The following is a 115343-nucleotide window of genomic DNA, read 5'->3' on the forward strand; positions in this document are numbered from 1 at the left end:
CGTTTGGACAAACAGACATTCTCGACATGTCCGTCGGATTCGATCGATTATGCAGTCATGGAAAAAACCGATAAGGCGGCGGTGATACCGTTGGATGCCGGCTGGAATGACGTTGGCTCTTGGTCCGCGCTGTGGGACGTGACCGATAAGGACGGTTCCGGCAATGCGATCAAAGGCGACGTGTTGACCGTCGATACCCGTAATTCCTTTGTGCATTCCAGCAACAAGTTGGTTGCGGTGATTGGCGTTGACGACCTGATTGTCGTAGAAACCGACGACGCGGTCATGATCGCGGCAAAGGATCGAGTGCAAGATGTGAAGGAAGTCGTTGAACAATTGAAGACATTGAAGCGTAGCGAAGCCAACGTTCATCGTAAAGTCTATCGTCCCTGGGGACACTATGACTTGGTCGATTGCGGCGATCGGCATCAGACCAAGCGCATTGTCGTCAAACCAGGCGCGAAACTGTCGGTACAAAAGCACCATCATCGCGCCGAACATTGGGTGGTTGTTAAAGGAACAGCCTGGGTCGACAAGAATGGCGAAAAAATTCTAGTTTCGGAAAACGAATCCATTTACATCCCATTGGGTGTGATTCATAGCCTGGAGAACCCTGGCGTCATCCCGCTAGAAATGGTCGAAGTCCAGTCTGGCAGTTATTTGGGCGAGGATGACATCGTGCGCTACGAAGACCAGTACGGACGCATTTGACCGCGCGGGACGCACGCCGTTGCGTCCTTGTTATTCCGCAACGACTCGGGAGGCTTAGGCCTCCCGTTTTTTGAAAAATCCGCTCGATAAGTATGCTTCGAGTACATTCGACGATCATGCCACCCTGTAGACCTTATTCCCCTTGGAGTTGTCCTTGTCGCTACAAACCGTCAACGATTTGTTGAGAAAGCATAAGCTGGTCGAAGGTATGTTGAGCAATCAAACCATGCCTAGACGCAAGCTCGTTACCGCGTTGGTGCAAAAACAGCACATGGTGGAACTGCGTAGCGTGCTCGACAAATTGTCCGCGGTTGAAATCGGGCATATTTTGCAGTCCATAGATTTGGACGACGCCCGCTTGGTATGGGAACAAGTGGAAGACGCTCGTCAGGACGACGTACTCTGGGAGTTGTCGGATGCGTTGCGGGAAGCCTTGGTCGGCGACCGGGAGCCGCATTGCGGCGTCGGCCAAATGAGCGCCTTTGAATTGGTCGACGGACGTTTGTCGAAAGTCGCGATTACCTGTCGTCACGACTTGTTGGCGATTCAGCCGATCTGGGTCGATCTGTTGGCGCCGAGTAAGGCTCAACGCGCATTGATCGGCCAGCACTACGGCTTGGACCTTCCGGATCCGCTGGACTTGACCGACTTGGAGGCCAGCGCGCGCTTTTATGTCGAGGACCAACACGAGATTCACATTCACTCGGATTTTTTGTTGGATCGGGAGGGTAAATCGCGTAGCGTGCCGGTTGCCTTTATTTTGCGCGGTGAGATGTTGTTTTCGGTACGCAGCGAGGAGTTGCCGGTTTTTCGTTTGCAACGTTTACGTGCCAGAACCCAACCCGGCTTCGTATCGGACTGTAAGGATATGCTGCTGGATTTATACGGGGCGGAAGCGGAATATTCGGCTGATGCCTTGGAAAACGTCTATGCGCAGCTGGAAAATGTCAGCAAGCAGGTATTGAGTCAAAATATCAGCGATGAGGAGGCTGCGGCTATACTGGCAGACATTGCCGAGGAAGAGGATTTGAACGGCCGGATTCGTCGTAATATGCTCGATACGCAGCGCGCGGTGTCGTTCCTGATTCGCCGCAAATTGTTGAACACTACGCAACTGGATGACGCCCAGCAAATCTTGCGTGATATCGAATCGTTAAACAGTCATACCGCGTTTTTGTTCGATAAGATCAATTTTTTGATGGATGCGACGGTTGGTTTTATCAACATTAACCAAAACAAGGTCATCAAAATTTTCTCGGTTGCGTCTGTCGCGATGTTGCCGCCAACGCTGATCGCCAGCATATACGGTATGAATTTCGATAACATGCCGGAGTTGAAATGGGCGTTGGGGTATCCGTTCGCGCTGGTATTGATGACGATTTCGGTGGTAGCGCCTTTTGTTTTTTTTAAACGGAAGGGTTGGTTGAGATAATGTCGTCTCCAAACCGGGAGGCATTATGCTGCTGCGACAATATGCCACATTTTCAATCAGTATTGACTCGATTAATCTAACGCTAACTTTTTTGTTCGGTTAACAGTTAAAGTTGCGTTATATTTCTTCCTAATGCTTTGAGGCGGTAACTTTAGAGTTAGCGCCTTTTTTTTGCATTTCGCGTCAAACCAGCGAATGGCATTTTACGAGTTTGATCGTATTATCGTCTCGCTTGAGAATTTCCATGACATGTCCGTAGAGCTTGATGCTGGTTCCTGGCTCGGGAATGGTTTCCATGTATTCGATGATTAAGCCGTTTAAGGTTCTGGGGCCTTCGGTGGGTAATTGCCAATTGGTGAGCCGGTTGAGCTCGCGAACTGTCGTACCCGCATCGACCAAAAAGCTGCCGTCTTTTTGAACTTTGATGTCGGCTTCTTCGGCGATCAACTCTCCGAGGATTTCTTGCAGCAAATCGTCTAGCGTGACCAATCCCAATACGTCGCCGTATTCGTCGACAACTAGGCCGATCCGCAGTTTCTCGGATTTAAATATCTGCATTTGCTTCGAAATGGGCGTGCCGGCCGGTATGAAAAAAGGTTTGGCGAGGCTATTGACGATTTTTTGTTTATCGAAATCTGGTTGGCTAACTTGTGCCAACACGGTACGCAGATGCAAAAAGCCGATCACCCGGTCGATATGTTTTTTGTAGACCGGCATCCGGGTGTGGGGGCTTTTTTGCAGCTGGGCAATGATGTCCTCGAGTGGCTCCTCAATATCGATACCGACCACGTCATTGCGGTGCGTCATAATGTCGGCGACGCTGGCCGATTCCAGATCCAAGATACTGAGTAGCATGTTTTGATAGCGGGTCGGCATCGAATGATTAGCATCGGAGACGATGTTTTTTAACTCTTCCTTATCTCGCGTCACCAAGTCGGCTTTGCTACTGTTGACGCCGAATATTCGTAGCAACAGCCTGGATAGTAAATTTAGAGTCCAAACCGCTGGATATAGTAGTTTCACTAGAGGGATGAAAAACCAAGCGGAGAAAAATGCCAGTCTTTCAGGTCTGAAAGTCGCCAGGGTTTTGGGAATACTGACCGAAAAAATCAGTATCAAACCGGTTAGCACCGCCACTGCCGGTAAAATCAATGGTTCCCCCCCCAAACGCAACGCGATGACGGTGGTCAGTGAAGCAGTGAGCACAATTCCCAGGTGATAACCAAGGGCAATTAGCCCGTTCAGGCGCTCCGGTCGCTTTAACAGTGTCTGAGCCTTGACCGCGCCCTTGTGCTTTTTTTTCGCTAGATGTTGCAGGCGGTAACGGTTTAGCGTCATCAGCGCGGTTTCCGAACCGGAGAAAAACGCGGAAATCAACAACAGTGCGGCCAGTATACCGAAGAGTATACTAAGGGAAATATCGTTCAAGGCAACGGTGCTCTTGGCAGTGGAACATCGGCTTAGTTTGTCTACTGGAGAGTTTTTGTCAAGCCTAAACGTCCTCCCAACGGAGTGGAATGACGTATGCTTCATTCAAACCACTTCAACAATTTATTGCAATAAATTGAAAAGCTAGCATTTTGACAATGTAGGGTTTCGGTGCTTAACTTAAAGCCCATTCCTACCCTAAATCGTACCGTCAGGCTATTCCAGAGAAACGAAGCATGGCTTTGCCAGAAATTTTACTCATTGACGACAATCCTGTTCGGGTCCAGCAAGTGGAAACCGTACTCAAGTTCTTGGAATATCGGGTATACACCCTTACAGTGAAGGAGTTCGAAACCGCATCGGACCGATGCCGAGAGGCGGACGTGGTGTTTGTTGGCGGTTCCAACGATAAATTGGCGATTCTGCTTAAGTCGGTCGCTGATGCCGCGAGTGGAGCGCCAATTGTGGTGTTGGTCGAGGCAGGAGGCCAGCAGCAGGCGTTAGCGACCCCTGTTCATCAATTGGTCACCAAGATTCTGGAATGGCCCACGGTCTATCCCGAGTTGATTCAACTGCTCGATAGTTTTCAGCCTGCCGAGTCGCCGAAAAAGTCGCGTTCCGATAAGGGCTTGGCCGGCATTAGCCGGGCGATCGCCCGGACGCGCGAACTGATCGATCAAGTGGCCAAATCCGATGCCACCGTACTGATTTTGGGCGAGTCGGGCACCGGTAAGGAGGTGGTTGCTCAAGCCTTGCATCGCGGCTCTTCCCGTCGGGACAAACCCTTTGTACCGGTCAATTGCGGCGCTATCCCCGGCGAGTTGCTCGAAAGTGAGCTGTTCGGTCATGAGAAAGGTGCGTTTACCGGTGCATTGACCGCTCGGCAAGGCCGATTCGAACTGGCCGAGGGCGGAACCTTGTTTCTCGATGAGATAGGCGATATGCCGATGCCCATGCAGGTCAAGCTATTGAGAGTATTGCAGGAACGCACTTTCGAGCGCGTCGGCAGTAATAAAACGATACATTGCGACGTCCGCATCGTAGCGGCAACTCACCGTCAACTGGAGCAGGAGATTGCCGAAAAACGGTTTAGAGAGGATTTGTTTTATCGCTTGAACGTATTCCCTATCGAAGTTCCGGCCTTGCGCGAACGCACCGAGGACATTCCTTATCTGGTAAGCGATCTAATTAGCCGTATGGAAGCGCAGAATCGCGGTTCCGTCAGATTGAGTCCTCGCGCGGTCGCGGTCTTATCTCAACACCATTGGCCGGGCAACGTCAGGGAATTGTCGAATTTGATCGAACGGCTGGCCATCATTAAGCCCGATGCGTTGGTCGATACCGGCGATTTGCCGGAAAAGTTTCAAGCTTACGAAATACCCGATCATCTTCCGGCGACTTTGCCGGACCAGGAAATTCACGTATACCGCCCAGCCGAGCATCAGGGTTTGGGTGCGGCAGTACCTGGTGGCGTCGGGGCGATACACTTGCCCGAACAAGGTATCGATCTAAAAGAATATCTGACTGAACTGGAGAACGAATTGATCCGCCAGGCGCTGGAAGAGTGTAACGGCGTCGTAGCTCACGCCGCCAAATTGCTGAATATGCGTCGAACGACATTGGTCGAGAAATTGCGTAAAGTGGATACGGCATAAGCGCCGATGACATCTTCAGCTCGCTGTTGTCCAGTGCAGTCTCGATATTATTGCGGTTTCATACGCGTTTTGCGTGCCGCAGCCCCGGTCGCGCCGCGATTGGGCCGGTGGCAATCATGCCTCGGTCGCTAAACCAACAGATTTTTGTCGCGGCACTGTTAGGGCTCGCGATTGGCTTGGGTTTCGGCGCAACCGGGCCGGATGCGCCCGGCGTGAAAGTCGGTTTGTATCTGGCTGGATTAGTCGGCAATGTATTTGTCGATTTGTTGAAAATGGTATTGGTCCCGCTGGTGTTCGCTTCGATCGCGGTCGGTGTCGCCAATCTCCGTCAGCATAGCCAGTTGCAACGGGTGTGGGTCGCAACATTATGTTTTTTTGTGTTCTCGATGGCGTTGGCGATCGCGCTGGGTTTGGCGGCCGCGCATCTGTTTCAGCCGGGTGCCGGTCAGTCGGGGACTTGGTTTCGCGACGCCACCGCCGGATTCGCCGCCAAGCAAATGACGCCGCTCGAATTCGCCGCCAGTTTCCTGCACGGCTTGTTCATGAATCCGTTCGCCGCGTTGGCGCAAGCCAATATATTAGCAATCGTGGTATTTGCGTTATTACTCGGAATCGCATTGGTGGTCGGCGGACAGCGCTACCGGAACATATTATTGCTGCTTCGTGAAACACTGGAGTTAATGCTGCGCTTGGTCGGATGGATCATGCGTCTGGCGCCACTGGGCATCATGGCCTTGTTGATTCAGTTGGTCGCCACGCAAAATGCCGCCGTATTAGCAACCTTGGCCAAGTTTGTCGCGGTCGTGATCGGGACTACGCTGCTGCACGGCTTTGTGGTGTTGCCGCTGCTTTTGTATGGGGCGACCGGCATGGCGCCGTTGACCTTTTTTAACGGCGCGCGCGAAGCGTTGCTAACCGCGTTTGCGACCAGTTCCAGCTCGGCAACGATGCCGGTGACGCTACGCTGCGTCGAGCAGCACTTGCATGTGGATGCCGAAATCGCGGGATTCGTCGTGCCGTTGGGAGCGACTATGAATATGGACGGTACCGCGCTCTACGAAGCGGCGGCAGCCTTGTTCGTCGCCAATCTGGCCGGTATCGAGCTCGATTTGACGCAGCAATTGATCGTGTGTTTCACGACGATGCTGGCGGCCATGGGAGCGCCGGGCATACCCAGCGCGGGAATGGTGACGATGGTGATGGTATTGCAATCGGTGGGCTTGCCGGCGGAAGCGATAGCCATCTTGTTGCCGGTGGACAGGTTGCTCGATACGGTGCGCACCATGGTCAACGTCGAAGGCGATATGATCGGAAGCTTGGTTGTGCAGAGGTGGGTAGGCCGCCCCGGCTAATTCTCCACACAAGCTGTCAGTGCGAGTCTTAATCAATCGAGAATTTTTCCTATGGTCGATCGGGAGCGGGCCGAAGATAATAGCCGATTAATTCCGATGACCGCCTCGATGAGTTTAAGAAATCAGATCATTTCACGGATACTGCTGTCCTCGCTTTGTATCTTACTGATCGGCGGCGCGATTGCGATTTGGCAGGCGCGGCAGGCCGTTAAGAAAGAGGTTGACGCCTCGATCAATATGGCGGTGCAGTTAATATCGCTGGGTTTGGATGCGCCGGTCGAAGATCTGTCACGGTTCAGCGCATTACAACAAACCAGGCATCTGAGCATTCAGTTGCTGAAGCCGGACGGCCAATTGGTACATTTTTCCGGAGCGGGCCAACCGAGTCATCCCGAAGACATGCCGCCCGCATGGTTCGTGACCTGGGTGCGAAGCGATTATCCGAAGGTCGAACATCAGCTGCATACCAGGGACGGCAAACCGATGACCTTGGTCATTCAAGCCCAGCCGTTGGACGAGATTACCGAGGTGTGGGAGGAGAGTGTCGGTTTTTTCGCATCCCTGTCGCTACTGACTTTACTGAGTTTTTTAGCGGTCAATTTGGTGTTGAGTAAATCGCTGAAAGCGATTGTCTCGATTGTGGAAGCCTTGCGCATTATCGAAACCGGCCAATATCGCTACCAATTGCCGCAATTTTCGACGATGGAGTTCGACAGTATCGCCAATGCCATCAATCATATGACCGTCGAATTGGAAAAGAGTCGTCAGGAAAATCGAGCATTGACGCAACACTCGTTAGCCATACAGGAAGAAGAGCGTCAACGGCTGTCGCAAGAATTACACGACGAACTTGGGCAGTCGTTAACCGCGATCAAGGTCATGGCGGTGACGGCGGCTCACCAGCGCGCGGATACGGCCAAGATTACCTCGGCCATCAGCGATATTTGCGATCACTTGATGACCGTCGTCCGTTCGATGATGCAGCAACTCCATCCCTTGGTTCTGACTGAGCTGGGTTTGAAAGCCACGTTGGAGGACTTGGTAAATCATTGGTCGGAGCGTAACCCCGATTTGAACCTAACCATCGATTGCGGCGATGAGGTCGACAGTTTGGACAAGGCGGTCACCATTCAGATTTTCCGGGTGATACAAGAGTGCCTGACCAATGTCGTGCGGCATGCTCAGGCTGGACGGGTTGCGATCGTTTTGCGTAAACTCAATCGGCCAGCCTTGTTGCAATTGCGCGTCGAAGACGACGGTCGAGGCTGCGATTTGACGACCGTCAATCGGGGGTTTGGATTGCGCGGCATCAAGGAGCGGATCAAGTCGCTTGACGGCGAGCTGGATATCCGGTCCGCACCCGATAGCGGGATGACCATACAAGCTAGGATACCTTTGGCATGAAACGCGCTGTCGGTATTTTGTTGGTGGACGATCACGCGGTAGTCAGAGCCGGATTTCGGATGTTGTTGTCGGCCAGTCCCGGCATTGAGGTGATCGGCGAAGCCGAACGGGGTGAACAAGCGATACAGTTATACCAAGAGGTAAAGCCGGACGTGTTGGTCATGGATTTGTCGATGCCGGGCATTGGCGGTCTGGAAACGATTCGTCGCATCGTACAGCGTGACGCCGACGCGAAAATACTGGTATTCAGCGTCCACCAAGAGCAAGTCTACGTCAGTCGGGCCTTGGATGCCGGGGCCTTGGGGTATATCACCAAGAACAGCGCCCCCGGAATTTTGGCCGAAGCGATAGCCGCGGTCCTGCAAGGCGTCACTTATGTGGAGCGCGGCTTGATGAAGTCCTCCGGCGAGTACTTGTCCGGCAATCATCAGACGATTATTGCCGATTTTTCGCCTAGGGAATTTGACGTCTTCAGTTTACTTGCGCAAGGTTTGACGGTCCACAAAATTGCCGACCAACTGTGTTTGGGCCATAAAACGGTCGCCAATTATGCCACGCAGATCAAAAAGAAACTGCAAGTCGCGACGACGACCGAATTGGCGCACATTGCCGTCAATTTGGGGCTGATGCAGCGTTAATTTTACTCAATCGATCAATTCGTCCAAATCGCTGCCCAATTCCAGCATCTCGTGCAAGCGCGATTGAACGAAATCCGCCGATAAACTCAAACCTTCGGCGACCGTTAGTGGAAAGGCTTTAATAATCTGGTCGGAGGATTGATTGGCTTCGAGAGCATTTGCGGTAAAACGACCTAAAAAGACCGCGCATGCCAAGCGATTTGGCGTTCCTGATGCCAACGGATCGGCCGATTGTTCGACGGCCTGGGTTAAGTCGTCGGGAAATTTCCAGCGGCGGCAGAGTTCCGCGGACGCAGTCGGCGTCACGAACCCCAGCCGGCGCAGCTCGATATCGGAACGCGAATTGCCGGCTTTGACGTGTTGATCGATCTCGTTAGCCTCGCTGGGTAGTCCTAAATGGATCAGCACGTTACCAAGGTCGGCTATCAAACCGGCCGTGTAGGCAATATCGGTTTGCAAGCCAGCTTGCGTGGCAAGCCAGCCGGCATGCGTAGCCGTTCGAAAGCTTGTTCGCCAAAATAGCTTGAGATCGAAATTGGCCAGCTTCGGAAACGAACCGACAAATCCGGAGGCAATGACCAAGGTTTTTAGTTGATTGGTGCCAAGCATCGTGACCGCTTCTTCTATCGAACCTACTTTTCGGGATAGGCCGAAGTGGGCGGAATTGACCAGCCGTAATACCTTTAACGTAATGACTTGTTCTTTTTCCACATCCTTGACGATTTGCGGCATGTGGAAATTAGGATCGTTGAGTTGTTTGACAATAGTTCGGACGACTTCGGGAATTTGCGGAAGTTGGTGGATTTGATCGAATAGTTGGTTAATTGACGCTGGCATGGTTGCTCTCTTGTCCCTAAAAAACCGCAAGCCCGGATGGCGTGGAGAGTCCAACGCTACCTAGATGCGGAGTATGCGACGATCATCCGCGGCATTCGGCCATGGATGATTTTAAGTTCAACAAAAACGAATTTCTGTTTTTACAACGGAGCAAAGACACCGCTCACGATGTTTGGGCTCCGTGGTAAAAAGTATAGACGTCATTTGGCGACGCGATAACGGGGCGTAGCCTACCTAGGCTAGGTAGGCTGATTCGCTAGCCTAAGTTCTAAAGCTACCAACGGTCGTGCGAAGTTGATTGGCGAGTTCCAGCAATTCCCGGCAAGCGTCGGCGGTGTTTTTCGCGCCAATCGAGGTTTCTTCGGACACGTGGCTGATGTTGCTGATATTGCGATTGATTTCCTCGGCCACCGCGGTTTGTTCTTCGGCGGCACTGGCAATCTGGTTGTTCATGTCATTGATCGTATCGATGCGCTGGCTGATCGAGGTGATCGATTCGCCGGCCGATGCCGCTTGATCCACGCTCGAAGCGGCACGTTTGCGGCCGTTCTCCATTACCGAGACGGCTTGTTTGGCGCGCCCTTGTAAACGTTCGATGGTTTGCTGAATTTCCAAGGTCGAATTTTGAGTCCGGCTGGCCAGTGTTCGGACTTCATCGGCGACGACCGCGAAACCGCGGCCTTGTTCGCCGGCCCGAGCCGCTTCGATAGCAGCGTTTAAAGCCAGCAAATTGGTTTGCTCGGCAATTCCTTGGATCACGCCAAGCACCTCGCCGATACTGTTGCTGTCGTTTTCCAATTCGTGAATCACATTCGCGGCATTTTCAACTTCGCTGGCCAAGCTGTTAATACCGTTGACCGCGTCCTTGACGATGTTCTTGCCGGTCGAGGCTTCTTTATCGGCAATTTCGGCGGCCTCGGACGCTCGGACCGCGTTTTTAGCGACATCCTGAACCGTCGAGGTCATCTGCTTCATCGCGTTGGCGACCAGCGTGGTCTCGTGCAATTGCCTTTCGACGCCGCTTTGTGTCGTATTGGTGATGGTCGCCAATTTGTGCGAGGCGCTGGCCAGTTTTTCGCTAGTCGCGCTGATTTCATCGACGGTTTTGGCAATTTTACGGACAAAGGAATTAAAGCTATGAGCGACCCAGGCGAACTCCGATTTACCGGAGGCATCCAGTCTAGCCCGCAAGTCGCCGTCGCCGCTGCATATGTCCTGAAGCTTGAGCGCCAACGCGGTTAGCGGACCGATGATGATTCTGCTCATCATAAAGTAGCCGGTGAAGCCGATGATAAATAGCGTGGCAATTAAAAACCCGATGGCGTAATAGGTATCGGATTTTAACTGGGCCAATGCCACCGAGAACGGCGTAATGATTTCGAAGGCTCCGTGCAAATCGCCGGCATGCCGATTCTCCATCGTATAGCCGAGCAGGTCTTGGCCTTTGTCGTTACGCCAAAGCGACTGCGAGTTCTGCGGATCCCCGTGGCACAGTTCGCATTGTTTGGCCAATTTAACTGGCCGCAGATAGCGGATTTCCTGCTTGTCTTCATCGATGTAACTGTATTCGCTGGCGCTCGGATTATTCCGAAAATAATCCAATGCGGTGCGTTCGATTTCGTCGGCGGCGTTACGCGGGTTACGCGGATTGTTAGCGGGCGCCTTGAAACGGAAGCCGTATTCCTTGGCCTTGGTTTCTATGACATCCCAGGCGTTCGCGGTTGGCACGGTCGCTAGCACCAACTCTCTGGATTTCGCCAAGCCGAATTTATCGATGAGTTGATTGAGCTGTTCGGGAGAATAGACGCCGGTCTCCCATTTCTTGACGACATTGTCGCGAATCGACTCCGACAAAACCAATAACTGACGTGACGACTCGATCTCCCGATCGATCATCTTTTGCTTGCCGACATTGGCGTAGACAATCAGTATTAGGATGCCGACACCAGTGAGTACCGACATCGTAATCGCTACTACTTTCACACCTACGGAATGCCAGTTCATCATCAACATTCGAATCTCCAGAAATGCTTTGTATAGTTATTATTCGCTCTTGCGGCCGCGCGCCGTAAGGATAGGCGCCGTGAGTATAGCCTACAATTTAACGTCAACTAGCTGGAAAACTTTATTAGTTGTGCGGAAAATTCCAACGCCCTCTTTTCGCTACGCAGGATGTAATGCCTAAAAGTTTAGCGAAGTATCGAATACTCCATTCACTCTTACGGATCCGAGGCCATCACGGCCGCCTATTTCAACCCGATTTTGTGGGTTTCGCGTAATGAGAGTGCCGCACGTGCCAACGATCAATATATCGAATTTGCGAACCAGTCCGCGTTGTGAATTGGCCTATCGCTAGGCGACTTCGGCAACTTTTCCAAGCGCAATGGCTATCAATTCAATAAGGTCCTGAGTTTGCGCTAGCACATCCGCAATTGGCGCTTTCGACCGGAGTTTATTCTATGTCGATCAACCCGTTACGCGAATAGGGATGTGATGTCGCTGACAGTGTTCGGATTTGGTCGTGACGTCTTAGCGTACGGTGCGATCACCAAGCGATCGAACGGCGCTGGAATGTTTTAACGGTCTTTACCTAACGGAGGTTGCGCCGAACCGGTCTCGTGAATGACAACGGGCTGACCGACGCTAAGCAAGCCCGTCCGGTCGTGCAAGGCATTTTGACCGAAATAGACTTTGTTGTTCCATTTGCGTAGTCGATTTAACGTCGTTAAAGGCTCCTTACCGGGACGTGCGGTTTCCGGATCGATCGTCGGAATCGCGCAGCGCGAGCAGGGTTTGGGCAGGCGGAACACGATATCGTTGATGGAGATCCGGCGCCAAGTATCCTCGGCATAACTGTCGCATTCAGCGACCACCAGATTTGGCCTAAACCGGTTCATATCCAAGGGTAATTGCATTGCCATGTTCAATGCATTCAGCGAGTTTTCCGAGACCAGTAAAAATGGGAAGCCGTCGGAAAAACCGGTCTGATCGGTATCGAAGGCATAGTCTGGATCGACTTTGCGGACGTCGACGTCGGCCTGCCGGACCAAACGGCAATCGCGGTCCAGAAATCGACTCAACCACTCATCCGCCGCGGGGCCGCAGCCTATCCCCAGGCAACGATCGTCCCAAACCGTGACTTCGATCGCTTCGCCGGCGACTTCGAGTAACGGTAGGCGCAATTCCGCTTGACCGGGCGCCGACAGGATTAGCGCATCGCTCTCGATACGGGTTTTGATCAACGCCATTTTCGGCAGTCGCCGTTGGCTGAGAAATTGCCGGTCGGTATCGACCAACATCCATTTACGGTCGTATTGTAAGCCGCGCTGGTCGACCGGCCAGACGTTTACCTGAAAACCGGCCAGCGATTTGACAGGGTAAACGTGTATTTGACTAAGAACGGGCATAGATGCAATTAGCTGAAGTGCAAATCGGTTTGGGTGTGCAGCAGGTGTTCGGCCAGCTCGGCGTGGCGGCCGTCGAATTTTAGGCCGTAACGCTGCTTTTTATGATCGCAGTGTACCACTGTGGCGACGACGTCAAAGCGTTGGCCGTCCGGGAACATCAGGTACAGGCTAACCTTGCTTTTGCGGTTCAGTTTGTCGTTGCTGATGACTGCCGCGCCGCGGCTGCTGATGTCGTAGAGTACCACATGAAACAAGCGCGGAAATAACAGGCTATGCACCTTGATCGCCGCCCGCAGGTCGGTTCGCCGGTAACGTACAGCCATGCGCTGGTTCGGCTGATCGGCGTCCAGGTTGATCTCCCGGTCCCAATCGTCGTGATCGTGCAATGGGAAGTCTGACTCGGACATGGCACAGGCGCTGGTTTAGAAGGTGGCTAAGTATTGACGGGAAGCCTTGGAAATTCAATAGCGCCCGCTGGATTATTGCTGACGCCGCGGCACGAATTTTCGTTAAAATTCGGTTTTTACGAAAACAATTGGAAGGACATGAAGCCATTCTATCGCTGGAGTCGTTGGGGATTGATTGCCGCCTTGCTCACAGTACCGGCCATCGTGACCGCGAAGTCGGTCTCCAAAGCAACGAAAGCGCCGCCGGCCAAACAGGAATCCAAGCCAACACCAGCCGCCGCGCCGGCCAAGCAAATCGTCAAGATCGTCTATTTCAGTCAGGAGGTCGAGGCGCCGCCGGCCTTGTCCAATCTCGACCCCTTCATCCAAAACAAGGGCCTGGTCGGCGCCGAGTTGGCTGTAGCCGATAACAATACCACCGGTCAATTCACCGGCCAGCAATACGACCTGCAAAAAGTGATCGTGCCGGTGGGTGGCGACGCTTTGCAGGCCTTCAGCCATCTAGCCGGCGATAGCAGCCTGGTGGTGCTGAATCTGCCCGCCGAGACCCAGCTTAAATTGGCGGATTCGCCGGCCGCGCAAGGCAAGTTGCTGTTCGACGCCAGCAGCAGCGACGACGAACTGCGAGCCGGCCAGTGTCGGCGCAATTTGTTGCACCTTTTGCCGAGCCGGGCGATGCGCGCCGACGCGCTGGCCCAATACATGCTGAAAAAACGCTGGCAAAAATGGTTTTTGGTGACCGGCCGCGAACCGGCCGACCAAGCCTTCGCGGCGGCGATCAAACGCGCGGCCAAACGTTTCGGCCTGAAGCTGGTGGCCGAAAAGGCATGGAGCAACGATTTCGATGCGCGCCGTACCGCGCAATCGGACGTGCCGGTGTTCACCCAGATTGAAGATTACGACGTGCTGGTGGTGGCCGATGAACAGGGCCTGTTCGGCGAATATTTAGATTACCGCACCTGGCTGCCGCGTCCGGTGATCGGTACCCAGGGTTTAGTAGCCACGTCCTGGCACCGGACGCACGAACAATGGGGCGCGGTGCAGTTGCAGAACCGCTTCAAGGACAATACCGGCCGCTGGATGGAAGAGGCCGACTACGGTGCCTATCTGGCGGTGCGGGCGATTGGCGAGGCGGCGGTGCGCAGCAAATCCAATCAGGTAGCGCCGATCCGCGACTACATGCTGTCCGATAAATTTGCGTTGCAGGGCTACAAAGGCATGCCGCTGTCGTTCCGAACTTGGGACGGCCAATTGCGTCAGCCGATATTGCTGGCGGCGGCGCGCGCGCTGGTGTCGGTGGCGCCGATCGAAGGTTTTTTGCATCCCAAGACCGAACTGGATACGCTGGGTTACGATCAGCCCGAAACCGGCTGTCATTTTCAATAGCATGCGGGAGTAAGGCAATGACTAGTAAACGGCGCATGGAATACAGTCAGGTGGCGATCAGCGGCGGACCGGAAGGTCTGGATCAGGTCGCCGAACTGGCCGGCGGCCATAAGCCGTTCAAAATCCGCAGCAACTACCAGCCGGCCGGCGATCAAACCACCGCGATCGCCCAACTGGTCGAGGGCCTGAACGACGGCGAACTGCATCAGACCCTGTTGGGCGTAACCGGCTCCGGCAAGACCTTCACGATAGCCAACGTGATCCAACGCACCCAACGGCCGGCGATGATCCTGGCGCCGAACAAGACCTTGGCCGCCCAATTGTACGGCGAGATGAAGGAGTTTTTTCCGGAGAACAGCGTCGAGTACTTCGTATCCTATTACGACTATTACCAGCCGGAAGCCTATATTCCGTCGTCGGATACCTTCATCGACAAGGACGCCTCGCTGAACGATCATATCGAGCAAATGCGCTTGTCGGCCACCAAGGCGCTTTTGGAGCGCCGCGATACCGTGGTCGTCGCCACGGTATCGGCGATCTACGGTTTGGGCGAGCCGGAGTCCTATTTCAAAATGGTGCTGCATCTGGTGCGCGGCGACATGGTCAAACAGCGCGACGTGCTGCGCCGGCTCACTGAAATGCAATACACCCGCAACGACACCGAACTGCGTCGCGGTACCTACCGGGTGCGCGGCGAAGTGATCGACGTGTTTCCGGCCGAGTCCGAGGAACACGCGTTGCGCATCGAATTGTTCGATGACGAGGTGGAGCGGATGTCGATGTTCGATCCGCTGACCGGCGAAGTCGTGCAACGGGTGACGCGCTATACGATTTACCCGAAAAACCACTACGTGACGCCGCGCGACCAATTGCTCAGCGCGGTCGAGAAAATCAAGATAGAGCTGGCCGAACGGTTGGAGCAATTGCGCGACAACCATAAACTGGTCGAAGCGCAACGTCTGGAGCAACGTACCCTGTTCGACATCGAGATGATACTGGAAGTGGGCTATTGCTCCGGTATCGAGAACTACTCTCGCCATCTGTCGGATCGCAATTCCGGCGAATCGCCACCGACCATGTTCGACTATTTACCGAACGATGCGTTGGTCATCATCGACGAAAGCCACGTCACGGTGCCGCAGATCGGCGCGATGTACAAAGGCGACCGCTCGCGCAAGGAAACCCTAGTCGAATACGGCTTTCGGCTGCCGTCGGCGCTGGACAACCGGCCGCTGATGTTCGACGAGTTCGATCGTATCTGCGGCCAGCGCATCTACGTGTCGGCCACGCCGGGCGGTTACGAGAAAGAGCATTCCGGCGCGGTGGTCGAGCAGGTGGTCAGGCCGACCGGTCTGGTCGATCCTCAGGTCGAAGTCAGACCGGCCACGACTCAAGTCGACGATCTGTTGTCCGAGATCAATCTACGCATTGCCGTTCGGGAGCGAGTGTTGGTCACCACGCTGACCAAGCGCATGTCCGAGGATTTGACCGACTACCTGCTGGAACACGGCATCAAGGTGCGCTATCTGCACTCGGATATCGAGACCGTCGAGCGGGTGGAAATTATCCGCGACTTGCGCTTGGGCGTGTTCGACGTGCTGGTCGGCATCAATCTGTTGCGCGAAGGTCTGGATATTCCGGAAGTGTCGCTGGTGGCGATTCTGGATGCCGACAAGGAAGGCTTTTTAAGGTCGCTGACTTCGCTGGTTCAGACCATAGGCCGCGCCGCCCGCAACGCCAACGGCAAGGTGATACTGTACGGCGACAAAATCACTCGCTCGATGCAGCAAGCCATCGACGAAACCGAGCGCCGCCGCGACAAACAGACGGCGTTCAATGCCGAACACGGCATCCAGCCGCGCACCGTGTTCAAATCGGTGACCGACATTCTGGAACTCTCGATCCCCGGCGCCGGCGGTTCGATCAGCCATGCCCGCGCCAAGGCCGCCGAACCGGCCGGCGAGTATAAATCGCTGACGCCCAAGCAGGCCGCCAAGACCTTAAAGCAACTGGAAGAAAAAATGTTCCAGCACGCCAAAAACCTGGAGTTCGAGGAAGCCGCGCGCATCCGCGATCAACTGCGCTTGCTGCAGGCGGAGATGACGATTTGATTTTAGCGTGATGGTACTGGAGAGCGTTGTTCGCGCGCGTGAGGATGTGTATGGTCAGGGGGCGACAGCTGATCGGAAGGTGCAAACTCGTAAGCGCCCACATCCAGGGCGCCCGAGCCGAGCCGTTTTTCGATGCGCGCGGGGTGCCGGTATTGATAGGCGGGCGATAACAGAAAGCCGTTGGCGGCGACGCCGGGATCGATGCCTTGATCGATAGCGCTCGCTCCGGCCGATAGCCGGTAATCGAACGCGCCTCGGTTTCGAAAACCTTCGCTGTTCGCCACGATATTATGCTGTCGGTCGCTCGATTCCAAGCCGATCAAACTTGCACCGACCAGTAAATTGTTGATCAAAATAGGGCGGACGATGCTGTGGTTGTTCAGAAACGTACCGTCCGGTTTATCGTTGACCAGCGTGTTGTTGATCAAAATCAGCGTTTGATGGGGCAAGGTCTGATTGTGTTCGGCGGCAAACGACAACATGGCGCGGTTCTCCGACGCGGCGCTTTGCCGGAATTGGTTGCCGATCAAATAGGCCTCGCCACCGTCCGGGAAATCCACCAGATAGCTCGAGGCGCGGGTTTCATCGCCTATTCGGTTATAAAGTAGGTAGTTTTCGCGGGCTCGCGACTTAACGTTATGGCCGGTATTGGCGTCATGCACATAACAGTGATTAAGGGTAAAACGCTTGATGCCGCCAATATAGATGTTGTGACCGAGTTTGCCGAGCAAGCGATAATCGACCGTATTGTCGTTGAATTCGGAGCCTTCGATAGTAATTTCGCTGCTGGGGTTGGCGCCGGTCAGGATGCCCATTTGATTGTCGTGAAAATGACTATCGCGTATCGTTAAGTTGGTGCCTTCGAAACGTATGCCGGCACCGTTCAAGGCCTTGGCTCTGGCGCCGGAAAATTCGATGCTCTCTATCGTGACGTCGTCACCCTTGATAACCCAGGTGGCCTTGCCTTCGGCGTTGTTACCCATCGCCTCGAGATGCGCGCGGCCGCCGACTCCCCGCAGAATCAAGCGGTGCTGCGGCCAAGTCGCGACATCGTTAGGATACAGACCCGCGTCGATTTCGACGATGTCGTCATTCCCGGCCACTATCGCAGCCTGACTGGGTAGTTTCAGTTCTTGGGATGGTCCGACCTGCCAAGTGGCGCAATCGCCCGAACCCGCATACAGCAGCAATACCAGTCCCCAGCGACAATAAGCGAGAGCTTTGGCGTCAATTCCGATCATCAATAACCAGCAGCACCAAGTGAGTGGCGTTCAATTGGAATGAAACGGCGCATCGGAATCCGATCGGCAAGCAGGCAACGGCATTGTAAATGCGAGGTTAGGGTAGGGTATATCCGACTTTGATGGTGACCTGCCAGTGCGCCACCTTGCCGTTGTCGATGTGGCCGCGGGTTTCGACGACTTCAAACCAGCGTAAGGTCTTGATGGTTTCGCCGGCTTTGGCGACGGCGTTTTCGATGGCGGCTTCGATACTGACGGCTGACGAACCGGTCAATTCAATTTTTTGATAAACATGGTCAGGCATGGCGTTCTCCGTTGGCTTGAAACAATGCTTGAAAACGACGGGCGGCGGGCAAAGGCTCGGCGTCGAACAGGCCGCCGATCACCGCGAGCAAGTCTGCGCCGGCCGCCAACAACTGTCCAGCATTATCCGGTAGGATGCCGCCGATCGCGACGATGGGCACATTCAGCGTCTGTTTGGCTAGCGACAGCGTGGCAATGTCGGCCGGCGCCGCCAACGGCTTGGAGCCGGACGCGAAAAAGCGGCCGAAGGCGACGTAATCGGCGCCGGCTCTTTCCGCGCGCGTCGCGCGGTCCACGTCGTTGTAGCAGGACACGCCGATGATCGCGTGGCTGCAGAGCGCGGTTCTGGCGGCGGCGATGTCGCCGTCGTCGCGGCCCAGATGCACGCCGTCGGCACCGATTTCGGCCGCCAGCTCGACGCTGTCGTTGATTAGCAGCGGAACTTGATAGGCATGGCAGACGACGAGCAGTTCGCGCGCCAGCCGGGCGGCGTCCAGCGGCTGCTTCTCGCGGTATTGCACGACGGCCGCGCCGCCTTGCAGGGCCGCTTCGACTTCGGCCAGGACTTGGGCGATGGCTTTGCCTTCGGTCTGGGTTATCGCGTACAGGCCGCGCGGGGGAAACTTCAGGAATCCAGCCAAAACCAGCGCTCCGGGTTGTGTTGCCCTTGGCCGGGGCGGTAAGCGGCTTGTAGGCTTTGCCAAGTGAATTCCTGGGCCTCGTTGACGGCGCTGAACAGGTCCAAGCCTTGTGCCAATAACGCGGCTACGGCGCTAGCCAACGTGCAGCCGGAGCCGTGGTAGTGATACGGCAGGCGCTCCCAGTTGAAGGTTTCGTCCAGACTTTCCGGGCCGAACAAACGGTTGTGGACCAACGCGGAATCCTCGTGGGTGCCGGTGATCAGGACGTGTTCGGCGCCGAATTGTCGCAGTCTGGCGCCGCAGGCCGCCAAATCGTCGAGACCGGTCAAACGGCGGGCTTCGATGCTGTTGGGCGTTGTCAACGTCGATAATGGCAATAGGTGTTCGACGATGGCGGCGATCAGTTCCGTGCCGGCCAAATCGGTGCCGCCGCCGGCGGCCAGCACCGGATCGAGTACGACCGGCACTTTGCCGGCTTGGCGGATCACGTCGGCGACCGCAACGGCGATTTCGGCCGAACCCAGCAGGCCGATCTTGATCGCGGCGACCTGGAAATCTTCCAGCAGGGTTTGCGCCTGATTGACGACGTCTTGCGGTCGTTGCGGCAAGACTTTTTTGACGTTGCGGCTGTCCTGTTCGGTCAACGCGGTGATGATGCTGGCGGCGTGGCAGCGGTGACTGACGATGGTTTCGATGTCGGCTTGTACGCCGGCGCCGCCGCTGGGATCGTGGCCGGAAAAGCACAACACGATGGGGCGGGTCATTCCACGTCTCCGTTTAATAGTTGCAGAAATTCCGCTTCGTCGATGACGGTCACACCTTTGTCGCGGGCGGCGGCGGTTTTGTTGGCGCCGACGTTATCGCCGGCCACCAGGTAGTCGGTCTTGGCGGACACAGAGCTGCCGACCTTGGCGCCCTTGGCCTTGGCTTGCTTGGCGAGATCGTCGCGGCTGCCGCTGTGCAGGGTGCCGGTGAAGACCAGGGTCTTGCCGGATAGCGGATGCGCCGGCGAATCGCCTTTGCGTTGGCTGGCTTGGAGGTTGAAGCCAAGCCCGGTCAGCTTTTCGTACAAGTCCTTGATGTTGGCGAAGCCTTCGCTGATCACTGCCGCGGTTTTTTCGGCGAAACCCTCGATGGCGACGATGTCGGCTTCGGTCAGCCCGAAAATCTGGTCGAGCGGGTAGTGAGCCAACAGCCGCTCGCAATTGCCCAAACCCATTCGAAACACGCCGAATGCGGCTAGAAAACGCCAATCCTCGACTGCTTCGCTACGGCTGCGCGACAGTTGCTCGACCAGATTTTGCGATTGTTTGGGGCCGAAGCTCATGCTTTCGAATTGTTCGGCGCTCAGCGTATAGATTTCGTCAACGCGGCGGATGCCGTACTCGTAAAGCTTTTTGATCGTCGCGGCGCCGAAGCCGTCATTGTTTTTCAGCACCCGGAAAAAATGTTCCATGCTGTTGCTGATTTGGGCCGGGCAAGCCAAATTGTTGGGGCAGATCAGATAATCGTTATCCCAAATCAGCTCGTGCCCGCAACTGGGGCAGTGTGCCGGCACTTCGGGTTCGGCGGGTTCCAGGACTTCTTCAATTTTGGGGATGACTTCGCCGGAGCGGGCCAAGCGAATCAAAGCGCCGGGACCTATGCCTTTATCGACCACCATTTTGTAGTGGTGGGCGGTGGCGCGGGAGAGCAGGGCGCCGCTCAGGCGGGTTGGTTCCAGCTCGGCAACCGGCGTGATACGCCCGGAACGCGAGGTTTGCGGCGTTACGCTCACGACTTTGACGTTGGCTGTCGCCAAGTTTTCCTTGTAGGCGATCTGCCAGCGGTGATGATGGCGGGTCGCGCCGAGGTATTGCTTGAGTGGCTCGTCGGTGATTTCCAGAATCACGCCGTCGACGTCGTAATCGACTTTATGCCAGATGTCCTGAACGATAGCTTCGAAATCGGCGATCAGTTCGCTCCACGGACCGGACCAATGAGGCAGCAAGGCAAACGGAAAAAACACCGCTGCGTGGTCGGCGATGGCTTTTAAAGCATGTTCCTCAAGTTCTTTTTCCTTGATGACGCTGGCTTGAAAGTTCCGGGGGTTATCGAAGTGTTCGGCCAGATTCTCGTCGAAATAGCGGCGGCCGACGACGATTTCGCCGGCACCCAGGCCGCGCGCGCCTTGCCCGGCAACTTGCAAGCCGCGCTCGAACACCCGGGTGATGTCCTGACCCTTGCGGCCGTCACCCCGTGTATACAGCAATTGTCCGTCGTCGTAGGCGGCGTAGCCGTCCAATTTGGGCGTCACCTTGAAGGTCAGCGCGCGAAAGTCCTCGCCGATATCGGCGGCGGCTTTCTCTATCCGTGCCGCCCAGCGTTCGATGTCTTCGCGGCTGTAAGCCTTGTCGGTGGACAGCATCACCACCGGCAAATCGACGGTCTTGCCGGCGAATGCCGGTTCAGGCTCGACTTCGTGAAGCAGGGGATGCTCGGGTTGGCGTCGCTTTAACTCGTTTAGATACACGAAATCGTAGTCGGCGTCGCTGACGATGGGGGCGCCCGCGCGGTAGAGGGCGTTGGCGACCTCAAGCGCGGCGATTAAATCTTCGTCGCCGGCGGCATTGATCAATGCTTGGTTGGCGAGTAGCTCAGTAACGCGGGCCAATTGGTCGGCGCTAAAGTTTAAGTTGGCTTGATCGAGAATTTGGCGGTGACTATCGGAAAACATGGTACCGGTCGGATTGGAGTCAAGCCGGGATTATAAAAGATAAGCGCTCGATGCAGGATCGGCGCATAAAAAAGGGCGGGAGTTTTGAGGCTCCCGCCCAGGCATCTATCTTTCAAGAGGATCATGTCAACGGTAGGAAAGCGTGTGACATGGGTTGTATCGTATCGATTTTCCGAAGATTGACGTTGATCTGGGTCAATGTTTGCTGGGTTTTACCAAAACGTGACTCATTGCGGGCGACAACTGCGACACAGTCCATGAATCTCGATAGTCTTGCGTTGGGGAGAAAACCCGGCGGTTTGCAATTCCTCGCTCAACGACTGGATCACGCTCGGCGCGCCGCGTTCTTCGACGGTGTGACACGCGGTGCAGATCAATAGCAACTGATCGTGCTGGGTGCCGGAACGGTGGCAGCCAACGAATGCGTTAAGGCTTTCCACCCGATGGATCAATCCTTGTTCCAACAGAAAATCCAAAGCTCGGTAGACGGTAGACGGCTTGGCGGCGTCGTTGACCGGTCGAAGTTGGTCGAGCAGGTCGTACGCTTTGACGGCTTTGTGGCTGTTCCAGATCAGTTCCAGGACTTTGTGGCGTATGGGCGTCAGTTGCACGCCGCGTGACAAGCAAAGTTGTTCGGCTACACTGATGGCATTGCGAATGCACAGATTGTGGTCGTGCTCAGGTTCCGGCGCATGATCTGGATCGAAGTCGGTCATCGGTAAAGGGTGAAAGGTTTCATTCATTTGCTACGAGTATTCCGTTATAGTGCCAGCATCATTCGCCTAATTCAATTCGGCCGAATCACGGCAGCTTTTGCTGGCATTCGCCATGTCTCCATAGTATGGTTGTTTGGCAGGCACCCGAAGAACTTTCACGATTACACAGGTAGTAATTTCGAGGCAATCAATTAATGAGAAGGATCACGTTCCTGGTTTATGCAGTCTTGTGGATGATGCTGATCAGCCTCAGCTACTACCAGCAGCTTAAGGATACGAAGCGTTATGCCGAGGACATCGCTATCCGCCAGGCGGCCATGTTTTTCGATCACATTGTGTTGATTCGGCAATGGAACAGTTCTCATGGCGGGGTGTACGCCGTTGACGACGGCCAAATTCGGGTGGACAGTACCGCCTCGCCGTTCGTGGAAACCAAGGACGGCCGCCGGCTGGCCTGGATAGGCCCCACCCAAATGGCCCGTGAATTGGCGGATGCCGCCAAGAGCAAGACCGTGATTCGTTTTCATGTCGCCAGCATCCGGCCCTCGTCGGCGGATAACAAGGCCGACGATTGGGAATTGCGCGCATTGCTGGCCTTTAGAAACGGCGAGACCAGCGTCAGGGGAATCGCGGTACTGGATAATCAGCCTTACTATCGGTATATCGCGCCGCTGCCGACGGCTGAAAATTGTTTGACTTGCGCAGGCCTGGACGATGATGGCGGCGGCGCGATCAGCGTCAGTATCCCGGTAGCGAGTATCGATGCGTTTATCAGCGAGCGTCTACGCCAATTAGGCGTCACGCATGGGATTATCGCCAGCGTTGGCGTTATCGTGCTGCTATTGTCCTACCTCGCGCAAGTTCGACTCAGTAAACGCTTGGACAAAGCGAAAAGCCGTTTGCAATTGGCCTATTTGGATTCGTTAACACTATTGCCCAACCGCCGATATTACGATGCCTTCGTCAAGCGGGAATGGAAACGGGCGATGCGGCATCAATATCCGATTTCGATGATCATGATCGATATCGATTACTTCAAAGCCTACAACGACAGCCTTGGGCATCCCGAAGGCGATCAATGTTTACGCCAAGTCGCGCGGACCTTGAAGCGTTTTTTTCGCCGGCCCGGCGATTTGATCGCCCGTTACGGTGGCGAGGAGTTTTGCGTTGTGGCCGCCTGCGACGCCAATCAAATTCTGGCATTGGCGGAAATTCTGAGAAAGGCCATCGAAAACATGCGTTTGCCTCACCCCAATTCAAAGATATCGGAGTTCGTGACGATTAGCTTGGGTGTTTCGACGATAGTACCTCGCGAACATCAGGAGTTCGAGCAGTTGTTGCACGCCGCCGATCAGGCCTTGTACAATGCCAAGGCCTCGGGACGTAATCGCGTCGGACGCTAACGGATCGGCGGGCTCGAGCCGATCGAGCGCTTGTTAACCGGTGGCCTCTTCCAACAATTTGGCGTGGGCGGCCGCTAAGCGAGCGATCGGTATCCGCGGTGCCGAGCAAGAGACGTAGTTCAAGCCGATGTTATGGCAAAAGCGGATCGAACGCGGATGTCCGCCATGTTCGCCGCAGATGCCGATCTTCAAATCCGGCCGTTGTTTGCGGCCCAATTCCACGGCCATTTTCATCAATCGGCCGACCCCTTCCACATCCAACGTTTCGAACGGATTGTCTTGCAGTAACCCGGATTCTTCGTACAAGGGCAGAAATTTGTTCTCGGCGTCTTCCCGCGAAAACGAGAATGTGGCTTGGGTCAGGTCGTTGGTGCCGAACGAAAAGAAAGCCGCCGTCGTGGCCAGTCTGTCGGCTCGGGTGCAGGCCCGGACCGTTTCGATCATCGTGCCGAATTTGAAGTTGAGCTTGAGTTTGTATTGACTTTCCACCTCCGCTTGAATTTCGTCGACATACTGTCTGACCTTGATCAGTTCCTGAGCGGTAATGACCTGCGGGACCATGATTTCCGGCTCCACCGGAGTCTTTTGTTTGACGCAACGCGCGGCGGCTTCCAGAATGGAGCGAATTTGCATCCGATAAATTTCCGGATAACTCATGCCCAACCTAACGCCACGGTGGCCGAGCATGGGGTTAACTTCGTAAAGCTCCAGTACTTTGTTCAGCATCATCTGCTTTTTGGCCAACGCGTCAATCACCACTTCTTCGTTGAGGCGGTTGAACGGTGCGGGTAATTCATGCGGTTTGGCCAAGGTTTCCAGCGTGACGCGTTGGCCCTTGATAATCGTCAGGTAATGTTTCAAGGCGTCAATTTCGTCCAGCAGTTGATGCTCGTTGGGCAGAAATTCGTGCATAGGCGGATCGAGTAGGCGAACCGTGACCGGGTGCGGCGACATGGCTTCGAACAGTTGCTGGAAGTCGTCGCGCTGAATGGGAAACAACTTAGCGAGTGCCGCCTCCCTTTCCTCGGTATTTTGGGCCAGAATCATATCGACGACCAGCGGCAGGCGATCGGCGGCGTTGAACATGCGTTCGGTACGGCATAGACCGACGCCCTTGGCGCCGTAACTGGCGGCCAGACGCGCGGTTTCCGGGGTGTCTACGTTGGCATGTACCCGTAATTTGGCAATGCTATCGGCCCAGCTTAATAAGGTTTTCAATTCCTCGGAGAATGAAGGCGGAATGGTCGGGATTCGACCGAGATAGATGTTGCCATTGCTCCCGTCTATCGTGATCAAGTCGCCTTCCTTGATTAAGATGTCTCCGACCATCGCGATGCGAGACCGGACATCGACCTTGATGTCCTCGGCGCCGGCCACGCAAGCCTTGCCCATGCCTCTGGCGACCACCGCCGCGTGCGAGGTTTTGCCGCCGCGACTGGTGAGGACCCCTTGAGCGGCGAAAAAGCCATGAATGTCTTCCGGCTTGGTTTCCTCTCTAACCAGAATCAGTTCTTCGCCGGTCTTGCCCAACCGCACAGCCGTGTCGGCATCGAACACGCATTTGCCGCAGGCGGCACCTGGCGAGGCTGGCAGACCTTGGGCGATCGGCTGATTGTGATGGTTTCGCGCTAGTTGCGGCAGCAGCAGTTGTTCCAAAAGTTCGGGATTGATGCGAAGCAGGGCGCGTTCCTTGTCGATCAAGCCTTCCTTGACCATGTCGATCGAACTTTTCACCATCGCCGCCGCGTTCATTTTGCCGTTGCGGGTTTGCAAGCAATACAGTACGCCGCGCTCTATCGTGTATTCGTAATCCTGGACTTCATGATAGTGGGCTTCCAGCTTGTTGCGCAGTTCTACCAGCTGCCGATATTGTTCCGGCATTTCCTGCGCCATTTCCTGCACCGGCTTGGGCGTGCGGATACCGGCAACCACGTCTTCGCCCTGTGCGTTGACCAGATATTCGCCGTACATTTCATTGGCGCCGGTACCGGGATTTCGCGTAAAACCGACGCCGGTCGCGCAGTCGTCGCCCATGTTGCCGAAGACCATGGTTACAATGTTGACCGCGGTTCCGTTGGCGACGTCTGGCGTGATGTGAAATTCCCTACGATAGTCGACGGCGCGCTTGCCGAGCCACGAGTTGAAGACCGCTTTAATCGCAATTTCCAGTTGTTCGTAAACGTCTTCCGGAAACGGTTTGCCGGTCTCCTCGTGGACAACTTTCAGAAAACGGTTGCTGATTTCCTGCAGTTGTTCGCTATTCAGTGCTACATCGGCCTTGATACCGGCTGCGCGCTTGACTTCGTTGAAATGCGAGTCGAATTTTTCGTCCTCAATCCCCAGCGCAACTTTACCGAACAATTGAATGAAGCGGCGGTAGGCGTCGTAAGCGAAGCGCGGATCGTCGGTCATTTCGATCAAGCCGGTCAACGTTTGCTTGTTCAAACCAAGGTTCAGGATAGTGTCCATCATACCCGGCATCGAAATCGCCGAGCCGGAGCGTACCGAAACCAGCAGGGGTTCGCTGGCGCCGCCGAAGGTTTTGCCGGTTGCCCGTTCGATGTCGGCGATTTGTTGGTGGACTTCGTCCAACAAACCGGTCGGCAATAACTTGTTTTCAAGGTAGAGCAGGCAGGTTTGGGTGGTAATGACGAATCCTGGCGGCACGTTGAGGCCTAATTGGGTCATTTCGCAAAGGTTGGCGCCTTTACCGCCCAGCAGTGCTTTGTTTTTACCGTCGCCTGAATTGAATGAATAACTATATAGCGGATTCATGGTGTCCTGTCCGGAAGGCAAGAGGTTGGGATTTTCGCTAAACGGCCGCGGTTGACATGGCCGTGGCCGTGGCTGTGCTTGGCTAGCGTTAGGATAGCGGTTTTTACCGGGTTTTGTAGGCTTTTACAAGCGACTGGATCCGGCTCGCGACATAATCGCCAATCCGATCGAATTTCATTCTTCGATTTCGAATCGGGAGCCGGCGCGTCTGTCCTGACAATCGTCGAATGTGCGAGCTTGTCGCCGGCTACATTCATTATCCTTGCTCATGTCGCAAAGGTTTGGACGATTCGCTTGCCTGTGTGATAATCCGAACCAATCCGTCAACTTTCGCGATCGAAAACTGAGGAAACCATGGCAAACGACACTTTGCTGGTCAGACATACCGGCACCGGAAGGGAAGTGGAGTATCCATTGTTGCGGGGGACGATGGGTGCGGATTCGGTCGATATTCGCGCATTACCGCGAGACTTGGGCTGTTTTACCTACGATCCCGGGTTTATCGCGACGTCCAGTTGCAAGAGCAAAATCACCTATATCGACGGCGAAAACGGTATTTTGTTATATCGCGGCTATCCGATAGAGCAGTTGGCCGAACACTGCGAATTCACCGAAGTCGCTTATCTACTGATGAACGGTGAATTACCGAATCAGACCGAGCTTCGCGATTTTAACGAAGAGATCAGCGATAGAGCCATAATCCACGAGTCTCTCCGCAAATTTTTCGACGGTTTTCATTATGACGCGCATCCGATGTCGATGTTGGTCGGCGTGGTGGGATCGTTGTCGGCGTTTTACCACAGCGAGTTGAATATCAAGGATTCGACGCACCGCAAGGTTTGCGCGGCTAGATTAATCGGCAAAATGCCGACAATTGCCGCGGCGTCGTATCGCCACTCGGTGGGACGTCCCTTTGTTTATCCTCGTATCGACCTGAGCTACTGCGAGAACTTTTTGAACATGATGTTTTCGCGTTCCTCACAAAACTACATCGACCAAGACCATTACATCGATCCGTATTTGGTCAAGGCCCTGAATTTACTGTTTATCTTGCATGCCGACCACGAGCAGAACGCCAGTACCTCGACGGTACGACTGGCCGGCAGCACCGGCGCCAACCCGTATGCGTGCATCGCGGCCGGTATCGCGGCGCTCTGGGGACCGGCTCACGGTGGCGCGAACGAAGCGGTACTCACTATGTTGGCACAAATCGGCAGCGCTGATAACGTTCCAAAATTCATCGCCAAGGCCAAGGATCATGACGATCCCTTCCGTTTAATGGGGTTCGGGCATCGGGTCTATAAGAATTTCGACCCGCGCGCGACGATTATTCGCAAGACCTGTCACGACGTACTGGCGCGTACCCAAAAATCCGATCCGCTGTTCGATTTGGCCTTGGCCCTAGAAGAGCAGGCATTGAACGACGATTATTTTATCGAGAAAAAGCTTTATCCCAATGTGGATTTCTATTCGGGCATTATTTATAAAGCCTTGAACATCCCGGTCGATATGTTTACCGTGATGTTTGCAATTGCTAGGACGGCCGGCTGGGTTGCCCATTGGCTGGAGATGATGGAAGAGCCGGCGCCACCGATTGGTCGACCACGACAGCTCTACATAGGCCCCGCCCGTCGCGATTTCCTGCCCAAAGGCCAACGATCAGGTGATACCCATGTCTGCAACGGATAAGCCGGAGTCCCCGCGACGTAATTCGACTGAGCGGGTCATCGAAATACTTACGCCGCCCGAGAAACAAGGCGAACGACGGGAAATCGGCGGTCCTAAAGGCCCGGAGCCGACTCGCTATGGCGATTGGGAACGCAAGGGCCGTTGCGTGGATTTTTAACCGATACGCCAAGCTTAACGAGGTCAATCATGGCAGTTCATAACCGGCCCTTGTCGCCGCATTTGCAAGTTTACCGTTTGCCTATTACAGGTTTGATTTCGATCACGCATCGAATTACTGGCGTGTTGTTGTCGGGTGCGTTGCTGTTCGCGGTCATAGCCTTATTTGCGATTGCGGCCGGACCTGAACAATTCGCCAGTTTTCAAGCGTGCTTGGCTTGGCCGCCATCGCGGTTGGCTTATTGGGGTATTATTTTCGCGCTATATTTTCACCTGTGCCACGGAATTCGGCATTTGATATGGGATGTAGGAAAAACCTTTGAGAAAGCAGCTTTGACGCGTTATGCGGTTATCGAACTAGGTGTCGCTGTCTTGCTGTTTTTAATCACTTTTATTTCTTAATTTGACGAGTACCGCATGGATCAGTCTCTAAGGAACGGTGTCGCCGGCTCGGCGGCAAAAGGGCATCCGGTTCGCCACTGGTTGCATCAACGCCTGACCGCGCTGTTGCTGATACCTTTGACGGTTTGGTTATTGCTCTGGTTCGACAAGTTACCGTACGCATCGCACGCCGAAACCAAAGCTTGGTTGTTACAACCGCTCAATGGGTTGGCAGTGTCGCTCTGGGTGCTGCTGACGGTATACCATGCCGCGCTGGGCATACAGGTGGTGTTGGAAGATTACGTGTCGAATCCGAAGCTGCGCCGAACCGCGATCGGCGCGGTCCATGCGGTATTCGGGATTTTGGGATTGTTGGCTTTGGCTGCGATGGCCATGATTTGGACGGGAAACTGATTAATGGCTGCGGCTTACGAAATTATCGAGCATCAACACGACGTGGTCGTGGTGGGCGCCGGCGGAGCCGGTTTGCGGGCGACATTCGGCATGGTCGAAAAAGGCTTGAAGACGGCATGCATCACGAAAGTGTTTCCGACGCGCAGCCATACCGTGGCCGCGCAGGGCGGTATTAGTGCCGCGCTCGGCAATATGGGCGAGGATGATTGGCGCTTCCACATGTACGATACCGTGAAGGGCTCGGATTGGTTAGGCGATCAAGATGCGATCGAGTACATGTGCCGGGAAGCGATACCGGCGGTCATCGAATTGGAACGTTACGGCGTACCGTTTTCCCGGACCGCCGACGGCAAGATTTACCAACGGGCGTTCGGCGGCATGTCGGTCAATTATGGCAAGGGCCAAGCGCAACGCACTTGCGCGGCCGCAGATGTCACCGGCCACGCCATCTTGCATACCTTGTATCAGCAAGCATTGAAGCACAAGGCGGAATTCTTCGTCGAATACATTGCGCTGGATTTGATTATGGAACACGGCGAATGTCGCGGCGTATTGGCTTGGTGTCTGGACGACGGTACGATTCATCTGTTTCGCGGTCATCAAACAGTACTGGCCACCGGCGGCTACGGTCGGGCTTACTTTTCGTGTACCTCCGCGCACACTGTGACTGGCGACGGCAACGGCATGGTGCTAAGAGCCGGATTGCCGCTACAGGATATGGAGTTCGTTCAGTTTCACCCGACCGGCATATACGGCGCCGGTTGCTTGATTACAGAAGGCGCGCGCGGCGAGGGCGGTTATTTGACCAACTCGGAAGGCGAACGCTTCATGCCGCGTTACGCGCCGCACGCACACGATTTGGCCTCGCGCGATGTGGTCAGCCGGGCGATCACCGTAGAAATCAATGCCGGTCGCGGGATAGGACCGAAAAAAGACCACGTTCATCTTCATCTGGAGCACCTCGATCCGGCCGTCGTCCACGAGCGTTTGCCCGGCATCGCCGAGCTTTCCCGGATATTTGCCGGAGTGGATGTGACCAAGCAGCCGATTCCGGTGTTACCGACGGTACATTACAACATGGGCGGCATTCCGACCAATTATCGAGCCGAAGTCGTGACATTGAAGGATGGCGACCCGGATTACGTTGTTCCCGGTTTGATGGCTATCGGCGAGACCGCTTGCGTATCGGTGCACGGCGCCAATCGCCTGGGCTCCAACTCGCTGCTGGATTTGGTGGTATTCGGCCGGGCGGCGGCCATCCGCTGCACAGAACTGATCAAACCGGGAATGCCGCTGAAGCCGCTGGCGAAAGAGGCTTGCGAGACGGCCCTGACCCGATTCGATCGAATTCGCCATGGTAATGGTAGCCGGACGACAGCGGAAATCCGCATGGACATGCAAACCACGATGCAATCCAAGGCGGCGGTGTTTCGCACCCAGTCCACGCTTGATGAAGGCATCGCGGCAATGGCGGATATTTCCGAGTCGTTTGCGGATGTCAAGCTTGCCGATCGTTCATTGATCTGGAATACCGATCTGGTCGAAACCCTGGAGCTCGACAATTTATTAGGACAAGCTCAGGTGACGATGAACGCCGCGGGGAACCGCCACGAAAGTCGCGGCGGTCATGCGCGGGAAGACTATCCGCGACGGGACGATGAAAACTGGTTGAAACACACGTTGACTTGGCGAGAGAACAACCGGGTCAAAATCGATTATCGGCCGGTGCATCTGTACACGCTAACCGACGAAGTCGAAGTCGTCGCGCCGAAAGAGAGGGTCTATTAATGGTCGAGTTTGCGCTGCCAAAAAATTCCCAGCCGATGCCTGGCAAACACTTTTCCGCGCCGGGCGCGACGCATGTCCGGGTGTTCGAAATTTATCGCTGGGACCCGGACAGCGGGGATAATCCGCGTATCGATCGTTATGAAATCGACATGGACCATTGCGGACCGATGGTGCTGGATGCCATCTTGAAAATCAAGAACGAAGTCGACTCGACACTGGCATTTCGCCGCTCTTGTCGGGAAGGGGTCTGCGGTTCTTGCGCGATGAATATCAACGGCCGAAATACGCTAGCCTGTACCAAGGCGATTGCGGAATATTCGGGCACGATCAAGATTTTTCCTCTGCCGCACATGGCCGTGGTCAAGGATTTAGTGGCCGACATGACCCACTTCTTCGAGCAATATGCGTCGATCAATCCGTGGTTGACGAACAGCGCGGAAGCGCCGGTAGATCACGAACGGCTGCAAAGCCGAGACGAACGGGCTAAGCTCGACGGCCTTTACGAGTGTGTATTGTGCGCGTGTTGTTCGACCAGTTGCCCGAGCTATTGGTGGAACAGCGATCGCTACCTCGGGCCCGCGATACTGCTTCAAGCCTATCGTTGGCTGGCGGACAGCCGCGATGACAGTGACGCCGAGCGCTTGGCGCAACTCGACGACGCGTTTAAGGTGTACCGGTGCCACACCATCATGAATTGCACGGATACCTGCCCGAAAGGCTTGAATCCCGCGCAAGCGATTGCCGAAATTAAAAAGCTGTTGGTAGTGCGCGAACGTTAGATGGGCGAAATCGATAAACTGCGTTGGCGGTGTCGGCGCGGTACGCTGGAACTGGATTTGCTGCTGACTCGCTACTTGGATATTGCTTATTCTTCGGCACCTTCGGAGCGACGCCAGGCCTTTTGGCGGCTTTTAGCCTGTGAAGATAGTTTGTTGCTGCGTCTATTCACTAGCGACACGCAGGCGGAAGATCCTGAACTACGGGCCATTATTGCCGAAATCCGCGCCCTGCCCAACTAGCTTCGCGGTACTTGGCGACCAGGTCGCCGTTCGATGCCGGTCGAGAGACCGGATGCCCGTGTAAAATCCCACATTTGATCTTTTCCGAGTTCGATCGCTCCTACGCGAGCCTTCGGCGTTCATTGATTATTGCGAATGAAAAAAAGCGACTTTTTCTACCACTTGCCCGACGATTTAATCGCCCAGCAACCTTTACCGGAGCGCTGTGCCAGCCGGATGTTGTGCCTGAATAGGTTAACTGGGGAGTTGGGCGATGCTCGATTCCTGAATATCGTCGACCGGCTGACACCGGACGATTTGTTGGTGTTCAACGATACCAAGGTCATACCAGCTCGCTTGTTTGCTGAAAAAGAAACCGGCGGCCGTGTCGAGATCTTGATCGAGCGCATCGAAAACGAACGGCAGGTATTGGCGCACGTCAAAGCGAGTAAATCGCCAAAATCCGGCGCACTGTTGTTGCTGAAAAACGGAGTTTTCTTCAGAGTCGTGGATCGCGAGGGTGACTTGTTTCGCTTGCGATTGGAAGCCGAAAATACCGTTCTGCAGGTGTTGGCCGACATTGGCCATATGCCGTTACCGCCGTATATTCATAGGGCCGACGACGCAAGCGATTTGGATCGGTACCAAACGGTGTTTGCCTGCCGCGCCGGTGCCGTCGCGGCGCCCACCGCCGGTCTGCATTTCGACGAAGCAGTTTTGCTCAGGTTAGCCGAAAAGGGAGTTCAACGCACCTTTGTTACGTTACATGTCGGCAGCGGGACCTTCCGGCCGGTGCGGGTGGAAAATCTCAGCGAACATACGATGCATAAAGAGTTTTTCGAGGTCACCAAGGAATGCGTGGCGGCGGTACGGTACACGCGCGCGCGCGGTGGGCGGGTCGTCGCAATCGGTACAACGGCCGTACGCGCCTTGGAGTCCGCGAGCATCAGCGGTGAACTACAAGCGGGAGTCGGCGAGACCGATTTGTTCATTACGCCGGGTTACCGTTTCAAATCGGTCGATGCCATGTTAACCAACTTTCATTTACCGGAATCGACCTTACTGATGCTGGTCTCCGCCTTCGCCGGATACGAAAACGTAATGGCGGCTTATCGCCATGCGATCACGCAACGTTATCGTTTCTTTAGTTACGGCGATGCGATGTGGCTTGCCTGAGTCCTATCAGCGATTCCAACAAGTTGCCGCATCCAGTGTGGCGCCAGATACGGTTTTCTGGTTCAGATTATCAAGAATCAACGTCCCGCATTTATCGCCGGCTTGCGTGCCTGTCGGTGCCGCTTGTATCGTGTAAGTAGTGGCGGTAGCGGCCGAGAGTGTCAGAAGATAATACGCAGTGCCTGTCGCCGGACTTTGCGAAGCGAACACGGTAGGCGACGGCGAGCCCGTATCGTTAACCGCGCTACTGCCGCAGGCATCGGCGCCGCCGCTGCCGCCGGCGTCGCAGTAACTATTATTGGTCGTGAAGTGTTTTTCCAGCGCACTGGCCAAGCCCAATAGGGCACCCTTGGCATCGGCTCGATGCGACTTCATGACGCTATCCTGGTAGGCGGGGATGGCGATAGCCGCCAAAATGCCGACGATAGCGACGGCAATCATCAGTTCGATCAGGGTGAAGGCTTGTTGTCTGTTCATAAGTAGTTCGCTGGGTGAATGGTCCGATGAAAACGGCGGCTTGCCGTTTTCATCGGCAGTCGAGTTATTGAATTTGCAACCAATATTCTCGGTTTACGGTACCGGTGCCGGTGGTTGGGACCGCGCAACGGTTCCTGACGGTCATGATGTCGCCGGTGGTGCCGGACAGTTCCTTGAACGCCTTGCAATCGGTGGTGCCTGAGCCAGACTCGAGCCAAATCGGAACCTTGGCGATGCCCACCGTGGACTTGACTCCCGTCACGGTATAGTAATTGCCGTTGATCAGGATTTTGTCGCTGTTATTGAAAGTACTGTCGCTATTGATGTCAAACGATGAGTTCGTTGGCGCTCCTCCGGTTAGAAAATCGAGTTCCATTAGCCACGTGTCGCCTCCCGCGTCGCAGGGGTCTGATTTCGGTTGAGTGGTAGCAAAAACCGCTCTGTCGTACTTGATAATCGGCGTGGAGTTGCCACGTTCGCCAGCGGGAAAATCCAGGTGCCAACCACGCTTGCTACTCCAGTCCACGCTATTCGAGGTCGAAACTCTGACGTTAACGCCATAGGCCGTGGTAGTGTCCGTAATGCTCTGTTCCTGCAACTGGGCACGAGTCACCGTGCCCGTCGTGGCACTCGGTTTGTCCCAGATGCCATAGGCTGACTGAACTTGAGTATTCGCCGTGTCGGTGGTGGTCAAATAGCTGCCGGTATTGAATATCACTAATACGCCGCCATCCTGGTGGCCGGCGACCACCGGTGCGGAGGTGATAGGCTGTACTTGGCTGGACGGGTTTATAGCGGTAAACAGCGGTAACTGACTGTTGCTCAATCCCCACGCAGTCGAACTAGTGCTGCTCAAGTCGAATTTCCATAAGTTACCTTGTAAATCGCCAGCGTACACCGCGTCGACGATTTTGTCGTTATCGGAATCGTAAAGATAGGGTGTCGATAAACCATTGCTGGTCGCGGTGTTGGTCGCGATCTTTTTGATTAGGCTACCGTCGCTCAAATTGACGATATAGAGGTAGGCCTTGCCATTACTACTGTTATAGCCGTTTCCAAAAATCGCCGCCCATACGCCGTTATGCAACAAGCCGATTTGCGGCTGACTGAAGGTGTAACCGAGATCTGTCGCGACCGTCGCGTCTAAATCAATATTGCTGGTATTGGGAAATTCCCACATGACCTTGGTCTGATCGAAACTGGTCGGACTGGTAACGTCCAGCGCATAAATGGTTTTACCGCCCTTGCCCAATCCACCGACCAGCACGGTTTTCCATGCGCTGCTCAGATAGGCGTCTCCGGCCTTGGGCGCGCCGTCAACGTAATATTTGTGGACGTAATCCGGATCGGTGAGTTGGTATAAATTTGCGTATACGCCGGCCGGTATGTAGGCGAATAATTCCTTTCCGGAATCGGTTTGGCCTGTATCGGCTTGAAACGCATGCAACATGCCGTCGTTCGCTCCGACGTAGACGACCGGCGTGCGGCTGGCGTTAGTACTGACGTAGCTGGCGTAATTGGATTGCCCGGCAGTCGTGCTCGGTAAAGCGGTATAGCCGAAATCGGTATTTTTGACGTACATCGGATCGGAATTGACGATGTCGCCCAACAACGAGTTTTTTCGCTCGCGGAAGTCGCTGATCGTGGTTGAGCCTCTAAGCCAGTTAAGCCGGTCGGTGCAGCGGCTGTCGTCGCTGTCGAGCGCCGATTTTTGGCTGGCGCTTAGCGTGTCGCAACTGGTGAATTCCACGCCGGCGGTACCGGTATAGGTGTAAATGTCGCGTGCGCCGGCCTCGGGAATCAGGTCGCCGGCGTCCCAAATTTCACTACCGGGCACACCCGTTGTTACATCGATATTCTTGGTCAGAAAATGTCCGGACCAATCGGACGGATTGAACTGGGCCTGATAAAGTTGCGTCGATGTTTCCAGCGCCGTCGAGTTTGCGGCAAGCGCGGCGGCGGTCATACTTTCGTCGGCCACTTCTTCGAGGATGCTATTGAACGCGGTCACGATATCCGAGGAACTCTCGGTTCCGAAAAACTTGCCGCGACTGGCTATAGCCGCATGCCATAGATCGTAAACCTTGGCCGGTGTGGTGCCGACAAAGCCGCTACAGCTCTCGCCATTCTTGGTATAGGGCCAACAATAACGAGATGAGGTGCTGGTAGATGTGGTGCTCGTTGGGCAGGAAGTCCCCGCAACCAAATTATCATAGTCCCCCGCATAGGTACTTCCGCCCCAAATAGGGTAGGGCGACACCAAACTGCCGCTTAAACCTAGGCCGACGGTATAGGTATTTAAGTGCTGCCAAGTAGCGGGGTCATTTTTCGGGTTCAACCATTCGGCGGTAGCCTTAGCGGAAGCGTCGGTTAAACTGGACGGATCCGAGACAATTGGCGAGATTTTGTTGTCTATCCCGCTTTGCAAGTCGTTAGCCCAATAATAAAAGGCAATATCCGCCAAATTGGTGTTTTGACCATCACGGTAGGGTGCTAAAGGTGTCCAACTATAGTTGCTTGACCCATCCGGACCTTTGGGGACACTAGTGGCAGTACTATTGACGTCGGCTATTCCTGAATAGTCTGACGAAGTATCGCCGCACCAGTAGCCGTCGGTCATCATCACATGCGCGCTTCTCCGGCAGGCGTAGTGATTGCCGTCGGTAATTTGCGGATCCTCGGCGTAGGGGTGATGGATATCAACCGTACCCTGGAAATATTTGCCGGCATTGTTTGCCGATTTCAGCAAATAAGTGCCGCCGGAAGCTGGAAATCGCGACAGCCAATAATATAAATCTTGCCGGTGGGTGAGCTCTTCAGTGTCGTAAACCGTGGTCGTGGCGGTTTCGGTCCAGGTAACTACCACACTAGTAATCGTTTGGTCTGATGAAAACGATTGAGATATTGTGATTCGGTAAGATGTGTAGGAATCGTTGTAGGAAGTATCCTTCACGGTATAGTTTTTGCAATACGTCGAATTGCTGCAACTGACAGTAATTTGACTAGAGTTTGCGTTCAAAGGCGAACCCGTTCCGGTTAGCGGGGGGAACGTATTGTCTTGCGCGGAAGGCAGAGTCCGATTGCAGCTAGACAGCTCCAGACGATCATCGCCATCCCGCTGATTAAACTTGACTGTGCAAGTGTATGAATAATCGACCGACGTTTCAGTCTGGCTTAGCACAGTATTTGTGTTTATTGTTCGGGTGACTGCATTTAGGCGCCTGATGCGATTGTCGATATCCTGACCGGGCGAGCCCCAGCCGTCGCAGTTGGTTCCGAAACTATTACAAGAATTGATTGCCTGCCAAGCGACGCGGATATTCCCGCTCATACCCGCGAAACCGGACATGGCACCCGATACCGTCGCTAAGTTTCGGGTTCGGTAATACGAGTACCAATTGGCGAAATTTTGTTTGGCAACGGTGGCTTCGTTAACGCCACTAGTGCTGGCGTCGTCGGTAATAGCCGTAACGTCGACATAGGTATAGCAGTCTTCGTCGGTTAGACCGCCATCCGTACCGGAAGTGACGCAGTTAGTATTGGTGGGAACGAATTTGTAGTAAAACGCCGCGCCTCCGGAAGATGGCGTCGAAACAAAACTCTGACTGCTCGAACTGGGATCATACTCCAGCGTAGGCCGGTAATTGGTGGATAGGTTGACCGTGCCTTTGCTGGTATCGAATCCGTTAATCGGCGCGGCGGTAAAGCTGACGTTTGGATAGCAGGTGCTGGGGTTTGACGAATCTAATTTGCAGTTGCCGCCGTTGTATTTCGGCGGGGGTAGGTATGTATTGGCCGGGTTGTAATACAGCGCGTTGAATGAAGAAGACTTGTAGCGTTTATTGCCGCCGGTTCCAGAAATACCGTCGGGAACGTAAGCCCAAGCCATACTGCCGGAATCGTCCAACGTTAAAACGATATTCGGCGGCATCGTGGCGGTGACGAATAACGGCAAGTCGGAAATGTCCAGGTCTACCGCTAAGGCATTGGCGCTCGCAACCAATAAGGCAACGCTCAAGACCGTTGGAGCGGATTCGAATTTGATTCGGTTCAAAGTATTCATGGCTGGCTCCTGTTCAGTGGCGCGGCGATGTCGGTTTTAGCGCGGAGCAAACCGCGTTGAATTCATACCCGTTTACGGCGGTGGGGTGTAGCTCAGGCCTGCTTGTAAAAGTACCACCGCATTGGTGTCGCCGCCAACGCCGCGCGCGGTCACTCGGTATTGTTCAACGGTGCCGATGTCCGGCAGCTTTTCAATAATATACGTGGCGCTCGCGCCGCTGACGGTAGCGGTCTTATAACTGGCCCAGTTATCGACGTCGCCCCAGTAACTCACATCGTTGGTATGAGTGGGGTTGTTGGCCAAGCCGGCCGGTACCGTGCCAGTCCAGGGTCCGACCCGCCAGGTCGTCAGGGTATTTTCCGCTTGCTTAAGTGCCGCCTCCGCTGCTTGGAATGCTAGGTCGCGATTGCGAGTATTGCCGGCCATGCGTTCTTCCAGACTGCTGGTTTGCATGGCACTACTACCTAACAACATCAACATGATTAAAAAAATCAGCGCGGTAAACAAAACCGCACCGGCTTGTCGTTTGTTGATATTCGGAAAGTCGACGTTCATGGCGATTCCTACAAACGGTTTCTGATCGCTATCGTAGTGGTGAACACCTTACGCAGCTTGGTATCGCTAGAGGTGTACGAACTGCCGTTGAAGGTATAGGTTTGTTGGCCGGATACACCCAGCTCCTCCGACCGGGAGACCATCAACAGGCTAATTCGGATACCCAGGACCTTGGACCAATCGGTGACCGCATTGGCCGCGACGTAACCGTCGATATTCTGATCAGCGGTTGCCGAGGTATCCACACCATAGCTGATCTGCATGTCTTCGACGCCTTCCACCAACTCTTGCGCGGTTCCAGAGTAAGACTCGCGGTACAAGGACGGCTCTCCGGCCGGATTGCTGCCGATATAGTAGGTGTTGGCGCTGAACTCGAACACGCTGGAGTTTGCCGGATAAGTGATCACCGAACCCGTGGACGAACAATTGGCCGGTACTGTTCCGAGTTCGGCGGTGCAGTTGCCTGGACTACTGCCACCATCCGCGTGGGTGATGGTTTTCGAAGATTGATTGACTGCGCTGGCTTGAAAAATCGAGGTATTGCTGGCATTGCTGATAATCACGAGTTGCCCGGCGCTGATCGAATGCGCGTTGGTGAGTGTAATCACGGGCGGACTGGCCGCCGTATTGTGACTGGCGACGATGTATTCGTTGAACTTGTCCGCGCGTATCACCGAAAACGAATCGCCGGCGATGCGCGCGCTGGCGGTCATATCGGAGGGCAGACTAGCTTCGTAGCCTGCTAACGGTTGGGTCAGAAGCTTATGGTTCCACCAAGTTGTCGCAGTGTTCGTGACATCGTTACACTGCGAAGCCGTGCATGAGGCGTAACCAGAAAATCCGGTCATGCGGATATCGCGATCGATCAGTTCGAATGCAAAGCGGGCGTTTTCCTGCATCCTGGAGAGAACTTCCTGAGTCCGAAAACTTTGCCGGCTAGCCAAAAATATCGCGCCAATCGCCGCCAGGATGATCAAACCTATAGTCAGTGAAACCATCAACTCAATCAATGTCGTACCGCGTTGATGTTCTGAAAAAGAGATCGGTATTCGGCTTGAATGCGGGTTCATATCAAACTATTGGTGCTAAAGCTGGTGACGACACCATCGCCGTCGTCGTCCCATTGAATGGTAATCGTGGCAGTGCCGCTGCTGCCAACCGACAGGCTGGCATCGCCTGCTGGGAGCGCTTGGCCGACCAAGGTTTTCCAATCACCCAGATCGGTGCGTAAGGTTGAGCTGCAGTTGGTGAGTTGATTCGGCGAATTGGGTGGAGCGGCACCGAATGCCACGTTACAGTTGCCGCTTATCGCAATCGTACGGCTGAGGCGTAAACGCTCCAGCACGTCATTTGCCAGAAACGTGGCTTGACTGCGCAAAAAAGCGGTGTGATTGTTTTTCAAGGTGGTCGTCAGCATCGCCGCGTAACCCAGTAACCCGATCGCGACTACCAGCATTGTAATCAACACCTCGATCAGGCTGCTGCCGGTGGTTGTCCTGGCGCGACGTATAATCCGTAGAGAAGCGCGATGAGTGGTCATGGACTGCTACAGCTATCCAAGTCGTCAGGGATATTGTTGTTGTCCAAGTCTTCACCTAGGCGAACTCGACCGACCATCGTGACAACGACCAACCGTGCAGTACCGGCTTCAGCGGTGTCGTTCCCGTCGGCGTTGTCGCAAATGGCAAACGAGCCGTTTTTCGATTCTCCGGACGCTTTAAAATAGATATAGTCGGCAACAGTGCCATTTCCACGCAGTGTAAAGCCGGTCGGTAAGGCATCGTAAACTCTTAACAGGCAATCTTCATCAGCCTCGCAAAGCGGGGCGGTATTATCGTCGTTAAAAACATTGGCGTTGGAGCCCGAGCGATCCACATCGACAAAGGTTTGCCAACCACTCTCCCAATTGGTGCCAGTCTTCCTGACGACGACATATTGGCCCCGTTTGATTGCTTCGCTGCGCGCATAATTCAACGCGGCGACAAATTGGTTGGTTGCGCCGGTAAGACGACTATTCCTTACCGCACTGATAAAGCTAGGTATCGCGATTGCACTCAATATACCGGCGATCGTCAGCGTGATCATGAGCTCGATCAACGTGAATCCTCGGTTGTTAGGGTGTGAATAGCGCATTTCGGAAATGGCTCCATGATATCGAGGCGACTCGTTCGGGGAATGGCAGATGGATTGAACTCGGTTGAAGATAGCACAGAATTAAACTTAGTTTTGCGAGTCTCACCGCATAGGAGTTGACTGCGGTGCCGACACCAGCGAGTGCTAGATTTGACTGGGATTCAGTTTAGTTCGGTTTAGATATTCATTTTTTTGTGGTGACTAGAGAGTAGTCTCCAGCGAAATGCCAGCTCCATGATCACGAGCGAGTTCAGTGGAGGCCAACAAAAACCGACGCTCTCACCGACTAAGAAAGTCACTCGCTTCACCAGGCTGTTTTTCGCACTGCGGCGAGAAGACAGCGGGCAACTAAAAAGTCTCTTCTGGGTTATCAATACCGCGACTTAGCAGACTAATATTTGTATACTCCAGCCTGGAAGATGTTGGGATTCTTCAAGTAAAATCAATCGCCTAATCGATTATTCCGGTCCAATTGCTTGGCGTCAGCACCGTGTTTTCTGGCGGACGGCTATTATCCAAATTCGGATAATCCTTGGTGTAATGCAGGCCGCGGCTTTCCTTCCGCTGTTGCGCGCAACGGATGATCAATTCGGCAACGGTGACCAAACTGCGCAGTTCCAATAGGTCGCTGGTCACGCGGAATTGACCGTAGTACTCGGCAATTTCTTCTTTCAGCAACACCAACCGGTTCATGGCGCGTTCGAGACGTTTATTGGTGCGAACGATGCCCACATAGTCCCACATAAAGCGCCTGAGCTCGTCCCAGTTATGGGCGATCACGACTTCCTCGTCGGAATCGCCGACTTGCGATTCGTCCCAATCCGGCAGGGCGGGCGGCATCGGAATAGCATCGAAGCAATGGCGAATATCCTGGTTGGCTTGCTCTGCGAAAACCAAGCACTCGAGCAGGGAGTTACTAGCCATCCGGTTAGCACCGTGCAAGCCGGTGCAAGCGACTTCGCCGACTGCGTATAGGCCTGGAATGTCGGTGCGGGCATTGGCATCCGTCAATATACCACCACAGGTGTAATGAGCGGCGGGGACTACCGGTATCGGTTGCTGACTGATGTCGATGTCCAGCTCCAGGCATTGGGTATAAATTGTTGGGAAATGTTTTTGGATGAATTCCCGCGATTTATGACTGATGTCCAGATAAATGCAATCGATACCGTGTTTCTTGATTTCGTTATCAATGGCGCGGGCGACGATGTCGCGCGGGGCCAGTTCCAAGCGGGCGTCGTAACGTTGCATGAAACGCTCGCCATTCGGCAGAATTAAATGACCGCCTTCGCCGCGCACCGCTTCGCTGATTAGGAACGAACGTGCGCTGGGGTGATAGAGACAAGTCGGGTGAAATTGCATGAATTCCATGTTGGCGACCCGGCAGCCGGCCCGCCATGCCAGCGCGATGCCGTCGCCTGTGGAGATATGCGGATTGGTGGAATAGAGGTAGACTTTGTTTGCGCCGCCGGTGGCAAGTACCACCACTCTCGCGGCGATAGACAAAATATGGCCGGTTTGGCTGTTCAAAACATAGGCACCGCAGACCCGTCGCTCGGTTAGTCCCAATTTGTCGGTGGTGATCAGTTCGACAACATTATGATTTTCCAACAACGTCACGTTGGGATGCGCCTTGGCGCGGTCGATCAACGACAACGAGACGGCTTTGCCGGTAGCATCGTCACTGTGTACGATGCGACGGTGCGAATGGCCGCCTTCGCGGTTCAAATGCAATTGCTTTTCGCCGTTAGCGGTGTTTTCCTCGGTGAAGCTGACCCCTTGGCGGCATAGCCATTCAATGCTTTCGCGACCTTGGGAAACCGTCAATCGGACGATATCTTGATCGCAAAGATCGGCTCCGGCGATCAAGGTATCCTCGATATGAGACTCTATGGAATCATGCTGATCGTCAAACACCGCCGAAATGCCGCCTTGAGCGTAATAAGTGCTACATTCGGTCAGTGCGAATTTGGCAAGAACCGCCACTTTATAAGTATCGGCAAGGCGGAGGGCCAAGCTTAAACCGGCGCCACCGCTGCCGGCGATCAGAATGTCGTAATAGGGATGGCGGGAATTTCCTGGGCGTTGGTCTGTCAAGGCGGTCTATGTAAGCAAAAATGACGAGAGCGCGGCGGCGGAATCGGTGAAAATCCGGGCATTCCGGCGAGGCGGCGCATGAGCCGGAAAATCATATCTTGTTTTAAGGGTGCGGTAATTTTTTTTGTATTGCCAGAACTAATGATGTTTAATTCTGTCCACTTTTATATCAAAACAGAGCAGTGAACGAGCAAGTAAGGCAGACCGAGGATTTGGACCAAGATCTAGTGCAACGCGTGCAGCAAGGCGATAAATCCGCCTTCGATCTCTTGGTGATCAAATACCAACATAAAATCGTCCATCTGGTGAACCGTTACGTCAAAGATCCCAGCGAGGCGCAGGACGTAGCTCAGGATACCTTCATTAAGGCATATCGGGCGTTGGGCGATTTTCGCGGCGAAAGCGCTTTTTACACTTGGCTGTACCGGATCGCCATCAATACCGCGAAAAACTACCTGCTGTCCCGTTCCAGACGCCATTTTGACTATGAAGTCGATGTTCAAGATGCCGAGCAGGTTGAAAATGCTCCGCAATTGAAGGATATCGAAACGCCGGAAAGCGTCTTAGCCAACGAACAAATTGTTCGAGTAATACGCTCGGCGATCGAAAATTTGCCCGAGGAAATGCGGATCGCGATCACGCTACGCGAGTTCGAAGGCATGAGCTACGAGGAAATCGCCATCGCGATGGATTGCCCGATCGGTACGGTGCGATCCAGGATTTTCCGGGCGCGGGAAGCGATAGAACAAAAACTTAACCCATTGCTCGACTAAAGGTATTTCGATGCAAGACCAACTTAACGAAAAAATTTCTCAATTGGTGGACGACGATCTGGCCAACGGCGAAGCGTTGCGACTCCTGCAGCGCCTACGCCACGACGACGAACTCGGCGCGAAATTGCGACATTACCAGATCATCGGAGAGGCATTTCGTAGCGACGAATGTATCGTGCTGCGTAAAGATTTCGCCGACCGCATACACAGCGAAATTCGAGCCGAGCCCATTTATCTCTTACCTCGCAAAAAACCGGTCCTTAACTGGCGGAAAGCCTCGCTGGCGATAGCGGCTTCGGCCGTATTGGCGGTTGTTTGGATGGCCAGTTACATGAACTCAAACCAGCCTGCCAAAATTGGCGGCGTAGAAATGATCGCGCAACGCCAAATCCCCGCCGGCGAGATGCACGCCCGCTTCAAGGAATATCTGCAAGCTCACGATAACTCTTTGTATGTGAACAGCGAGCCGCGTCAGCAGCCCTATACCCGCGTTGTAGGCTACCAACAGGAATGATGGCGTGAAAGTAATAGCGGTGTTTCTGTTTTGGGTGGTTTGCCAAACCGTCCGAGCCGACGATGTGGCCGGCGGTGCCCTGAAATGGCTGGAAAATATGAGTCTCGCGATGAAGACCCTCAGTTTTCAAGGTACGATCATCTTCATGAAGAACGGCCAACTCGACACGATGAAGTACCATCATCTGGTTGAGAACGGCGTCGAGCAAGAACGTTTGACTTCCCTGAATTCGCCGATGCGGGAAGTCGTCCGAAAGTCCAACGAAGTGACCTGCATTTTTAAGGAAACCCAACAAAAAATCGTCAATCATCACCCGTTGGATAGTTCCTTTATTATCAACATGCCGCGGAATACCGCGGGCCTGGAAAAAAATTATCAACTAGGTTTGGAGGGGCAGGAAGCGGTTGCCATGCTCCCAACCCAAATCGTCACGATTCAACCCAAGGACGATCTGCGCTACATCCGTAAGATCTGGATCGACACCCAGTTCTATCTGCCGTTAAAAGTGGAAGTGTACAACCTGGACGGCACCACGCTGGAACAAGTGGTGTTTACCGATCTCAGCAGGGACGGTGTCGGCACGGCGACCCCCGCTGCGGTCACCGGCGACGACAGTCGGTTCCACACCAAACATATCCATACCAGTCAGGCCGAGCCGCTGGAGCAAGCGCCTTTCGAACTCAAACAATGGCCACCCGGCTTCGAACCGGTGTTTTTCATCCGCAATTCAATCGAAAAGTCCGGCAAAGCGGTGGATCATTTGTTGATTAGCGACGGTTTCGCAACGGTTTCGGTTTATCGAGAAGCTAAGGAAGCGCAAGGCATCGAAGGTTTGCATACGCTCGGTTCCGTGAATTCGGTCAGTCGAATCCTTGGAGAACAACAAATCACCGTTCTCGGCGAAGTGCCCGCCAAAACCGTCGAAATGATCGCCGCCGGTATTGTGTTGCGGTAAACGCGCGAATTCGTTTTTCTTTGTAAATTTGGAGCTTACATGCTGAATAGGCTGTTTTTCGGAGTCTTGATCTACTATGCGTCGGCCTTTGCCGCCGCCCATGCGCAATTGCCGGACTTTACCGAGATGGTAAAAACCAACGGCGACGCTGTCGTCAACATCAGCACCACGCAAAAATCCACCGACCCGCAAGCCGACGGCGACCAACAGCCAATTCCGCAGGATGTGCCGCCTGAAATGGAAGAATTATTCCGGCGCTTCTTTCAGGGACCGGGACGCGGTTACACCCCCCGCGAAACCAATTCGCTGGGTTCCGGCTTCATCATATCCCGCGACGGTTATTTGCTGACGAATCACCACGTGGTTAATAACGCGTCGGAAATCGTCGTTAAGCTCAAGGATCGCCGCGAATTGATCGCGAAATTGATCGGCTCCGACGAAAGCACGGACGTCGCATTGCTGAAAGTCGATGCCAAGGACTTGCCTGTCGTCGAAATCGGTGCCCCGGAGCAATTACAGGTTGGCGAATGGGTCTTGGCGATCGGTACGCCGTTCGGCTTCGATCAATCGGTCACCGCGGGCATTGTCAGCGCCAAAGGGCGTAGTCTGCCAGACGGCAACTATGTGCCGTTCATTCAAACCGACGTGGCAATCAACCCGGGCAACTCCGGTGGACCGTTGTTTAATATGCAGGGTAAGGTGGTCGGCATAAATTCGCAGATTTATAGCCGATCCGGCGGCTACATGGGATTGTCGTTCGCGATTCCGATCGATGTCGCGATGAACGTGGTCGAGCAAATCAAAAGCAAGGGTAAAGTCTCGCGCGGCTGGTTGGGCGTCCAGATTCAAGACGTCAACCGCCAGTTGGCCGAATCCTTCGGCATGGATAGGCCGCACGGCGCGTTGGTCGCCAAGGTCGTGCCGGGCGGACCGGCGGAAAAAGCCGGCCTGCAAATCGGCGACATCATCGTCGAATTCAACGGCCACGTCATCGAAACCTCCGGCGAATTGCCGCCCCGCGTCGGCGTGACCCCTATTGACGAAAAGGCCAAGGTCAAGATCATTCGTCACGGCGAACAACAGGATATCAGCGTCAAAATAGGTTTATTGCCGGCGCAAAACACCGCTGCGTTATCGAACGCGCCGACCGCCGCCGAAACGCAGATCAACCGCTTGGGCATTGTGGTGGCCGACTTGACCAGCGAACAGCGTCAACAAGCTCAGGTCGAAAAAAACGGTGTGTTGGTACAAAAGGTCAATAAAGGTATCGCGTTGGATGCCGGTATTCAGCCGGGCGACATTATTCTGCGAATCCAAAACACCGTCATCCGCGATTCGGCGGATTTCAACAGCGTGATCACCAAACTGCCGGCCGAGAAATCGATCGCGGTCCTTGTCCAACGTAACGGTAACCCGGTATTCTTAGCGTTTAAGATAGACAAGTGATCTGATTGAGGTGACTCAATGGCTACGGCAAGCAATGTGACGCAATTGATTGGCAACACGCCGCTGTTGAAGCTGCAAAAAGTGGTTGCCGAGCACTCCTCGACGGTTTACGTAAAGCTGGAGTCTCGTAACCCCGGCGGCTCGGTTAAGGACCGGATCGGCATGGCGATGATCCAGGCGGCCGAGCGATCGGGGCACTTGAAGACCGGCGGCACGATTGTCGAGCCCACCTCGGGTAATACCGGTATCGCGCTGGCCATGGTCGGCGCGGCGCGCGGCTATCGCTGCATTTTGACGATGCCGGAGACCATGTCGGTCGAACGTCGGCAGTTGCTGGCCTTGTACGGCGCCGAGATTGTCCTGACGCCGGGCAGTGAAGGCATGAAGGGCGCAATCGCTAAAGCCTGGGAAATCGTTGAACAAACGCCTGGCGCGTTTATGCCGCAGCAATTCGAAAATCCCGCCAACCCGGAAGTGCATCGACAAACCACCGCTCAGGAAATCTGGTCGGCGACCGACGGATTGGTTGATGCTTTCGTCTGTGGTGTCGGTACCGGCGGTACCATCTCCGGCGTTGCCGACGTCATCAAGAACCGGAATCCCAAGTTTTTGGCGATTGCGGTCGAGCCGGCCGAATCGCCGGTCATTTCCGGCGGCAGTCATGGTCCGCATAAAATTCAAGGCATCGGCGCTGGTTTCGTACCGAAGAACTTGGATGTCGATTTACTGGACGGCATTGAGCTGATCAGCACCGAGCAGGCGATGGCCATGCGCAAACGTCTAATCGGCGAAGAGGGCATCATGGTCGGCATCTCTTCCGGCGCCAGTATTTGCGCGGCACTACGGGTGGCCGAGCGCTTGGGGCCGAACAAATCCGTCGTCACTATCGCCCACGATACCGGCGAACGCTATCTGAGCATGGGCTGAACCGGTTCGCCGGCCGCCGTTAATCCGTTTCCCGAGACCTATGGCGGACATCAAACTTAAATCGCGCTCCGGCGGTCTGGGCTATCTGATCAACCGCATCCAGACGCTGTTCGTCAGCATGTTGCGGATCTGGACGATACCCATCGTGTTGATGTTGAGCCTTTCGTCCGGATTCACCACTTACTATGGCCTGTCCCATTTTATTACGCCGTGGATTGCGTTGGTCATTACCATCGCGATTCAATCCATCATCGTCATCTGCTCGTTGGAAATCGCCGGTATCCATTGGAAAGCCAACCGGATGCGATTTTTCAGCGTCGTCGCGTCGTTGACGATAGCCTTGGCGGCGTCGGTGACGTTCTCTTATTTCAAGTTTTACGAGATTTCCGAAGCAGAAACCCTGCACATCAATCGTTTGCATCAGTTGCGCGAGCAAACCAAAACATACCTGGATGCGGTATTGCAGCTCAAGGCCCGCGTACTACAACAGCAAAAACAGGCGCTGGACCAAGCGTCGCTGGACGTGTCGCAAGCTTATTTCGGCACGCACAATCAAATTGCCCCCGGCTATAAAAACCAAGTGGGTGAAGGTCCGTTTTGGCGGCATTACAACCAGCTCTACCAGGAGAAGAAACAGCGCTTCCAGCAACAGGAACAAGCATTTGCGGCGCTGGACGCACCTCTGCGAGAATTGCAAGTCCATTTGAACGAATTGGACGTGACACGCGACATCGAAACTACCTACGGATTGTTCCTGAAAAGCTATCAGGACCTGCAAGCCGGCATTAACCAAATTGTTGGCGGTAGCGGCGAAGCCTTGCCGGATGCGCCGCTGTTGATGACCTATAAGCAGTTCACCGAGGAAGTCAAACCATCGTTCGCGATGTGGCGCGGTTTCTCGTGGTTTGCCTTCGCTTGCGCGGCGATGGTGGATTTCTTCACGGTGTTGCTGTCCTATCGTCTGGAATTTACCGCGCCCGGTCCATTGACCGAACAGGAAGAAGAATTGGTGTTCGAATGCCTGCGCCAGTTCAGCGAATTTCGGATCAACGAAAACGACGAGCTGGAAATGATCATCGAAAGAACCGACCTGGAAAAGGCTCGGCGCTATTCGGATTGGTCGCGGATGTTCGTCGTCGGTTTATTGCTCAGCCGAGGCTTTCTGCGTAAGGTCGACGAGCGTACCGTGGAGTTTGCTCCCAACCTTTATCCGCTGATCGCCGAGAAAATGTCCGATAAAATCGCCGCGATCAAGCAAAAAGCCGCGGACACCAGTCGTGGAGCCGGCGATGCCTAACGAGCAGTCCGAACTCGACGCATGGTTGACCGGCGCCGATTTGGCCGACGGCGATCCCGCCGATGCGATGCCCTGGGTGGCCGATTTCGATCCCGATCGGCAAATGGTGTTGCGTCGCTTGGGGCCTTACCAAAAATATTACCCACGCCCCAAGCGCTTCATCAAACGTTTTTATCACCGTTTGTACCCGTTAGCGATTGCCTACTGGCCGCAGCGCAAACAGATCAAACTGTTCGACGAATTTTGCACGCTGGATTTACGTTTGGAGTTGCGCTTTCAGGCGACTTTCGACTACGCGATGAAGAATCTGGACCGTTTGGAGCATCTGAACGAGCATATCAAACAACGTTATGCCGACATCGTCGAAGACGTCGTACAACGTGAACTAACCAATCTGGCTGACGGCGCCTGGATACAAAACGGCCTGAACGCTGTCGAAACGCGGATGGCGTTGGCCTTAGCCGAGACTTTCGTGCAACAAAGCCTACAAGCGCAGGCGATGTGCCGAATCGACGTCGAGTTTAGCGAATTCGAATCGGTGAAATTGGGTCGGGACAGCGTCTATCTGAACGTGCTGCGCAAGACCTACGAGTTCAACCGCGACCGAACCTTGGAACTGGCCCGTCAGCAACGCTTGCTGGAGCAAGAGGAAATCGTCGAACGCCGCCGCCAGTTGGAGCATCTGGCGCAAACGGCCGAATTGGACTTGCAAGCCCAGGCCATCGAAGCCGACAAACAATGCCGCTTGTTGGCGGCCCAACAGGATCAATTGGCGGAACAACTGGCGCTGGAAAAACGCTTGCAAGCCGAACGCCTGCGTCACGAAATGGAATTGCAGGAAATGCGCCAGGAAGCCGAATTGCGCAGCCAGGAAAAACAAGCGGCGCGCCGGCGATTGGCCGAAAGCCTACATCTGGCCGACCAATTGGCGCATCAGGCCGCGCAGCACGAAAAACAGGTCGCCGCCGACATTCAGCGGCGGCTGAGGGAGCAACATTTACGGCAAACCAGCCTACTTAACGACGAGGGACTGAATCATGACAACCAGACCGAATAAGCTCATTTTTACCCGCTTTCTAGCCCTGATATTGTTGGCTCTGACCGGCGCCTGTGCGACGACCCCGCAGCCGTTGCGGTTTCGTACCGAGATCGATGCCTTGACCGCCGCCGACGTACAGTCCGTCGCCGGCAAGCGTTACGTCATCCTGCCCGGCAATACCGACGGCAACCCGCAAGACTTACAATTCATCGAGTTCGCCGGGTATATAGAAAAAATCTTGAACAATCGCGGTTACCTCAAGGCCGATAAGCCGCAAAACAGCGATTTGGTGATGTTTTTAAGCTACGGCGTCGGATCGCCGGAGTCGCGGCAATTGGCATATGACGTGCCGATGTGGAACGACTTCTATCCTTACGGTCCCTACGGCATGGGCATGTACCGTTATTACCGGGGTTACTATCCCGGTTGGGGCGTCGGCGGTTATAGTCAGCGCGTGGAATCCTATACTACCTTCCGGCGCTATTTGTTGTTGGAAGCTTGCGAGACCGCCACGTATCTGCAAAGCGGGCAACGCAAACAAATCTGGCGCGCCAATGTGCAAAGTAGCGGTCTCAGCAACGACTTGCGGTTGGTTTTCCCTTATTTGGCGGCGGCAATGCAACCTTATCTCGGCACCAACACCGGCCATATGGTCACGGTCGACATCGACGAATCCGATCCCTTAGTCGGCAGTTTATTGGGGCCGTTTCGCGGCACCGGGATTACACCGCAACCCAACAGCGTCGGTCGTTAGCTCTTCGACCGGCTCCGGCTTGACTTCCCGATAGGCTAGCGCCAGACTTGTCAACCCCGGTGTAGGTAACATCGGGGTAATTCAGGGACTATCAAAAACGACAATCGGGAGCCTACGATGAAGGTACTAACAGCCGTTTGGCTATTCATAGCCGCGTTGACCGCCGCAAACCCGGCCTGGGCCAAATACGAACTGGCGCCGGGCGACACCGTCCTAACCAATTGCCGCGACATCTACACCAAGGGCGTTATCAAGGCCAAGGTCGATGACGGCTACACCGTGCATTTTCCAAAGAACGCCGGCCCTATCCAATGTCCGCCGTTTCGGTGGCACGCCGAATTCGTATTGCCTTTCCAATCGGTGCCGGAATATCGGCTGAAGTTTTTGGGCGGCTTCAAAAAAGACATCGTGTTTCGGACCGGCGAAGCGGTGACGCTACGCTTCGAAGCCGATAAGCGTATCGTCAAGAGTCGGGCCGTCGTCGATATCGATGCCCAGATCACCGACATCAGCGCCAACGGCGCCATTGCCGTCAAATTGCTCAGTCAGGACCCCGAGGCGGCCGCCACCTTCTGGCAACAAGTCGGCAGCAATTATGTCGATGTGCGCCATAAAGCTCTGGAAGCCGAGCGCGACAAGCGCGCCCGCTGATCGACCGGTTTCAATCCCTGACCCAGTTCTCCACCAGCCGGCTGGGAATATGTGCCGACTCGCTGGAACGGGGGTAATCCTTGCCGGCAATCACGCAGTACACCACCCGCAAGGTATCGCCCAATAGCAGCCAGGTGATTAGCATGAACAAGCCGGTCAAGCCGGCGTTCAGGTAATCGTTGAAAATCAGATGCGGCGCCTTGCCGGCCATGTCCGCGCTGAGCGTCCCGGCCTGCAGTTTGGCCGACAGGTCTTCGGCGTGGCTTAAAAAACCGATTCGTAAATCCGCCGAAAACAGTTTCTCCCAGGCCGCGCTGCTGGTAACCACGATCAGCCAGGACAAGGGCAGGGCGGTGACCCAAACGTATTTCAATTTGTTCGACTTCACCAAAATCGTGGTGCCGACGCACAGCGCGATCGCCGCCAGCATTTGATTGGCGATGCCGAACAAGGGCCACAAGCTATTGATGCCGCCCAGCGGATCGATGGTGCCCATGTACAGGAAATAACCCCAGGCCGCGACCACTGCGCCGCTGGTCAAAATAATGCTGGCGTAATGATTGGTCTGGCCGGCGCCGATGCCGAAGTTGCCCAGCATGTCCTGCAACATAAAGCGGGCCACTCGGGTGCCGGCGTCCAACGTGGTCAGAATGAACAAGGCTTCGAACATGATCGCGAAGTGGTACCAGGCCGCCAGCATGTTTGCGCCGAAAACTTGCGCAAACAAATTGGCCATGCCGACCGCCAACGACGGCGCACCGCCGGTCCGGGCAAACAGCGTCGATTCGCCCATGGTTTGCGCCAATCGCTGCATTTGCTCGACACCGACCGGAAAGCCCCAACTGCTGATTTTGGCGACCGCATCGGCCGCATTCGCGCCGACGATGCCCGCCGGGCTGTTGATCGCGAAATACACGCCGGGTTCAAGCACGCTGGCCGCGATCATCGCCATGATGGCGACAAAGGATTCCATCATCATCGCCCCGTAGCCGATAAAGCGGGCATCGGTTTCGTTAGCCAGCAGCTTGGGCGTGGTACCGGACGCGATCAACGAATGAAAACCGGAAATTGCGCCGCAGGCAATCGTAATAAACACAAACGGAAATAACTTACCGCCGAAAATCGGCCCGCTGCCGTCCACGAACTGGGTCAAGGCCGGCATCTTCAAATCCGGGCGCAACACGACGATAGCCACCGCCAGCGCCGCGATCGTGCCCAGTTTCATGAAGGTGGACAAATAATCGCGCGGCGCCAATAACAGCCAGACCGGCAACACCGCCGCCGCGAAGCCGTACAAGATCACCATCACCGCCAATTGCGGCGCATCGTAATCGAACCAAGCGCGCAAGGTCGGATTCTCGTCTATCCAGCCGCCGCCGACTACCGCGAAGATCAACAACGACACGCCGATCAAGGTCGCCTCGGCGACCCGGCCGGGCCGCAGATTATGCAAATACAGCCCCATCAATACCGCGATCGGAATCGTCGCCGCCACCGTGGATGTCGCCCACGGACTGTGCTTCATCGCGTTGACCACCACCAGGCCCAGCACCGCGATCAAGATCACCATGATCATCATCACGCCTATCATCGCCGCGCCGCCGCCGATGGCGCCGAGTTCATCCTTCGCCATTTGCCCCAGCGAGCGCCCGTCGCGGCGCACCGAGAAAAACAAGGTCACGAAGTCCTGCACGCAACCGCCCAACACCGCGCCGATCAAAATCCACAGCGTGCCGGGCAAATAGCCGAATTGCGCCGCCAGGGTCGGGCCGATCAACGGGCCGGGGCCGGCAATTGCCGCGAAATGATGGCCGAACACCACCCATTTGTGGGTCGGCATAAAGTCGCGGCCGTCGTCGAAACGTTCGGCCGGTGTGGCCCGGCCGGCATCCAGCATCAACACCTTGGCGGCGATGAACGCGCTGTAAAAACGGTAGCCCAAGGCGTAAACGCAGATCGCGGCGACGATGATCCACAAGCTATTAATGGTTTCGCCGCGTTGTAGCGCAATGCCGGCCACGGCAACGGCGCCGATCGCGGCGATGACTATCCACAGTAAATTAACGGGTAAGCGTGAGCTTGAGCTCGGCATGACCAAATCCTTGATGGTGCAAATGAAAAATGTGAGGGCAATCATGGTATCACGACGGCGGAATCGCCTGAAACCGTGAAGCTTTCCGGATGGGCATCGTGCGGGGAGGGTGGCGCAATAATGGAGGGAACCGCGGTGCGGTCTCGATCGGCTCTCACCGCGAAACTGGAAACGACCTTGCTGGCCGATTATGATAGAGTCCAGTCCAGGTGCTTATGTCGAATGGTTGTGCGTAAACGACATGCCTTGGTTGATTCGGCAGACTCGTGACTCGATCGATTAGGGGCTGTTGCCGTTTTACATGGGTAACCAAATAAAAGCGCAGGCCAAAGCGACGAGGCTTTCAAAATTGCGTTTCAATTTGTCATATCGCGTCGCGATGGCTCTGAAATGTTTCAGTCGCGCAAAGACATTTTCAACGAGGTGGCGATATTTGTAGAGGCACCAATCCATTCCGTCATTCCCGATGGTTGAATTCTGTTTTCTAGGAATGATGGGCACACTCCCTTTCTCTCGAATTTGAGTCCGTAAGGGTTCACTGTCATAACCTTTGTCAGCAACCGTGTAGTTAGCCAAAGGCAGTTTAGCCACTAATTTCGGTGCTTCTTTGCAGTCATGGACTTCACCACCGGTAACCGAGAAATGAATAGGAAGCCCGCAGGCATCAACGGCCATATGGATTTTCGTAGTGTTACCCGCGACTGATTTCCCAATCGCGGCATCCTGTTCATGGGCCGCGCCACTACTATGCTGATGCGCTTTCACGATACTGCCGTCAATAAAGGTCCATTCCAAATCCGGTTCCACAATCAGTCCCCGAAAGATGCCCATCAGTTTTTCTTGAAGCGACCAAGCATTGAATCGTTTGTAAACGGCATTCCACTTGCCAAACGTTGCAGGCAGGTCTCTCCAGGGACAGCCGACTCGCATGCGATAAAAAATCCCTTCTACCGTTTGCCGGAGCGAAGGCTTGTCATAAATCCCTAACAGGCTGTTGAAATTTGCCGATATACCTTCGGTTTCGACGCCATTTTCCGAAGCACCGGGTGGTCTGGAAGCCTGATTGGGCCTCAAAAACCGGTTTTAGCCGGTTATATTCACCCCGAAGGGGGTCAATTCCGCCTTTGGGCGGATTTCAGGCGCACTAGCGCCTAGGCGGTCGTGTAACGCCAGCCGAAAATGGCGCCCATCCGCGTTAGGTTATAGGCCGCAAACGTAAAAATCGTTTGCGCGGCGACTTTCTTCAAACCCCGGAATTTGGTCTGCCGTAGTGGGCCAACGGTCTTGGCCCAGCCGAAGACCTCTTCGATCCGCTTACGGATTTTGAGGCTTTTGCGGTAGCCGTTGTGTCGGGTGGTGCGGCCGTCGATGGCCGAGCCTTTGTCCTTGCTGGCGACATGCGGGGTCACCTTGCGCTGGCGTAGATTGGCGACAAAGTCTTGGGTGTCATAGTTTTTATCGGCACCCAAGGTCGCGCCCGGCTTGTGGATCGTACGCTTGACCATGGTTTGAGCCGCTTCGCGTTCCGCTGTTCCCTTGGCCTGAGTGACTTCGACATCGACCACCAGGCCGTTACGGTTTTCCATCAAAGCATGACCAAGAAATGCCAACTGCGATTTGTCGCCCTCGCTCTTTTTGTACAGCCGCGCATCGGGATCGGTACGTGATACGTGAGTCTCGTTACTGCGCTGCTCGCCCTTGAAGTTGACCGTGGGATTACGGCCGCCGTCTTCCGGCGGAGGGGTCGAGCCGTCTTTTTTGACGAAACTCTTGTGCGAGGCCCAGGCCTGAATCAGCGTACCGTCCACGGAAAAATGTTCGTCGGACAGCAACTTTTGCCAGTCCGCCAAGGCCAACACCCGTTCGAAAAACAAACGACTGATGCGCTCGTTCAGCAAGCGGTCGCGGTTGGCGCTGAAGGTGGAGTGGTCCCACACGGCGTCATCCATGGTCAAGCCGACGAACCAGCGGTAAAGCAGATTGAAGTCGATATGCTCCACCAACTGCCGCTCCGAGCGGATGGAAAACAAGACTTGCAGCAGGCTGGCGCGTAACAGGCGCTCCGGCGGAATGGAATCCCGGCCGCGACGGGCGTAGAGCGCATCGAACTCGTCATCCAATGTGGCCAGCAACAGATCGACCACTTTGCGCAGCTTGCGGAGCGGATGTTTTTTTGGAATCCGTTCTTCCAGGGTTCGGTAACTGAACAGTTCTTCTTGAGTAATGTCGGCGCCGCGCATGGATTCGATAGAATATGTGGAAAACAAAAGCATTTTACCATTAATAACAATGTGTTACGAATATATCCAGCACCTAGCTCAACGAATCAATGCGGCTTGCGGAGGAGATAAAATCAACAGCCTGCTAGGCTTAACATGATGGCTTTGAGTTTATTCCAGTATTCATCCGTAAATAGCTGTCGGGGCATCGTTTGCTTGTCTTTTGATTGAAAAATCAATCTAATGAGGCAGAGCCGCTCAATTTCAAGGCTATTGTTTCAAAATGGCAACAGCCCCTATTTGCTCATGGATAGACTGGGAACGACCCAAAAGCGACATTTGGCGTTGGCTAAGCTGAGAGTCTGGTTTGCTTAAAATAAAATCAATACATGGCTATGTTTTTCTTAAGGTGATAGTATCCTGAACTATAGAATTCATAGCGAATATAAACGGTGAAAATTTGCCAGCCAGCCAATTTAGGTTGGGCAGACGGTTGTTATTTGTAAAGTAGCAGAAACACCTCGGCCCCCACTGCTAATGGAAGCTGACCGTATACCACCGATTATTGGCATCGGCGCATCAGCCGGGGGACTGGAAGCGCTCGAACAATTCTTTCGTCATGTTCCATCAGTCTGTGGCGCAGGATTCGTGGTTATCCAGCATCTTGATCCGACTCGCAAAGGCATCCTGCCTGAATTGTTGCAGCGGGTCACATCGATGAAGGTCGAGCAGGCTGAAGAAGGCATGAAGGTCAAAGCCGATTACGTCTATGTCATTCCCTCTAATAAAGACTTATCTATTCTCCAGGGCAAATTGCATTTGCTCGAGCCCACCGCTCGACGCGGATTGCGATTGCCGATTGATTATTTTTTTTCATGCTCTCGCAGATGACCAACACGAACGCGCCATCGGTGTGATTCTGTCGGGCATGGGCTCCGACGGTACTGAAGGTTTGCGCGCCATCAAAGAAAATGCCGGGTTGGCATTGGTGCAATCCCCGGATTCCGCCAAATTTGATGCAATGCCACACAGCGCTATCGATGCGGGTTTGGCGGATATTGTCGCCACTCCGGACGCGCTTTGGGATCATATAGTCACCTATCTCCGACAAGGGCTCTGCGGTGAGTACGTGGCGTCCGAACCCGTCTTAGCGCTGAAATCACAAAGCAGCCTCGAACAAATCATCGCTTTACTGCGCTCACGCACGGGCAACGATTTTTCCTTATACAAGAAAAACACCCTCTATCGCCGTATTGAACGGCGCATGGGGTTACACCAGATCAGCACGATTGCTCAGTACGTTCAGTATCTGCACAAAAATGTGCAAGAGCAGGATCTGCTGTTCAAGAAATTACTGATTGGTGTGACCAATTTTTTTAGGGATGCTCCCGTATGGGAGCAGCTTAAAAATCATGTCATTCCGGCTCTGCTCGCTGAATACCGTACTCAGGATAATGTCATTGACGGCGTGGTCATCACCTTTATCGACATATCTGAAACTAAAAGGCTGGAAGCTCAACTCAGAGGAGATGGGGTATGAAAAAACAACCAGACCTTACTCGAAATCCAGATGAGCTGAGGCGTCAGGCCGAACAGCGGCTGACGACCAAACCCGAAATCGTCCCGGCATCGCCTAGTGACGAAAAACGGCTGGTGCATGAACTGCAGGTGCATCAGATTGAGCTGGAGATGCTGTATGAAAACCTGCGGTATGCGCAGGACGAACTGGAAAAATCCTGGGCCAGTTATTTCGATTTATACGATTTGGCCCCCGTGGGTTATCTGACTATCAGTGATCGCGATGTCATCCTGAATGCCAATCTGACCGCGACATCTCTGCTCGGCGTTACTCGCAAAGCTTTGCTCAAAAAGCTCTTGACTCAATTTATACTGGATACGGACCAGGATGTTTACTACTTACATCGTCAACAGTTGACGGAGACCGGCAACCCCCAGATATTTGAACTGCGTCTTATTAAACAGGATGGCGCGGCCTATTGGTCGCGGCTGGAAATGAACCGCTCGGTCGGCACTGACAAAAATCAACTGTTTCGTGTCGTAATGATCGATATCAGCCAACAAAAAGCCAACGACGATTATCTACGTCAGGCTGCGGCGATGTTCGAATCAGCTCGAGAAAGGGTCATGGTGACGGATGCGGGTTCCCGGATACTGGTCGTCAATCGGGCTTTCAGTGAGCTAACCGGTTATTCGGCTACTGAAGTGATAGGACAAACGCCGCAATTCCTCAAGTCGGGTCGGCAGGCTACGGTGTTTTATCGGCTCATGTGGGCTGAAATCGATAAAACCGGCTACTGGCAAGGCGAAATCTGGAATCGGCGCAAGAACGGCGAGATTTATCCGCAAATGCTTAGCATCAGTGCGGTACGCAATGAACATCAGCAGGTGACGCATTATGTCGGCGTGTTTTCCGACATCACTCAACTCAAGGACGCGGTTAATCGCCTGGATTATCTGGCGCATCATGATCCATTGACGGACCTGCCCAACCGTTTATTGTTATTCGCACGTCTGGAGCACTGCATCGAGTTGTCAAATCGTGAACGTAAATCGGCCGCGTTGTTAATGCTGGATCTGGATCGATTCAAGGACGTCAACGACAGCTTTGGTCATCTGGCCGGTGACGAACTGCTGCAAAAGGTCGCTGAACGTTTAACCAGCCGCTTGCGGGGTGTGGATACGGTAACCCGGCTGGGTGGCGATGAATTTGCATTGTTGTTGGAGGATTTGTCGCATCCGCAGGATGCAGCGCTGGTGGCCACCGAGATTATAGAAGCTCTCAGCGATCCCTGGCGCTTGTCCAACGGTGTGGAAGTTCGTATTGGAGTCAGCGTTGGCATCAGCTTGTTTCCCGAGCATGGCGAAACGTCCGAAGAATTGCTGCAGCATGCCGATGCCGCCCTTTATCGCGCCAAAAATGAAGACCGGGGTAACTTTAGATACTTTTCTGAGGATCTGACTGAGGCGGCTAAACGCCGCATCAACCTGGAATCGTTATTGCGACGCGCGATCACCAAAGCAGAATTACGGGTGCATTATCAACTTCAGGTAGACCTGCGTACCGGTGCCATCATCGGTGCAGAAGCCTTGTTACGCTGGCAAAATAGCGACGAAGGCATGATACCGCCCAGTCAGTTTATTTCGGTGGCGGAAGAAACGGGGCTGATTGGCGAGATTGGTGAATGGGTACTATTGGAGGTTTGCCGACAAGGCAAGCACTGGCTCGAAGCCGGCATTCCACCGCTCACTTTGGCTGTTAATTTGTCGCCCTATCAATTTCGGCATGGTGATATCGTCGCTAGTGTGGTCGCCATACTCAACGAAACGGGGTTTCCGGCAGAGCGTCTGGAATTGGAACTAACGGAAAGTACACTGATGGCTAGGGAATCCGAAACCGTGGATATACTCCGGCAATTAAGGTTTTTAGGCGTACGTCTGGCCATTGACGACTTCGGTACTGGTTATTCTTCCCTGGCCTATCTTAAACGCTTCCCGCTGGACACCCTGAAAATTGATAAGTCGTTTATTGATGACATTCCACAACTGGAAGACGACAATGAAATCGCTGCAGCCATTATTGGAATGGCTCACACGTTACGATTAAAAGTCTTGGCTGAAGGCGTAGAAACCGAAGAGCAGCTTAACTTTCTGAAAGAGCACGGCTGCGATTTTTATCAAGGCTATTACAAAAGCCCGGCGGTTCCTGCTGAAACATTTGTTGGCCTTTTGCAATAGTTTACATAACGTCGCTGTGAGTTGTAAGCATCAATGTTGAACTTAATCTAAGGCGTAAGTGGAGGTTCAATGCCCTGGGTTTTGGCTATAAAAACAAGGCGAGCCCTAGGCTCGCCTTGATTAAATTGCTAATTTATTAGCAGTAATGTATTTTGATTCAGCAATGCTTTTTAGTGGTGGTCACCTCCACGCTGCCCGGCTTTTACAGAGGACTGAATTGAGTCCACCGAAAACTGTAATAATTGTCCATTTTGACTGCCATCTTTTTGAATCCAACCATAAGTTAATGTTGGGCCTGCGTCAAATTTAGACAAATCAAATGACAATGGTAACTTAGTATTCTTTAAAGCGCCTTTGCTGCCGGATTTGCTCGAAAGATTAATTCCTGCCGAACCCTCTGAATAAAGCTCGTTATCTAACAATATTGAATTTCCGGCGATGTTTGCCATGTCCTCGACATTACCACCTTGATTGTTGAAAACTGTAATGGTAATTCCTTTGGACATCACAAAATGGTCGCCAACGCTTACGGACATTACAAACGGTGCCGGAATACTATAAGAAGCGTAATTAGGCAATGACAAGTCTTGGGGTTGGCTCTCGTAAGATAAAACACCAGTAACCGTATCTCCTATTGTAGCGAGACTGCCACCATAAACGACTGTCCCGGTAAATTTAAGTGTTGCCAATTCAGCTCGTGCAAAACCGGATACGAAAATTAATGCAGATGCCAAAACTGACAATGTTTTAGTTGGAAGCATAAATACCTTCTAATGAGGATTGAAAAATTGAGAAGTATGAAAACTAAAATGTGACTAATAATCACCAAAAGCGCAATTTTCTGAACTGCGTGAAAGAAGCGTTTTTACGTTTGCTCAAATACAGCAACGCGATAATAAGAAGGATAGCCGTAACTTATTGTGCACCCACTCACATTGACCACTAATCATTCCGCATCAGTTTGGATTTGTGACTCAAACCCATAGGCTGCGCGTATCTATCGGATCGGAGCTTGAAACTCCATTGCCGCGAGTGCCGGAAATACGCTGTTGGTGGCTAGCGTTGTTGGGAAGGGATGGGAAGCTAGTAGTGGGTTAAAACGCCAATGGTCTTTCAATTGCTATTGTTAGTTTGATGATGGAACGGTCATTCTTTCGATTATGCTAGTGCTGCATCAAGGCCGGGCAAGGTCTGTCGGACGCGCTGTATGCCGACTATAGTCACGCAATCGCCCGCTTTTGATCGGTACCTGAGCAGCCATTGCGGCGTCTTCGACTGTCTGGCCGTGCCGCCTGCGGTGATCGTCCTATCGGAAATAGCAATATTAACGCTGCCCCGTTCGCGCTACGTTTATTTCAGTTTTGTCTTCCGGCACGATTTCGATGTCTGCGACCCGTTACTGCTAGCTTGTCGGTTCTACGCGCGACGGCGGCTGGTCTTGTCCATAGTCTTATGGGTCAAAAAAATTAGGTTTAAATGCATGTAAGCGTTAAAACAGCTAGCAAAAAAATTATTCATTTCCCTGAAAATTGTCTGCGCTTTAGCACTCGAACTGAGCTGGCATTCGGTGTGTTTGGCAATCCGTTTAAGGAGATTTGGATGACTTAAAATTTAATTCCAATCAGTTTTACCGACAGCGCGCTCGCTGAAATCGATGCGGCGCTGGGTGTTTTGGAAAACCACTTCTCCAGTTTTCTTAGCCTATCGCTCGACGAGCGGCGCAATCTGGCCAAGATGGGCAATAAGACCGACGCCTTTTGCCGGCAGACTCTGATCGTCTCCAGTCAAAATCGGCAAGCCTTGCCGCCGAGCCTGGATATGGGGGAAGCCGTGGCCGACTTGACCCGCGCCCGGTTTACCGTGCGTAGCGGTCGGTTCGCGAGTTTGGCGGGCCGTGTTGCTCGCTAATAGGCGATTGCCACCGGATGCCCGGACCCAATCGAAAGGCATTTCGCCTTGCGCGCAAGGCAAAAAGCCATTCGCGTAAGTCTCCGAGTCCCAATCGCAAGGCTACTCGCCTTGCACGCAACTCTAAAAGTCTTGCGCGCAAGGCAAGAAGCCATTCACGCAAGCCTCCGAATCCCAATCGCAAGGCTACTCGCCTTGCACGCAACTCTAAAAGCCTTGCGCGCAAGGCAAAAAGCCATTCGCGCAAGGCTCGGAATCCCAATCGAAAGGCTCCGAACCTTGAACACAACCCTAAAAGCCTTGCGCGCAAGGCAAAAATCCATTCGCACAAGCCTCCAAGTCCCAATCGCAAGGCAAAAAGCTATTCGCGCAAGTCTCGGAATCCCAATCGCAAGGCTAAAAGTCTTTCGAGCAAGCGAACTAGAATCGCCGGCAGGGTATAAAACGATTAATCCAGTCCGAAATTGGGGTATGTCCCAAATTTTGTGTAAACGGAGGTATAGCTTCACGGCAGTTGGAGTGTGGTTGCCTGCAATGCGTTGAGAATGCTTGGGTAGTCGAAATTTTCCGCCAACTTCGACAGGTTTTTGTAGAGGACTAAATCGTAAGGGAGAACTTGCTCGATCACCGTGTTGATATGTTCTTGTTCCAGGCTTTTTAACGCCTGGATGAGTTCGTTGCGTAATTCTTGGGGCAATACGGATAGTCTTTCAGTCGTCAATTGCAGGGTATCCGGTTCGGTCGGCTGCGAGTCGGTATAAATATATTGCACGCCTAATTGTCTGGTCAGACATTCGTAGATTTCGTTAAAGCGGTAGGGTTTGCGCACGAAGTCGTCCATCCCCGCATCCTGCATTTCTTGCTGCTGTTCCTTGAAGGCCGAGGCGGTGACGGCGACGATCTTTACCGTTTGGCCGTCTTGCAATTGACGCAGGCATTTGGTGGCTTCTATGCCGTCCATGACCGGCATGCGCCTATCCATCCAGATCAAGTCGGGGCGCCATTCTTGGAACACGTCCAAACATTGTCGGCCGTTCTCTACTATTTTCACGACGAAGCCGAGGTCTGTCATCAGGCGGCGGAGCAGCAACTGATTCTCGCGCTGATCCTCGACAATCAGGATTCGATACCGAGGCGTTCCTGGTATCGGACTCACCACTTCGCCAGGTGTTCGAATTTCCGGTCCGTGAATATCGGCAGGGCTTGCCAGTTCCAGCGGCAAATCCACCCGGAACAGCGATCCCTTACCCGGGGTGCTCTCGACGGCGATGCTACCGCCCATCATCCGCACAAACTGGCGGGTGATGGTCAGCCCCAAGCCGGTACCGCGTTGTCCGCCACCTTCCGTCAGCTGTACGAAAGGTTCGAATAGGCGCTGATGATCTTCAGGCGCGATGCCGGGTCCGGTGTCCTCGACTTCGATCAATATGTGCTGGCGGGCGTTGTTCTTGACGCCCAAACGTAGCGTCACGCCGCCCTGCTCGGTGAATTTCACGGCGTTATTGATCAAATTAATGATGATTTGACGAATGCGGGCTTCATCGGCCTTGATATAGCGCGGGAACTCGGATGACTGATCCAGGGTCAGCGACAAGCCTTTTTCCCGAGCGCGGAGTTGCATCATTTCAGTGACTTCCCGCACTAGCCCGCCTAAATCGAAGGCGGTGGTTTCCAGTTGCAGCCGTCCGGCTTCGATCTTGGCGACTTCCAGTACGTCGTTGATCAGGGTCAAGAGATGCTCGCCGCTGCGGTTGACGATATCGAGGTTTTCGCGCTGGTGTTCGGTCAGATGCGGATCGCGGCGCATGATATTGGAGAATCCGAGTATGGCATTCATCGGTGTGCGTAGTTCATGGCTCATATTGGCCAGGAATATGCTTTTGGCCTTGTTAGCGGCTTCGGCGGCATCTCGTGCTAACAACAGTTCCGAGGTCCGTTGCCGAACGGTATCCTCCAACCGGTCCTTGTAGCTCAACAACTCAGCCTCTGCCTGTTTGCGCTCGGTAATATCCAATGAGGTACCGATAAAGCGCACCGGTCGCCCATCCTCGTCGAAATAAGGCTCGCCGCGTTCATGGATGTGTTTCACGCGGCCATCCGGGAATAGCAGTCTGTGCTCGACCTGATACAAGCTTTTATCGATGATCGCCTGGTTATAGGCTAATGTCACCTTGTCTCGGTCATCGGGGTGCACCGTCGCTAAGAATGCGGCAAACGTCGCTTCAAATTGTGTCTTGTCGATCTCCCAAATACGGAATATTTCGTCGCTCCAAATTAACACATCGTTGATCATATCCACATCCCAGCTACCAATGTGGCCAATACGTTGCGCTTCTTCCAGCGCCGACTGACTGCGTTGCATAGCCGCCTGGATCCGCTTGCGCTCGGTGATGTCCATGTTGGTGCCAATCATGCGCAGAGGCTTGCCTTCGCTATTCTGTATCGTCTGCGAATCCGCCTTGATATAGCGGCTGGAGCCGTCCGGATGAATGATGCGGAATTCAGGCGAGTACTCGCGCTCGCCCCGCAGGGCAGCCTGAATTTCTTTGTCGATATACGCCTTGTCCTCCGGATGAATGGTTCGTATCCAAGCGTCGTAGTCGCCACTGAAGCCGCCCCGTTGAATACCGTAGAGTTGGTACATCGAATCATCCCACACCAACTCGTTCTTAACGATATCCCAGTCCCATATGCCGATGTTGGCGACGCGTGTGGCCAGTTGCAACCGCTCGGACGAAAGACTCAAAGCTTCGTTGGCCAGCTTACGCTCGGTGATGTCTATGGCTACGCCATCCCACACCGTTAGATCATTGACCAATCTGGGCCGGGAATTTATCTGAAACCAACGGTTTGTTCCATTAGCATGCAAAAACGGCAGTTCGATTGAGAAATCGCTTAATCTCCTGGCGCTGTCTGCTTCAGCTTCCTCAAGCAAAACCTTATATTGCGGGTCTAATTGAGTTAATAGCAATGCGGAATGCTTCAGGACTTGTTCCGCTTTTAATCCATGCGCCTTTTCAACGCCGGCGCTGATAAATTTAAACTCACGCTCGCCATCCGTGGAGATTGTATATTGGAAAATATAGCCATTGGGTAAGTTGTTACCAATGGAACGCAGTTGCTCTTCATTGGATTTAACGATTTGCAAAAGGTGAAAAGTCGAAACTTTCTCATTTTTTAACTTAATGTTCAGTATTTTTATTCTAACAGTCGTTACCAGCAATGCCAGCACAATGACGCCGAATACAATAATTTGCCAAGAATACTGCTTCAAAAAATCCAGCAGGGTGATTCGATCGACGCGATCGTACGGAGGGGCGTGTATTGCATGTAAAAGTTCGTACACCGGGGAATAATTGGCAGGCAGATCAAAGCCGCCAATAGTTAGCTTATCGATTAACTCCCGGTTGTTGTTCATGGAGAGCAGCGTGCTCACCAAGTCGCGTTTTAACTGTGGGTCGATATTGCTGACGGACACTAGCGGCCACTCCGGGTACAATATCGTCGAATGTCGATAAGGGTAGCCGGGAGAATTCATGGCATGAATGATTTTAACGCGATTGAGATCGACTTTATTCTCCTCGGCCATATGCTCCAAAATACCGGAGCGGATAAACCCAACCTCCGCTCTGCCGGCGAGCACTTCTTCAACGACTTTATCCTGCGGCATGCCGGTAAAAACGATATCTTTCGGATTAGGTAAATCTAAGCCCTCAGCCTTAAACAAGTATAGCTGCGCCTGGTAACCCCCCAGCGAATCTTCAAAAACGGCTGCTATTTTGCGGTTTTTAATGTCGGCTAAAGAGTTAATATCCGTATGATCCTGAGTCGTGAATATGATGCCGCCAAAACTACTTAAACTGTAATTAGCTTCGCGATTAATTAAAGTTGCCAGCGGCTGAGTTAAGTTGAATTTATGCGAAAGCAGTACATAATGCGAAGGGTTGGTCAACACAAACTCAAAACGGTTTTCTTCTATCGCCCGTACAAGTCCCGGATAATCGAGTACTTTTACCTCAAAATGATAACGTGGAAGCGATTTTGTCAAATATTCGGCCAAGTTATTCCATCTCGCCTGTTCCTGTGGGATGGGCCGAGGGGATAACATCCCGATGGTTACAAGCTCTTCTGCCGAAATAGCGGTGCAAAAAAGCAGTATGCAAAAAAATGAAATGACTTTTGCCGACATATTCTGTTTATAGGTATACGAGAGCTCAAGGAAATTGAATATGTTTATAAGCGTCTAGTAAAAATTTAACCGGAATTCGTGCTCCCAGTCGTCTAAACGCCACCGATTGCGCATAAGCGCTTTTTATCGGTCGTCCGGGCCATGAGCTCATTATTTTGCGCGGTCTACTGTCGAATTTTCCTCAAAAACCCCGGCATTTCCGTTCACCGTCGCATGTTCTAGCTATTTGGCCGCTAATCGGCAACCGCAGATCGGCAGGGAAGGCGAGTGCTTTGATCGCGTCGCGTTCGTCGCGCTTATCCGCCCATCGACCACCGCTTCGATGTTGATGATGTCCAGGCATTGCCCCACCAAGGCCAACGAAGCCTACGAGGTGAATTCCGTTTTTAAAGCCGTCGGTTTGAAGCGGGCCATGATCAGTTCGGTTGAAGGAATGAATGGTAATTGTCCTATATATATCGTTCTGATGACTCATAAGCCTCGGTCAATTTGAACAAACGCCCTGACTGCCATGGCGGAGTATTGGCCTCCGCGATAAAAAAACCTGATCATCATAGTCTTTGCAGATCGAATAGGTGGTTAAATCGATGCCAACACTCGGCTAGATGGCGCGGCGAATCTTTGGGCTTGGATCGCCAGAAGCCACACCGTCAGAGGCCGTTTGGTACCTTCAAACAGCGTCCCCGTTGGTCAGTGGCGCTGGGTGATGACAGGCCGTACATTGACAAAGTTTGCGGGTCTTGACCACGTTAAAACGATAACCACCATAACTTGGGTATTGAAAACCGGCGGTCATCGTGCCTGAAATAGGGTTTCGGCGTACTGGGCATCGGTAGTTTACAGCTTCAGAACATCCATCAAATCGAAGCCTTTTTGAAATTGGATCGGGTTCTTCTTAATCTCAGCATCCTGCAGTCGGACTAATACTTTCATCGGACTTATCGGAGGCTTCTAAGTTGTTGAGGCTCATCGATAATCAGCTTGGACTATGGCATATGCCGCAACAATTAATTAGAACTGTGTCAAATCCCGTAGAGCCGACGGTCGAATGAATTAACAGGGGTTTTTGGTTTTTAATAAGTATATGAAATTTATAGTGATTGTTCTTTGGTCTTTTTATTGCTTTCCAGTAAGTGCTCTATTTTGAGCGCTAGCCAAACCTGTCGCGAGGCAGGGCCGGAAAGCCACGGGTCTTGTAGGCAAGATAGCCGGGTTGCTGTGTCACGGGTAGGGATGCCGGGAAAGACTGCTTTTGCCTCGAAGAGGGTTAAAGCAAGTGACGCACACACAGTTGAGAAGTTTATCCATTCAACCCTTCTTTTTTGAAACAAGGTAATTAAATGAATTTGGAAATTAACGCAATACGCAAAACTAAACTCGCGGGATTGGCTATGATGTTGGCCGCCGCGACTCTGGCCCCGCAAACCGCTAGCGCGGCCCTAGTCTCAGGAACAGCGACCATCTCGCTAAACGGTGTTTGGAACTCGGCGTTTCTCGCTTCAGGATGGGCTCCGACGACTTTTTTCGATTCGTCCTTTAATAACACGATGATAAGCGGCTCTCTCGCCGGCGGAACCGCGATTAGCGGCTTTACCGGTGCTTTCGAGGCACCGATTAACACCAATACGACGACGATCGTCATCGGTGGTTTCGGTACCGCCGGCACCATTCAGGCGACGACGATGGATACCAGCAATTCCTCGGTCGGGGTTATCGGCCTTAGCGGCGCCTTCCGGTTTACCGCTCCTTCGCTGTCAACCTATCTGTCGTCCGAGGATTGGACGTTGCAAAAAATCGGCGGTACATGGAACCTAGTGGACCACTCACCCGGCTTTCCGGACAACACCTTATTCCAACTGGTAAACGTTGTCGATAATCTGGCGACGACCGGCATGCTTGACGGCGACCTGCAGTTTTTGCCTGATCCGGCCCATCAAGCGGGTGGCTTTTCCTACTCGGGCTTTTTGGGTGCTACCGGAGCAAAACTCAGCACGACTATAGGTCATCTGAGCATCGCGCCGGTCGCGGCGGTACCTCTGCCAGCCGCGGCATGGTTGTTTGGCACCGCTTTGTTGAGTTTGTTCGGTATCAACCGCCGCAAAAACAGCATCAGCGCCTAAGTCGTTCATGGAATACGGCGTGGATTTAGCGCTAGATTGCCGCACGATGAGGCTTGCGGTATTCAAGATTAGAATTATTCCAATCGTTCTTGAAAATCATACATTGACCACTGTTGTAGTAGCGGCGTAAACGTTGCGAGAGCACGTCCATGCTTCCCCCTGAGCAGGATTTGGGCCAGGGGGTTGTTTTTTAGCGCTATCCTCCGTTTAAACCTTTTCGAAGATTTCTGATTTGATGGGCCCCTGCTTCAACTAAATGCCACAACCCTGTCAAATCAAACCAACTTAACCCAAATTTTAAGGGTCTCGCGCGGTGTTAGCGGAGAGGCTTTCCACGGCGCCCGACGCAAGATCGTGCCGCCATTGCCAAGGCGTTTATATCCAAAAGGACGTATATCGCCAAAATGGTCTACAACCAGACGACTCGGGTAATGCTGGACGGCCCGACGGATAGTGCCTCCAGGCGAATTTATGGTTGGGAGCGTAAGAATGTTTAGCGCCCGCGTGATACACCCACCAACAAGCGGCCGTGCCAATTGCCAAGACCCTATGCTTAGTTATTTTGGTCGCGCTCCGGGCCGTACGCTCTCATGAAAACGTCGACGGCGCGCTCGACGACATCATGAATCAGGTCAGGCGGCAGTTCATTCAAGATGTTCATCAACCACTGTTCAGACACTTCCGACTCCAACAGTCCGCGAAAGTGGGCCGCAACCACGCGGGGCTCGGCGGGACGCAACCGACCGGCCTTGATGGCTGCGGCAAAATAGTCTTCCAAATATTTCATGCCTACACCTGGGCCGCGCTCGAAAAACAGTCGGCCGACATCCCCACTGCCGGACGCGGCGATAATCATGCGCCTCACCGCCAGTTTTTCCGGCGTGAAGAACGTACTCAGCACGCGCTCTCCAACCAGTTTTAAAGTGGAGGCAACGTTCTCCGATGGTTGAAGCAGCGCAACCGTTAAGCGCAATTCATCGTTGTAAAGATACGCCGATTCGCCTTCGTAAATTTTCTGAAACATTCCCTTGTGGTGGTCTGCGGAAGACTCCACCAATTCCAGGAATAGCTCGTTCTTGGAGCTGAAGTAGCCGTAAACAGTCGCTTTCGATACGCAGGCCAACGTTGCGATATCCGACATCGTCGCGCCTTCGAAACCTAATTTCTCAAATGCAATCTTTGCCGCCTCCAAGATAGTCTGGCGACGTTCAGGGCTTTTTTTTCTCAACGGGGGGACTCCTTAACTAAACCAATGAGTTCATTTTTGCTTGACAAAAGGAATCTGTCAAATTTAATATTAACCATACCGTTCAGTTTAGTTATTGCGCGACATGACACTCCTATGCTGAAGCGAAAGATGTGAAAACTGATTTCAATGAATCCTAGAGCTTCGTATCGAGCCGCGAAACAACCAGGCTCGAATACCTGAGTTGTCGCCTCGCACCCCCGAAATCGCGCTGATTGTGTTTTAGAGGGAAGACTTTTAAGTCGCTCTTGCTTTTTACTCAACCTGTCCCATGAGGATTAATCGCTATGCACTGTATGAGAACTGAAACATTTTGCGCAGTCGGCGCGCTGGCTTTGTTATCCGCTTGCGCTTCAACGCCGACAACGGACCCTAGAGACCCGTACGAAAACTACAACAGAAAAGTTCAATCGTTTAACGACGGTTTGGATGATTATGTGATGAAACCGGTGGCGGAGGGCTACAAGTGGTTGATGCCAGATTTTGCCGATCAAGGGATTAGCAATTTCTTTAGCAACATTGGCGAAATCGGCGTGATTGCCAACGATGCTCTGCAAGGCAATTTTTCCCAATCGGGCGAGGATGGTGCTCGATTTTTGATCAACAGTACCGCTGGCTTAGGTGGCTTCATCGATGTAGGCGCCATGCTGGATCTACCCAAGCACGACGAAAGTTTCGACAAAACGCTTGCTGTATGGGGAATGGATACCGGGTCTTACTTGGTGTTGCCGTTGGTCGGTCCAAGTTCGACGCGCGGCCTTGGGGGGATAGCGGGCGACGCCGCGTTTAACCCGACCACTTACCTTGGTGCGTCTTTTGCCGTATCAGGGTTATCGGGAGCGGTCCGCGCCATAGATAAACGGGCAGACAATTTGGAAAAGGGAAAAATCATCGATGAAGCGGCGATCGATCGTTACGAGTTTTTCAAAAATGCTTATTTTTCGAGAAAAAGCTATGCGGTTGAAATAGGCGGCGTCCAGGAAACGGTGCCATTGGAACTCAACGGTTCCTCGGAGTGACGGTACTTGAGGGGCATTGGAGCCAGATCGGAATTGCCATCTGCATAACCCCGTATTCTAGTTACCAAACGACTATCCCGGATTTCGTCAACCATCTTTTTCCAAGCTAACGATCATGAAACCGCTGCATCTCCCCGGTAAATGACAGCCATTGCGTAGCAGCGGTTTTAGCCGCGATTGACAGCGTTCCGACACCCTGGGTGGTGCATCCATTGACTTTCATAGTAAATCGGAAGTCGGTCTAGTCATAACACCCTCGCGCCAGCATCACGTCATTTGACAGCACCGAAAAGTGTCAATTTTCAGAGACCGATCAAAAAATTTATGGTGGAGTGCTTGTCGGAACGCAATTTTTCGGGAATAATAAAAACGAAACATTTTATTTTTATTTCCCCGGAGCAAATTATGGCAGCGGAAACGATGAACAAACCCAAAGTAGGGCGGCCGAGAGCCGGTACCGAAACCGAGCGGAACGACTATCTGCTGGATCAGGCTCTGGCGCTGTTCATGCGCGAGGGCTATGCCAACACCAGTATCGCTAAAATTGCGGCGGCGGCCGGGGCTTCGACCCGAACCATTTACGAACGCTATAAAAACAAAGCCGAATTGATGCTGGCTTCGGTGGACCGCTTGGTCGAAACCGATATTTCCGAACTGCAGCGTATCGATGGCTTGGCGACGATGTCTTGCAGCGAGGGTTTGACCGCGCTCGGCGAAACATTGCTGGCTAAAGTCATGCAGCCCGACATGATCTCGTTTTACCGCATGGGCGTTGCCGAGGCGCGGCAATTTCCGGAGCTGAGCGATTTGATCGAAACCAGCGGTCCTCAACGGATTTACCAAATGATTGCCGAATATTTGCGCGGCCACGGCGAGATAAGCGGGTTATCCGCTTCAGAGCGTCAGCGCGCGGCGGCCCTGTTCTTGGAAATGTTGGTTGCCGAGCCGAGAAACAAGGCGCTATTCGGTTGCCTGGCTGCCGACTGGGATGCCCGCGCCCACGTGGAATTTGTCGTTAAGGTGTTTTTGTTCGGCATTGCCGACGGGAGGTCTGCGTGAGAGCGGCCTTATTGACTATTCTGGCCGGCGGCGCGTCGGCCGGATGCAGCGTGTTTCCCGACTATGTCCGGCCGAGCATCGACACGCCTGCCCAATGGCAAGCCCAAAGGACCGAAGCCGCCGGCGCGGCGGAGCGGCTGGACTGGTGGCGCCAGTTCAACGATCCGGTGTTGAGCCGTTTGCTCCAGGCCGCCGAACAGGATAATCCGACGCTGGAGCAAGCCGTGGCGAATATCGCGTCGGCGCGCGCCAGCCTGGCCGGCGCGGAGGCGGGCGGCATGCCCAGCTTGACCACCAAAGGCTCTTTCACTCGCTCCAAGGGTGGCACCACCACCGGCACCGGCGCGCAAACCACCAGCACTAGCGGCTCGAGTTTCAATACCGGCATTACTCAAATTTTGTCCGGTAGTCTCGATGCCAGTTGGGAGTTGGATTTATTCGGCAAGTTCGCCTTCAACCGGCAGGCCGAGCAGGCCCGACTGGCGGCGGCCGAATTGACGCTGCACAACGCTAAAGTGAGTTTGGCGGCCGAGGTAGCGAGCGATTACGTCAGTTACCGGGCCTGTCAACTGACGGCGACCGCCTATCAAAACGCGATCGCTTCCAAACAAGACACCGCGCGCTTGACCGGCGTGCTGGCCGGTGCGGGATTTTCGTCGCCTGCCGACGCGGTCTTGGCCGACGCCAGCTTGCATGCCAGCGAATCCAGTCTGATCGCTCAACGCACGGAGTGCGACAACACCGTTAAGGCCTTGGTGGCATTGACCGGTCTGGCGGAAGCCGATTTACGCGCTTGGCTGGCGGCTGGCGGAGGCATACCGGTACCCGCGCAATTTCAAGTGGATAGTGTGCCGGCCGATTTGCTGACCCAGCGGCCGGATTTGGCCGCCGACGAGCGTAAGTTGGCGGCGGCCAGCGCCGACATCGGCAACGCGGTCGCCAAACGCTATCCCAGCGTCAGCCTGACCGGTTCTATCGGCAAGCGCAAAACCGAAACCACCGGATTGACCTTGAGCAGCAACACCTGGTCGATCGGACCGACCGTTACCTTGCCGATCTTCGACGGCGGCGAATTGCGTTCGAAGGTCGATAGCGCAGAAGCGGCTTATGCCAGCGCGCTGGCTACCTACCGGAGCGACATTCGCAGCGCGGTCAAGGAAGTCGAGCAAGCCCTGGTCAATCTGAGCGGTGCCGAGCAACGGGAACGCGTGGAAGGCCGTAGCGCCGAGCAATATCGCCAGTATTTTCGCGCGGCCGAGCTCAACTGGCGGTCAGGCGGTCTTAGTCTGCTGTCGCTGGAGGACGCGCGCGGCCAGATGATCACCCAAGAAATCAGTCACATTACCCAACAACAAAATCGCGTTCAGTATTGGATCGCGTTGTACAAGGCGCTGGGCGGCGGTTGGCGCGCCCAGGACACGCAATTAAGCGCCGGCGACACCCAGCGCGAGGAGTCATTATGAATATCAGCCAAACATTTTCGATACCGACCTGGATTGCCGGGTTAACCTTGGCCGGTCTAAGCATTGCGTTACCGGCTCTGACCAGCGCGCCGGCGCCGGCGGCGGTCGCCGCTAAATCCAAGGCGGTGCTGGCGGTCGAAACGCTGGTACCGACTAGACAGGAGTGGCCGGTGGCTATTAAGGTCAACGGCGCAGTGGCGGCTTGGCAAGAAGCCAAAATCGGCGCCGAAATCGGCAGTCTGCGCATCAAGCAAATATTAGTCGACGTCGGCAGCCGGGTTAAGCGCGGTCAGGACTTGGCGGTGTTGGCCGACGACACTGTCCTCGCCGAATTGCACAAACAACAAGCGAACGTCGACAAGAGTCGGGCCACTCTCGCTAAGGCCCAGGCCGATGCCGCCCGCGCCCGCGAAATTCAAGATAGCGGCGCCTTGTCGTCGCAAAAAATCGACGAATACGTGATTGCCGAGCAAACCGCCCGCGCCGATCTGGCCTTGGCGCAAGCGGAGCTGGAAAATCAGCGGATCCGCTTGAGCCAGACTCATATCGTCGCGCCGGACGACGGCGTGATTTCGGCGCGCGGCGCCGGCCTGGGCGACGTGGTGGCGGCCGGGACCGAGTTGTTCCGGCTGGTGCGCCAGGGGCGGGTGGAGTGGCGGGCCGAGGTCAATGCCCAACAGCTTGCGCAAATCCGCGTCGGCCAAGCGGTGGAATTGAGCTTGCCCGACGGCGGCGGTGTGATCGGCAATGTGCGGATGACCGCGCCGACCGTGGACGACAACACCCGCAACGCGCTGGTTTACGTCGATATTCCCAACGCCGGGGCCAAGCCGGGCATGTATTTGCAAGGCAGCATCGTCGTCGGCGCGCAAACCGCCTTGGTCGTGCCGCAGACCGCGTTGGTCTTGCGGGACGGCCGCGATTACCTGTTCGAAATCGCCAAGCCCTCCGGCTCGGCGGACCAAACCGCCAGGTCGGTGATTCAACGTAGCGTCGTCACCGGCCGCCGAGTCGGCGACTGGGTGGAAATCCGCGAAGGCATCTCCGGCGATGCCAGTTTGATCGCCGGTGGCGGGGCGTTTTTGAAGGATGGCGACATCGTCAACGTAACGCCTAAAACCTGAACCGCGCCGAAGCAGTCCGCCCGGTAGCGCGCCGGCCTGACGCCGGACCATCCGCCTGCCAACGGCGACTTTTTCAGCCGCGATGCCGAGCGCATCGCTATTTATCAATGTCCAAGCACCGTATCGCGGTCTTGGGCGTGGGAGCAAAATCATGAACTTTTCCGCATGGGCCATCCGCAAGCCGGTACCCAGTCTATTGTTGTTCGCGGTGCTGTCCATCCTGGGCGGCATGGGTCTCAAGCAATTAGGCAAACAAAACTTCCCGGACATCGAAGTGCCTATCATCACCGTCGCCGCCACGCTGGAAGGTGCGGCGCCGGCGCAATTGGAAACCGAAGTGGCGCGCAAGATCGAGGATAAGATCGCCGCTATCGGCGGCGTCGAGCACGTGCGCACCACGATCACCGACGGCTCGGTGGCGATTAAGGTGGAGTTCAACATCGACAAGAACTCCGAGGAGGCGTTGAACCAAGTGCGCAACGCGGTGGATGGCGTCCGCGCCGAATTGCCGTCGGCGATGGCCGCGCCCATTATCTCCAAGACCACGACGGCCGGTAACGCCATTCTGACGTATGTGGTCAGCGCCGAGAATATGGATGAAGCGGCACTGTCGTGGTTCGTCGATAACGATGTCAGCAAGCGTTTACTAGCGGTCAACGGCGTCGGCAGGGTGACGCGCACCGGCGGGGTCGATCGCGAGGTCCACGTCGATCTCGATCCGGTACGGATGGCCGGCTTGGGCGCGCAGGTTAGCGAAGTGGCGACGCAGCTGAAAAAAGTCCAGCAGGATGCGTCCGGCGGTCGCGGCGACATCGGCGGCGGCGTGCAGGCGGTGCGTACCTTGGGCCGGGTGGCGACGGCCGGCGAGCTGCGCAACCTCGATATACCGCTCGCCAACGGCAGCCACATCAAGCTGGATCAAATTGCCGACATCAGCGATACCATCGCCGAACGTTCCACTTACGCGACCCTCGACGGCCGGCCGGTCATCGGCTTCGATATCGTCCGCAATAAAGGCACCAGCGAAGTGACCGTGGCGGAAGCGGTGCGCGCGGCACTGGCCGAGTTTGGCGCCGATCATCCGCAAGTGAGCATCCGCGAGGCCTTCGACACCGTCCAGCCGGTCGAGGACAACTATACCGGCTCGATGCATTTGCTGTACGAAGGGGCCTTCCTGGCCGTGGTCGTGGTTTGGTGGTTTTTGCGGGACTGGCGGGCGACGCTGGTCGCGGCGGTCGCGTTGCCCTTGTCCATCCTGCCGACTTTCGCGGCAATGTGGTATTTCGGTTTTAGTCTGAACATTCTGTCGTTGCTGGCCTTGGCGCTGGTGGTGGGGATTTTGGTGGACGATGCCATCGTCGAAATCGAAAACATCGTGCGTCATTTACGGATGGGTAAGACGCCGCTACAGGCGGCAATGGACGCCGCCGACGAAATCGGCTTCGCGGTGATCGCCACCACCTTTACCTTGGTGGCGGTGTTCTTGCCGACCGCGTTCATGGACGGGGTACCCGGCAAATTCTTTCGTCAATTCGGCATGACCGCGGCGGCGGCGGTATTGGCCTCGTTATTGGTGGCGCGCTTGCTGACGCCGATGATGGCGGCCTATTGGTTGAAACCGCATCCGGAACGCGACAGTGGCGATAATCCGGCTATGCGGGCTTATCTGAAGGTGGTGGACTGGTGCCTAGGCCATCGCTGGCTGGTTGGCGTCGGCGTGGTGGCGTTCGTGGCAGGTTCGCTGAGCCTGATGCCCTTATTGCCCAAGGGTTTCGTACCGGCTTCCGACAACAGTCAAACCAAGGTTTCGCTGGAATTGCCGCCGGGCAGCACGCTGGCGCAAACCCGCCGAATCGCCGCCGAGGCCGAACGCCGTTTGCGCGAGTTGCCGGACGTCACCCAAGTCTTTACGGCGGATGGCGTTTCCAGCAGTGGCGGTGGTGGTCCGGATGCCGCCAGCACAAACTACGAAGTGCGCAAGGCCACCTTAACCCTAAGCCTGCGCGACCGTACCGAACGCCCGTATACTCAAACCACGATTGAGGCGGCCATACGCGACAAACTGGCCGATTTGCCCGGCGTGCGCGTGGCCGTCGGCAGTGGCGGTAGCGGCGAAAAGCTGCAACTGACGCTGGCTAGCGACGATCCGCAAGCCTTGCGCCGGGCCGCCGACGCGGTCGAACTCGAACTGAGGCAAGTGCGCGGCCTGGGCAACATTACGTCGAGCGCTAGTTTGCAACGCCCGGAGATTCAGATTACCCCGGATTTCAACAAGGCCGCCGAATTGGGCGTCACGGTCGAGGCCTTGGCCGAAGTGGTTAGGGTCGCCAGTTACGGCGACTATGCCAACGTGATGGCCAAGCTGAATCTGCCGCAACGGCAAATCCCGATTCGGGTGCGGCTGGCCGAGTCCGTGCGCCACAGTCTCGACGAAATCGGCCAACTGCGGGTGGCTGGACGCGCCGGCAGCGTCAGTTTGGCGACCTTGGCCGACATTCGTCTGGCCGGTGGCTTGCAGCAGATCGATCGCTTGGACCGGATGCGCAACACCACCTTCGAAATCGAGTTGGGCGAGCGCGTGGTCGGCGACGTGTTGGCCGAAGTCATGCAATTACCGACCATGCAAAACCTGCCGGCCGGCGTGCGCACGATAGAATCCGGCGATGCGCAACGGATGAACGAGTTGTTTGGCAGTTTTGGCGGGGCGATGGCGATTGGCGTGCTGTGCATTTACGTGGTTTTAGTGCTGTTGTTCGGCGACTTCAGCCAACCGGTGACGATACTCGGTGCGTTGCCGTTGTCGCTGGGCGGAGCCTTCCTGGCCTTGCTGATGACTGGCGGCAGCTTCGCGATGCCTAGCGTGATCGGGCTGTTGATGCTGATGGGCGTGGTCACCAAGAACTCTATCCTACTGGTCGAATACGCGATGATTGCCCGCCGCGAGCGTGGCATGAGCCGGCTGGACGCGGTGATCGATAGTTGCCGTAAGCGGGTGCAACCGATTCTGATGACGACGATCGCGATGGGTGCCGGCATGCTGCCGATCGCGCTGGGTCTGGGCGCCGACCCGAGTTTCCGGGCGCCGATGGCGATTACCGTGATCGGCGGCTTGCTGACGTCGACCGCGTTGAGTCTGGTGGTGATTCCGGTGGCGTATACCGCGATCGACGATTTGATGGGCACGCTACGTCGCGGCTTGGTTTGGTTAGCGCGGTTACGGCTCCGGCCGGTTTGGCGGGGATCGCCGGCGCGTTGACGTCTCGCCAACGGTGCGCGGGCGGCGGCTATCACCGAAGTCCGGGTGGCGTCGTTGGTGGCCGCTTAGACTATCCTTAGTCAACGTAGGGTATGGAAGACCGGCGTGAATTGAAACTCTTGGGGGGATCGGGATGCCAACCATGCTAAGTCGCATGTTAAGGCGCGGTAGATCGTGGCTATTGCTGTCGTTAACGGCGATGGCTTGTCAGCGCGCTGAAGAACCGGCTTATAGTCCTAGTCTGAGCGATGTGCCGACGGAAATCGTCGAATATGTCGTCGGCATCCATCCCTTGCATAATCCGCAACGCTTGACGGAAATATACGGCCCCATCGTAGATCATATGAACCGGTACCTGCCCGACGCCCGCTTCAAGCTGGAAGCTTCGCGCAATTATGAAGAATTCGACAAAAAACTGTATGCGGGCCATTTTGCGTTCGCGATGCCTAACCCCTATCAATCGGTCGAGGCTCTGCAACACGGCTATCGAATCTTCGCCAAAATGGCCGACGACGAGAACTTTCGCGGCATCATCTTGGTACGCAAGGATGGCGGGATCCGTGAGCTAAGCGATTTGAAAGGCAAGGCGGTGGCTTATCCTGCTCCGACTGCGTTGGCGGCGACGATGTTACCGCAATATTTTTTGCAGACCCACGGTATCGACGTTAACCGCGACATCGAGAATCGCTACGTCGGATCGCAAGAGTCGGTGATTATCAACGTATTGCTCGGCCACGTCGCCGCCGGCGCGACTTGGCCGGTGCCTTGGGCCAGCTTTTCCAAACAGCGTCCGGAGCAGGCCGCCGAATTGGAAGTGAAATGGCGGACGGATACGCTACCGAATAACGCCTGGGTCGTTCGCGCGGATATTCCGGGTGGGCTGGCCGGACGCTTCGCCGAGGAATTGCTGGCATTGCAGGATAGCGAGGAGGGCAGAGCGATTCTGGCTGGTTTGCCGGTATCGCGTTTCGAAGTGGCCGACGCCGAGACCTACCGGCCGGTTCGCGATTTTCTGGTGAAATTTTCGAGCGCGGTGAGGCCGTTAGACTGAATGAACGACAAATTTCGATGAAAGGGCTAAGCGAGTTGCTGTCCGGCGCGCACAGCTTTTGGGGGCGTTCTATCCGTCGCCAGATGGTTTGGTCGTTTTCGCTGGCGGCTTTGGCGACAGTCGCCGGTGCCGGAATATTATTGTTATCGGCGCAACGCGAATTTTTATATGAGCAAGGTCAGCGAAGCGCGTTCGAGTTGGCCAGGACGCTGGCCTTCGGTAGCGCTTCGTGGGTGTTGGCCAACGACCTGGCCGGCTTGCAAGAAGTCTTGAAAGGGGCGGCGGAAACCACCGATTTGAGTTTTGCCGTTGTCATTTCGCCGCGCGGAGAAGTCTTGGCCTCTACTCGGCCTGAGTATATCGGCCGATATTTCACCGATCCGGTCAGTCTGAGTTTGTTAGGCCGGTCCGCGGAGCCGCAAGTCCTTTTGAATCGGGATGACTTGATCGATGTCGCGGTCCCGATCAAGGCCAACAACGCACCGATCGGTTGGCTGAGAGTCGAATTGAGCCGGGTCGGTAAAATCCGTGAACTGCGCTCGTTGGCCTTTGCCGGCTTGGGGATTGCCGGATTGTTGTTGCTGAGCATCGTCGTGATTGCAACCGCGCTGTCGAGGGGATTGACCCGCGGCCTGAATCACTTGATGACCGTCGCGATCGATGCCGAGCATGGTCGGACCTTTCGGCGCGAGGCGCTGACCCGTCGAGACGAGGTTGGCGTTTTGGCACGCCATCTCTATCGTATGCTGGATGCGATCGAGTCCGAAAAAGCCGCCAAATTCGCCAGCGAGGCGCGTTTTCGCCGATTGGTGCAAGTCATGCCGATACCATTGGGTTCGGCCGACAAGGACGGTGTGATCCGGGAGTTCAACGATTGCTTCGCGGAATTGTTCGGATACTCGCGCGCCGATATTCCGACGTTGGATGATTGGTTCCAAAAGGCCTACCCGGATCCGGACTACCGAATCTGGGCTATGGCTACCTGGGATGCGGCCGTTCAAGAAGCCATCGAGAGCGGCGAGAGTATTCGTCCGCGCGAATACCGGGTGACTTGCAAAAACGGTGACGTGCGGGTCATGGATATTGCCGGCGTGGTATTGGGCGATGACGTGTTGGCGATCTTCATCGACATGACCGAGCGGATGCGGAATGCCGAGCAACTCCGGCGTTATAAAGACCATCTCGAGGACGAAGTGCAGCAGCGCACCGCGGATTTGGTGTTGGCCCGCAATGCCGCCGAAACCGCCAACAAGGCCAAGAGCACTTTTCTGGCAAATATGAGCCACGAGTTGCGCACGCCGCTGAACGCCATTATGGGCTTTTCCAATGTGATGCGCGGCGATCCGCAATTGCGCGACGATCAGCGTATGAATTTGGACATTATTAACCGCAGCGGCGAACATTTGCTAAATCTAATCAACGACGTACTGGAAATGGCCAAGATCGAGGCCGGTCGGTTTCAATTGGAAAACGTCGCTTTCGATTTGGGTGGTTTGATTCGCGATATCACCGAGATGCTGGACATTCGCGCCAAGGAAAAGGGCTTGCGCTTGTTGGTCGATCAGTCGTCGCGGTTTCCGCGTTACGTGGTTGGCGATCAGGCGCATTTGCGCCAAGTGTTGATTAACTTGGTCGGGAATGCGGTTAAATTCACCGAGCAAGGCGGGGTGATCTTGCGCTTGGGTGTGCGGGAGAACAGTACCTCGCACCTACTGATCGAAATCGAAGACACCGGTCCCGGTATCGAGCCGCGCGACCAGCAACGGGTGTTCGAGCCGTTCGAACAATTGGGCGAGCAGGGCGCCAACAAGGGCACGGGATTGGGTTTGACGATCACCCGTCAGTTCGTGCGGTTAATGGGTGGCAAATTGGAATTGCGCAGCAGCCCTGGGGTGGGTTCTATATTCGCAGTCGATCTGCCGCTGATCGAGGCGGACGAAGCCGACGTACTCAGTTCGCCGCGCCGAGAGCCGGCCAACGTGGTCGGCTTGGTACCCGGACAGCCGAATTATCGTATCTTGATCGTCGAGGACCAGATCGAAAATCAATTGTTGTTGAGCAAGCTCATGGAGTCGGTCGGTTTGCCGGTCAGGGTCGCCGAGAACGGCGAGCGCGGGGTAGCGCTATTTCGCGAATGGCGGCCGGATTTAATCTGGATGGACCGGCGTATGCCGGTCATGGACGGTCAGGAAGCGACCCGAATCATTCGCGGCCTGCCGGGCGGCGAGCTTGTCAAAATAGTGGCAGTCACCGCGTCGGTATTCGTCGAACAGCGCGAGGAGTTATTGCGATCGGGAATGGACGACTTTGTCCGCAAGCCCTACCGGTTCAGCGAAATTTACGATTGTTTGTCTCGGCAATTAGGCATCCGCTTTATTTACGAGGGTTCGTTCCGGCCGGAACAGCAAACCGCCGTTTTGACGCCCGGCAGTTTACTGGTGTTGCCGGCGTCGCTACGCGAAGAGTTGGCACAAGCCTTGGAGAGTCTGGAGGCGGAACGGATCGCCGATGTGATCGGCCGCATCACCGCGAGCGATCCGGGTTTGGGTAAAACCTTGACTCAATTCGCCGAGGATTTCGACTATCCAGCCATTTTGAAAGCCTTGCAGGCCTTGAATTAAACGGCGGCCGCTGTTCGCGGGAATTTGGCCGGCGGCGGGCTGGGTTGATCCAAGTTTGAGAATCCGAGCCGCCAACGCTCAATCCGGCTCCAGTACCCGGTAGAGCATTTCCTTGACCGTGTGCGGATCGAAGGGTTTGTCGCAAATCGCCGACACGCCGGCCTTGTGGACGTTGCTGAGGCGGGTTTGGTTATCTTCGCTGGTGACCATCAGAATCGGCACGATGGAATTGCCCAGGACCTGACGGATGTGTTTGATCAACTGCTGGCCATCCATGATCGGCATGTTGTAGTCGGTGACGATCAATTCGAAACCATCCTGATTTTGCTCGAACAGTTCGACGCCTTCCTTGCCGTCTCGGGCTTCGGTGATTTTTACGATGCCCATGTTGTTCAATACCCGGCAAATATGCTTACGGGCCAAATTGCTGTCGTCGACGACCAGGACCCTGACATTCTCGATGTCGTAATGCTCCAGGCTAATTTCCTGCGGATCGATGAATTCTATCGTCGCCCGTAGCGCATTTTTTAAGTCCTCGTGGGCGAAAGGTTTGGGCAGAATCGCGACCACGCCGGCTTGGCGGATAGCGTCCAGGACCGAGAAACTCGATTCGCTGGAGATCAGCATAAACGGAATGGTGTGTAGTTTAGGATCGTGACGGAGTTGTTCGACCAGTTCGACCGCCGTCATATCGGGTAAATACAGACTGCTGATGATTAAATCCGGCGGACTGCCGGTTTGCAGCAGTTTCAACGCGTCGGCGGCGCTTCCGACGCCTTCGATGGTGCTGACGCCCTCGCCGCGTAAATGCTGGACGATGACTTTCAGTTGAGTCGTGGAGGGCTCAATGAGTAGAATCGATAAGTCGGCTATGTTGATCGCATGCATGATGTCATTGCTTGAATAGTGACGCGAGGCGACGGCGATAAATAAATTACCCCCAAGAGCGGGCGTCGCGATTAGAATTGCGCGCTCGCCGGCCGATGGACTGGTGATTATTTCCCGATTCAGAATAGACCTTATTCCCTATGATTCAAGAAACCGTGGTGACGACGGTCAACCGCCAGGGTCGTCCGCATATCGCACCGATGGGTATTCACGTCGAGGAAGGCGGCTTGGCGATTCTGCCGTTCAAGCCGTCGACGACACTGGACAACATCCTGGAAACCGGGGTGGCCGTCGTCAATTATTGCGACGACGTACGGATTTTCGCCGGCTGCGTTACCGGTCGCCGCGATTGGCCGCTAACACCGGCCGAGCAAGTCGCGGGCATGTTTTTGACCGACGCGCTGGCGCATAGCGAAGTGCGCTTGAGCCGTCTGGAAGAGGATGAACATCGCCCAAAGTTGTTTTGCGAGGCGATATACACCGCCAATCACAAACCGTTTCGCGGCTTTAACCGGGCGCAATATGCGGTGTTGGAAGCGGCGATTTTGATTAGCCGTCTGGGTATGCTGCCGTGGGAAAAAATCGATGCGGAGCTAAGTTATTTGCGGATAGGTCTCGATAAGACAGCCGGCCCGGTCGAGCGCGAAGCCTGGGCTTGGTTGATGGCGGCGATAGCCGATTTTCGCGGCAAGGAGGCTTCATGACCGGGATGTTGGCTAGCGTCGATTGCTTGGACGAAGCGTTGCTGATTGAAGCGCTGGATGTCGATATCATCGATTTGAAGCAACCGGCCAGGGGGGCATTGGGTGCATTGGACGTGGCCGACGTGGCGGCGATCGTTGCCGCGCTACGACCGGACACCGTGGTCAGTGCGACAATCGGCGATTTGCCGATGCGGCCGGATCTGGTCGGCGCGGCGGTGGCCGGGATGGCGGCCACCGGCGTCGATTACGTCAAGATCGGCCTGTTTCCTGGCGGCGACTGGTCGGGTAGCATTGCCGCCGCCGGTCGATTCGCCGATAAGCAATCCCTGATAGCGGTCCTGTTTGCCGACGCTCAGCCGGATTTCTCGGTGGTCCCGCTACTGGCGCAAGCGGGCTTTCGCGGGGTGATGCTGGACACGATGGACAAAAGTGGCGGCTCGCTGACCGATTGGCAGAGCCTCGAGCGACTCGAGCGGTTTTTGAGCTTGGCACGCGAGCACGCACTGCTGACCGGCTTGGCCGGATCGTTGCGATTGGCGGACGTGCCCGGTTTATTGCCGTTGGCGGCGGACTATCTGGGCTTCCGCGGCGCCTTATGCCGGCAACACAACCGGGTGGCAGCGTTGGATCCGGCTCGTATTGATGCAATACGCGCGCTATTTTCCGGAGTCGAGGTTGGCGGATGCGTCGATTGCGGTCCGGCTTGAGTGGTCGTTATCGGTGTACCGTGAATCCTAGCCGAACGTTTTTGCTGGTGTAATCAACCACCAAGACGCTATTTCGCGGATCGGAGTTGCGTTTACAGGTCGGTCGTATCGGCGATGTTTTTATGGATGAGTTTGGTGCCGATCGCGATGATCACCAGAATAAACGGAATGGCGGCCGCTTCGACCAGCGCCGGGTCGATAGGCCAGCCGGCGGCGTGCAAACCTTCGGCGATTTTACCGGTCAGGCTGGCGGCGTAGTAGGCGATCGCGACGATGGAAATGCTTTCGACCGTTTGTTGTAAGCGCAATTGCATTTTAGCGCGTAGGGCCATCGACGACAGCAATCCTTGATTTTGCCGCTCGATGATAATGTCGACCTTGGTGCGCAACAACTGGCTGGCGTTGCTGACCCGCTCCGAGACCAGGTTGAAGCGGTGCGAGAGCGAGTTGCAGGTTGTCATCGCCGGATCGAGTCGCCGCTTTAAAAATTCTCCCAAGGTTTGAATGCCTTGAATCCGCACTTCGCGCAGATCGGTCAGGCGTTGGCCGACTAGCTGGTGATAGGCGCTGGCGGCGGCGAAGCGGAACTGGTGGCTGGAAATTTGGTTTTCGACCTCCGCCGCCAATGCGGTCAGTTCGTCCAGCAGTTTCGCGTCGTCGGCGTCGGGTTGGGTCATCGAGTTGGTGATCGCGTAGAGCTGGCGATCGGCCTTTTTAAGTTCCGGGTACTGTTTGCGGGCTATCGGGAAGGCCAACAAGGCGAGGACCCGATACACTTCAATATCGAACAAACGGTGCAGCAAGCGACCGGCCTGCGCGGTCTTCAATTCGTGGTTGACCACCAAAAAGCGGCTGAAGCCGTCGACGTGAATTCTAAAATCGGTAAATACCGACGCGGCACCGCCTGTCACTTTCGATCCGGCGACGGCATTGCCGACGAAGTAAGCGGTCAGTGGCGACAAGTCCGTTTCGTCTTGATACCGAATTTCTTCCGCCGAGACCACGGCGGCGTGCGCGGCGACGATGGTTTGGCCGCCGATTCGGGCTAGCCAGTCCACCGGCACTTTGCTCAAGGCCGGATCCTCGAAGGGTTCATCGGTGGCATCGTAGGCGTAAAACGTATACGTGCTGAATTCGCCGTGCTGCTCCCAACTCATCTGAAAAGCATCGAAGTTGGCGCTGAAATGATCGGCGTCGTTGCCTGGCGGAATGACGCCGAAACGTTCGCACAGCGCTTTTAGGTGCGGGCGTTCCAGGACTTTTTCGTCGTTCGACAAAGTCAGCGCTAGGTAACTGGCCCTCACCGGTAGGCGCGGAATCGACGACGCCCGGGCATGGACTTCGTTGTGCAGCACGAAGCGTTGCGGATGGTTTTGCGGGATTTGAAATAGCTTGGCCACGAGATCTGTAATAAAAGTCGAAGTGTTTAGGCAAGGTTGGTAGCCATTTTACTCGGAATTCGCCGGCTCAATGCATCCGGCCGGGCCGGCTGGCTTCCATGGATGGAAGCGAAGGTCCGCCAATTAAGCCACCTCGAGCCGCCGATCCGCACGAGTGGATGCTCGAAATCGGCGTCCGTTCCGCTAAATGAGCCTTGGGAAGCAGGTCCATGCCGGGCGAACGCCGATTGATTGTGCGAACCAACGCTCGGATACCGGAACAGATACGTTCTAATATTAAGCTTATACCGCTTATTGTTGCTTTTATGAAAACAATTAATCAATATCCAGCGGTATTGTGTAATTTTCTATCGGCGATATAGTGGAATCGTATTCACTCATCGACCGAAATACGGTTTAGGAGGCAAAATGACAATTCCGAAAATTGGAAAACCCGGCCCTGCTATCGGACTGTTGGCATCGGCAGGCGTATTAGCGGGTTTACCTTTAGAGTTCGTCGTGTCCGCGTTGTTATTTGCCGCGGTTATTCGCGGTAGCGTCTACATGATCGATCGGGCGATTCAAGGCGACCCGAACACCTAACGAGCGTTATCGGCTCAAATCCAAGTGGGTTAGTTCTTGTTTTACAGCGGATTCGGTTGATCCGCTGTAAAACGCCGTAAGTTTGCGTTCCGAGTTTTACCTTTGGAACGATTTCGAAAAGTCAATCGGCCAATTCCAATGCTGGCGCGTCGTTTTGAATACCTCCGCAATCAATATCTGTTGAGCGCTTAATTGCGGCATCGCCGGGACTTTCCAGGTCGTACTTATCAATTTGGCTAGCAAATTGCGCAGCCATCGTTCGTCCGAGCACGCGCGGCAAATAATGAAGCGGTAAGACTCTCCGTCATGAAATACTGCAAAATCCTCCAGACACAGCTCCAGCGAGTCTTTTTCGCCATATGGGCGCTTCTTAAGGCGGATTGTTCCGCCAACTAAATCGAGCTTGAATTCGGCTAATCCGACGATACCTTTTAGCATCTAGTTGGCGGCCATACCGGCAACAGATTGGGAGGCGTTGGCCGTTCGTATTAAAAGGGATTTTAGGCCTGTACTCGGATTTTTAGGGGAGTCAAAAATACCGAATCCATCCAGGTTTTGCTTGCGGGTCTGCGATTCGGCTCAACCTAACCACCGAGCCTATATTCGGGGGCACTCGGCTCGCTACGCCAGGATTAAATTCTTGAAATTTAAGATAGCTTTATCTCTCGCCAATTCGACGCGTCGTCGAGATCGCAGCGTTGTGTTTGTATTGCTTATCTAAAAAACGCTAGGCAAGGTCGTCCGATTTGGGTAGAATGGGCGCTTTAAGTTTGGCTGCGGTTAATCAGATTCGAAAGTTCGGCTGGTTCTTACGTATCTCAAATCTTATGGCCGAAAACATTGCCCAGGTAGCTCAGTCGGTAGAGCAGAGGACTGAAAATCCTCGTGTCGACAGTTCGATTCTGTCCCTGGGCACCACGTTCCGGTTGGTGGATCTCGAAAGCCCCTTTTAGGGGTTTTTTGTTTTGTGGGTCTTCGAAATGGCGAAGCTCGCAAGTTCTTGGTTGTTTATGGAAGAGCCTGAGGCTCTTTTTTTTTGGGTTTGAAAAGGTTAGGCGGTCATGAAACAAGCTCCCGAACATTTGGTCGAGTTGATAGAGCCGATTGTCGAAGGTCTTGGCTACGAGTGCGTGGGCATCGAATACAATCCGCATCCGCAGCACGGCATGCTGCGCATCTATATCGATCACGAAAACGGGATCTTATTGGACGATTGCAGCAAGGTCAGTCATCAGATTAGTGGCGCATTGGATGTCGAGGACCCGATACAAGGCAATTATCAATTGGAAGTTTCGTCGCCCGGCGCGGATCGGCCGTTTTTCAAGCTAAATCAATTCGAGCGCTACATCGGCAGCAGCGTTCAGGTCGCATTGTTCAAGCCGATAGACAAACGCCGCCGGATCACCGGGGAAATCAAGGCGGTCGAGGGCGACGCTGTCGTGTTACGGGAAGGCGAACGTTTAATCGCCATTCCGTTTCACACGATGAGTAAGGCGCGCTTGGTACCCGAATATTTACTGAATAAAGGAGGTCGCAATGGCAAATAAAGAAATTTTACTGGTGGCGGATGTTTTCGCTAACGAAAAAGACATAGACAAGGAGTTGATCTTTCAAGCCATTGAATCCGCTCTGGAAGCGGCGACCGTCAAACGTTACGAAAACCCGGTCAAGGCGCGGGTGGAAATCAATCGCCACACCGGCGACTATACGACTTACCGGCGTTGGCAGGTGGTCGAGGCGAACCCGGATATTAACGGCGACGTCGAGCATCCGGGCTGGCAAATCCTGTTGGAAGCCGCTCAGATCGAAGAGCCGAATATACAAATTGGCGACTACGTCGAGGAAGAAGTCGAATCGGTGGAGTTCTGCCGTATCGCCGCGCAGACCGCCAAACAGGTCATTATTCAAAAAGTTCGCGAAGCCGAGCGCCGCAAGATCGTCGAAGCTTACGAAGACCGGGTTGGGGAATTGGTGACCGGTATTGTCAAACGCGTCGAAAAAGGCAGCGTTTACTTGGACTTGGGCGGTCACGTCGAAGCCTATATTGCCCGCGAGGACATGATTCCCAAGGAACCGGTCCGAATGGGCGACCGGGTGCGCGGTTACTTGAAGGCCGTTCGTTCCGAACAGCGCGGTCCGCAATTGTTTGTTAGCCGTACCGCGCCGGAGTTGTTGATTGCGCTATTCCGGCTGGAAGTGCCGGAAGTCAGCGAAGGCTTGATCGACATTTTGGCGGCCGCCCGCGATCCGGGATCGCGGGCCAAAATCGCGGTCCGCGCCAACGACCCGCGGCTGGACCCGGTTGGTGCCTGCGTCGGCATGCGCGGCTCTCGGGTACAGGCTATTTCCAACGAATTGGCCGGCGAACGGGTCGATATCATTCTCTGGAACGCCAACGAGGCTCAATTCGTCATCAACGCCATGGCACCGGCCGAGATTCAATCGATCGTCGTCGACGAGGACAAACACAGCATGGACGTCGCGGTCGCCACCGACAGCCTGTCGCAGGCCATCGGGCGCGGCGGCCAGAATGTGCGCTTGGCCTCCGAGTTGACCGGTTGGGAGCTGAACATTATCGACGCCGCTCAGTTCGGCAAAAGCCACGACGAAGAGGCGGCCAAATCCAAGCAATTGTTTATGGAGCAACTGGATGTGGACGAAGAGATCGCCACGGTTTTGGTCGAAGTCGGTTTGAACAACATCGAAGAGATTGCCTACATCCCGGTCGAGGAAATGCTGGAAATCGACGGTTTCGACGAAGAATTGGTCGAGGCGCTGCGCAGTCGGGCCAAGGACGCCTTGTTGATCAGCGCGATCGCGTCGGAAGAAAAAATCGAAACCGCCGAGCCTAGCGAGGAATTGCTGGCGATGGAGGGCATGGACGAAGAGTTGGCTCGCGAAATGGCGGCCAAGGGCATTGTCACGTTGGACGATCTGGCCGAACAGGCCATCGACGATATCATCGGCTTTGCCGGCATGGACGAAGAACGTGCTGGTAAACTAATCATGAAGGCCCGCGAATCTTGGTTCGCAGAGGACAAGGGCTGAGACGGGAGGACACTATGAGCGATAAAACAGTTAGAGAGTTGGCGGAGGTTGTCGGCATACCTCTGGAGCGTTTCTTGGAACAGCTTAAGGAAGCCGGATTGAGCGCCAGTGATCCCGACGACGTGATAGACGACCAGGAAAAATTCAAGTTGCTGGCCCATTTACGCAAACGCCACGGTAAAGCGGAAACCGATCCGGAGGCCGCCGCGCCTAAGCGCATCACTCTGAAGCGCAGCACCAAAACCGAATTGAAGCAGGCTTCGCCGCCGGGCAGTGCCGTCAAGACCGTCAGCGTGGAGGTCCGTAAGCAAAAAACTTACATTAAGCGCAGCGAAGCGCATGTCAGCGATGACCAAAAAGAGGCCGAACGCGCCAAACTGGCGTTGGATGAGCAGAAAAAGCGCTTGGCGGAGGAAGAAGAGCGTCGTCGCCAGCAGCAGGCCTTAAAAGCCCAACCGGCCGGCGACGACAGTCAGCCGGTGGAAATCGCGCCGACTATCGTCGAGGAAGCCGCTCCGGTGGTTGCCGTCTCGCCCGCCATCGAGGTGTCCGCCGAAAAACCGGAAGCCGAAATCGTCGTCGAGCCTGTTCAACCGAAAGCCGAAAGCCCGGTCGTTGAATTGACCGAGGAACAGCGTCTGGAAAAAGAGAAGAAAGAGCGTCTCGAAGCGGCGGTGCAGCGCAACGCCGAAAAGGTCAAGAAAAAGGCCGAAGCCAAGCAGCAACAAACACTGCACAAGAAAAAGGCCGAATTCAAGCCGACCCGCGGCACCGTTCCGGAAGTGGATGTCGATAGCGCGCGTAGCGGCGATCCGCGACGCGGCAAGGGTAAAAAGGCCAAGCCGCAACCCAAGCGCGACAAATCCGATTTCGAGCCGGATATTCAGGCTCGCCATAAGTTCGAAAAACCGGTGGCGCCGACGGTCTACGAAGTGACAATTCCCGAGACTATCATCGTGTCCGATCTGGCGCAAAAGATGAACGTCAAGGCGGCCGAAGTCATCAAGCATTTGATGAAATTGGGCATCATGACCACGATCAACCAAACTATCGATCAGGAAACGGCGGTGATCTTGGTTGAGGAAATGGGGCATAAGCCGATCATGCAAAGCGAGGACGATTTCGAGAAAGAAATGCTCGCGGAAGTGATGGCCGAGTCCGACGAAGTCAAAGTGGTCGGCAGGGCGCCCATCGTTACCATCATGGGCCACGTAGACCACGGTAAAACGTCGTTGCTCGATTACATTCGGAAAACCCGCGTCGCCGCCGGCGAAGCGGGCGGTATCACTCAGCATATCGGTGCTTATCAGGTTAGAACCGATCACGGCGCGGTCACCTTCCTGGATACGCCGGGCCATGCCGCGTTCACCGCGATGCGGGCGCGCGGCGCCGAAGTCACCGACATCGTGATCGTGGTGGTGGCCGCCGACGACGGCGTGATGCCGCAAACCAAGGAAGCGATAGAGCATGCTCGCGCCGCGAACGTGCCTATTATCGTGGCACTGAATAAGATCGATAAAAACGAAGCCAACCCGGATAGGGTCATGCAAGAGTTGGCGACGCTGAACGTGGTGCCGGAAGAATGGGGCGGCGACGTGCAGTTCCTGAAAGTATCGGCAAAAACCGGGGTCGGTATCGACGACTTGATCGAAGCCTTAATCGTACAAGCCGAAGTACTGGAATTAACGGCGCCTAAAGACGGCGTTGCCTCCGGGGTTTGTATCGAATCGCGGTTGGACAAGGGCCGCGGCGCGGTGGCGACGGTGCTGATCCAGAAAGGTACGTTGAATAAAGGCGACTTCGTGCTGTGCGGTCACGAATACGGCCGGATTCGGGCCATGTTCGACGAAAACGCTCACGCCATCAAAACCGCCGGACCGAGTACGCCGGTTGAGATTCTGGGTCTTTCCGGCACGCCGGATGCCGGCGACGAGTTGCTGGTCGTGCAAAACGAACGGGTGGCTCGCGAATTGGCGGCGCACCGCGAGGAACGCAAGAAATCCAGCCGCCACGCGGCGATGGGTGCTTCCAAGCTGGACGACGTATTCTCACGGATGACCGCCGGCGAAACGTCGACATTGAACGTGGTGATCAAAACCGACGTGCAGGGCAGTTTGGAAGCATTGCGCGAGTCGTTGGTCAGTTTGTCGACCGACGAAGTTCAGGTCAAATGCATCTTCGGCGGCGTTGGCGGCATCAACGAGGGCGATGCCAATTTGGCGCTGGCGTCCAATGCGATTCTGATCGGTTTCAACGTGCGGGCGGATGCGGTGGCGCGTAAGCTGATCGAAGAAAAAGACATCGATCTGCATTACTACAGCATCATTTACGAAGCGATCGACGAAGTGAAACGCGCGATCAGCGGTATGCTGGCGCCGGACATTCAAGAGAAAATCGTCGGCTTGGCCGAAGTGCGCGACGTGTTCCGCTCGCCGAAATTCGGCGCGGTGGCCGGATGTATGGTCATCGACGGCTTCGTCAAGCGCAATCTGCCGATTCGGGTGTTGCGGAACAACGTGGTCATTTACGAAGGCCAGTTGGAATCCTTGCGCCGCTTCAAGGACGACGTCACCGAAGTCAAGATGGGCATGGAGTGCGGTATCGGCGTGAAAAACTACAACGATGTGCAAAACGGCGATCAGATCGAAGTGTTCGAGCGTATCGAAGTCAGACGGGAAATCTAAATGGCGAGAGAATACGGCCGCAGTCAGCGGGTTGCCTCGGAAATGCAGAAGGAATTGGCGGCGATTTTGCAGCGCGACGTCAAGGATACTCGCCTGGGTTTCGTGACGATCAACGATGTCGAGCTGTCCAAGGATCTGGCGGTGGCTAAAGTGTATATCACGGTGTTAAACGGCGACGATACGGCCAAGCTCGCCAACGTCAAGGTATTGAATGAAATCTCGCCGTTCATTCGCCACGAGTTGGCGAAACGGATGCGGCTCAGGCATATATCCGAGCTGCATTTCTACTACGATCATTCCTTCGACACCGGTATGCGCGTTGCCGAATTGCTGCATGATTTGGAAGGTCGGCAGGATCAGTGCGACTCGTCCGACAACGGCAAGCCCGAGGACGAGTAATGGCAAAGCGCAAGTCCGGGCGCGACGTGCACGGCATCGTCTTGCTCGATAAACGCCAAGGCGTGTCGTCGAATAAGGCCTTGCAGGAAGTCCGGCATTTATTTAACGCCAACAAGGCCGGCCACACCGGCGCGCTGGACCCGTTGGCGACCGGATTGTTGCCGCTTTGTTTCGGCGAAGCCACCAAGGTGTCCGGCTTGCTGCTCGACGACGACAAACGCTATACGGTATCGATGCGGCTAGGCGTGATGACCGATACCGGCGACAGCGACGGTAACATCGTTGCCGAAATGCCGGTTCCGGTGCTTGACGAGGCGATGTTACAAGCCGCCTTGCTCCGCTTTACCGGTGCGATAGACCAGGTCCCGCCGATGTATTCGGCGTTGAAGCATAACGGTCGGAAGCTTTACGAGCTAGCGCGCGAAGGCTTGACGATAGAACGCAAGGCACGGCCGGTTTCTATCTATGCGCTGACACTATTGGCGGCTAGCGATCGGGAACTGACATTGGACGTGGTTTGCTCGAAGGGAACTTACATTCGTTCCTTGGTCGAGGATCTGGGGCAGGCGTTAGGCAGCTGCGCGACCGTGATTGCATTGCGCCGAACCGAAGCGGGGTTGTTCCGCCTGGCGCAAGCCCACACGTTTGAGCAATTGCAGGCCATGAGCAGCGAGCAGCTTCAAGCGGTTTTGATCGCGCCGGACGAGCCATTGCGCGGCGTGCCGGCGCTAGCCTTGGCCGCCGAGGAGGCTGGTCGGATACGGCAGGGACAACAAATAGAAGTCGGCGGCGGCCAGCCGGGGCCGGTGAGAATCTACGGTCCCGAAACCTTTTTGGGGTTGGGCGAAATTCTATTGAATGGTAAACTAGCGCCTAGAAAACTGTTTCTGATGGATGATCGAAATGCTTGATTATCCTCGAAAACCGCGTACGCTCCTACACCCTATTGTGGAAGCGGCGCATCTTCGCCATCGTCCGATGGCATTCTTTTAATTGATTAATCGATAGGGATTAAAATGGCATTAACCGCAGAACAAAAGAAAGCAGTCGTCGAAGAATATCGTTTGTCGGATTCCGACACCGGTTCCACCGAAGTTCAGGTGGCTTTGTTGACCGCGAACATCAACCAGTTGACACCGCACTTTGCCGCTCACAAAAAAGACAACCATTCGCGTCGCGGTCTGTTGCGCATGGTTAACCAACGCCGCAAATTGCTGGATTATCTGAAAGAAACCGATGTGGCCCGCTACCGCTCCTTGATCGAGCGTCTGGGCATTCGTAAGTAATACCGCCCGGAAGAAACGGCGTGTCGAACGCCGTTTCTTTTTTAGGCACATTTCAGCACAACCTTTAAAAAAAGGAACCTTATAGTGAATCCTATCAGGAAACAATTTCAGTACGGGGATCGTCTCGTCACGCTAGAAACCGGCGAAATCGCCCGCCAAGCCAACGGCGCGGTGATCATTGATGTAGAGGGCACCACCCTGCTGGTGACTGTGGTCGGTAAAAAGGAAAGTAGCGGCGGCGACTTTTTTCCATTGACAGTGGACTACCAAGAGAAAGCCTTTGCCGCTGGCAAAATTCCCGGCGGCTTTTTCAAACGCGAAGGCCGTCCCAGCGAAAACGAAACCCTGATCTCGCGCTTGATCGATCGCCCGATTCGCCCATTGTTTCCCGAAGGCTTTACTAACGAAGTACAAATCATCGCGACGGTATTGTCGCTGAACCCGGAGATAGACACCGAAGCGCCGGCCATTATCGGCGCATCCGCCGCGTTGGCGGTTTCGGGCCTACCGTTCAACGGCCCGCTGGGTGCCGCGACTATCGGCTATATCGACGGTCAATACGTGTTGAACCCGACCTTGCCGCAACTGAAGGAATCGCGCTTGCGTCTGATGGTCGCCGGCACCCAAAAAGCCGTGTTGATGGTTGAGTCGGAAGCCGATTTGCTGCCTGAAGATGTGATGCTGGGCGCGGTATTGTTCGGCCACGAGCAAATGCAGGTAGCGATCAATGCGATCAACGAACTGGCCGCCGAAGTCGCTACGCCGGCCCTGAACTGGGCGGCGCCCGCCGACAACGAGGCCTTGAAAGCCGCCGTTGCCGCCGAAGCCGAAGCGCAAATCAAAGCTGCCTACCAAATTCCCGAGAAACTAGTCAGACAAGACGCCTTGAGCGCGATCCGCGCGGCCGTCGTCGAAAAATTGACCGCGGACGGTCTGTTTGCCGAAAAAGACATACGCGACGTTATCGAGACCTTGGAATACAACGTCGTTCGCGGAGCGATTCTGAACGACCGCACCCGTATCGACGGCCGCGATTTGACCACGGTCAGACCGATCACGATTCGTACCAGCGTATTGCCGAGAACCCACGGTTCGGCACTGTTCACCCGCGGCGAAACTCAAGCCCTGGTTGTCGCGACCCTGGGTACCGAGCGCGATGCGCAAATCATCGACGCACTGGCTGGTGAATACAAGGATACCTTCCTGTTTCACTACAACTTTCCGCCGTTCAGCGTCGGCGAAACCGGCCGCACCGGCTCGCCCAAACGCCGCGAAATCGGTCACGGCCGCCTGGCCAAGCGCGGCGTGCAAGCCGTGACGCCCACGATCGGCGAATTCCCTTACGTGATTCGCGTTGTGTCGGAAATCACCGAATCGAACGGCTCCAGCTCGATGGCTTCGGTGTGCGGTAGCAGCTTGGCGCTGATGGATGCCGGTGTACCGTTGAAAGCGCCGGTCGCCGGCATCGCGATGGGCTTGATCAAGGAAGGCGATCAATTCGCGGTGTTGTCGGATATTCTGGGCGACGAAGATCATTTGGGCGACATGGACTTTAAAGTGGCCGGCTCCGAAACCGGTATTACCGCGCTGCAAATGGACATCAAGATCGACGGCATTACCCCGGAAATCATGAAAGTCGCTCTGGACCAAGCCAAGCAAGGCCGCCTGCACATCTTGGGCGAAATGAACAAAGCCTTGTCCACATCGCGCACCCAAATGTCGGACTTCGCGCCGCGCATCATCACCTTCAAGATCGATCCGTCCAAAATCCGCGAAGTGATCGGTAAGGGCGGCGTGACGATACGGGCGATCACCGAGCAAACCGGCGCTAGCGTCGATTTGACTGATGACGGTACCGTGAATATCGCTTCGGTCGATAAAGCCGCCGGTGAAGAAGCCAAGCGCATGATCGAGGAAATCACCGCCGAGGTCGAAGTCGGCAAGACTTACGAAGGTAAAGTCGTTCGGTTGATGGATTTCGGCGCATTCGTGACGATACTGCCCGGTAAGGACGGCTTGGTACACATCTCGCAAATTTCGGAAGAACGCGTCGAAAAAGTCAGCGACAAATTGTCGGAAGGCGATGTAGTAAAAGTCAAAGTGCTGGAAATCGACCGCCAAGGCCGGGTGCGTTTGAGTATGAAAGAAGTCGATAACGCTTGATCTTCACGCGTTAAACGATAAGGAAAAGGGCCGAGAGGCCCTTTTTTTGTTCTCCGAGACCGGCGTGTTTTCACCTGTATTCGGACACTAAAGCTTACTCGGCGATGGCAGCGTTCAGATTGACCGTTCAGGTTTAGAACTGCCGAACATGCCTGGCCGCACCGCTCCTAGGGCGGCGAATGACGGGGCCGCTGCGGCGGTAAACTGAAAGCTTCGGGTCCTAGCGTCGTTGGAACGCGTTATTCCGGATTATCCGGCGGTGCTCGGCAGGTTGGAGACGCGTTACAGTGTAAGCTGTTGTTGCACCAGTCGGTAGGCCTTGAGTGAGTAGTCCAATTAAAACCACCAATCGTTCCGATCGCAAAGCCGCCACGGGTTACAATTCAAACCCCGCCAGATATTGAATGTCTGTGATCGGCCGATTGTGTTGAAAAAGTCGGTTTTTCGTGATTTTTGGCTAATTTCGCGATTTTGTTGACTTTTAAGGCATTGTTTTTATTATAAAATGGTTTTGTACTATAACCCGTTTTTCCAAGAAAGGGACTTTTTCAACACAATCGGCCAATTGCGGACGACTGCGTTTCTTCCATAAATGACGGCAGTTGAATGAATACCTGCCTGCCAATTTAGCTATCAATGCTTGATTGCAAAACCTGAACCTGAATTTCTCGTGGGTTGTCCAGGCTATACAACGCTTGAATAAAATTTAAATTTTTAAATTTTTCCAAGTTTCGATAACATCTGGCTGTTCCAAATATTTTTGGATATCAACTATTGTCTGCATCATTTCGTTAATACGCTGATCAATCACCCAATTCCAATAGCCAGTAAGATTCATTCTTTCAAATATTTCCTTCCTAAAATATTGAGAGATAATACTATCGGCTTCACTATAAAAAAAAGAATCACAGTCATCAGAATAAAGTAAATAATCAATTTTAATCTGTTCGCGATTAAGTTTATCAATATCAACTTTAATTCTGTTAAATTGTACGAAATCTAGCAAAGAAATCTCGCTAGGCATTAGATGAAAATGAGCGTGACTTACGCAAGCTCCGCTGTAACAGCGGTCGAATAAAGTTCCATGTTCCATCAGGATTATCTTTTTCCCATATATTTCAGACAAAATTCCAGCTAAAAACTTAACCAAATCTTTTAACTCTGTGAGCTCTGGCTCCATAAGGCGTGCCATAGCTGTAATATGTCTTTTTGGGGCTATTAATATATGACCGGGGACTAGGGCTCCAACACTCGGAAAAACTAGAAAACTTTTACTTGTTAATAAATCTCTTTTACTCACGCCTAAAGAAATTGCTACTTCACTTAGAAAAAAACTTCCTTCAACATCACCCTGCATCTCTGCACAATAACTGCAAGAATTTTTTGAAATCATCCAAGTATTACTGATTTAATTTTTTAATGAAATTTTTGAGGCTTTCAACTATCAACGAGTCAGTGCGCATAGGCTTGGCTATACTAATATGGTCGGCGTCTATCGGAGTATTGCGACTACCAGGAAACCCAAAATCGGATGATTCATTGTTGACCACTGTGAGTATGGCCGTTTTTTTTGTTTCGGAAAATGATATGTGTTTTATATTTAAATTATGCGCCAGATTTTTATACTCGGTATTTAGCGCTATAACTTCTTTATTGTTAGCTAACAAATCATTTATTGGTTGGGTTGTTCTTGCTAGTGGGTTAATGGTCTTAAATCTATTAGCCCACTTAGAACCAAAATGAGGGGTGGCAACAAAGCATACTCCAATTGTGTTCGCCAGTATTCTATATATTGGCGATGATTGTGGCTCATTCATATGTATGTCGCGAATAATACTTTTAATTAGTAATCCGCCAAAACTATGACCAACAAAAACAAATCTCCCAACTTCAAAGTCGAAGTTTTCCAATAGCTGAATGATGTTCGTAGTCCGATTTTTCAAAGACATAGCCTCGCCTAGCCAATAACTAAAAGCATTGTTGTAACCGACTGTATATATATTTATTTGAGGTATATCATCATTTACCAATGCATGAGGAAAATAGAGTTGAGTACTCTCGTTTAACCACGTATCAATCGGATGACCATCTAATCCGTGAAAAAACACCACATTAATTCCGTTTTTGTTGAATCTGTTGGACTTATGAACTTGGAAAACTTTAGGGAAATCAGATTCCTCCACAGACGACTTTAACTGATCTAAAGCATCTTTGATTGCTTCACCACCTTTTTTGCTGTCTGCGGGTTTTTCTAAAATTGACATAACAATATCATGAACCCCATAGGAGGTATCTTTTCCATCCATGGTTTTAGTCCCATTGAACACTTTATGGTTTTTCAACGCAGTAAGATACTGAGTGAAAAATATATGGTAGTCTTCTTCGTTAGCAAATTTTGAAAGACGGACAGCTCTAATTGCTAAAGGTGTGATGGGATAATAGAAGGTTGTTCTTACTGGCTTATTGTTTATAAGAACCTCAACTTCTTCATGGTTAAGAAGGTTTTCCCAAAAAAACTCTTGGTTATGCTTAGCTAAAAGCCAATTAGCCGCTCTATTGATTTCTACTGAAAATTTTTGTGGGGATAAATTATATAAAGCAAAAATAGCATACGAGGTTGCAGAAACACATGGATTTCCTGTTGAGTTTCGCCAAAAATACCCTTCGTTGCTATCCTGATTTCGTTCTAAATAACTTTTTGCCTTATCAATAGCTGGTAGAAAGTTATCATCTTTAGCAGCCAGCAGAGCTGATATCGCAATCGATGTACTAATAGTACGAGGGCTAGAATCTTTGATCAGCCCCCATCCGCCAGATTCAGTTTGGGTGCTAATTAACCAATCAAAGGATGTTTGTAGAAGATTCTTGTTTTGGTAATAAGGTGATACGTTTGATTGTAATGCCAGAAGAACCCACGCTGTCGAGTCAATAACACCAACATCGTTAATATTACTTATAAATGCCCAACTTCCATCTGGTAGGCGATTTTTCAGCAACGAATCGAATACTTCATTCTTATGGGGAATGTTGCTATTGGTTAAAGCATAAACGAGTATTGATTGTGCTGTAGCAACGTTTCCAATCCGATCTTCTCTACTTAAATCTCTATACCATCCAAATCCAAATTTATCATTTGCGACGATTTTGTTGTTTAGTAATGAAATGTACGAATTTATATCATCCATGTTTTCAGGGTTGAGCTTAAGCTATGCTGAGTAAAAAATATTGCCCCATTCTTTATCTAGGCTGATCATTTCACTTCTATTTATGTTGAGGGTATCGCATATTTCCTCTGCAATTTGCTCTCTCATATCTACAGGGTAATTTATCATGTCATTTATCGCGTTAGCTGAGTAGGAAATAGCTGACAGAAGTGCACTAAGTTCTATTGATTTTTCACAGCCAGGGCTATGTCTCTTCTTGACTCGATCTGCTATTAAGGCAAATGTAGTATATGATTTTATGCCACTGATTGAACTTTCAAGATTTTTATACTCGTCGGTGGATAGCGACTCTAATATGGTTTGAATACAACTAATGTCGAGTTTATAACCTTGCCTACATTCACTCCAAATTTTATCCGAAAGACTAATCAATGGAGCAATATCATTACTCGTTATCTGTTCAAGGTTAGTGAATTTCATTTTAGGAAAAATTTTTTTTACAATTTCTTCGTGAATATCATCTCGAGTCCTATAATTCCCTTCGGACAAGCAAGTGATAATTATTTTTTCAGAATAAGGGGTTTCTATTTCGCTGTATAAGGTTTGTGCCTTTTCGAGCAGCTCATCATTTTTTTCATAAATATCGTGGCTTTCTGTGTAATTTCTGGCGCCCTTTGAGGCAACCAACTTCCTAGATGCACTTAAACTGCCCATAAATACAATATAAAAGTCAGGCCTTGGCAAGCCTAACGCCACATGTTCTAGTGAATCGACCCATTTTGAAATATCCTCTCCTGCTCTAATAGTCTGAAACACACTGTTTGAAAGCGAATATCGATTGGTTATTACGACTTGTTTTTTAGCAATTGCATCTGTTATTTGTTTGTAAAATTGCATTCTATCCAATGAAAATAGCATTGCCATTAATTTCGGTGGAAGTGTTAGTGCATCATGTTCTTTATCAGCTGAGTCTGAACTCAGCAAAGAGCCTATTTCTTTGCCAACAAATGATTCATACGCCGGAAAATCAAAGTACACTGAATCGATTCCTTCGGCATTTAGGCGCTCCTGCAACAAGATTGCTTGCGTTGCTTTTCCTGTTCCGTCAATTCCTTCAAATGAAATTAGCATAAATTCGGTTAATATATGGTTGCGGCAATCGTTGGGGCGGCAGCGTTAAAAGAATCAATTTTAGTCAAGCTGACTGCTTTTATATCTGGCTGGTAAGTATGCCAGAATTTGCCCCTTATCTTAACGACTTTTAAAAAATGGATGGGCAAACCGTTGCCACCATAAGACTCTCGCATGTAAATCGTCAACCCTTGCGATCACTCATTGGCACACAGTCGATACGAAGAATGCAAATGAAGCGCCGATTAGCGATAGCGTGTCGGATGAATGTAGACATTCGAAATGTGGGATTGCGCACGCTAATCGCCTCGAAATTTGATCGGCAGCTTGCTTACCTTTTCCTGTCACCTTAAATTCAATCCTGTCTGTCAGAAACGGGTCGATCTCACTCATTGCGCCCGCGCCTTTGCTCCGTCGGAGAGCCAACGCTATCCACCAAAACTTCGACGAACCATACCGGCACCGTAACTTGTCGATCGCGGGGCTTGGCAAGGCGAGCGTCGGCGCGACGGACCCGGAGCTACATGTTGCCGCCGGTCTGGCGGGTTCTTGCTCGATCCTTCGCGGTTCGGGCGAATCGAAGCTGTCCTGGGTCCTTTATCACTCGACGAGTTGCCATTACAACACCGAACAATCCATTGCGGACACGGACCGATGTTAGATAAACACCCACCATCCTCTGTTGAACATAGAGCGACGTCTGATCAACAGACAAGCGTCTAATGCAAACACCGAGTGCCGCGTGTTTAACAGCGGCGCTCCGCAACTCGACACTGGGCGTCCGCCGATGAACAGGCGACGATCTCGACTAAACATCGAGCCGCCAGTGATTGACAGGCAGCCGTCTCTGCCGAACAGCGGCGCGTGTCCGATCAACAGCGGCGCTTGCGTGTTAAACAAGCGGTGCTGACTGTTTATATTAGAAGGCCGCGTGTTTAGCGTGAAGGTCTGCATGTTCACTGCGGAACCCTGGATGTTTGTATGGCGATACCGCGTGTTGAGATAAGAACGCTGCCGGTATCAACGGCAACCTAGCCTGTCGCGACGGCACCGCTGCCGGTCGAACGCGGACACCTGACCGTTCAAACCGCACCGCTGCCGGTTTCGATGGGAACGGTGCGATTGATCGGCGGCATTGTCAATGAAGATCATGCGAGGCCGGATTTATTTTCCCATTCTATTAAGCTCGCAATTCACGGAGCGCAATGACATTTTGAATGACCGCTTCTGCCTTTTTCGGCCGCCGTAACTTAAACCTTATTTGGCGGGAAGTGGGCGATTGCGACAATTCATCACTTCCAAAAGCGGTCATTCAACGCTGGCGCAATCATTTCGGAATCGATGGCTGGGTTTGCATCGGAACTGGTGGCGGCTTTCAAGCGGAATGGCTGGCTGATTTTGGTCGGAATACGGACTTGAGTCTTCGCGGCGATCCGATTCGTTCGGATTCGTTTGACTTGTCTCGGACCGGGCCGCTTAAAACTCCCAGCGCAATCCGCCTTCCAGGGCGTGATTGTAGGAGCCGGACATAATTAAAGCCTGATAGCCCAAATTCGCGGCCAATCCGTTCGGCAGATTGAGTTGCAGGCCGGCGCCCATGTTGCCCCAATCGCGTTCGGCGGCGCTAGAGACGATGCTCGCCGCCAAGCCGGAGCGGGTAAAGGCGCGGGTGACTCGCGGATCGTTGGCGTATTCGCGCACCCACTCGCCGTTGACGCGCGGCGTCAGCACGCCGAATGGCAGGCTCCAGGCATAGGTCAATTCGACGCCGAAGGTGCTGGTGACCGAGACTACGTATTGCTCCGGTACCGTCAGCAGGCCGCTGCCTGCACCCAGCAGGCCCTGTTCGCGGTAGCCGCCGATATTCATGTAAATCGTCGAGGCTTGACCGTAGCCGCGCAGGCTCCAGGCGCCGATGTTGTGGGTATAGCCGGTGCCGGCCAAAATGTTGAATTCGTCGGTTTCGAACTGGGCTTTGGCCCCGCCGCCGCAAGTCAGGCATTGCCGGTTCGCCGCGTTATCGTGTTTGGCGTAACCGGCCGCCAGATCGATATAAGTGTTTTCGGTGGGGGTTAAGGTTGCGAATGGCGAGAATCGAAAGATGTTCGCATCGAAACGGCCTTGCCCGCGGTCCAGCTCGGCGGCGGAACTGGTATAGCCGAACAGAACGCCGGTCGCGAAACGCTCGCTGATTTTGAAATCGAGCGCGGCGTTGAAATTGCGGTTGTACAACGCAAAGCCGGCACTGCCGGTGTTGCCGTCCACGTGGCCCCAGGAACCGCCGGCATTGACGAAAAATCCGAACGGTCCGACCATGCTGTACAGGTCGTCGCCGGCACCGCCGCCTTTCGCGGTGGAATGATCGATGCGCAGATGACGGAGCGACTGTAACGAGCTGGAAATCTGGGTGGTGCTGCGGTTGAGTTGCAAACCGATCGTGGTGGCGTCGTTGACGGCATTTAGGCTTTTCTGCTCTTGAGGAGTGGTGCCGGTCGCGAAATTGCCGGTCGCATAGGCGGTAAGACTGGCACAGTCCTCGATTGAGGTGGCGGTACGGCCTTGGTAGTAACAAGTCAGCAAGCCGCCCAGCGTGGCTTCCAAGGTAAAGACGTTGTCGGTGACGACGATTTTCGCGGCGGACAAGTCTAGATTGTTGCTGGTTTCGTAGTTCAGTAACTGAGTGTAGGCGGTTTCGATCAGCGAAGCGGACGAAAAGTCGTTAATCGAGTAGCTTTGCAGCGAATCGGAACTGATCAGACTGCCGGTGATCGTCGCGTGGGCGGACATGCTCAATCCTAAACCGGCCAGGGCCAATAGTGTTTTCACGGTTCAACTCCATGGTGTTGAGATGGTAAACCCTTCGGATTATAAGGCCTTAGGCAACTTTGTCACAGTCTAGTCGCCTTGAAACCGCGCGGGCTCTGGATGCCCGGTTTGGGCACGTCTCCCCAAGCGACTTAGTTCAGGATGGAAGTGCCCTTGATTTGTGCGTAGACCAGCATGCCGGTTTTTAAGCCCAACACGACGGCGGATTTTTGACTGACGTGCGCCAGTAGCGGCAACGGGCCGACTTGCAAGCCGACCACGCACAAGCCGTCGCATTCGGCGGCAAGTCCGGTGACCGTCGCGGGCAATACGTTGAGGATGCTGGTCGCCGCCGGTTTTTCCAGCGCGATGCTGACATCCCGCGCCTGAATTTGCAGGCGTAGCGGCGTGCCCGCGGCGGCGGGTAAAGCCGCCAAGCTCAGCGAACCGGCGGCGGTTTCCACGCGGGTTAGATGGTAATCGGATTCATGACTTTGAATTAGACCTTGCCAAACCGTGGCTGCTTCGCGGTCCTGAGCTAGCGGCATATCCAGTCGGCTCTGGGTTTCGGCGAGCGGGCCAGCGGCTAAAACGCGGCCGTTGGCCATTATTACCAGATGGTCGGCGAGTTGAGCGACTTCCTGTTGCGAATGCGTGACGTAGACCACCGGGATTTTCAGTTCCCGGTGCAGGCGGGACAAATAGGGCAGGATTTCTTGCTTGCGTTTGAAATCCAGTGCGGCCAGCGGCTCGTCCATCAGCAGTACTTTAGGGTTCAGGGCCAATGCCCGCGCTATGGCGACCCGTTGGCGCTCGCCGCCGGACAGCGCGTCCGGCATGCGTGCCAACAAATGGTCTATGCCCAGCAGTTCCAGAATGTGCGTCAGGTCGACGCCGGCTTGGCCGGTGCGTTTCAAACCGAATTGCAGATTACCCTTGACCGACAGGTGCGGAAATAGATTGGCTTCCTGAAATACGTAGCCCAACGAACGTTGGTGGGTTGGTAAAAACAGCCCGCGTTCGCTGTCCTGCCAGACTTCGCCGTTGATCTGCAAAAAGCCGCTATTGGATTTTTGCAAACCGGCGATGCAGCGCAGCAGCGTGGTCTTACCGGAGCCGGAATGTCCAAACAGCACCGAGACGCCGCTGCCGGGCAACACCAAATCTACATTGAGTCGAAATTCGCCGTAGTCGAGGTCGAATTCGGCGCGGATGGGTGCGGTCATTTAAGTTGATGGGCGACGGGGTGGGTTTTCAACGCGCTGTACAACGCCATTAGAACGGTAAAGGAAAACAATAGCAGGCCGCCGGCCAACCAGTGGGCTTGTTCGTACTCCATGGCCTCGACGTGGTTATAAATCTGTACCGATACTACTCGGGTCCGGTCCGGGATATTCCCGCCGACCATCAACACCACGCCGAATTCGCCGACGGTATGCGCGAAACCTAAAATCGTCGCGGTCATGAAGCCGGGTTTCGCCAATGGCAGCACGACGCTGAAAAAGGTATCCAACGGTCCGGCCCGTAGCGTCGCGGCGGCTTCCAAGGGTTGTCGTCCGATTGCGGCAAACGAGGCCTGCAGGGGTTGAACGACGAAGGGCAGCGAATAAAACACCGAGGCCACGACCAAACCAGGGAAGGTGAAAGGCAAGGTACCCAGTCCTAATTCGCCGGTCAGTTTGCCGATGGGGCCTTTCGGCCCCAGCGTCACCAACAAATAGAAGCCCAACACCGACGGCGGCAATACCAGCGGCAAGGCCACCAACGCGTTGCAGAATCCTTTGAAACGGGAATGGGTGCGCGCCAGCCACCACGCCAGCGGCGTACCCAGAATCAGCATGATCAGGGTGGCCAGGCAAGCGACTTTAAACGTCAGCCACAAGGTGGCGATATCGGCGGAGTTGAGCATGCTTAGGGTTGGCTGGGCAGGCTGTAGCCGTATTTCAAGATGATGGTCGAGGCCGCCGGCCCTTTTAGGAATTCCAGCAATGCTTGCGCGGCGGGATTCTCGTCTCCCTTGTTAAGCAGGATTGCATCTTGCCGGATAGGGTTGTAGCTATCGCTGGGCACGATCCAGCCCGAGCCGCTGCCGATCTTGCCGTTATCGATGACTTGAGACAAGGCGACGAAGCCCAGTTCGGCATTGCCGGTACTGACGAATTGATGGGTTTGCGAGATATTTTCGCCTTGAACGATCAGCGGCTGCAATTTCTCCCGCAAGCCGAGTTTTTTCAAAACGTCAATCGCCGCGGCACCGTAAGGCGCCAGTTTGGGATCGGCCAGCGCCAGATGTTTGAAACCGCCCTTGGCGAGGATTTCGCCTTGCTCGTCGACCAAGCCCGGCGTTGCCGACCACAACACCAGCTTGCCCAATGCATAAGTAAAACGAGTGTCGGCGACCGCCAACTCGGCGTTGACCAATTTGACCGCGCTTTCCTGATCGGCGGCCAAGAAGACTTCGAACGGCGCGCCGTTTTCGATCTGCGACACGAATTTGCCCGAGGAGCCGAACGACAGCTTGGCCTCGTGACCGGTGGCCTTCTGGAATTCGGCGGCGATTTGTTCCATTGGTTTGGTGAAGTTGGCGGCGACCGCGACCAGCGTGGTTGCGGCCCAGGCCGACGACGCGGGCAATAGCGAGGTCGCCAGAACGATGGCGCGAAGGGTAAGGCGATGTATCATAGGGTTCTCCCAAAGGTTTAAAACAGCAGGTTCAAAATTCAAACTGACGCAAATGGGTGCCGGCACGAATCGGCACGGCGAAAGCCTCGCCGATCAGGGATAGGGTTTCGGTCATCAACGTGCTTGGTGTGAAGCCGCGCCCACCGATCGATACTGGCTACCGGAGTTCGTGACTGCCGAATCTTTTTAGACCGAGCAATTTCGGGTCTGTCGCCGCCACCCGAATCAGGAATCCGTTACCGGTCATCTTACTAACTGGCCTTCTAAAAACCCTTGACCTATCGGATCAGTCGCGACGTGAGGTGGCGCGTTAAAACCGAAACAAACTTTGCACATAGAAGTAATCGATGTCCTGAGGTGCGGGTGCGTTGGTCGCCGTTTTGGCAAACGTTCCTTTAAATAAGTGAGTCCAGCCGGTTTCGAAATTCAGACTGCTGTTAAAGTCCCAGCGCGCGGTCAATTCGAGTTGCTGGCCGATGAAATTTTTGGTCTTCCCGGTTCTGTCGCGCAGCATGGTGGTCGCGGTGCCGGAAGTTGTCCAGCCGTCCTTGTCCTCGGCCAGCCAGAAAAAACGGTGGCTCAGGCCGAGCTGGACTGCCGAAGTCGGTGCAAGATTGATGCGGTAGCCCGGCGAGTTGATATTGCTGCGAGCGAAGGCGCCATAGATGCCGGTCGCGCCGAAGTCTCCCCGTCTGACGCCGTATAAGGTATCGAAGCGTTGATCTTTGTTGTCGTTGGGATCGTGGTCGCCGCTGGCGTAATCGTATTCCAGACCCAGTCGCGGAGACCAAGGGATTCCCAGGGTATAGCCGACATCCAGATGTTGGAACCAGGCGGAGTGTTCTTGATCTAGGCTGGCGGAGGCGGCGGTCGATGCGCGAACCGTCCCGAATTGGCCGATGGTTTCGGTTTGGAAGTCGAATTTGTCCTTGCCGGGTTTTCGGTAAAAACGCATGCCCGGCGTAAAATAACGGCGATTGCGAGTTTGATTGCGAATGCTGTCGCCCTCGTCGAGGTTGTACAGGTATACCTCGCTGTTGACGCCCCAGCCGATGTCGAAAACCTCTAAAAAGCCGCCGGAAAACCAAGTATGGGTGTCTTCCTCATCGAATTCGTGGGTCTCGTCGAGGATATCGACGGCAGTGTTCGGGTAGCGAAGCACCGGCATCGTCACAAAACTGGTGAATTGCCATTTGTCGTAATCCAGAACCCGCAGTTTTACCCCGGTGAAGGTGTTCATGGTGTTGCGCATCGCGTTACGGGCGACCAGGCGGCGGCTCCCCAAATTCAGGGTTTGCCGGCCGGCGACCACTTCGGTGCCTAAGCCACTGTAAAACACGTTTTGGTCCGCCCAAGCAATATAACCTTGTAGAAAATCCGCGGTATCGGCGTGAGTGTTGTTAACGCCGGAGCCGCTGTCGGCGCCTAAGGCCCGCGAATCCACGAATTCGGTCGCGAAACGGAATTGACCGAGGTGCGCTTGCAACCACAAGTCGGTTTGCAATGGAATTTGTTGGTCGCCTCCCTTGGCGTTTGCTGTGAAGCGTCCATCCAGGCTTTCGTAGCGGGTGCGCTGTTCAATCGATATGTCCAACCATTTGGGTAACTGCAACGCATCGTGCAGATTCCAGACCGGCTTTTCGAATTTACCGCCGCCCAACAACGCATCGTCCATTTGACTGGAGAAGGCTGTGACGGCGGGTTTGGTGTAGGTTTTTGCTTCGGCGCAGTCTGCCGGATTTGCGTTAACTCCAGCCAGCGCCATCGCAATCAGGTAGCGGCCGGAAGTGGGGGTGGAGAATGGGCAATTAATCATCACGGTATCCCTGGTTAGTTTGTCGGACGACGGCTCCTTCCGGCGGTCCGGTTTCGGAGTCTCGTGGTTAGCCGGCAAAGACTGGGCTCAAAGTATATCAGCCGTTATGTATCATTGATAATAACGTAGAGCAAATACACTATTGCCGGTCAGTTAATTTTAGTCGAGGCTGCGCAAATGGCTGGCTAGGGCGCGTTGCTAGGATTTTCAGGCGTTGGAACCGTATTCCGGGCGTAGCGGCGACCTCGATTGGGAGCGTCGTTTCCAAAACGTCGCCGGAACTGACGAGGCGGAGTAAGATGGCTGGCGGCTGTCGAGAAGTTCGGAAAGGTTGCGTGACCGAGAGCTGGATTTAGACGCTAGTCGATTTGGATTCTAGATGAATGGCCAGCCAGACGGTTTCTGTGTCGGGATCGGTCCAATCGACCCGATGCCGGCGGTGCGCCGGAATCAGCAAATAGTCGCCGGCCCGCATCTCCAATACCGCCCGGTCCGCGAACGCGAGTCTGGCTCGACCTTGCAGAACGATGACCCATTCGTCCTCGGCTTGATCGTACCAATCGTCTGGAGCGCTGGCATGGCCCCGCGAGACGATGCGCTCGATGCGGGCGGTAGGCGCGGCATGCAAGGTTTGGCATAATTCGGCCGGCAATCGGCTGGGAATGTCGGCGAAGATCGAAGAACAGCCAGTCATGATAAAAACGAACATTTCGAGGGGGAGAGCATGAATAATACGACGTTTGCCACGTTAATGAACATCGCGGCCGAAAAGGTGCCGGTCGCGGCGCGTTGGTGCCGAAGGGCTTGCGATGCCGCTAGGTGTCTGGATTTTCTGGCGCCGCTGCTGATCCGGCTGTATTTGGCGCCGGTATTTTGGATGGCCGGAACCAAGAAATTCGCCAACTTTACCGACACCGCCGCATGGTTCGGCAATGCGGAATGGGGCTTGGGCTTGCCAGCACCGTATGTGCTGGTGTTTCTGGTGGCCTTCGTCGAGACCTTCGGCGCCTTGTTTTTAGTGTTCGGTTTTGCAACGCGGGTGATCAGCCTGCCGTTGTCGGTCATCATGGTGGTGGCGGCCGTGACCGCGCATTGGCAAAACGGTTGGCTGGCCATCGCCACCGGTAGCGGCCTATTCGCGACCGATCGCACCGTGGCGGCGATCGAACGATTGGACAAGGCCAAGGAGATTTTGCAGGCTCAGGGCGATTACGCCTATTTGACCGAATTCGGCAGTCTGGCGATGCTGAACAACGGGATCGAATTCGCGGCGACCTATTTCGTGCTATTGGTTGCGTTGTTTTTTCTGGGCGGCGGCCGTTACGTCAGCGCCGATTACTGGCTTAAACGCAAATACCTGATCGATTGAGCACTCAGCGCGCTTGTACCAGCACCCACGGTTTGACGACGACGGCCCAAACCAGGCTGTCGTCGGCATACCAGCGTCCGGCTTGCTCGTCGCTAACATGGCCGATACGGCCGCTATTCAGCCATTGCTCGACTTGGGCCTTGTTGTCTTGGGAGAATTGCCAAGCCACGTCTACTAAATCCAAATCGGCGGCGACGGCAATCGCCAGTCCGGCCGCGAAGAAACGTTGCAATTCCCGCCAGGCGATGGCGGAGGTTTCCAGATTGATTTTGGCGAATTCGGTAGGGTTGGCGGTGTCGGTCATTAACATTTTCCGGCGGCTGGGCGATGGTGTAGTATGCACGGCTATTTTAACGCAACCCGATCGGTTAACCATCAGCGAGGATTTTAGATGTCGTTATTGAGTTCCATTAAAAAACGTTCGACGTTGGATGCGGCGATCAAGCAAGTTGCCCAAGCCCGCAAAGCCGACGGCGGTAGGGCCGAGCAATTGTTCAAGGGCGCTTATCAAGGTTTCGCCAGCGTGGTATCCGACCAGCCCCTGGTGGCGGACGGCTTGTATCATTGGGGTTTTGCGTTATTGCACGAAGCCAAGACCAAGCAAGGTCAGGAGGCGGTCGAAATCTACGAGGACGCGATTTCCAAGTTTTCGTTTTGTCTGTTGATCGCGACCAATTATCTGGGGGCAGCCATCGACGGCGGCGTGGCATTTATGGAATTGGCCCGGATCAGTCCGGACGAGAGCAAGCCCGGCTTGTATCAATTGGCCGAGAGTTTTTTCGAAAAAGCGTGCTACATTCAAACAGGTAGCGCCGCTTATAACTTGGCTTGCATTTTTGCGTTACGAGGCGACCAAGAGGCTTGCCTGGCGGCTTTGCGGACGGCCCGCGATTACGGCAGCCTGCCTGACGAGCCCAACATACTGCAAGACGAGGACATGGCGGACGTGATCGACCAGGCTTGGTTCAAGGATTTTCTGGAAGAAGTCCGAGCCAAGGTAGCCGAACCCAAGGAAAAGCTTAAAGACGTTCGAATCGATGTCGAGCCGAATTTTAAGTTGAAAAAGACCGAAGATTTCGACTACTACTCCAAATCCTGAAAGCAACCGGCGAGGATGTCGCGTAATTTCTCCACCCCCATTCGCCGGGTCAACGCAATATTGCGTTCCGGGATCGTTTCGGGATGGGCGTAATGGGCCAGGGCCGCCGCGATGCTGGCTTCTCGGATCAGATGCAGCATCGGGAACGGCGCGCGATTGGTGTAATTGGCGGCATCCTCGGCATCGACGCGGTCGAAGCAATAGTCGGGATGAAAGCTGGCCAGCTGGTAAATGCCTTCGTAGTCCTGATCGCTCAGCAACTGTTCGGCAATCGCCAACAGGTCCAGGAAATCGTCGAAATTCTGAAAGTCCTCGTTAAAAATCAACAAGGTGGTTTCGGTTTCCGGTTCGGCGTCCAGATGCAGGCACTCGCTAATCAAGGTTTCCAACGCGAATTCCAGGCTGTTGCCTGCGACGAGCCTGTATCGGATGCTGCCGCGTTGATGCTCGCGCCGGGCGAAAGGGCAGATGTCGTAGGCAATCACAAAGTGTTCCAGCCAACGGCGGGTGGCGGTAATCGCGGGGTGTTCAGTCATGGTTAGCGGTTAGTGATGGAGAAGCGGTGGGTATTATGCGCGTTGGGCATGCTGCTTGTCTCGGGGGTCCAGGGCGGCGACGTTTATCGTTGGACCGATGCGCAAGGTCGGCGACATTATTCGGACCGGGGTACCGAAACCGCCGAGGTCATGAGCGTCGATCCCGGTGTCGCGCTAGTCGAAGTCGAGAAGGTCTACGATGGCGACACTATTTTATTGGCAAACGGCGAAAAAATCCGATTTCTGGGAGTGAATACCCCGGAAGTCGCTGGTCGCAACAAGTCCGCCGAAGCGGGTGGAGAACAAGCCAAGGCCTGGCTGCGCGCAAAGTTGGAACGCCAAAAAGTGTATTTGGAAGGCGACGTCGAAAAGCAGGACAAATATCAACGCCGATTGGCTTACGTGTTTACCGAGTCGCGTGAGTTCGTCAATCTGGAGTTGATTCGGGCCGGTTTGGCAATGGTCAATATATTTCCGCCCAACCTGAAATATGTCGATAGTCTGTTGGCCGCCCAACGTGACGCCGAACGAGCCGGTTTGGGTATTTGGGGCCGGTCCGAGTACGCGGCGCAACCCTATGCCAGCTTGAACGCCGAAAATTATCACGGTTGGAAGCGGTTGACGGGCCGAATTAGCGGTATCAAACGCACCGCGAAATATAGCTATCTGCAATTTTCCGACGGGGTGGCCGTCGCGGTGGAAAATCGCTATGCGTCTTTGTTTCCGCCGCTTGCGTCCTATGTCGGCCGGCAAGTCGAGGCCAGAGGTTGGGTCCGGCGCAGCAAGGACAAATTCGCGTTGCAAGCGCGCCACGGCGGCGACATCCTGCTCGGCGACTAATCGTCGTCCGCGAACAGCTCGCGGATCATCTGTTTTTCGTCGTCGTTGAGCAGATCGTCGGCGGACAGCAGGCGAACCCGGCGGAAAGCGTGTTCGGTGGCGGCGGAGCGCAACGAGGCGCGCCTGTCCATCGCACGGCGTTCGGACTGACGCCTATCTCCCGCTCGCCGGTCGAATTTCGGCCAGAGCAGATATTGTTCCCGCATCATCGCAATCCATTCCTCGCTGTTGAAAGCATAGGGATTAGTTCTGCGTTCTGCTTGGCGACGTACGACGCTACGGCGCGCCGAGAGCTTGCTATCCATTAATGGCCGTTTTCCAGGCTGCTCCTACCCTGCTTGCTATTTGATCCGGCCGATTAAGGAACGACCGGATGGGTAGGCAATTGGTTTCGAATGCTGCTTTTTAGCGCGATTACCCTGGTAAATAGAGGTTTTTTCGCCTAAAAAAGCAACGGGCACCTTGATTTTATCTGGAAATCGACTAGCGGGCGAGACCTTCGGTCTCGGCGTTTTGAGGAGGAGCGTCCCGAGTCGCTTGGCGGCGGAACTGGAAAGTTATCCAGTAAGGGCGCAAGATTATGTTCCTAGGCCATTATTCGTGGGTTGGTCGCGCGTTCGAGTTGTACTGCCTTTAAAATGCAAAATTTGGTAAATTCCGCCGAAGCACAACGATTTCGACCGTGAAAGCGGTTGAAATCGTGGTTGCTCCTTAAGAAAGCGTTGCGAATTCGGCTGATCAGGCTTTGGAGAGAGCTGCCAGCGCTGCCGCGTAATCGGGTTCGTCGGCAATTTCGGCGACCAGTTCGGCATGAATCACGGTATCGGTTTCATCGAGTACCAAGACCGCGCGCGCGGTCAGGCCGGCCAGGATGCTGTCCAGCAATTCGACGCCGTAATCGCGCGCGAAGCCGGAGCGGAATGTCGAAAGCGCGCCGACATGTTTGATGCCTTCGATTTCGCAGAAGCGCACCTGGGCGAACGGCAGGTCGGCCGAGATCACCAAGACTTCGGTATTGTGAAGATGGGCGGCCTTCTCGTTGAACTTACGGGTCGAGGTGGCGCAGGTTGGGGTATCCAAACTGGGGACGATATTCAGTAATTTACGCTTGCCGGCGAAGCTGGTCAGACCGACATCTTGCATCTTTCGGTTGGTCAGCTTGAAATCCGGGGCTTTGGCGCCGATAGCCGGTAAATCGCCGCAAGTATTGATCGGTTTGCCTTGGAAGGTGATGGTGGCCATGCAGTTCTCCGAGAATGGCGGAACAGAACAGCCGGGCGTCGAAGCTCGGCTCCGTTCGCGGGTTTACTATTTGTTGCGCTTGCTGAAATCGATCAGCCGTTTGCGTTTTTTGACTTGGCGGTCGCTCAGCTGATTTTTCTGGCCGTGGAACGGATTCTCCGGCGATTTGAACACCAGCCGGACCGGTGTGCCGGCCAAGCGCAATTGCACGCGGAAATAGTTCATCAGATAGCGCTTGTAGGCGCCGGGCAGCACGTCGGTTTGTACGCCGTGAATCACGACGACTGGCGGATTGCGGCCGCCTTGGTGCGCGTATTTCAGCTTGATGCGTCGGCCGCCGACCAGCGGCGGTTGGTGGGCGGCGACCGCATCGCTCAAAATCCGCGTCAACAGCGGCGTGGACATGTCCACCATCGCCGAGTCGTACAAGGTATGCACCACATCGAACAGCTTGCCGACGCCGCTGCCGTGTAGCGCTGAAATCGGATGTTTTTCGGCGAAATCGAGGAAGGACAATTTCATCTCGATCTGCTTCTTGACGAAGTCCTTGTGTTCGGCGTTCAGGCCGTCCCATTTGTTCAAGCCGATAATCAGTGCCCGGCCGGCTTCCAATACCAAGCCCAAAATGTGGGCGTCCTGATCGGTGATGCCTTCGCGGGCGTCGATCAGATAAATCACCACGTGGGCTTTTTCGATGGCTTGCAGCGACTTGATGATGCTGAACTTCTCGACGGTCAGCGATACCCGCGAGCGGCGACGCATGCCGGCGGTATCGATCAGCGTGAATTTTTTGCCGTCGCGTTCGAACGGAATGTAAATGCTGTCGCGGGTGGTGCCGGCTTCGTCGAACACCACGACCCGTTCCTCGCCGAGCAGGCGATTGACCAGCGTGGACTTGCCGACATTGGGCCGACCGACGACCGCAATGGCAATGCCGGGATCGACTTCCTGAAACTCGTCGATTTGCGGCGGCAGCAGCGTGTCGATCTGGCCCAGCAATTCGTGAACGTTGCGGCCGTGGGCGGCGGCGATCGCCACCGGTTCGCCCAGACCCAAGCCGTAGAAATCGTTGGCGACGGTGTTGCTGTCGATGCCGTCGATTTTGTTGACGACCAGCACCACCGGTTTGCCCAACTTGCGCAGCATGTCGGCGATGGCTTCGTCCGACGCGTTGACGCCGTCGCGGGCGTCCACTAAAAAGAACACCACGTCGGCTTCTTGCAGCGCGATTTCGACCTGCTTCTTGGCGAACACGTCAATGCCGTCGCGCTCGTCGGTAATACCGCCGGTATCGACGACCAGGCAGTCGCGCTCGCCGCGCTTGACTCGGCCGTACTGGCGGTCGCGGGTCAGGCCGGGATAGTCGGCGACCAGCGCTTCGCGGCTGCGGGTCAGATAATTGAACAGCGTCGATTTGCCGACATTGGGACGGCCGACCAGGGCGATGACGGGTAGCATGATTTAGTGGACTCTCAATGCGGCCAAGGTGCCGTCTTTAGCGTAAACATAAACGGTATCGTCCACGACGACCGGCTTGGCCTCTATCGCGGCCTTGCCGACCTGGATGCGGCCCAATTGGCGGCCGTCGGTAATCGACAACCAATGCACATAGCCCTCGTAATCGCCGACCACCACATAGTTTTGGTAGGCCACCGCGGCGGTCAATTGCCGATTGTGCAAATCCTTTTGTTTCCACAGCGACGCACCGCTGCGTTGATCCAACTGCCAGACCTCGCTTTTGGTATCGCTGACGTAGAGATAACGGTAATCCAGACTCAAGCCGCTATACGACGACACGGCTTCGTTGCGCCACAGCACATCGCCGTCGACTTCCGACACCGACGAGGTGCCGCCTTGAAAGCTGGCGATATAAATCGCCCCGCGGGCGGCGACCGGATCGACGTCCAGATCGACCAAGCGTTCGACTTCGGAACGTCCGCTCGGAATCGCGATTGTCGCTTCCCACAAGGCCTTGCCGTCTTTTAACTGTAAGGCCTGCAATTTACCGTTGGCCGAGCCGATGACGACGCTGTCGTCGATGACGATAGGGGCGCCGGTACCGCGTATGCTCAGGGCCGGCACGCTGTGCTCGAACGACCACAACACGCCACCGCCGTTTTCCTGCAAGCCGAGAACCTTGCCGTCGGTGGTGCGGACCAGGACGATGCCGTGGCTGACTACCGGCGTTGCGAGTACTTCGCTGGGGACGTCGGTTCTCCAACGTTGCTCGCCGGTGCCCTTGTCGAAAGCTACCACTTCGCCGGTGCTGGTGCCCATGATGACGCTGTGCGGCCCCAGACCGGGGCCGGCCGAAAAGCTGTACTCGCTATTGTTTTCCCAGGTCAAACTACCGTTGCCGGCGCCGCGCGCTTGCAAATGGCCCTTGTGGTCGCCGACGTAGACGCTGCCCTCGGCGGCGGCCGGGATCAGTTTCAGATATTTTTCGTCGGCGCCGCTACCGATCGATTCCTTCCAGACGATTTCGGGCTGGACTTCCATCGTATATTCTTGCAACGTCGCCGGCGGGTCGGCGTTATCGTCGTCGCCGGTAATGTATTCGGTGATGCCGGAGATGAAGTCGCGGCCGGCATCCAGACCCGCGCAACCGCCGAGTAACGGCAGGCAGGCGATCAGAGCGGCCAGCGGGTGAAGTCGATAAATCCTGGTCGGCATATGCATTGAATGAGGGTTAGTTGGCGGCTGGCGGCGTTACGGCGTTTCGGTGCTCAGATCGTCCAGCTTGAATTGAGTCAGCGGCGTGGCTTGCCCGGTGCGGATCGCGCTTTGGTAAGCGTTGCGGGCCTCGTCCGGCCGGTCCAGGGCGACGTAAAAGTCGCCTTGCAGTTCGTCGTAGGCGGAGGCAAAGCCTTCCGATTTGGCGGGGTCCACCGACGCGATCAGTTGCAGGCCTTGTTCGAATTCGCGGCTGGCCAGCAGCAACTGGAGCAGACGCAGGCGAGCGACATGGCGCAGTTCGTCGCTGGTGGTGGTTTCGACGGTTTTTTTCAACAGGGTTTTCGCGCCTTCCAGATCGCCTTGTTCGACCTTGGATTTCGCCAATTCCAGGCCGGCGAACTCGGCGTAAGCGGTTGACGGAAACTCGCTAGGCAGGCGCTCGGCCAGTTTTTCGGTCGATTCGCGGTTGCCGGAATTCGCGCTTTCCAGCATCTGCTGAAACATCAGGGAAGCTTGGCTGTTTTTATCGGTTTGATGGTTTTGCCACAGATTCCAACCGGTCACCAGGACCAGCGCGGTGACGACGCCGGCAATCACGGCTGTCTGATTGGCTTCCCACCATTTTTTCAACTGTTCCAGTTGTTCTTCTTCGGTATCGTAAATTGCCACGGTAATTCTCTACTTAGTTTGCGGTTGTGTGAAATCGTTGCTGTTGCCAGGCGCGCAAGGTTTCGATGAGCGCCTGATGATCCAGCGTGGTTTGTTCCTGTTCAAGGCGCAACGGCTTTAGCGCCGCGACCTGGTTTTGCGCTTCGTCGTCGCCGATGATAATCGCGTATTCTGCGCCGGATTTGTCGGCCTTTTTGAATTGACTCTTAAAGCTGCCGCCGCCGCAATTGACCTGGATTTTCAAGCCGGGCAGGGCGTCTCTTAACCGCTCCGCCAAACGCATGCCGACGGTTTCGGCCTGTTCGCCGACCCGGATCAGATAAACGTCGACGCCGGCCGGAATGTCGACGTGTTCCAATTGTTCGATCAGCGCCAGAATGCGTTCCATGCCCATCGCGAAGCCGATCGCATGATTGGCCTTGCCGCCGAGTTGCTCGATTAGGCCGTCGTAACGGCCGCCGGCGCAAATCGTGCCTTGCGAACCTAGGCGTTCGGTGACCCATTCGAACACGGTTTTGCCGTAGTAATCCAGGCCGCGTACCAGACGGGTGTTGATCGCGTACTTCAGCCCCAAGTCGTCCAACGTGGCTTTCAGACGGTCGAAATGCGCCAGGCTATCTGTGCCCAGATGATCGAGCAGAACCGGCGCGCCGCGCAGCATCGCCTGCATGTCGGGGTTTTTGCTGTCCAGAATGCGCAGCGGATTGGAGTCCAGGCGGCGGCGGCTGTCTTCGTCCAGGCAATCCAGGTGTTGATTGAAGTATTCGACCAGCGTGCCGCGGTAGGCCAGCCGTTCTTCGGCGGTACCCAGCGAGTTGATTTGCAGTTCGACCATGTCGCGGATACCGAGGCGTTTCCAAAGCCGATCGGTTAACAAAATCATTTCCGCATCGATGTCGGGACCGGCCATGCCGTAGGTTTCGACGCCCAACTGGTAAAACTGGCGGTAACGGCCTTTTTGCGGACGTTCATGGCGGAACATCGGTCCGTAATACCAGAGCCTATGGCTTTGATTGTGCAACAAACCGTGTTCCAGACAGGCGCGCAGACAGCCGGCGGTGCCTTCCGGACGCAAAGTCAGCGAGTCGCCGTTACGGTCATCGAAGGTGTACATTTCCTTCTCGACAATGTCGGTGACTTCGCCGATCGAACGTTTGAACAGCTCGGTTTTTTCGACGATGGGCAGGCGAATTTCCTGATAACCGTAGGCGCCGAGCACGTCGCGGGCATGACCTTCCAGCCATTGCCAGTGCGGCGATTGCTCGGGAAGAATATCGTGCATGCCTCGGATGGCCTGTATGGCCTGCTGTTGTTTTGCCATGTTGGGTTTACTTGCTAATCGCGGATTTAACGAGTTGAGCTTCCTTCGAAGCCGGGAAAGCGGATAGGAGTTTGTCGCGGTACTCTTCGGCCAGTTTGCCGTTGCCCAGCGAGCGTTCGGTTTGAAAAGCCAGCCACAGGGTTTCCGGGGTGTGATTGGCGAC

At 54.4% G+C, this 115343-nt stretch carries 97 protein-coding genes, 1 tRNA gene and 1 riboswitch (2 of these 99 only partly in view); of the genes, 52 read left to right on the forward strand and 46 right to left on the reverse strand.

All coding sequences use genetic code 11. The features are described 5' to 3' along the window. Nucleotides 1-711, forward strand: the 3' portion of a protein-coding gene (locus tag ACQE3D_RS08945; RefSeq protein WP_064028536.1) for a mannose-1-phosphate guanylyltransferase/mannose-6-phosphate isomerase. The gene continues 687 nt to the left of window position 1, outside the view; only the last 711 of its 1398 coding nucleotides appear in the window; the start codon falls outside the window, past its left edge; it ends in the stop codon at nucleotides 709-711. Nucleotides 712-865: 154 nt separating this feature from the next. Then, the gene (gene corA / locus ACQE3D_RS08950; protein WP_064028556.1) at nucleotides 866-2143 is read left to right on the forward strand and encodes a magnesium/cobalt transporter CorA; all 1278 of its coding nucleotides are present in this window, start codon (nucleotides 866-868) and stop codon (nucleotides 2141-2143) included. Between the two features lie 183 nt (nucleotides 2144-2326). Here the strand turns inward: corA and ACQE3D_RS08955 are convergent, their stop codons facing one another. Further along, nucleotides 2327-3571, reverse strand: coding sequence for an HlyC/CorC family transporter (locus ACQE3D_RS08955; RefSeq protein WP_064028538.1), 1245 nt, complete (start codon nucleotides 3569-3571; stop codon nucleotides 2327-2329). A gap of 236 nt (nucleotides 3572-3807) precedes the next feature. Between ACQE3D_RS08955 and ACQE3D_RS08960 the strand changes: the two genes are divergently transcribed. From ACQE3D_RS08960 to ACQE3D_RS08975, 4 genes are all read left to right on the forward strand, one after another. Next, nucleotides 3808-5226 carry a sigma-54 dependent transcriptional regulator gene (locus ACQE3D_RS08960; protein WP_426994121.1) on the forward strand — a complete coding sequence of 473 codons (1419 nt, stop codon included), beginning with the start codon at nucleotides 3808-3810 and terminating at the stop codon, nucleotides 5224-5226. A 116-nt stretch (nucleotides 5227-5342) separates the two neighbouring features. Then, entirely contained in the window at nucleotides 5343-6578 is a 1236-nt protein-coding gene (locus ACQE3D_RS08965; protein ID WP_427551667.1) for a dicarboxylate/amino acid:cation symporter, read from the forward strand. Nucleotides 6579-6686: 108 nt separating this feature from the next. Next, nucleotides 6687-7982: a sensor histidine kinase gene (locus tag ACQE3D_RS08970; protein ID WP_427551668.1), complete on the forward strand. Its 1296-nt coding sequence runs from the start codon at nucleotides 6687-6689 to the stop codon at nucleotides 7980-7982. Next, nucleotides 7979-8620, forward strand: coding sequence for a response regulator transcription factor (locus ACQE3D_RS08975; RefSeq protein WP_427551670.1), 642 nt, complete (start codon nucleotides 7979-7981; stop codon nucleotides 8618-8620). The genes ACQE3D_RS08970 and ACQE3D_RS08975 overlap by 4 nt, the downstream gene beginning before the upstream one ends. Before the next feature lie 6 nt (nucleotides 8621-8626). On the opposite strand, the gene ACQE3D_RS08980 is transcribed toward ACQE3D_RS08975, so the two are convergent. From ACQE3D_RS08980 to ACQE3D_RS08995, 4 genes are all read right to left on the reverse strand, one after another. Beyond that, nucleotides 8627-9457, reverse strand: coding sequence for an HDOD domain-containing protein (locus ACQE3D_RS08980; RefSeq protein ID WP_427551672.1), 831 nt, complete (start codon nucleotides 9455-9457; stop codon nucleotides 8627-8629). Between the two features lie 261 nt (nucleotides 9458-9718). Next, a complete protein-coding gene (locus ACQE3D_RS08985; protein ID WP_064028545.1) occupies nucleotides 9719-11470 on the reverse strand; it encodes a methyl-accepting chemotaxis protein in 1752 nt (583 codons plus the stop codon). Nucleotides 11471-12033: 563 nt separating this feature from the next. Further along, on the reverse strand, nucleotides 12034-12864 hold the full coding sequence (locus ACQE3D_RS08990) for an MOSC domain-containing protein (RefSeq protein ID WP_281022982.1): 831 nt from the start codon (nucleotides 12862-12864) through the stop codon (nucleotides 12034-12036). An 8-nt stretch (nucleotides 12865-12872) separates the two neighbouring features. Continuing rightward, nucleotides 12873-13271 (reverse strand): PilZ domain-containing protein, encoded by a 399-nt coding sequence (locus ACQE3D_RS08995; protein ID WP_071159609.1) that lies wholly within the window; start codon nucleotides 13269-13271, stop codon nucleotides 12873-12875. A gap of 138 nt (nucleotides 13272-13409) precedes the next feature. Between ACQE3D_RS08995 and ACQE3D_RS09000 the strand changes: the two genes are divergently transcribed. Both ACQE3D_RS09000 and uvrB read left to right on the forward strand, forming a co-directional pair. Next, nucleotides 13410-14657 (forward strand): ABC transporter substrate-binding protein, encoded by a 1248-nt coding sequence (locus ACQE3D_RS09000; RefSeq protein WP_313728247.1) that lies wholly within the window; start codon nucleotides 13410-13412, stop codon nucleotides 14655-14657. A gap of 17 nt (nucleotides 14658-14674) precedes the next feature. Then, nucleotides 14675-16768: an excinuclease ABC subunit UvrB gene (gene uvrB / locus ACQE3D_RS09005; RefSeq protein ID WP_313728246.1), complete on the forward strand. Its 2094-nt coding sequence runs from the start codon at nucleotides 14675-14677 to the stop codon at nucleotides 16766-16768. A 2-nt stretch (nucleotides 16769-16770) separates the two neighbouring features. On the opposite strand, the gene ACQE3D_RS09010 is transcribed toward uvrB, so the two are convergent. The 6 genes from ACQE3D_RS09010 to ACQE3D_RS09035 all read right to left on the reverse strand — a co-directional run bounded on the left by ACQE3D_RS09010 (nucleotide 16771) and on the right by ACQE3D_RS09035 (nucleotide 22385). Continuing rightward, on the reverse strand, nucleotides 16771-18009 hold the full coding sequence (locus tag ACQE3D_RS09010) for a right-handed parallel beta-helix repeat-containing protein (RefSeq protein WP_313728245.1): 1239 nt from the start codon (nucleotides 18007-18009) through the stop codon (nucleotides 16771-16773). 97 nt (nucleotides 18010-18106) lie between these two features. Beyond that, nucleotides 18107-18313 carry a dodecin gene (locus ACQE3D_RS09015; protein ID WP_064028551.1) on the reverse strand — a complete coding sequence of 69 codons (207 nt, stop codon included), beginning with the start codon at nucleotides 18311-18313 and terminating at the stop codon, nucleotides 18107-18109. Further along, on the reverse strand, nucleotides 18306-18941 hold the full coding sequence (gene thiE, locus ACQE3D_RS09020; RefSeq protein WP_313729450.1) for a thiamine phosphate synthase: 636 nt from the start codon (nucleotides 18939-18941) through the stop codon (nucleotides 18306-18308). The genes ACQE3D_RS09015 and thiE overlap by 8 nt, the downstream gene beginning before the upstream one ends. After that, nucleotides 18938-19717 carry a bifunctional hydroxymethylpyrimidine kinase/phosphomethylpyrimidine kinase gene (thiD, locus tag ACQE3D_RS09025; RefSeq protein ID WP_313728244.1) on the reverse strand — a complete coding sequence of 260 codons (780 nt, stop codon included), beginning with the start codon at nucleotides 19715-19717 and terminating at the stop codon, nucleotides 18938-18940. Before thiD ends, thiE begins: the two co-directional genes overlap by 4 nt. Beyond that, nucleotides 19714-21669, reverse strand: a complete 1956-nt coding sequence (locus ACQE3D_RS09030) for a BRCT domain-containing protein (protein ID WP_313728243.1) — start codon at nucleotides 21667-21669, stop codon at nucleotides 19714-19716. Before ACQE3D_RS09030 ends, thiD begins: the two co-directional genes overlap by 4 nt. A 227-nt stretch (nucleotides 21670-21896) precedes the next feature. After that, complete coding sequence (locus tag ACQE3D_RS09035; protein WP_064026639.1) at nucleotides 21897-22385, reverse strand: transcriptional repressor; 489 nt, start codon at nucleotides 22383-22385, stop codon at nucleotides 21897-21899. Nucleotides 22386-22579: 194 nt separating this feature from the next. Here ACQE3D_RS09035 and ACQE3D_RS09040 point away from each other — a divergent pair, with 194 nt between their 5' ends. Then, on the forward strand, nucleotides 22580-23788 hold the full coding sequence (locus ACQE3D_RS09040; RefSeq protein ID WP_313728242.1) for a GGDEF domain-containing protein: 1209 nt from the start codon (nucleotides 22580-22582) through the stop codon (nucleotides 23786-23788). A gap of 33 nt (nucleotides 23789-23821) precedes the next feature. Here ACQE3D_RS09040 and ppdK read toward each other — a convergent pair whose 3' ends face one another. Further along, nucleotides 23822-26563, reverse strand: a complete 2742-nt coding sequence (gene ppdK / locus ACQE3D_RS09045) for a pyruvate, phosphate dikinase (protein ID WP_313728241.1) — start codon at nucleotides 26561-26563, stop codon at nucleotides 23822-23824. A gap of 354 nt (nucleotides 26564-26917) precedes the next feature. On the opposite strand from ppdK, the gene ACQE3D_RS09050 reads away from it, so the two are divergent. The 8 genes from ACQE3D_RS09050 to queA all read left to right on the forward strand — a co-directional run bounded on the left by ACQE3D_RS09050 (nucleotide 26918) and on the right by queA (nucleotide 33165). Then, on the forward strand, nucleotides 26918-28252 hold the full coding sequence (locus ACQE3D_RS09050) for a citrate synthase (protein WP_064026633.1): 1335 nt from the start codon (nucleotides 26918-26920) through the stop codon (nucleotides 28250-28252). Continuing rightward, the gene (locus tag ACQE3D_RS09055) at nucleotides 28236-28409 is read left to right on the forward strand and encodes a DUF1674 domain-containing protein (RefSeq protein WP_168031451.1); all 174 of its coding nucleotides are present in this window, start codon (nucleotides 28236-28238) and stop codon (nucleotides 28407-28409) included. Before ACQE3D_RS09050 ends, ACQE3D_RS09055 begins: the two co-directional genes overlap by 17 nt. Then, entirely contained in the window at nucleotides 28394-28810 is a 417-nt protein-coding gene (gene sdhC / locus ACQE3D_RS09060; protein ID WP_313728240.1) for a succinate dehydrogenase, cytochrome b556 subunit, read from the forward strand. The genes ACQE3D_RS09055 and sdhC overlap by 16 nt, the downstream gene beginning before the upstream one ends. 15 nt (nucleotides 28811-28825) lie before the next feature. Next, on the forward strand, nucleotides 28826-29203 hold the full coding sequence (gene sdhD, locus ACQE3D_RS09065) for a succinate dehydrogenase, hydrophobic membrane anchor protein (RefSeq protein WP_313728239.1): 378 nt from the start codon (nucleotides 28826-28828) through the stop codon (nucleotides 29201-29203). A gap of 3 nt (nucleotides 29204-29206) precedes the next feature. Beyond that, entirely contained in the window at nucleotides 29207-30991 is a 1785-nt protein-coding gene (gene sdhA / locus ACQE3D_RS09070; RefSeq protein ID WP_313728238.1) for a succinate dehydrogenase flavoprotein subunit, read from the forward strand. After that, nucleotides 30991-31770, forward strand: a complete 780-nt coding sequence (locus ACQE3D_RS09075) for a succinate dehydrogenase iron-sulfur subunit (protein WP_313728237.1) — start codon at nucleotides 30991-30993, stop codon at nucleotides 31768-31770. Before sdhA ends, ACQE3D_RS09075 begins: the two co-directional genes overlap by 1 nt. Then, nucleotides 31771-32010: a succinate dehydrogenase assembly factor 2 gene (locus tag ACQE3D_RS09080; protein ID WP_071159586.1), complete on the forward strand. Its 240-nt coding sequence runs from the start codon at nucleotides 31771-31773 to the stop codon at nucleotides 32008-32010. A 135-nt stretch (nucleotides 32011-32145) separates the two neighbouring features. Further along, entirely contained in the window at nucleotides 32146-33165 is a 1020-nt protein-coding gene (gene queA / locus ACQE3D_RS09085) for a tRNA preQ1(34) S-adenosylmethionine ribosyltransferase-isomerase QueA (RefSeq protein ID WP_313728236.1), read from the forward strand. Between the two features lie 6 nt (nucleotides 33166-33171). Here the strand turns inward: queA and ACQE3D_RS09090 are convergent, their stop codons facing one another. From ACQE3D_RS09090 to nadB, 7 genes are all read right to left on the reverse strand, one after another. Beyond that, nucleotides 33172-33642 (reverse strand): type IV pilin protein, encoded by a 471-nt coding sequence (locus ACQE3D_RS09090; protein ID WP_071159582.1) that lies wholly within the window; start codon nucleotides 33640-33642, stop codon nucleotides 33172-33174. Nucleotides 33643-33706: 64 nt separating this feature from the next. Continuing rightward, nucleotides 33707-37705, reverse strand: coding sequence for a pilus assembly protein (locus tag ACQE3D_RS09095; RefSeq protein ID WP_313728235.1), 3999 nt, complete (start codon nucleotides 37703-37705; stop codon nucleotides 33707-33709). Between the two features lie 72 nt (nucleotides 37706-37777). Then, on the reverse strand, nucleotides 37778-38260 hold the full coding sequence (locus ACQE3D_RS09100) for a pilus assembly PilX family protein (protein WP_313728234.1): 483 nt from the start codon (nucleotides 38258-38260) through the stop codon (nucleotides 37778-37780). A gap of 8 nt (nucleotides 38261-38268) precedes the next feature. Beyond that, nucleotides 38269-39330, reverse strand: a complete 1062-nt coding sequence (locus ACQE3D_RS09105; protein ID WP_313728232.1) for a PilW family protein — start codon at nucleotides 39328-39330, stop codon at nucleotides 38269-38271. Then, the gene (pilV, locus tag ACQE3D_RS09110; protein ID WP_064026612.1) at nucleotides 39327-39800 is read right to left on the reverse strand and encodes a type IV pilus modification protein PilV; all 474 of its coding nucleotides are present in this window, start codon (nucleotides 39798-39800) and stop codon (nucleotides 39327-39329) included. The genes ACQE3D_RS09105 and pilV overlap by 4 nt, the downstream gene beginning before the upstream one ends. Beyond that, nucleotides 39797-40393, reverse strand: a complete 597-nt coding sequence (locus ACQE3D_RS09115; protein ID WP_064026610.1) for a GspH/FimT family pseudopilin — start codon at nucleotides 40391-40393, stop codon at nucleotides 39797-39799. The genes pilV and ACQE3D_RS09115 overlap by 4 nt, the downstream gene beginning before the upstream one ends. A gap of 450 nt (nucleotides 40394-40843) precedes the next feature. Next, entirely contained in the window at nucleotides 40844-42490 is a 1647-nt protein-coding gene (gene nadB / locus ACQE3D_RS09120; protein ID WP_313728231.1) for an L-aspartate oxidase, read from the reverse strand. Nucleotides 42491-42672: 182 nt separating this feature from the next. On the opposite strand from nadB, the gene rpoE reads away from it, so the two are divergent. The 9 genes from rpoE to ACQE3D_RS09165 all read left to right on the forward strand — a co-directional run bounded on the left by rpoE (nucleotide 42673) and on the right by ACQE3D_RS09165 (nucleotide 50846). Then, nucleotides 42673-43263, forward strand: coding sequence for an RNA polymerase sigma factor RpoE (rpoE, locus tag ACQE3D_RS09125; protein WP_064026608.1), 591 nt, complete (start codon nucleotides 42673-42675; stop codon nucleotides 43261-43263). Nucleotides 43264-43273: 10 nt separating this feature from the next. Further along, on the forward strand, nucleotides 43274-43777 hold the full coding sequence (locus ACQE3D_RS09130) for a sigma-E factor negative regulatory protein (RefSeq protein WP_313728230.1): 504 nt from the start codon (nucleotides 43274-43276) through the stop codon (nucleotides 43775-43777). A 4-nt stretch (nucleotides 43778-43781) separates the two neighbouring features. Next, nucleotides 43782-44732 carry a MucB/RseB C-terminal domain-containing protein gene (locus tag ACQE3D_RS09135; RefSeq protein ID WP_313728229.1) on the forward strand — a complete coding sequence of 317 codons (951 nt, stop codon included), beginning with the start codon at nucleotides 43782-43784 and terminating at the stop codon, nucleotides 44730-44732. Nucleotides 44733-44771: 39 nt separating this feature from the next. After that, nucleotides 44772-46178, forward strand: coding sequence for a DegQ family serine endoprotease (locus ACQE3D_RS09140; protein ID WP_064026605.1), 1407 nt, complete (start codon nucleotides 44772-44774; stop codon nucleotides 46176-46178). Between the two features lie 18 nt (nucleotides 46179-46196). Continuing rightward, entirely contained in the window at nucleotides 46197-47105 is a 909-nt protein-coding gene (gene cysK, locus ACQE3D_RS09145; RefSeq protein ID WP_313728228.1) for a cysteine synthase A, read from the forward strand. 40 nt (nucleotides 47106-47145) lie between these two features. Beyond that, complete coding sequence (locus tag ACQE3D_RS09150) at nucleotides 47146-48402, forward strand: hypothetical protein (protein ID WP_313728227.1); 1257 nt, start codon at nucleotides 47146-47148, stop codon at nucleotides 48400-48402. After that, on the forward strand, nucleotides 48395-49459 hold the full coding sequence (locus ACQE3D_RS09155) for a hypothetical protein (RefSeq protein WP_313728226.1): 1065 nt from the start codon (nucleotides 48395-48397) through the stop codon (nucleotides 49457-49459). The genes ACQE3D_RS09150 and ACQE3D_RS09155 overlap by 8 nt, the downstream gene beginning before the upstream one ends. Beyond that, the gene (locus ACQE3D_RS09160) at nucleotides 49440-50195 is read left to right on the forward strand and encodes a hypothetical protein (protein WP_064026598.1); all 756 of its coding nucleotides are present in this window, start codon (nucleotides 49440-49442) and stop codon (nucleotides 50193-50195) included. The genes ACQE3D_RS09155 and ACQE3D_RS09160 overlap by 20 nt, the downstream gene beginning before the upstream one ends. 117 nt (nucleotides 50196-50312) lie before the next feature. Continuing rightward, a complete protein-coding gene (locus ACQE3D_RS09165; RefSeq protein ID WP_313728225.1) occupies nucleotides 50313-50846 on the forward strand; it encodes a hypothetical protein in 534 nt (177 codons plus the stop codon). Nucleotides 50847-50856: 10 nt separating this feature from the next. On the opposite strand, the gene ACQE3D_RS09170 is transcribed toward ACQE3D_RS09165, so the two are convergent. The 3 genes from ACQE3D_RS09170 to ACQE3D_RS09180 form a co-directional block, all read right to left on the reverse strand. After that, complete coding sequence (locus tag ACQE3D_RS09170; RefSeq protein ID WP_313729449.1) at nucleotides 50857-52938, reverse strand: carbon starvation CstA family protein; 2082 nt, start codon at nucleotides 52936-52938, stop codon at nucleotides 50857-50859. A gap of 297 nt (nucleotides 52939-53235) precedes the next feature. Continuing rightward, nucleotides 53236-53949 carry an IS5 family transposase gene (locus tag ACQE3D_RS09175; protein ID WP_313729448.1) on the reverse strand — a complete coding sequence of 238 codons (714 nt, stop codon included), beginning with the start codon at nucleotides 53947-53949 and terminating at the stop codon, nucleotides 53236-53238. A gap of 140 nt (nucleotides 53950-54089) precedes the next feature. Further along, a complete protein-coding gene (locus tag ACQE3D_RS09180; protein ID WP_313729447.1) occupies nucleotides 54090-55178 on the reverse strand; it encodes an IS5 family transposase in 1089 nt (362 codons plus the stop codon). Nucleotides 55179-55694: 516 nt separating this feature from the next. On the opposite strand from ACQE3D_RS09180, the gene ACQE3D_RS09185 reads away from it, so the two are divergent. From ACQE3D_RS09185 to ACQE3D_RS09195, 3 genes are read left to right on the forward strand one after another with little or no spacing between them, the layout of a single operon-like run. After that, entirely contained in the window at nucleotides 55695-56048 is a 354-nt protein-coding gene (locus ACQE3D_RS09185) for a chemotaxis protein CheB (protein ID WP_313728224.1), read from the forward strand. Then, the gene (locus ACQE3D_RS09190) at nucleotides 56017-56697 is read left to right on the forward strand and encodes a chemotaxis protein CheB (protein WP_313728223.1); all 681 of its coding nucleotides are present in this window, start codon (nucleotides 56017-56019) and stop codon (nucleotides 56695-56697) included. The genes ACQE3D_RS09185 and ACQE3D_RS09190 overlap by 32 nt, the downstream gene beginning before the upstream one ends. After that, nucleotides 56694-58913: a putative bifunctional diguanylate cyclase/phosphodiesterase gene (locus tag ACQE3D_RS09195; protein WP_313728222.1), complete on the forward strand. Its 2220-nt coding sequence runs from the start codon at nucleotides 56694-56696 to the stop codon at nucleotides 58911-58913. Before ACQE3D_RS09190 ends, ACQE3D_RS09195 begins: the two co-directional genes overlap by 4 nt. Nucleotides 58914-59083: 170 nt before the next feature. On the opposite strand, the gene ACQE3D_RS09200 is transcribed toward ACQE3D_RS09195, so the two are convergent. Further along, on the reverse strand, nucleotides 59084-59674 hold the full coding sequence (locus ACQE3D_RS09200; protein WP_313728221.1) for a hypothetical protein: 591 nt from the start codon (nucleotides 59672-59674) through the stop codon (nucleotides 59084-59086). Nucleotides 59675-60584: 910 nt separating this feature from the next. Here ACQE3D_RS09200 and ACQE3D_RS09205 point away from each other — a divergent pair. Further along, entirely contained in the window at nucleotides 60585-60821 is a 237-nt protein-coding gene (locus tag ACQE3D_RS09205) for a hypothetical protein (protein WP_313728220.1), read from the forward strand. A 505-nt stretch (nucleotides 60822-61326) separates the two neighbouring features. Here ACQE3D_RS09205 and ACQE3D_RS09210 read toward each other — a convergent pair. Beyond that, on the reverse strand, nucleotides 61327-65010 hold the full coding sequence (locus ACQE3D_RS09210; RefSeq protein WP_313728219.1) for a PAS domain-containing protein: 3684 nt from the start codon (nucleotides 65008-65010) through the stop codon (nucleotides 61327-61329). Nucleotides 65011-66153: 1143 nt separating this feature from the next. Further along, nucleotides 66154-66231, forward strand: a riboswitch (cyclic di-GMP riboswitch). A gap of 326 nt (nucleotides 66232-66557) precedes the next feature. On the opposite strand from ACQE3D_RS09210, the gene ACQE3D_RS09215 reads away from it, so the two are divergent. Then, on the forward strand, nucleotides 66558-67130 hold the full coding sequence (locus tag ACQE3D_RS09215) for a hypothetical protein (RefSeq protein ID WP_082885735.1): 573 nt from the start codon (nucleotides 66558-66560) through the stop codon (nucleotides 67128-67130). A 553-nt stretch (nucleotides 67131-67683) separates the two neighbouring features. Here ACQE3D_RS09215 and ACQE3D_RS09220 read toward each other — a convergent pair. Further along, entirely contained in the window at nucleotides 67684-68358 is a 675-nt protein-coding gene (locus ACQE3D_RS09220) for a TetR/AcrR family transcriptional regulator (RefSeq protein WP_064031767.1), read from the reverse strand. A gap of 314 nt (nucleotides 68359-68672) precedes the next feature. Here ACQE3D_RS09220 and ACQE3D_RS09225 point away from each other — a divergent pair, with 314 nt between their 5' ends. The 7 genes from ACQE3D_RS09225 to ACQE3D_RS09255 all read left to right on the forward strand — a co-directional run bounded on the left by ACQE3D_RS09225 (nucleotide 68673) and on the right by ACQE3D_RS09255 (nucleotide 79969). Further along, a complete protein-coding gene (locus tag ACQE3D_RS09225; protein WP_313728217.1) occupies nucleotides 68673-69395 on the forward strand; it encodes an MlaA family lipoprotein in 723 nt (240 codons plus the stop codon). A 405-nt stretch (nucleotides 69396-69800) separates the two neighbouring features. After that, nucleotides 69801-70454 (forward strand): TetR/AcrR family transcriptional regulator C-terminal domain-containing protein, encoded by a 654-nt coding sequence (locus ACQE3D_RS09230; RefSeq protein ID WP_313728215.1) that lies wholly within the window; start codon nucleotides 69801-69803, stop codon nucleotides 70452-70454. Then, the gene (locus ACQE3D_RS09235) at nucleotides 70451-71917 is read left to right on the forward strand and encodes an efflux transporter outer membrane subunit (protein WP_313728214.1); all 1467 of its coding nucleotides are present in this window, start codon (nucleotides 70451-70453) and stop codon (nucleotides 71915-71917) included. Before ACQE3D_RS09230 ends, ACQE3D_RS09235 begins: the two co-directional genes overlap by 4 nt. Then, a complete protein-coding gene (locus ACQE3D_RS09240) occupies nucleotides 71914-73041 on the forward strand; it encodes an efflux RND transporter periplasmic adaptor subunit (protein ID WP_313728213.1) in 1128 nt (375 codons plus the stop codon). The genes ACQE3D_RS09235 and ACQE3D_RS09240 overlap by 4 nt, the downstream gene beginning before the upstream one ends. Before the next feature lie 151 nt (nucleotides 73042-73192). Next, nucleotides 73193-76297 (forward strand): efflux RND transporter permease subunit, encoded by a 3105-nt coding sequence (locus ACQE3D_RS09245; protein ID WP_313728212.1) that lies wholly within the window; start codon nucleotides 73193-73195, stop codon nucleotides 76295-76297. A 133-nt stretch (nucleotides 76298-76430) separates the two neighbouring features. After that, the gene (locus tag ACQE3D_RS09250; protein ID WP_313728211.1) at nucleotides 76431-77348 is read left to right on the forward strand and encodes a phosphate/phosphite/phosphonate ABC transporter substrate-binding protein; all 918 of its coding nucleotides are present in this window, start codon (nucleotides 76431-76433) and stop codon (nucleotides 77346-77348) included. Nucleotides 77349-77365: 17 nt separating this feature from the next. Beyond that, nucleotides 77366-79969, forward strand: a complete 2604-nt coding sequence (locus ACQE3D_RS09255) for an ATP-binding protein (RefSeq protein ID WP_313728210.1) — start codon at nucleotides 77366-77368, stop codon at nucleotides 79967-79969. 78 nt (nucleotides 79970-80047) lie between these two features. On the opposite strand, the gene ACQE3D_RS09260 is transcribed toward ACQE3D_RS09255, so the two are convergent. Next, a complete protein-coding gene (locus tag ACQE3D_RS09260) occupies nucleotides 80048-80857 on the reverse strand; it encodes a response regulator (protein ID WP_064031760.1) in 810 nt (269 codons plus the stop codon). A 140-nt stretch (nucleotides 80858-80997) separates the two neighbouring features. Between ACQE3D_RS09260 and ACQE3D_RS09265 the strand changes: the two genes are divergently transcribed. After that, entirely contained in the window at nucleotides 80998-81561 is a 564-nt protein-coding gene (locus tag ACQE3D_RS09265) for a DUF447 domain-containing protein (protein ID WP_313728209.1), read from the forward strand. Next, nucleotides 81558-82268, forward strand: coding sequence for a (5-formylfuran-3-yl)methyl phosphate synthase (locus ACQE3D_RS09270; protein WP_313728208.1), 711 nt, complete (start codon nucleotides 81558-81560; stop codon nucleotides 82266-82268). The genes ACQE3D_RS09265 and ACQE3D_RS09270 overlap by 4 nt, the downstream gene beginning before the upstream one ends. 92 nt (nucleotides 82269-82360) lie before the next feature. Here the strand turns inward: ACQE3D_RS09270 and ACQE3D_RS09275 are convergent, their stop codons facing one another. Continuing rightward, nucleotides 82361-83668, reverse strand: a complete 1308-nt coding sequence (locus tag ACQE3D_RS09275) for a DUF3422 family protein (RefSeq protein WP_313728206.1) — start codon at nucleotides 83666-83668, stop codon at nucleotides 82361-82363. A gap of 408 nt (nucleotides 83669-84076) precedes the next feature. Here ACQE3D_RS09275 and ACQE3D_RS09280 point away from each other — a divergent pair, with 408 nt between their 5' ends. Beyond that, the gene (locus ACQE3D_RS09280) at nucleotides 84077-84250 is read left to right on the forward strand and encodes a hypothetical protein (protein ID WP_157198016.1); all 174 of its coding nucleotides are present in this window, start codon (nucleotides 84077-84079) and stop codon (nucleotides 84248-84250) included. A 96-nt stretch (nucleotides 84251-84346) separates the two neighbouring features. Here the strand turns inward: ACQE3D_RS09280 and ACQE3D_RS09285 are convergent, their stop codons facing one another. Then, on the reverse strand, nucleotides 84347-84688 hold the full coding sequence (locus ACQE3D_RS09285) for a hypothetical protein (RefSeq protein ID WP_313728205.1): 342 nt from the start codon (nucleotides 84686-84688) through the stop codon (nucleotides 84347-84349). Between the two features lie 404 nt (nucleotides 84689-85092). On the opposite strand from ACQE3D_RS09285, the gene ACQE3D_RS09290 reads away from it, so the two are divergent. The 8 genes from ACQE3D_RS09290 to pnp all read left to right on the forward strand — a co-directional run bounded on the left by ACQE3D_RS09290 (nucleotide 85093) and on the right by pnp (nucleotide 93830). Next, nucleotides 85093-85168, forward strand: a tRNA-Phe gene (locus ACQE3D_RS09290). 143 nt (nucleotides 85169-85311) lie between these two features. Next, a complete protein-coding gene (rimP, locus tag ACQE3D_RS09295) occupies nucleotides 85312-85797 on the forward strand; it encodes a ribosome maturation factor RimP (protein ID WP_313728204.1) in 486 nt (161 codons plus the stop codon). Further along, nucleotides 85787-87298, forward strand: coding sequence for a transcription termination factor NusA (nusA, locus tag ACQE3D_RS09300; RefSeq protein WP_064031754.1), 1512 nt, complete (start codon nucleotides 85787-85789; stop codon nucleotides 87296-87298). The genes rimP and nusA overlap by 11 nt, the downstream gene beginning before the upstream one ends. Nucleotides 87299-87312: 14 nt before the next feature. Then, complete coding sequence (gene infB / locus ACQE3D_RS09305) at nucleotides 87313-89982, forward strand: translation initiation factor IF-2 (protein ID WP_313728203.1); 2670 nt, start codon at nucleotides 87313-87315, stop codon at nucleotides 89980-89982. Further along, a complete protein-coding gene (gene rbfA / locus ACQE3D_RS09310) occupies nucleotides 89983-90381 on the forward strand; it encodes a 30S ribosome-binding factor RbfA (protein ID WP_313728202.1) in 399 nt (132 codons plus the stop codon). After that, nucleotides 90381-91292 carry a tRNA pseudouridine(55) synthase TruB gene (gene truB, locus ACQE3D_RS09315; protein WP_313728201.1) on the forward strand — a complete coding sequence of 304 codons (912 nt, stop codon included), beginning with the start codon at nucleotides 90381-90383 and terminating at the stop codon, nucleotides 91290-91292. The genes rbfA and truB overlap by 1 nt, the downstream gene beginning before the upstream one ends. A gap of 105 nt (nucleotides 91293-91397) precedes the next feature. Continuing rightward, on the forward strand, nucleotides 91398-91667 hold the full coding sequence (rpsO, locus tag ACQE3D_RS09320) for a 30S ribosomal protein S15 (RefSeq protein WP_064031750.1): 270 nt from the start codon (nucleotides 91398-91400) through the stop codon (nucleotides 91665-91667). A gap of 84 nt (nucleotides 91668-91751) precedes the next feature. Continuing rightward, nucleotides 91752-93830: a polyribonucleotide nucleotidyltransferase gene (gene pnp / locus ACQE3D_RS09325; protein WP_409521087.1), complete on the forward strand. Its 2079-nt coding sequence runs from the start codon at nucleotides 91752-91754 to the stop codon at nucleotides 93828-93830. 706 nt (nucleotides 93831-94536) lie between these two features. Here pnp and ACQE3D_RS09330 read toward each other — a convergent pair. The 9 genes from ACQE3D_RS09330 to ACQE3D_RS09370 all read right to left on the reverse strand — a co-directional run bounded on the left by ACQE3D_RS09330 (nucleotide 94537) and on the right by ACQE3D_RS09370 (nucleotide 106122). Next, on the reverse strand, nucleotides 94537-95223 hold the full coding sequence (locus tag ACQE3D_RS09330) for an HIT family protein (protein ID WP_313728200.1): 687 nt from the start codon (nucleotides 95221-95223) through the stop codon (nucleotides 94537-94539). Nucleotides 95224-95230: 7 nt separating this feature from the next. Next, nucleotides 95231-97015, reverse strand: coding sequence for a hypothetical protein (locus tag ACQE3D_RS09335; protein ID WP_313728199.1), 1785 nt, complete (start codon nucleotides 97013-97015; stop codon nucleotides 95231-95233). Nucleotides 97016-97036: 21 nt separating this feature from the next. Next, nucleotides 97037-98125 carry a dTMP kinase gene (locus tag ACQE3D_RS09340; RefSeq protein ID WP_313728198.1) on the reverse strand — a complete coding sequence of 363 codons (1089 nt, stop codon included), beginning with the start codon at nucleotides 98123-98125 and terminating at the stop codon, nucleotides 97037-97039. Nucleotides 98126-99601: 1476 nt separating this feature from the next. Next, on the reverse strand, nucleotides 99602-100951 hold the full coding sequence (locus tag ACQE3D_RS09345) for an autotransporter outer membrane beta-barrel domain-containing protein (RefSeq protein ID WP_313728197.1): 1350 nt from the start codon (nucleotides 100949-100951) through the stop codon (nucleotides 99602-99604). Nucleotides 100952-101082: 131 nt separating this feature from the next. Beyond that, complete coding sequence (gene modC, locus ACQE3D_RS09350; RefSeq protein WP_313728196.1) at nucleotides 101083-102156, reverse strand: molybdenum ABC transporter ATP-binding protein; 1074 nt, start codon at nucleotides 102154-102156, stop codon at nucleotides 101083-101085. Continuing rightward, nucleotides 102153-102839: a molybdate ABC transporter permease subunit gene (modB, locus tag ACQE3D_RS09355; RefSeq protein WP_071159510.1), complete on the reverse strand. Its 687-nt coding sequence runs from the start codon at nucleotides 102837-102839 to the stop codon at nucleotides 102153-102155. Before modB ends, modC begins: the two co-directional genes overlap by 4 nt. Before the next feature lie 2 nt (nucleotides 102840-102841). Next, nucleotides 102842-103612: a molybdate ABC transporter substrate-binding protein gene (modA, locus tag ACQE3D_RS09360; protein ID WP_064026032.1), complete on the reverse strand. Its 771-nt coding sequence runs from the start codon at nucleotides 103610-103612 to the stop codon at nucleotides 102842-102844. 310 nt (nucleotides 103613-103922) lie between these two features. Beyond that, on the reverse strand, nucleotides 103923-105428 hold the full coding sequence (locus ACQE3D_RS09365) for an alginate export family protein (protein ID WP_071159892.1): 1506 nt from the start codon (nucleotides 105426-105428) through the stop codon (nucleotides 103923-103925). Nucleotides 105429-105780: 352 nt separating this feature from the next. Further along, nucleotides 105781-106122, reverse strand: a complete 342-nt coding sequence (locus ACQE3D_RS09370) for a cupin domain-containing protein (RefSeq protein WP_313728194.1) — start codon at nucleotides 106120-106122, stop codon at nucleotides 105781-105783. 30 nt (nucleotides 106123-106152) lie between these two features. Here ACQE3D_RS09370 and ACQE3D_RS09375 point away from each other — a divergent pair, with 30 nt between their 5' ends. After that, nucleotides 106153-106797 carry an HvfX family Cu-binding RiPP maturation protein gene (locus ACQE3D_RS09375; protein WP_083386115.1) on the forward strand — a complete coding sequence of 215 codons (645 nt, stop codon included), beginning with the start codon at nucleotides 106153-106155 and terminating at the stop codon, nucleotides 106795-106797. Between the two features lie 4 nt (nucleotides 106798-106801). Here ACQE3D_RS09375 and ACQE3D_RS09380 read toward each other — a convergent pair whose 3' ends face one another. Beyond that, nucleotides 106802-107101 (reverse strand): DUF2288 domain-containing protein, encoded by a 300-nt coding sequence (locus ACQE3D_RS09380; protein WP_064026028.1) that lies wholly within the window; start codon nucleotides 107099-107101, stop codon nucleotides 106802-106804. Between the two features lie 87 nt (nucleotides 107102-107188). Here ACQE3D_RS09380 and ACQE3D_RS09385 point away from each other — a divergent pair, with 87 nt between their 5' ends. Then, nucleotides 107189-107896, forward strand: coding sequence for a hypothetical protein (locus ACQE3D_RS09385; RefSeq protein WP_313728193.1), 708 nt, complete (start codon nucleotides 107189-107191; stop codon nucleotides 107894-107896). Here the strand turns inward: ACQE3D_RS09385 and ACQE3D_RS09390 are convergent. Next, on the reverse strand, nucleotides 107881-108432 hold the full coding sequence (locus tag ACQE3D_RS09390; protein ID WP_064026023.1) for a DUF1415 domain-containing protein: 552 nt from the start codon (nucleotides 108430-108432) through the stop codon (nucleotides 107881-107883). The two genes, ACQE3D_RS09385 and ACQE3D_RS09390, sit on opposite strands and share 16 nt — an antisense overlap. A gap of 48 nt (nucleotides 108433-108480) precedes the next feature. On the opposite strand from ACQE3D_RS09390, the gene ACQE3D_RS09395 reads away from it, so the two are divergent. Further along, complete coding sequence (locus tag ACQE3D_RS09395) at nucleotides 108481-109272, forward strand: thermonuclease family protein (protein WP_313728191.1); 792 nt, start codon at nucleotides 108481-108483, stop codon at nucleotides 109270-109272. On the opposite strand, the gene ACQE3D_RS09400 is transcribed toward ACQE3D_RS09395, so the two are convergent. The 7 genes from ACQE3D_RS09400 to pilW all read right to left on the reverse strand — a co-directional run. Continuing rightward, entirely contained in the window at nucleotides 109269-109577 is a 309-nt protein-coding gene (locus ACQE3D_RS09400) for a hypothetical protein (protein ID WP_313728190.1), read from the reverse strand. The two genes, ACQE3D_RS09395 and ACQE3D_RS09400, sit on opposite strands and share 4 nt — an antisense overlap. 433 nt (nucleotides 109578-110010) lie before the next feature. Further along, on the reverse strand, nucleotides 110011-110514 hold the full coding sequence (tpx, locus tag ACQE3D_RS09405) for a thiol peroxidase (RefSeq protein ID WP_313728189.1): 504 nt from the start codon (nucleotides 110512-110514) through the stop codon (nucleotides 110011-110013). 66 nt (nucleotides 110515-110580) lie between these two features. After that, the gene (der, locus tag ACQE3D_RS09410) at nucleotides 110581-111972 is read right to left on the reverse strand and encodes a ribosome biogenesis GTPase Der (protein ID WP_313728188.1); all 1392 of its coding nucleotides are present in this window, start codon (nucleotides 111970-111972) and stop codon (nucleotides 110581-110583) included. Nucleotides 111973-111975: 3 nt separating this feature from the next. Beyond that, nucleotides 111976-113187, reverse strand: coding sequence for an outer membrane protein assembly factor BamB (bamB, locus tag ACQE3D_RS09415; protein WP_064026013.1), 1212 nt, complete (start codon nucleotides 113185-113187; stop codon nucleotides 111976-111978). Nucleotides 113188-113223: 36 nt separating this feature from the next. Then, the gene (locus ACQE3D_RS09420) at nucleotides 113224-113859 is read right to left on the reverse strand and encodes a YfgM family protein (RefSeq protein WP_313728187.1); all 636 of its coding nucleotides are present in this window, start codon (nucleotides 113857-113859) and stop codon (nucleotides 113224-113226) included. Nucleotides 113860-113872: 13 nt separating this feature from the next. After that, the gene (hisS, locus tag ACQE3D_RS09425; protein WP_313728185.1) at nucleotides 113873-115180 is read right to left on the reverse strand and encodes a histidine--tRNA ligase; all 1308 of its coding nucleotides are present in this window, start codon (nucleotides 115178-115180) and stop codon (nucleotides 113873-113875) included. Nucleotides 115181-115187: 7 nt separating this feature from the next. Continuing rightward, on the reverse strand, nucleotides 115188-115343 hold the 3' portion of the coding sequence (pilW, locus tag ACQE3D_RS09430; protein WP_313728184.1) for a type IV pilus biogenesis/stability protein PilW. Its footprint extends 612 nt past the window's final position; only the last 156 of its 768 coding nucleotides appear in the window; its start codon lies beyond the right edge, outside the window; its stop codon occupies nucleotides 115188-115190.

The organism is Methylomonas sp. MS20 (genome assembly GCF_050275925.1).
GTDB classification, from domain to species: domain Bacteria; phylum Pseudomonadota; class Gammaproteobacteria; order Methylococcales; family Methylomonadaceae; genus Methylomonas; species Methylomonas koyamae_A.

Bases quoted from the DNA above. Each gene is read 5' to 3' on its own strand.
- ACQE3D_RS08960 (WP_426994121.1), top strand. From the start codon at position 3,808: ATGGCTTTGCCAGAAATTTTACTCATTGACGACAATCCTGTTCGGGTC.
- ACQE3D_RS08965 (WP_427551667.1), top strand. From the start codon at position 5,343: ATGCCTCGGTCGCTAAACCAACAGATTTTTGTCGCGGCACTGTTAGGG.
- ACQE3D_RS08970 (WP_427551668.1), top strand. From the start codon at position 6,687: ATGAGTTTAAGAAATCAGATCATTTCACGGATACTGCTGTCCTCGCTT.
- ACQE3D_RS08975 (WP_427551670.1), top strand. From the start codon at position 7,979: ATGAAACGCGCTGTCGGTATTTTGTTGGTGGACGATCACGCGGTAGTC.
- ACQE3D_RS08980 (WP_427551672.1), bottom strand. From the start codon at position 9,457: ATGCCAGCGTCAATTAACCAACTATTCGATCAAATCCACCAACTTCCG.
- ACQE3D_RS08985 (WP_064028545.1), bottom strand. From the start codon at position 11,470: ATGTTGATGATGAACTGGCATTCCGTAGGTGTGAAAGTAGTAGCGATT.
- ACQE3D_RS08990 (WP_281022982.1), bottom strand. From the start codon at position 12,864: ATGCCCGTTCTTAGTCAAATACACGTTTACCCTGTCAAATCGCTGGCC.
- ACQE3D_RS08995 (WP_071159609.1), bottom strand. From the start codon at position 13,271: ATGTCCGAGTCAGACTTCCCATTGCACGATCACGACGATTGGGACCGG.
- ACQE3D_RS09000 (WP_313728247.1), top strand. From the start codon at position 13,410: ATGAAGCCATTCTATCGCTGGAGTCGTTGGGGATTGATTGCCGCCTTG.
- uvrB (WP_313728246.1), top strand. From the start codon at position 14,675: ATGACTAGTAAACGGCGCATGGAATACAGTCAGGTGGCGATCAGCGGC.
- ACQE3D_RS09010 (WP_313728245.1), bottom strand. From the start codon at position 18,009: ATGATCGGAATTGACGCCAAAGCTCTCGCTTATTGTCGCTGGGGACTG.
- ACQE3D_RS09015 (WP_064028551.1), bottom strand. From the start codon at position 18,313: ATGCCTGACCATGTTTATCAAAAAATTGAATTGACCGGTTCGTCAGCC.
- thiD (WP_313728244.1), bottom strand. From the start codon at position 19,717: ATGACCCGCCCCATCGTGTTGTGCTTTTCCGGCCACGATCCCAGCGGC.
- ACQE3D_RS09030 (WP_313728243.1), bottom strand. From the start codon at position 21,669: ATGTTTTCCGATAGTCACCGCCAAATTCTCGATCAAGCCAACTTAAAC.
- ACQE3D_RS09035 (WP_064026639.1), bottom strand. From the start codon at position 22,385: ATGACCGACTTCGATCCAGATCATGCGCCGGAACCTGAGCACGACCAC.
- ACQE3D_RS09040 (WP_313728242.1), top strand. From the start codon at position 22,580: ATGAGAAGGATCACGTTCCTGGTTTATGCAGTCTTGTGGATGATGCTG.
- ppdK (WP_313728241.1), bottom strand. From the start codon at position 26,563: ATGAATCCGCTATATAGTTATTCATTCAATTCAGGCGACGGTAAAAAC.
- ACQE3D_RS09050 (WP_064026633.1), top strand. From the start codon at position 26,918: ATGGCAAACGACACTTTGCTGGTCAGACATACCGGCACCGGAAGGGAA.
- ACQE3D_RS09055 (WP_168031451.1), top strand. From the start codon at position 28,236: ATGTCTGCAACGGATAAGCCGGAGTCCCCGCGACGTAATTCGACTGAG.
- sdhD (WP_313728239.1), top strand. From the start codon at position 28,826: ATGGATCAGTCTCTAAGGAACGGTGTCGCCGGCTCGGCGGCAAAAGGG.
- sdhA (WP_313728238.1), top strand. From the start codon at position 29,207: ATGGCTGCGGCTTACGAAATTATCGAGCATCAACACGACGTGGTCGTG.
- ACQE3D_RS09075 (WP_313728237.1), top strand. From the start codon at position 30,991: ATGGTCGAGTTTGCGCTGCCAAAAAATTCCCAGCCGATGCCTGGCAAA.
- ACQE3D_RS09080 (WP_071159586.1), top strand. From the start codon at position 31,771: ATGGGCGAAATCGATAAACTGCGTTGGCGGTGTCGGCGCGGTACGCTG.
- queA (WP_313728236.1), top strand. From the start codon at position 32,146: ATGAAAAAAAGCGACTTTTTCTACCACTTGCCCGACGATTTAATCGCC.
- ACQE3D_RS09090 (WP_071159582.1), bottom strand. From the start codon at position 33,642: ATGAACAGACAACAAGCCTTCACCCTGATCGAACTGATGATTGCCGTC.
- ACQE3D_RS09095 (WP_313728235.1), bottom strand. From the start codon at position 37,705: ATGAATACTTTGAACCGAATCAAATTCGAATCCGCTCCAACGGTCTTG.
- ACQE3D_RS09100 (WP_313728234.1), bottom strand. From the start codon at position 38,260: ATGAACGTCGACTTTCCGAATATCAACAAACGACAAGCCGGTGCGGTT.
- ACQE3D_RS09105 (WP_313728232.1), bottom strand. From the start codon at position 39,330: ATGAACCCGCATTCAAGCCGAATACCGATCTCTTTTTCAGAACATCAA.
- pilV (WP_064026612.1), bottom strand. From the start codon at position 39,800: ATGACCACTCATCGCGCTTCTCTACGGATTATACGTCGCGCCAGGACA.
- ACQE3D_RS09115 (WP_064026610.1), bottom strand. From the start codon at position 40,393: ATGCGCTATTCACACCCTAACAACCGAGGATTCACGTTGATCGAGCTC.
- ACQE3D_RS09130 (WP_313728230.1), top strand. From the start codon at position 43,274: ATGCAAGACCAACTTAACGAAAAAATTTCTCAATTGGTGGACGACGAT.
- ACQE3D_RS09140 (WP_064026605.1), top strand. From the start codon at position 44,772: ATGCTGAATAGGCTGTTTTTCGGAGTCTTGATCTACTATGCGTCGGCC.
- cysK (WP_313728228.1), top strand. From the start codon at position 46,197: ATGGCTACGGCAAGCAATGTGACGCAATTGATTGGCAACACGCCGCTG.
- ACQE3D_RS09150 (WP_313728227.1), top strand. From the start codon at position 47,146: ATGGCGGACATCAAACTTAAATCGCGCTCCGGCGGTCTGGGCTATCTG.
- ACQE3D_RS09155 (WP_313728226.1), top strand. From the start codon at position 48,395: ATGCCTAACGAGCAGTCCGAACTCGACGCATGGTTGACCGGCGCCGAT.
- ACQE3D_RS09160 (WP_064026598.1), top strand. From the start codon at position 49,440: ATGACAACCAGACCGAATAAGCTCATTTTTACCCGCTTTCTAGCCCTG.
- ACQE3D_RS09165 (WP_313728225.1), top strand. From the start codon at position 50,313: ATGAAGGTACTAACAGCCGTTTGGCTATTCATAGCCGCGTTGACCGCC.
- ACQE3D_RS09170 (WP_313729449.1), bottom strand. From the start codon at position 52,938: ATGCCGAGCTCAAGCTCACGCTTACCCGTTAATTTACTGTGGATAGTC.
- ACQE3D_RS09180 (WP_313729447.1), bottom strand. From the start codon at position 55,178: ATGCGCGGCGCCGACATTACTCAAGAAGAACTGTTCAGTTACCGAACC.
- ACQE3D_RS09185 (WP_313728224.1), top strand. From the start codon at position 55,695: ATGGAAGCTGACCGTATACCACCGATTATTGGCATCGGCGCATCAGCC.
- ACQE3D_RS09195 (WP_313728222.1), top strand. From the start codon at position 56,694: ATGAAAAAACAACCAGACCTTACTCGAAATCCAGATGAGCTGAGGCGT.
- ACQE3D_RS09200 (WP_313728221.1), bottom strand. From the start codon at position 59,674: ATGCTTCCAACTAAAACATTGTCAGTTTTGGCATCTGCATTAATTTTC.
- ACQE3D_RS09210 (WP_313728219.1), bottom strand. From the start codon at position 65,010: ATGTCGGCAAAAGTCATTTCATTTTTTTGCATACTGCTTTTTTGCACC.
- ACQE3D_RS09215 (WP_082885735.1), top strand. From the start codon at position 66,558: ATGATAAGCGGCTCTCTCGCCGGCGGAACCGCGATTAGCGGCTTTACC.
- ACQE3D_RS09225 (WP_313728217.1), top strand. From the start codon at position 68,673: ATGAGAACTGAAACATTTTGCGCAGTCGGCGCGCTGGCTTTGTTATCC.
- ACQE3D_RS09230 (WP_313728215.1), top strand. From the start codon at position 69,801: ATGGCAGCGGAAACGATGAACAAACCCAAAGTAGGGCGGCCGAGAGCC.
- ACQE3D_RS09240 (WP_313728213.1), top strand. From the start codon at position 71,914: ATGAATATCAGCCAAACATTTTCGATACCGACCTGGATTGCCGGGTTA.
- ACQE3D_RS09245 (WP_313728212.1), top strand. From the start codon at position 73,193: ATGAACTTTTCCGCATGGGCCATCCGCAAGCCGGTACCCAGTCTATTG.
- ACQE3D_RS09250 (WP_313728211.1), top strand. From the start codon at position 76,431: ATGCCAACCATGCTAAGTCGCATGTTAAGGCGCGGTAGATCGTGGCTA.
- ACQE3D_RS09255 (WP_313728210.1), top strand. From the start codon at position 77,366: ATGAAAGGGCTAAGCGAGTTGCTGTCCGGCGCGCACAGCTTTTGGGGG.
- ACQE3D_RS09260 (WP_064031760.1), bottom strand. From the start codon at position 80,857: ATGCATGCGATCAACATAGCCGACTTATCGATTCTACTCATTGAGCCC.
- ACQE3D_RS09265 (WP_313728209.1), top strand. From the start codon at position 80,998: ATGATTCAAGAAACCGTGGTGACGACGGTCAACCGCCAGGGTCGTCCG.
- ACQE3D_RS09270 (WP_313728208.1), top strand. From the start codon at position 81,558: ATGACCGGGATGTTGGCTAGCGTCGATTGCTTGGACGAAGCGTTGCTG.
- ACQE3D_RS09280 (WP_157198016.1), top strand. From the start codon at position 84,077: ATGACAATTCCGAAAATTGGAAAACCCGGCCCTGCTATCGGACTGTTG.
- ACQE3D_RS09285 (WP_313728205.1), bottom strand. From the start codon at position 84,688: ATGCTAAAAGGTATCGTCGGATTAGCCGAATTCAAGCTCGATTTAGTT.
- rimP (WP_313728204.1), top strand. From the start codon at position 85,312: ATGAAACAAGCTCCCGAACATTTGGTCGAGTTGATAGAGCCGATTGTC.
- nusA (WP_064031754.1), top strand. From the start codon at position 85,787: ATGGCAAATAAAGAAATTTTACTGGTGGCGGATGTTTTCGCTAACGAA.
- infB (WP_313728203.1), top strand. From the start codon at position 87,313: ATGAGCGATAAAACAGTTAGAGAGTTGGCGGAGGTTGTCGGCATACCT.
- rbfA (WP_313728202.1), top strand. From the start codon at position 89,983: ATGGCGAGAGAATACGGCCGCAGTCAGCGGGTTGCCTCGGAAATGCAG.
- truB (WP_313728201.1), top strand. From the start codon at position 90,381: ATGGCAAAGCGCAAGTCCGGGCGCGACGTGCACGGCATCGTCTTGCTC.
- rpsO (WP_064031750.1), top strand. From the start codon at position 91,398: ATGGCATTAACCGCAGAACAAAAGAAAGCAGTCGTCGAAGAATATCGT.
- ACQE3D_RS09330 (WP_313728200.1), bottom strand. From the start codon at position 95,223: ATGATTTCAAAAAATTCTTGCAGTTATTGTGCAGAGATGCAGGGTGAT.
- ACQE3D_RS09335 (WP_313728199.1), bottom strand. From the start codon at position 97,015: ATGGATGATATAAATTCGTACATTTCATTACTAAACAACAAAATCGTC.
- ACQE3D_RS09340 (WP_313728198.1), bottom strand. From the start codon at position 98,125: ATGCTAATTTCATTTGAAGGAATTGACGGAACAGGAAAAGCAACGCAA.
- modC (WP_313728196.1), bottom strand. From the start codon at position 102,156: ATGACCGCACCCATCCGCGCCGAATTCGACCTCGACTACGGCGAATTT.
- modB (WP_071159510.1), bottom strand. From the start codon at position 102,839: ATGCTCAACTCCGCCGATATCGCCACCTTGTGGCTGACGTTTAAAGTC.
- modA (WP_064026032.1), bottom strand. From the start codon at position 103,612: ATGATACATCGCCTTACCCTTCGCGCCATCGTTCTGGCGACCTCGCTA.
- ACQE3D_RS09365 (WP_071159892.1), bottom strand. From the start codon at position 105,428: ATGATTAATTGCCCATTCTCCACCCCCACTTCCGGCCGCTACCTGATT.
- ACQE3D_RS09370 (WP_313728194.1), bottom strand. From the start codon at position 106,122: ATGACTGGCTGTTCTTCGATCTTCGCCGACATTCCCAGCCGATTGCCG.
- ACQE3D_RS09375 (WP_083386115.1), top strand. From the start codon at position 106,153: ATGAATAATACGACGTTTGCCACGTTAATGAACATCGCGGCCGAAAAG.
- ACQE3D_RS09380 (WP_064026028.1), bottom strand. From the start codon at position 107,101: ATGACCGACACCGCCAACCCTACCGAATTCGCCAAAATCAATCTGGAA.
- ACQE3D_RS09385 (WP_313728193.1), top strand. From the start codon at position 107,189: ATGTCGTTATTGAGTTCCATTAAAAAACGTTCGACGTTGGATGCGGCG.
- ACQE3D_RS09390 (WP_064026023.1), bottom strand. From the start codon at position 108,432: ATGACTGAACACCCCGCGATTACCGCCACCCGCCGTTGGCTGGAACAC.
- ACQE3D_RS09395 (WP_313728191.1), top strand. From the start codon at position 108,481: ATGCTGCTTGTCTCGGGGGTCCAGGGCGGCGACGTTTATCGTTGGACC.
- ACQE3D_RS09400 (WP_313728190.1), bottom strand. From the start codon at position 109,577: ATGGATAGCAAGCTCTCGGCGCGCCGTAGCGTCGTACGTCGCCAAGCA.
- tpx (WP_313728189.1), bottom strand. From the start codon at position 110,514: ATGGCCACCATCACCTTCCAAGGCAAACCGATCAATACTTGCGGCGAT.
- der (WP_313728188.1), bottom strand. From the start codon at position 111,972: ATGCTACCCGTCATCGCCCTGGTCGGCCGTCCCAATGTCGGCAAATCG.
- bamB (WP_064026013.1), bottom strand. From the start codon at position 113,187: ATGCCGACCAGGATTTATCGACTTCACCCGCTGGCCGCTCTGATCGCC.
- hisS (WP_313728185.1), bottom strand. From the start codon at position 115,180: ATGGCAAAACAACAGCAGGCCATACAGGCCATCCGAGGCATGCACGAT.